The organism is Roseococcus pinisoli (assembly GCF_018413645.1).
Taxonomy (GTDB): Bacteria; Pseudomonadota; Alphaproteobacteria; order Acetobacterales; family Acetobacteraceae; genus Roseococcus; species Roseococcus pinisoli.
In genome coordinates, this window is sequence record NZ_JAHCDA010000002.1 from 110830 (window position 1) to 217270 (window position 106441).

Sequence of the window (106441 nt, forward strand, 5' to 3'; positions counted from 1 at the left end):
CCGCGCGACCCCTTCTCAGCATCAGGGGGCTGCAGAAGCATTTCCCGTTGAAGGGAGGATTGCTGGGCCGCACCCTGGCCGTCGTGCGGGCGGTGGATGGGGTGGAGTTCGACGTCCGCGATGGCGAGACGCTCGGCATCGTGGGGGAATCCGGCTGCGGCAAGTCGACGACCGCGCGGCTGCTCATGCGGCTCATGGAACCCGATGCGGGAACCATGCTCTTCGAGGGCCGCGCCGTGGAGGAGAGCGCCGGCGGCCTGACCCTGCGCGAATACCGTCGCCAGGTGCAGATGGTCTTCCAGGACAGCTACGCCTCGCTGAACCCGCGCCTGACCATCGAGGAGACGATCGCCTTCGCGCCTCGCGTCCATGGCCTTTCAGCCTCCGAGGCGATCGAGCGGGCACGCGAGCTGCTGGCGGCCGTCGGCCTCGCACCCGAGAATTTCGCGCGGCGCTATCCGCATGAGCTTTCGGGCGGGCAGAGGCAGCGCATCAACATCGCGCGCGCCCTCGCGCTGCGGCCGAAGCTGGTGATCCTGGACGAGCCGGTCTCGGCGCTCGACAAGTCGGTCGAGGCGCAGGTTCTGAACCTGCTGCTGGACCTCAAGGCCGAGTTCGGCCTGACCTATGTCTTCATCAGCCACGACCTCAACGTCGTGCAGTATATCAGCGACCGCGTGCTGGTGATGTATCTGGGCGAGGTGGTGGAGATGGGGCCCGTGGGCGCCATCTACGACCGGCCGGGCCATCCTTATACCCGCGCGCTGCTGGACAGCCGCCCCTCGATGGACCCGGCGAAGCGCCGCACCACGCCGCCGCTGACCGGCGATCCGCCGAACCCGGTGAACCCGCCCTCCGGCTGCCGTTTCCGCACGCGATGCCCCTATGCGGATGCGGTCTGCGCCGAGCGGAAGCCCATCATGGCCGATCTGGGGGACGGGCATGTCGTCGCCTGCCACATGGCTTCGGCAGGGAGCGGGCACCCCCTGGCCGGTCGGCTCTACGAGGCGCCGCTGGCGGAGATGGTCGCATGAGCGCCGTGCTGAAGCCGGACCCCGCGCCGCTGGTGCGGCTACGCGACCTCAAGGTGACCTTCGCCACGCGCGACCGCACGGTGCATGCGGTGAACGGCGTCGACCTGGATCTGGCCGCCGGCGAGGTGCTCTGCATCCTCGGCGAAAGCGGCTCGGGCAAGTCGGTGACACTGCGCGCGCTGATGAAGCTGCTGCCGAAATTCGCCCGCGTCTCGGGCGGGATCGAGGTCGCGGGCAAGGATGTGAACGCGATGAGCGAGCGGCAGCTCGCGAACTTCCGCGGGACCGACGTCGCCATGGTGTTCCAGGAGCCCATGACGGCCCTGGATCCCGTCTTCACCATCGGGCGGCAGATCGCCGAGACGGTGCAGCGGCATGAAGGCGCCTCGCGCAGCGTCGCCAATGCGCGGGCGCTGGAGCTGCTGGAGCTGGTGCAGATCCCCTCGGCCAAACGGCGCCTCGACGCCTATCCGCACGAGCTGTCCGGCGGCCTGCGCCAGCGCGCGATGATCGCGGTCGCGCTCGCCTGCCGGCCCAAGCTGCTGTTGGCGGACGAGCCGACCACGGCGCTCGACGCCACGGTGCAGATCCAGGTCCTGCTGCTGCTGCGCGAATTGCAGGAGCGGCTCGACATGGGCGTGATCTTCGTCACGCACGACCTCGGCGTCGCCGGGGAGATCGCCGATCGCGTGGCCGTGATGTATGCCGGCCGGGTGGTGGAGGAGGGGCCCGTCGCGGGCCTCATGGCCGGGCCGCTGCATCCCTATGCGCAGGGCCTGCTGGGCGCCACGGTGCATGCGGGCCTGCGCGGCCAGCGTTTGACCACCATCCCCGGCGCGCCGCCGACGCTGGAGATGGCGCCGACGGACTGCGCCTTCTCGCCGCGGTGCCCCCATGTGCGCGAGGACTGCCTGCAGCGCGTGCCGCCGCTGACCTCGCCCGTTCCGGGCCGCCAGGCACGCTGCGTGCTGGTGGGCGACGGGGCCTAGCGTTCGGTCTTTTTGGCGTCTCTGCCCGACCAGATGGCTCCATCTGATCGGGTGATGCTCCAGCGCCTCAGAAGCGGAAGGCGACCGCGATCGAGCCGTATTGCGAGTTGCCGTGCTGCGTCTCGAACTCGCGGCTGCGGATCGTGTAGGTCGCCGTCAGCCGCGCACGGCGGAACATGACCGCGACGCCGGCGCTCATATCGCCCACCAGCGGCTCGCGATCCACGCGCGGCCCGTCGCGCCAGGTATTGCCGTCGAGGAAGATGTTGCGCGCGACCGCACGACCTTCGACGCCCGCGAAGACATACCAGCCGAAACCGTCGCCCTGGGGCTGGAAGAAGGCCGAGCCCGATTGCGCGGGGCGGGTGCGCGGCGGCCCGAAATCGGCGCCCAGATTGCTGCCGAGCCGGATCATCATGCCCGCGCTGGCATAGGTGTAGACGTTGCCGAGGCTCGCCGTGAGGCTGGGAACGAAGCCGTATTGCAGGCCTTCGATGCCGGTCTCGTAGTTCCAGCGCCATTGCCGGCCGGCGATCACGTTGAAGCCGAACTCGTCCTTCAGCTGATGGCTCCAGCCCTCGGCCAGGTCGAAGCCGCGGATGCGGTGCACGCCGTTCTGGAACTGCTCGCCCAGCGCGCCGGGGCCGACGATGCCCATCTGCAGCTCGATGCTGCCGTAGGAGGTGGGCGTGTAGGAGGCCAGCGAGATGGCACCGAACAGCCAGCCCGCATAAGGGCGGTCCAGCGGGTCGGGGTTCCGGCGGGCGGTGTCCTCGGGCGTGAAGATGTTCTGGCCGAGCGACAGGCCCCAGCGCTGCGTCCCGCCCTGGGGGAAGATGAGGCTCATGCGCCCGGTGATGGCGGAAAGCCACGGCGGCGGGTCGTAGGAGGGCGAGCGCCAGTCGAACTGGAAGCCGCTGGTGTAGTTCTTGTCCGTGCCGGCGAAGAGATCGTTGTCCAGCATGAAGGAGAAAGTGCCGCGCGGATCGGGGATCTGCGGCTCGTTGCTGGGCACGCCCAACGGGGGAATGGGCGAGGTCTGGGCCGCAGCGGTGCCGCCCAGGATCAGAAGGGCGCCGAGAACGCCGTGAAAACGCGGATCGATGGCTTTCATACTCCTGGGGCCGCCGCGATGCCGCCGGAACCGAGAGATGGCCGTGGCGCGGGCATGGATCGGGTGTTCATGGTCGGGAGCTAAATGGCCGAAGGCCGCGGAGGTTGCCTCGCATGGCGCAACCCTGCCTCCCGCAAACGGCGCCTCAAGGCCTGTCGGATGACGTGGCCGCCGAACGTCCTTGGGGGGAGGGCTGGAAAGCCCCGAACCGCGTCAAGGAGGATGCGATGCGTGTGATGGTGCTGGTGAAGGCCACGTCCGACAGCGAAACGGGCCAGATGCCCTCGACCGAGCTGATGCAGGAGATGGGAAGGTTCAACGAGGCCCTGGCGGAGGCCGGCATCCTCCAGGCGGCGGAAGGGCTCCAACCCTCCTCGAAAGGCAAGCGCGTGGGCTTCGACGGGGCCCGCCGTACCGTGGCCGATGGCCCCTTTCCGGCCACGCGCGAACTGGTGGCCGGCTTCTGGATCTGGCAGGTCAAGGACATGGAGGAGGCCGTGGCCTGGGTGAAGCGATGCCCCAATCCCATGCCGGGGCCGAGCGAGATCGAGATCCGGCCGATCTTCGAGATGGCGGATTTCGGCGAGGCCCTGACGCCCGACATCATCGAGATGGAGCAGCGGACCCGGGACAAGGCGGCCGGGCGCTGACGGGATAGTCCCGGCCCGCGCTCAGTACACGTCGCGGCGGTAGCGCCCGTCCTCGGCCAGGCGTTCCAGCTCCTCCTGGCCGAGGGCCTCCAGCAGGGCCGCATGCACCCCCGCCGCCATGCCCTCGAGGCTGCCGCAGACATAAATGGCGGCGCCCTTCGCGACCCATTCGCGCAGCGTGTCGGCCGCCTCGCGCAGCCGGTCCTGAACGTAGAGGCGCCGCTCCTGGTCACGGGAGAAGGCGAGGTCCAGCCGTGCCAGGATGCCCTTGGCGGCCCATGCCTCGATCTCCCCGCGGAACAGGTAGTCCTGCGCGCGGGTGCGCTCGCCGAAGACGAGCCAGTTGTCCTTGCGCCCGCCTGCCGCCCTGGCCCGCAGATGCGCCCGCAGCCCGGCGATGCCCGTGCCGTTGCCGATCAGGATCATGGGCCTGCCGCCGTCGGGGCCATGGAAGCTTCGGTTGCTGCGGACGCGGAGCGCGATGGGGCTTCCGATCGGCGCGTATTCCGTCAGCCAGCCGGAGCCGATGCCCAGCCGCCCATCCGGATGCCGCGCCTGGCGCACCACCAGTTCCAGCCGGCCATCCGCCGGGATCGAGGCGATGGAGTATTCGCGGTGGGGCAGGGGCTTGAGCCGCTCCCGCGCCTGCTCGGGCGAGGCGCCGGCGAGCTCGGCGGGGTCGTCCGGCAGCATCCGGTCGCGCAGGGCCTCGGTGAAATAGGGCGGGAAGCGGTCGAGCGCTGCGCGGGCGTTGCGGGGGCCGATCTCCGCGATATCGCCGGCCTGCCATTCCGCGCCGCCCTCCGTGGGTTCCAGCACGAGGTGATAGGCCGGGCCGCCGGGACTACCGGGGTTGAGCAGGTGCCGCTCGACCAGCCGCCATTCGGCGAAGCGGGCCGGTGCCCAGTCGGGCGCCGCCGGGCCGCCGGTGAGCTTGCCGAGATGATACTGCCAGTGCCGCAGCGCGCCGCCGTCGCCGTCATCCACCTCGATGCGGTCGAAGAGCGGGGTGGCGCCCTGGGTCTGCAGCCAGGCATCGAGCTGGCGGCCGAAGGCGCAGTAGCGCGCATAGGAGCTGTCGCCGAGCGCGAGCAGCCCGTAGTCCAGCTTCTCCAGCGCTGCCCTTTCCCCCATCACGCGCCGCACGAAGCGGGTCGCGTGGTCCGGCGCGTCACCCTCGCCGGTGGTGCTGATGACGAAGACGGCGCGCCCCGCCTTGGCCAGGGCCGGACCATCCAGCGCCTCCAGGGGCGCGAGGCGCGCCGGCACGCCGCCTTCCTGCAGGGCCTCCGCGCTGCGGCGCGCGACCTCTTCCGCGAAGCCGGTCTGGCTCGCATAGGCGACCAGGACGGGATCGTTGCCCGTCTTGCCGCCGATGGGCGCGAGCGAGTGTTTCCGGCGCCGGCGCCACAGCACGAGGCCGCAGAAGGCGGCATAGGTCAGCAGCACCGCCGCGGCGGTCAGGTAGCGTTCGGTCTCGGGTGACAAGGCTCAGTCCAGCATGGAGGCGAAGGCGGGGGACATGTGCTCGACGAGGCGCCCTTCCTCGCGCGAGACCAGCAGCGCGCCGATGCCGTGGCGCGTGGCGAGCTCCAGCCCCGCCTGCGGGCCGAGCACGAAAAGCGCGGTAGCCCAGGCATCGGCCCGCATGCAGCTCGGATGCAGCACGGTGACGGAGGCGAGGCTGTTGGCCACCGGCCAGCCGGTCCGCGGGTCCAGCGTGTGGCCGTAGCGATGACCGTCCTGCTCGAAGAAACGCCGGTAGTCGCCCGAGGTGGCGACCGAGAGGCCGTGCAGGGCCAGAAGGAAATCCTCCTCCGTCCGCACGGCGCCGGGCACCGCCTCCAGCGCGACCCACCAGGGCGAGCCGTCCGGCTTCATGCCCTGGCCGCGCAGCTCGCCGCCGATCTCCACGAGGAAGGAGACGAGGCCGATCGAGGCCAGGTATTCGGCGACGAGGTCCACCGCATAGCCCTTGGCGATGCCGGAGAAGTCGAGGCGCGTGACGCCCTGCTGGTCGAGGCAGCCTTCCTCCAGGCGCAGCCGGCGCCAGCCCACGTCAGCGAGCGCGGCCGCGACCTCGTCGGCCTCGGGTATCGGCTTCGCGGCGGGAACGGGCCCGAAGCCCCAGAGATCGACCAGCGGCGCCATGCTGGGGTCGAAGGCGCCCCCGCTCAGCTCGGCCATCTCCAGCGCGCAGGCAAGGACGGTGGCGAATTCCGCGGGTAGGCGGTGGCGGGAGCCTGCCGGCGCCGCGTTGAAGCGGCACAGGTCCGAATGCGCCTGCCAACCGCTCATCTGCGCGATGACACGCTCCAGCCGGGCCTCGATGCCGGGACGGAGCGAGGCGGGCTCCGCCTGGCCCGCATAGCGCACCGACCAGGTCGTCCCCATGGTGGCGCCGCCGAGCGTCCGCACCTCACCCGGCCTGGGAGGTGCGAGCGGCGCCGTGAGCTCCGGAACGAGGATCCGGCTCAGGGAAGGACCTCGAGCGTCGCCACGTAGGAGGCGTTGCGCTGCACGCCCTGGATGCCTGAGCGGTCGTCGCGGACCGAGGCGCCGATCCAATGCATGCCCGGGCCGCCCCAGCGGACCTCGAAAAGCCCGTCGGCGCCGGTCGTCACCTTCTGGTCGTTCACGGCGTCGCGATAGCGGTTGCCGCCCGGGACGATCTCGACGGTCACGTTGCTCGCGGGGCGGCCATCGAGGAGCAGGCGGAAGCGCGCGGGCTCGCCGGCCACGAGGTCGTTCGGATGCGTGACGGGGACCATCTCCAGCCCCTCGTTCGAGGGCTGGAGCGCGCGGTCGTTCGGCGCGCCGCGGGTGACGAAGAACTCAACGCGCCGCACGCCGAGCGTGACGCGCAGGTTCTCGGCGTTCTGGGGCACCTCGCGGGCGAAGGCCTCGCGCGTGCCGCGCCAGCGGCGAGGCTGGCCGCCCTCGCGCCAATTGGCGGAGAGGCCGTCCCCGGTGACCGCGGCGCGGTAGGTGCCGGGCTGCGTCAGCTGGAAGTCGAAGCTGCTGCGAAAGCGGCTGCGCGACTGGTTCTGGGCGGCCACCTGGCTGCCGTCCGGCGCCGTGATGGTCAGCCCGTCCAGCGGCATCGGGAAGAACTCGAAGTAGAAGAGGTCGTTGGAGATGGCGGCGTCGACCGTCACCCAGGGGTCCTCGCCCGAGAGGACGGTGGCCGAGGGCAGCATCCAGGTGCGGTGCGCCAGCGCCTGTCCGGTGAGGGCACTGCCCAGCGGCAGCGCCAGGGCGGTGGCGAGGAGGAGGCGGCGAAGGGCGAGGCGGGTCATGATCGACGGACCTTTCTTCTTCAGGGTTGGGCGGAGACGGAGAAGGCGCCGAGCTCGGTCGAGCCCTGGGCGGCGGCGGTGTGCGGCGCGGTCGGCGGCCACTGGAAGGGCACGCGCAGCAGCTCGCGGCCGCCGACCTCGCGCGCCGCCTCGACGACCAGATTGTACTGGCCGGCCGGCAGGTTCGCGAGCGGACCGCTGTTCGCGTCGAAGCGCAGCACGTGGCGGCCGGGCGCACGCGTGGGGCCGGTCACGCCGTCGATGGGCATGCGCAGCTCGCGGCCCGTGCGGCGCCACCATTGCCGCATGTCCTTGAGCCACTTCTCGCCCTCGTTGTCGCGCAGGCGCGTGGCGTACCAGACGGCGAGGTTGGCGGCGGCCGACTGGTCCGCCCGCTCGACCCAGAGCGCCACGTAGGGGCGATGGTACTCCGCCACCGTCAGCGTCGGGATCTCGATCGTCACGTTCAGCTCGGCGGCGCCGGCGGCGGCAGGCAGCACCGCGGCGCCGATGGCGAGGGAGGGGAGGAAACGCATGGAACCTCTCAATGGATGAACAGGATGATCAGGATCACGGGGATGGCGAGGCCGAGTCCGACCATGGGCCAGGTGGCCGCGCGGTTGCCTGCATGCAGGTGCAGCAGGAACAGGCCCGTGAGGCAGAAGACGAAGCAGGCGACGGCGAAGACGTCGATGAACAGGCTCCAGGCCGCGCCGGCGTTGCGGCCCTTGTGCAGGTCGTTGAGGTAGGAGACCCAGCCGCGGGTCGTCACCTCGTGCTGCGCCTCGCCGGTGGTGCGGTCGATGGTGATCCAGCCGTCGCCGCCGGGGCGCGGCAGGCCCAGATAAATCTCGTCGGCCGACCAGTCCGCTACGCGCTCGCCGGCGGTGATGCGGAACTCCTGGGCGATCCAGTCGCGCAGCGCGGGGGGAAGGGGGGCCTTCACCTCGCCCCGGGTGGGGGGCAGCGCCTCCAGCAGCGCGGCAGGCACAGTCGCCGTCCGCGAGGTCGTGCGCGGCGAGGCCTCGATCTGGCCCGCATGGTTCAGGGTGATGCCGGTGGCGGCGAAAAGCAGCATGCCGATCAGGCAGATCGCCGAGCTGATCCAGTGCCACTGGTGCAGATGCTTCAGCCAGAAGGAGCGCCGGCCCCCTGCGAGCGGCGGCCTGATCGTACCGGACTTGGACGGGGTCATGGGGCCTCGTTGAGAATTATTCGCAAATAGACGGTCCGGTGGTGACGTGCAAATCTCGTAACGTAACAAACAGGTGAACGTTCTCGCGGGGGGTGGAAGTGACGTGCCGGTTAACCCGGTCTAGCTTCCCGGCGTTTCTGTCCCCGGGGGAAAGTGTTGCATGGCGAAGTCGTCGAAGCAGGGTAAGTCCGTCACCGAGCGTAGCGGCGGTAAGCTGCTGGCCGATGCACTGGTGGCGCAGGGTGCCACGCATGTCTTCGCCGTGCCGGGAGAGAGCTATCTCGACCTGCTGGACGGGCTCTATTCCGTCCGCAACCGCATCGAGCTCATCACCTGCCGCTTCGAGGCCGGCGCCGTCCATATGGCCGAAGCCCATGGCAAGCTGACCGGCAAGCCGGGCGTCGCCATCGTCACGCGTGGCCCCGGCGCCTGCCATGCCTCGATCGGCGTGCATGTCGCCATGCAGGACAGCACGCCGCTGATCCTTCTGGTCGGCCAGATTCCTGTCATCGAGACGGACCGCGAGACCTTCCAGGAGGTCGACTACCGCAAGATGTTCGCGCCCCTCGCCAAGTGGGTGACGCAGATCGACGATGCGGACCGCATCCCCGAGATCATGGCCCATGCCTTCGACGTGGCCGTCAGCGGCCGTCCGGGCCCGGTGGTCGTCGCCATCTCCGAGGAGATGCAGAAGGACCTCGTCTCCGTGCCCGATATCGGCCCGGCCGATGTGCTGCCGGCCCACCCCGCGCCGGACGCGATTCCCCGGATGATGGAGCTGCTCGCCAAGGCCGAGCGCCCGCTGGCCATCATCGGCGGCAGCCGCTGGACCGAGGAAGGCCGCAACGCCATCCGCGACTTCGTGGTGGCGAACGACATCCCGACCGCCGTCTCCTTCCGCCGCCAGGGTCTCTTCGACGGTACGTCCAAGCACTTCGCGGGCGACCTCGGTGTCGGCGCGGATGGCAAGCTGGTGGCCGCCGCGAAGGAGGCCGACCTTATCCTCGCCTTTGGCACCCGCATGGGCGAGCCGGTGAGCCAGGGCTACACGCTGCTGGACATGGCGGGCGCGACGCCGCTGGTGCAGGTCTATCCGGACCAGGCCGAGATCGGCCGCGTCTATCGCCCCGCACTCGGCATCACCTCGGACCTCAATGCCTTCGCCCTCGCGCTCAAGGGCGAGAAGGTGAAGAAGCCGAAGTGGGGCGCCTGGCGCAAGCAGGTCCGCGCCGCGCGCGAGGAGCAGGCCGAGGCACCGAACTACGAAGGCAAGATCAACCTCGCCAAGGCGCTGCAGGCGCTGGAGAAGGAGCTTCCGAAGGACGCGATCTTCGCGACCGACGCCGGCAACTTCGCCACCTGGCCGACCCGCTTCATGCACGTGAAGGAGGGCCAGGATTTCCTCGGCCCGACGAACGGCGCCATGGGCTACGGCGTGCCGGCGGCGATCGGCGCGGCCATCTCCTTCCCTGATCGCCAGGTGATCTGCTTCGTCGGCGACGGCGGCTTCATGATGACCGGCCAGGAGATCGCGACCGCCTTCCACCACGGCGTCGCGCCGATCATCCTCGTCTTCAACAACTCCATGTACGGCACGATCCGCATGTACCAGGAGCGCGTCTATCCCGAGCGTGTCAGCGGCACGCTGCTGACCAACCCGGACTTTTCGCTCTTCATCCAGGCCTTCGGCGGCCATGGCGAATTGGTCGAGACGACCGAGGAGCTGGTGCCGGCCTACAAGCGGGCGGTGGCGAGCGGCAAGCCGGCGATCATCGAGATCCGGACCAACCCTGAGCAGGTGACCAACCGCGCGACCATCTCCGACCTGCGCGCGCAGGGCGCGGGCGCCAAGAAGTAAGGGCGCCCGGTTTCACTCCAGGGTATGCGGGGCACGGCGAAGGGCGGTATCCTTTCGCCGTGAGAGCATCCCTGGCCTTCCTTCTCCCGCTCCTTCTCCTCGGCGCTTGCGACGAGAAGAAGGAGACCCCGGCCTCCGCGCCGGCCTCCGCCACGCAGCAATCGTCGGCCCGCGATGCCGCCACCGCGGCGCTGCGGGAAAGGCTGCGAGGCCAGGAGACGCAGCTGCGGGGCATGCAGGTCTTCTCCCAGGCGTTGGCCGATACGGTGGCCGTCTGCGGCCGCTCCAGCGGCGGGGCGGGCGATCCCTATATCCCCTTCGTCGCGGTCGTCTCCTTCCAGGGGGAGGGCGCGCGCGTCACCAACTTCACGCTCGGCGCCACGGGGCCGGAGGCCACGCGGGTCTTCCTCGAGATGGTGGATCGCTGCTTCGACGGCGGCGGGCCGTTGACGAACCGCGCCATGGCGCGCAGCTATCCGCCCTTGCCGATCACCGGCGCATCCGATCCCATCGCGGCGCCGCCGCCCGCCGTGTCGCCAGGGCCCGTGCCGGATCCCGCCGCGCAGCCGGCCGCGCCGGCGGCGCCGCCAACGCCCCTGCAGGCGGGAAGCCTGCCCGCCTCGCGCAGCACCGTCGTCACCTGGGCCCGCACCGGCGCCAACCTCCGCAGCAACCCGGTGGGGGGCGAGGTCATCGGCGTCCTTCCGCCCTCCACCACGCTGGACGTGATCGCCGAGGCACCCGGCGGCTGGTACCAGGTGGGGCGCGACGGCAACGCCATCGGCTGGATTCACTCCTCGGTCCTCGAGGCCCCTGGGCACTGAGTTCGCGTCTGGCCTGATTGACTCCCCGGCGCCTCGCTGCGAAGCCTCTTGGCGCCATTCGAGGAGCCGTCATGTCTGCCAGCCTGCAATCCACCATCGAGTCCCTCTGGGAGAAGCGCGACACGCTCTCCGCCACCACGCAGGGCGCGCCCCGCGAGGCGGTCGAGGCCGCGCTGGAGCTGCTGGACAGCGGCAAGGCCCGCGTGGCCGCGCCCGGCGCCAATGGCTGGGAGGTCAACCAGTGGCTGAAGCAGGCGGTGCTGCTCTCCTTCCGCCTCACCGATTCCGCGCCGATGGACACCTCCGCCGGCGCCTATGACAAGGTGCCGCTGAAGTGGGAAGGCTGGGGCCCGAACCGCTGGAAGGAAGCCGGCTTCCGCGCCGTGCCGGGCGCCATCGCCCGCCGCTCCGCCTATATCGCGCCGAACGTGGTGCTGATGCCGAGCTTCGTGAATCTCGGCGCCCATGTCGGCGCCAATACGATGGTCGACACCTGGGCGACCGTCGGGTCCTGCGCGCAGATCGGCAAGAACGTGCACCTCTCGGGCGGCGTGGGCATCGGCGGCGTGCTGGAGCCGCTGCAGGCCAACCCCGTCATCATCGAGGACGACTGCTTCATCGGCGCGCGTTCCGAGGTGGTCGAGGGCGTGATCGTCGAGCAGGGCTCGGTGCTCTCCATGGGCGTGTTCCTCTCGGCCACGACCAAGATCATCGACCGCAACACGGGCGAGATCTTCGTCGGCCGCGTGCCGTCCTATTCGGTCGTCGTGCCGGGCAACCTGCCGGGCAAGCCGCTGCCGGACGGCACGCCGGGCCCGAGCCTCTACTGCGCCGTGATCGTGAAGCGGGTCGATGCGCAGACGCGCGCCAAGACCTCGATCAACGACCTGCTGCGCGACTAAGCCCTTGCGCGGCAACCTGCCGGAAGAACCGGCCGACCCGATCCCGCTGGCGCAGGCGCTCATCCGCTGCCGCAGCGTGACGCCGGCCGACGGCGGCGCGCTCGCGACCATGGAGACGGCGCTTGCGCCGCTCGGCTTCCGCTGCACGCGGCTCAAGTACGGAGAGGTGGACAACCTCTTCGCCCGCCGCGGCACGGAAGGCCCGCATCTCTGCTACGCCGGGCACACGGATGTCGTGCCGCCCGGCGACGAGGCCGCCTGGAAGGACAACCCCTTCGCGGCGGTCATCAAGGACGGCGTGCTCTACGGCCGCGGCGCCTGCGACATGAAGGGTGGCATCGCCGCCTTCGTGGCGGGGCTGTCCGACTTCATCGCCGCCAATCCGGACCATCGCGGCTCCATCTCGCTGCTCATCACGGGCGATGAGGAGGGACCGAGCGTGGACGGCACGCGCCGCGTCCTGGAATGGATGGCGGAGAACGGCCACACGCCCGACATGTGCGTCGTCGGCGAGCCCACTTCGAAGAAGCAGCTCGGCGACACGATCAAGGTCGGCCGCCGCGGCAGCATGAATGCCTTCCTCACGGTGAAGGGGCGGCAGGGCCACAGCGCCTATCCGCAGCTGGCCGACAATCCCGTGCACCGGCTGATCCGCGTGCTGAACGCGCTGACTTCTGAGCCGCTGGACCAGGGCTCGCAATTCTTCGAGGCCTCGACGCTGCAGGTCACCGGCATCCAGGTGGACAACACCGCCACCAACGTGATCCCGGCCGAGGCCAAGGCCTTCCTGAACATCCGCTTCAACGACCACCATCATTCCAGCGCGCTCACGGACCGTATCCGCGCCGTGCTGGCCGAGCATGCGCCGGAGCACGAGCTCCGGGTCACGGTGTCCGGCGAGAGCTTCCTCACCCAGCCCGGCCCCTTCGTCGAAGCGTTGCAGCGCGCCGTCCGGCGCGGCACGGGGCTGGAAGCGAAGCTCGACACCGGCGGCGGCACCTCCGATGCGCGCTTCATCACGCATTACTGCCCGGTGGCGGAGCTCGGCGCGGTGGGCGCCACGCTGCACCAGCGCGACGAATCCGCGCCGGTCGCGGAATTGCGGACCCTGGCGGGGCTGTACCGGATCGTGATCGAGGAGTGTCTGAGCTGAATCCGCCCAGCGTCGCCAACGGTCTCGCCGCGGCGCTTCTTCTCGCCCGGGGCCGGGAGGTCGGCCTGGCGCTGGTGCCCTCCGGCATGGAGGGCGCCCGCCATTCCTTCTTGGCGGCGCTGATCTGCCTGCCCGTGCTGCTGATCATCCGCCTCTACGGGTGGTCGACGCAGGCCGTGCCGCCGAATGGCGAGGCCGTGGCCCTGGCCGCCGAGCTGGTGGGCTACAGCCTGGGCTGGGTCGGCTTCGCGCTGGCCTCGCTGATGCTGGCGCAGCGCGCGCAGCGCGGTGCCGACTGGCCACGCTTCATCGCCGCCTGGAACTGGACGAGCCTCGTCCAATACGCGCTGCTGCTGGTGCTCCTGGTGCCGAGCCTGCTGGGTCTTCCCACCTGGGTGTCGAACGCGCTCGGCCTCGTCGCGGTCGGCTATGCGATCTGGCTGGAATGGTTCGTGACGCGCGTGGCGCTGAACCTGCCCGGCCCGGTGGCGGCCCTCTTCGTCATCATGGACCTGGCCATCGGCCTTTTCGTGGGCGGGCTGACCGACAAGATCTCCGGCCTCTAGCGCCTTATCAAGCTAGGCGCGCCAGTCGATCGGCTCGGGGAAGTCCACGCGGAGGAAGCAGAGGCCCTGCGGCGGCGCGGTCTGCCCGGCCAGCTGCCGGTCCCGCCCATCTAGCACCTCGCGCGGCCAGCCGATGGGTTGCCGCCCCAGCCCCACCTCGTAGAGCGTGCCCACGAAATTCCGCACCTGGTGGTGAAGGAAGCTCCGCGCGCTGGCGAGGAGGTGAATCTCCTCGCCCTGGCGCAGGACGTCCAGCCGGTCGAGCGTGCGCAGCGGCGAATCCGCCTGGCAGGAGGCCGCGCGATAGGCGGAGAAGTCGTGCCGGCCCAGCAGAAGCTGCGCCGCGGCGTGCATCGCCTCGTGATCGACCGGCAGGGGGACGTGCCAGACGCGCCCCTCCTCCAGCGCCGGCTTCGCCCGCCGCGCGAGGATCCGGTACCGGTAGTGCCGCCTGAGCGCGGAGAAGCGCGGTGACCATCCCTCCCGCGCCAGGGCGGCGGCGCGGATGGCGATGCGGTGCGGACGGGTATGGAAGTCGAGCGCGGCGCGAAGGCGCTCCGGCGGCAAGTCGGCCGAGAGCGTCATCAGAACGACCTGGCCCTCGGCGTGGACGCCGGAATCCGTGCGGCCCGAGGCGGTGGCGAGCGGAACCACCCCGCCGTTCAAGCGGGACGCGGCCTCCTCCAGCGCCTGCTGGACGGACGGGCCCGCGGCCTGGCGCTGCCATCCGTAGAAGGCCGCGCCATCGTATTCGACGAGGAGGGCATAGCTCGGCATCAGCCGAGCCCCGCCGCGCGACGGGATGAATCGCGGCCCGGCATCAGCCGAGCCGCGTGCCGGCCGGCAGGGAATAGCCGCGCAGCAGGGCTTCGGCCTCCATCGCGCCACGGCCCGGGCGCTGCAGCCGGGTGAGGCGCAGCGCGCCCTCGCCGCAGGCGACGGTCAAAGGCGGGCCGGCAAGCACCTCGCCCGGTTGGCCCGAGCCAGGAGCGGGCTCGGCGGCCAGGACCCGGAGCATCTCGCCCTTGTGAGGGAAATAGGCACCGGGCCAGGGGTTCATCGCCCGCACCCGCGCGTCCAGCGCCGCGGCCGGCTGCGTCCAGTCCAGCAGCCCGTCGGCCTTGGTGAGCTTGGCCGCATAGGTCACGCCCTCCTCGGGCTGCGGCACGGCCGGCGGGTTCTCGTCCAGGGCGCGCAGGATGAGCCCGGCGCCCATGGCAGCGAGGGCATCGTGCAGCTCGGGCGTGGTGCTGCGCGGGCCGAGGGCGACGCGGCCCTCCAGTAGCATCGGGCCCGTGTCGAGGCCTTCCTCCATCCGCATGATGGTCACGCCGCTTTCGGCATCCCCGTGCAGGATGGCCGCATGGATCGGCGCCGCGCCGCGCCAGCGCGGCAGCAGGGAGGCATGGATGTTCAGGCAGCCACGCCGGGGCGCGTCCAGCATGGGCTTCGGCAGGATCAGTCCATAGGCCGCGACCACCGCGACATCGAGATCCAGCGCGGCGAAGGCCTCGTGCTCGGCCGTGTCGCGCTTCACGCGGGCGGGGGTCCGCACCTCGAGCCCCAGGGCAAGGGCCGCGCGATGGACGGGGCAGGGCGTCTCCTGCTGGCCGCGGCCGGCCGGCTTGGGCGGCTGGGTATAGACGGCGCGGATGTCGTGCCCGGCCGCGTGCAGCGCATGCAGGGCCGGCACGGAGAAATCCGGACTCCCCATGAAGGCGAGGCGGAGCTTGCCGCCGCCGCTCACGCGCCGCTTCCCGCCAGGAGGTGGGCGCTACTCATCGCGGGTCCTGGACTTGAGGTCCTTGGCCAGCTTGCGCAGCATCATGTTGCGCTTCAGCGCGGAGAGATGATCGACGAAGAGCACGCCGTTCAGGTGGTCGATCTCGTGCTGCAGGCAGACGCCGAGCAGGCCGTCCGCCTCCATTTCCCGCTTGGTGCCGTCCAGCTCCAGCCAGCGCAGCTTGATCCGCTCGGGACGCTCGACATCGGCGAACTGGCCGGGGAGGGAAAGGCAGCCTTCCTCCCGCACGGCCATTTCCTTCGTCATGGCGGTGATCTCGGGGTTCACGAGCACCATGGGGGCCGGCGGCTCCTCCTTGCCGGCGACGTCGACCACGATCAGCCGGAGGTTGGAGCCGATCTGCGGCGCGGCCAGCCCGATGCCGGGGGCGGCGTACATCGTCGCCAGCATGCGCGGCGCCAGCGCCCGCACGGCGTCGTCGTCGCCGGAGCCGACGGGACGGGCCTTCTGGCGCAGCCGCGCGTCGGGAACCAGCAGGATCGGGAGTTTTTCGTCGCTCATGATCCCGGGGAGGTAGCGCCGCCACTCCAGGCTTGCAACGGCGCGACGCCCGGGCCAAGTCTAACGCGTCCGGGACGCCGCCTATTCAGGGGAGCCCCGGCATCCTCGCTCATGCAGGAGGCTCAATGTCGCGTTCCTCGGTGTTCGGTTCGCCGCTGTTTCTCGGTTTCGACCATCTCGAGCAGATGCTCGATCGCGTACAGAAGAATGCCGACGGCTACCCGCCCTATAATATCGAACAGACGGGCGAGGTGCGGCTGCGCATCACGCTGGCCGTCGCCGGCTTCTCGATGGACGACCTGGCCATCACGCAGGAGGACAACCAGCTTGTCATCCGCGGCCGCCAGCGCGACGACACGGAGGGCCGGATCTTCATCCATCGCGGCATCGCCGCCCGGCAGTTCCAGCGCGCCTTCGTCCTGGCCGAGGGCATCGAGGTGGAGGGTGCCTTCCTCGACAACGGCCTGCTGCATATCGACCTCCAGCGGCCGATGCCCGAGGTGAAGGTCCGCGCCATCCCCATCAGCCGCCAGGGTGCGGCGGCGGGCCGGCCCGTGGTGCGCCAGCGCGTGCGCGACGAAGAGGCCTGATCGCCCGCCATCCGGTAGGCTGACCTGGCATGCTCTGGTACCTTCGACGCAAAGTCGTCGAAGGGGACGGAAATGAGCATTCGCACTATCGGCTTCGCCATGGCGGCGGCCCTGCTGCCCATGGCGGCCTCCGCCCAGGGGGCCGCGCTGGCCGCGGACCAGGAGCGCACGCTCTCGATCGGCGCCGGCGCGCCGGTCACCACCACCGATCCGCATTTCCACAATGTCGGCCCGAACAACGCGCTGACCATGCATATCTACGACCGCCTGGTGGAGCGCGATGGCCGCGCCCGCCCGCGGCCGAGCCTCGCCACCAGCTGGCGCCCCATCACCGACACCGAATGGGAGTTCAAGCTGCGCGAGGGCGTGACCTGGCATGACGGCCAGCCCTTCACCGCCGACGACGTGGCCTTCACCTTCGCCCGCGTGCCCAACGTGCCCAATAGCCCGGGCGGCTTCGGCGGCTTCCTGCGCGCGATCACGCGCGTCGAGGTGAAAGATGCGCACACGCTGCACATCCACACGGCGCGCCCCCATCCGCTGCTGCCGCTCGACCTCGCCTCGGTTTCCATCATCTCGCGCCATGTGGGCGAGGGGGCTGCGACGGAGGACTACAATTCCGGCCGCGCCGCCATCGGCACCGGCCCCTACCGCCAGATCTCCTACCGGGCCGGCGACCGGGTCGAGCTGCAGCGCTACGACGCCTATTTCGGCGGGGCCGAGCCCTGGGCGCGCGTCAACTACCGGATGCTGCTGAACGATGCCGGCCGCACCGCGGCGCTGCTGGCCGGCGACGTCGACATGATCGAGCAGATCCCGACCAGCGACCTTGCGCGCCTGCGCCGCGAGCCGCGGGTTACGGTCAGCGAGATCGCGAGCCTGCGCACCGTCTACATGGCGCCCGACTTCTCGCGCGACGGCGGCACGCCGCTCGTCACCGACAATGCCGGCACGCCGCTGCCCGTGAACCCCTTCAAGGACGTCCGCGTGCGCCGCGCGCTCTCCATGGCGATCAACCGCGATGCCCTGGTGGAGCGCGTGATGGAGGGCGCCGGTATCGCGTCGGCGCAATGGCTGCCCGAAGGCGCCTTCGGCTACAACCCGGCCGTCCGGCCGCTGCCCTTCGACGCGGACGGCGCGCGTCGGCTGCTGGCCGAGGCGGGCTATCCGCAGGGCTTCCGCCTCACGGTCAACACGCCCAATGACCGCTGGCCCAACGATGCCCGCCTGACCCAGGCGGTCGCGCAGATGTGGACCCGCATCGGCGTGCGGGTGAATGTCGAGGCCTCGCCCTGGACAGCCTTCGTGCCGCGCCGTGCCCGGGTGGAATACGCCATGCAGATCGGCGCCTGGGGCAGCTCGACGGGCGAGGCCTCCAACTACCTCGCCAATGTCATCGCCACGAACAACCGGGAGCGCCTGACCGGGGCCAACAACAACGCCCGCTTCTCCAGCCCCGAATTCGACCAGGCCATCGCCAGCGCCTCCTCCACCATGGACGACGCGGCGCGCGAGGCCGCGTGGCACGCGCTCGCCGTGCGCTATGCGGAGGAGGTGCCGATGATCCAGCTGCTGCAGCTCACCAATACCTGGGCGCTGCGGCGGGGGCTGCGCTACGAGCCGCGGATGGACGAGCGCACCGTGGCCATGGGGATTCGACCCGAATAGTAACGACCGGGGTTTCCCGGGGCCGCGGCAAGATGTCTTCGGCCGCATATTTCCCGGAGTTGAAAGAGCGAGGCGCCGCAAGACTGCAACTGGCGCCTCCTCGCCGCCCTCGTTAGTGTCCGCGCATGACGAAGCCGACCGCCTTCCTCTCGCGCATGCTCGCCTTCCTCGCCACGGTCGGGGTCGTCGTCGCGCTGCTGTATCCGCAGCTGCACCATGCCTTCGAAGCCAACCCTATCCTGAATGGCTTCATCCTCTTCGTGCTGGCCATCGGGATCGGCTGGAACATCCGCCAGGTCCTCGTGCTCCGCCCGGAGGTCGACTGGCTGGAGGCGTTCCGCAACCCCCGCCAGGGCGACCCGGCCCAGCCCACGCCGCGGCTGCTGGGGCCGATGGCGAGCATGCTGGCGGCCCGCCGCACGGATCGCTTCACCCTCTCCACCGCCGCCATGCGCTCGGTGCTGGACGGCATCTCCTCGCGCCTCGACGAGACGCGCGAGCTTTCGCGCTACATGACGGGGCTGCTGATCTTCCTGGGCCTGCTCGGCACTTTCTGGGGCCTGCTGCTGACCATCGGCGCCGTGGCCGAGGTGATCGGCGGCATGTCCGTCGGCTCGGGCGACGTGAACGCACTGTTCAACCAGCTCAAATCGGGCCTGGCCGAGCCGCTGCGCGGCATGGGCGTGGCTTTCTCCTCCTCCATGCTGGGCCTCGCGGGCGCGCTGGTGCTGGGCTTCCTCGACCTCACGGCCGGCCAGGCGCAGAATCGCTTCTACACCGAGCTCGAGGACTGGCTGGCGGGGCAGACGCGGCTTTCCTCCGGCGCGCTGGGTGGGGAGTCGGAAGGCGGCAATATGCCGGTCTTCGTGCACGCCCTGCTGGAGCAGACCGCGGAGAATCTCGAGCAGCTCCAGGCGATCATGGCGCGCGGCGAGGAGGCGCGCGGCACCACCACCCTCGCCATCGGCCAGCTTGCCGAGCAGCTGTCGCTTCTCGGCGACCAGATGCGGACCAACCAGCAGATGATGGTCCGCATGGCTGAGCAGCAGGGCCAGCTGGCGCCGCTGCTGCAGCAGCTCGTGGCGGCGCAGGAGCGCAGCGTCATCGACGATGCGACGCGCGGCCATCTCCGCAACACCGAGCTGCTGCTGGCCCGTCTGCTGGAAGAGGTGGCCTCGGGCCGCGCGCAATCCACCCAGGAACTGCGCAGCGAGATCCGCGTGCTGACGCGAACCATCATGGCCATCTCCGGCGGGCCGCAGCAGATTCCGGGCGGCCAGTCTGGTGTCTAGGCGCCGCGCGCGTCCTTCGGGTTTCGATCCCTGGCCGGGCTATGTGGACGCACTCTCCACGCTGCTCATGGTCATCATCTTCGTGCTGCTGGTCTTCGTGCTGGCGCAGGGCTTCCTTTCCACGGCCCTCTCCAACCGTGACCGCACGCTCGATCGCCTGAATGCTCAGGTCGCGGAGCTCTCGGAGCTTCTGTCGCTGGAGCGCGGGCAGACGGCCGACCTCCAGGCGCTGCTGACCCGCTCGGCCGCCAATCTGAGCACCACGACGGCCGCCCGTGATGGGCTTGCGGCACAGCTCGGCGCGCTGCGCACCGAGCGTGACGCGCTGGCCGGCGAGGCGACGAACCTGCGCGAAACGCGCGACCAGCTGACCGATCGCCTGGCCGAGCTGGAGGCGGCGCGCGCTGCCGCCGTCCAGCGCCTCACGCGCGCCGAAACACAACTCGCCGACGCCTTGGGGCGCGCGGAATCCGCGACGGGCGACGTGGCCCGATCCGTTCAGCGCCTGAACGAGCAGGCGCGCAGCACCGGCACCGAGCGTGCCGCGCGCGAGCAGCTGCTCGCCGAGGCGAACCGCAACCTGACGGCGGCCCAGGCGGCCCGCGCCGCGATCGAGCGCAGCCTGGCCGAAGCCAACCGGGCGCTGACCGCCGAACGCGCGACCCGCGCCGGCGTCGAGCAGCGGCTGGCCGAGGCGGGGCGCAATCTGACGGCCGAGCGGACGGCGCGCGGCGGGGCGGAGGAACGCTTGGCCGCCGAACAGGCGACGCGAAGCCAGGCCGAAAGGCAGGTCCGCGAGACGACCGGCGCGTTGGAGACGGCACGGCAGGAACTGGCCACGCTGCGGCGGCAGGCGACCGAGGCGGCAGCGCGCATCGCGGAAATGGAGCGCCGCATCGCCGCCCTGCAGGCGCAGGCCGAGGAGCTGAACCGCACCGTCACGGCCGACCGCGCCACGGTCGAGGCGCGCGTCGCCGATCTTGCCCGGCTGCAGCAGGAGGTCGCGCGGCTCAATGCGCTGCGCGAGCAGGCCGAGCGCGCCGCCCAGGCCGCCGCACAGGCGCAGGCGGCAGCCCAGGCGCAGCTGGCCGGCGAGGCCCAACGCCGCGAGGGCGCCGAGGGCCAGGCCGCCGAGCAGCAGCGCCTGTCGGAGGCCGCGCGCGCCCAGGTCGCGCTGCTGACGCGCCAGCTCGAGGAGCTGCGCGGCCAGATCAACCGCCTCGCCAATGCGCTCGACGCCTCTGAATCGCGGGACCGCGAGAACGAGGCGCAGGTCGTGAACCTTCGTGCGCAGCTCAACGCCGCGCTGGCCAGCCGCGTCGAGGAGCTGCAGCGCTATCGCAGCGAGTTCTTCGGCCGCCTGCGCGAGGTGCTGGGCGACCGGCCGGAGGTCCGCATCGTCGGCGACCGCTTCATCTTCCAGTCCGAGGTGCTGTTCCCACCGGCCTCGTCCGAGCTCTCGCCGACGGGTCAGGACCAGATCCGCCGCCTCGCGCGCGTGCTACTAGACATCACCGCGCGTATCCCCTCGGACATTCCCTGGCTGCTGCGCGTGGACGGCCATGCTGACCGCAACCCGATCCGCAGCAACCGCTACGCCACCAACTGGGAGCTTTCGGCCGCGCGCGCCATCGCCGTGGCGAACCTGCTGATGGAGGCGGGGCTGCCGGCGAATCGCGTGGCGGCCGCCGCCTTCGGTGAGCATCAGCCGATCGACCCCGGCGACACGCCGGAGGCCCTTGCCCGCAACCGCCGCATCGAACTCAGGCTGACCGACCGATGAGCACGCCCTTCCACATCCCCGACCACGCCCTGCTGCGCGCCAAGCTCACCCGCCTGCGCCGGCGCGAGACGGACACCGTCACCTTCCGCCGCGCCCTGGCCGAGGTCGGCGCCATTCTGACCAGCGAGGCCCTGCGCGACCTCGACGAGGTGGAGACGGGCATCGAGACGCCGGTCGGCCCCATGCGCGCGCCGGCCCTGGCGGCGCCGGAGCCCTGCCTGGTCGCCATTCTGCGCGCCGGCCTCGGGCTGCTGGAGGGCGCGCGCATGGTCCTGCCGGAGGCGCCGGTCGGCCATCTCGGCCTGGTGCGGGACGAACACACGCTGCGGCCCACCGAATACGTCGTGCGCCTGCCGCGCGACCTCCCCGCGCGGGGCGCGCTGGTGCTGGATCCCATGCTGGCCACGGGCGGCTCCGCCATCCAGGCCATTCATCGCGTGAAGCAGGCCGGCGCGACGCTGATCCGCTTCGCCTGCGTGGTGGCCGCGCCCGAGGGGCTGGCGGCCTTCCGGGCCGCGCATCCGGACGTGCCGGTCACGGCCGGCGCGCTCGACGAGAGGCTCAACGAGAAGGGCTATATCGTGCCCGGCCTGGGCGATGCCGGCGATCGGTGCTTCGGGACGGAATGAGCCTGGTTCCCGAACTCCGCACCGCACGCCTGCGGCTGCGCGGTTTCGTCGAGGCCGATCTCGACCCCTTCGCGGCGATGCAGGCGGAGCCCGGCTTCATGCGCCATCTCGGCGTCGGCCCGTCTGCCGGGCGGCCGCGGACGCGCGCGGAGACCTGGGCCACCATGGCGGGCCAGCTGGGGCAATGGGCGCTGCGCGGCAGCGGATTCTGGGCCATTGAGCATGAGGGCCGCTTCATCGGTCGGGCCGGCATCCTGAATCCCGAGGGATGGCCCATGCCGGAGCTGGCCTATGGCATCGCGCCGGCGGAGTGGGGGCGGGGCTTCGCCTTGGAAGCTGCCTCGGCCGCGCTGGGCTGGGCCCGCGAGAACCTGCCGGCGCCGCCCGTCAGCTTCATCCACCCGGACAACCATCCCTCGCAGCGGCTGGCGGAACGACTGGGGGCGGCGCAGGACGGCATGATCGATCTGCCGGGCGTCCAGGTTCAACTGTGGCGCTACCCACCCGCCTGAGGGCAGGCATCACCCTTGTCCCTCGCGGTGGTTTGGCCGAAACGATGGCGCGTGTTCACGTCTCGTTCTGGTGGTGATAGGTTGTCCCGCATGAATGGCGCGGCGCATCGCAAGGTCATCCACGTGGACATGGACGCCTTCTTCGCGTCGGTGGAGCAGCGTGACGATCCCGCCTTGCGCGGCCGGCCGGTCGCCGTCGGCCATCCGGCTGCCCGGGGTGTCGTGGCCGCCGCGAGCTATGAGGCCCGGGAGTTCGGCGTGCGCTCCGCGCTGCCCTCGGTGACGGCGCTGCGGCGGTGCCCCGACCTCGTCTTCGTGCCGCCGCGCTTCGAGGTCTATCGGGCGGTGTCGCGGCAGATCCATGGGATCTTCGCCGGGTACACGGCGCTGATCCAGCCGCTTTCGCTCGACGAGGCCTATCTCGACGTGACGGCGAATTTGCGCGGACTGCCCACGGCCTGGGCCACCGCCAGGGAGATCCGCGCCCGTATCCTGGAGGAGACCGGGCTGACCGCCTCGGCCGGCATTTCCTACAACAAGTTCCTGGCGAAGCTCGCCTCGGACCAGCGCAAGCCCAATGGTCAGTTCGCCGTGACGCCCGAGATGGGGCTGGCCTGGGTGGAGACGCTGCCCGTCGCGCGCTTCCACGGCGTGGGCCCGGTGACGGCCAAGCGCATGCAGGCGCTGGGCATCGAGACCGGCGCCGACCTCAGGGCCAAGTCCCTGGCCTTCCTGCAGGAGCATTTCGGCAGCGCGGCCGAATGGTACTACGGCATCGCGCGCGCGCAGGACGATCGGCCGGTCAACCCGGACCGGACCCGGAAATCCTCCGGCTCGGAGACCACCTTCGATCGCGACCTGCTGGAGGCGGCCGAGATCGAGGCGGGCGTGCTGCGGATGGCCGATGACGTCTGGGCCTGGTGCCAGAAGGCCCAGGCCTTCGGGCGGACCGTGACGGTGAAGCTGAAATTCGCGGATTTCCGCCAGATCACCCGCAGTCGCAGCCATTCCGGCGCGGTGACCGACCATGGGCAGCTCCGGCAGATGAGCCTGGACCTCATCCGCTCGATCTACCCGCCGCGGAAAGGCATCCGGCTGGTCGGGGTGACGGTGTCGAATTTCGGGGCGGCGCGCGATGAGGGCGGCAGCCTGCCGTTGTTCGATCTGGGCGAGGGGGCGTCACCACCTCAGGCATCGGGCATGGCGATCCGGCGGGTCGGGTCGTAAGCTTTCCCCATGTCGCTTTCCCTCTCCATCCTCGACCAGTCCACCATCGTCTCGGGACGCGACGCCGCCCAGGCCATCCAGGAGACGATGGAGGTCGCACAGCTGGCCGATCGCCTGGGCTATGCCCGCTACTGGCTGGCGGAGCACCATAACAGCCGCAGCCATGCGGGCTCCGCGCCCGAGATCGTGATCTCGGCCATTGCCGCCACCACGCGGCGCATCCGCGTGGGCAGCGCGGGCATCATGCTGCCGCACTACTCCGCGTTGAAGGTCGCCGAGCAGTTCCGCGCGCTGGAAGCGGTGGCGCCCGGCCGCATCGATCTCGGCCTCGGCCGCGCTCCGGGCAGCGACGGCCGCACGGCCTATGCGCTGAACCCCAATGCCGCGACGGCCGCCGACAACTTCCCTGCCGCCGTGCGGGACTTGCTGGGATGGCTCGGCGACGGCCTGCCCGAGCAGCATCCCTACCGCGAAGTGCGGGCGAGCCCCGAGGTGCCGACCTTCCCGGAGGTCTGGATCCTCGGCAGCAGCAACTACGGCGCCCAGGTCGCGGCCTTCTTCGGGCTGCCCTACTGCTTCGCCCACTTCATCACCGACGGCCAGGGCTGCGCGGAGGCGCTGGGCATCTATCGCGAGACCTTCCGCGAGCTGCGCGGGCAGAAGGCGCACGCTGCCATCGGCGTCTATGCGCTGGCCGCCGACACCGCGGAGGAGGCGGAGCGGCTCTTCAGCTCCCGCGCACTTTGGCGCCTGCATCGGGACCGCGGGATCTTCCCGCCGCTGCCCACGGCCGAGGAGGCCGCCGCCTATCCTTATACCGAGGCCGAGCTGGCGAAGATCGCGCGGATGCGCACGCGCGCCATGATCGGAACGCCCGGGCAGGTCCGGGCGCGCATCTCGGCCCTGGCGGAGGAGCTCGGCGTGCAGGAGGTGGCGATCCTCACGCCCTGCCACGATGCGGAGGCCCGCCGGCGCAGCGTCACGCTCATCGCCGAGGCCTTCGAGCTGACGGGAGGCCTTGTGCCATGCGCCTGATCCAACGGACCGCTGCTGCCATGGCGATGCTCCTGGCCTGCGGGCTGGGCGCGGCCCAGGCCCAGGCCCAGGCCCAGGAGGGACCGGTCGTGGTGTCGGCGCGCGACGGCTCGACGCGGCCGCTCGACGCAAGGCCGACGGAGCGCTCCGTCGTGACCTTCCGCGACGTGCTGCGCGCGGTCTATCCGGATCTGCAGGCGGATGGCCGCGCCGCCGCCAATGCCTCAGCGGGCGGGGACACGCCGCCCGGCCCGGCCGGGATCGACCTGGCCAACGCGTCGGCGAGTTTCGCGATCCTCTCGGAGGGCGAGCGCGACCATGTGGCGATGACCCTGGCCGGCGTCCTGGTCATGGCCGAGGTCGCGCCCGAGTTCCGGCCCACCAACGCACTGCCGATACGGACCGAGCGCGAGGGCGATCCCACGATCACGCAGATGCTGCTGTTGGGGGAAGGGCGGCCGGCGGCCGTGATCCTCAACACCCGCCAAGACGGCGAGAGGAGCATCGCCCGGTACCTCATCGCGGCCCCGATCGACGGACAGCTGCGGCAGGTCTTCGAGGGGCCGCTACTCTATTCGGTCGATACTCTGGAGCGCGGCTGCGAACCGCGCCGCATCGAGCAGCGGATGCTGCCCGTCGCCCTGCGGGATGCGCAACGCGACGGCTACGCCGAATTGTCCCTCACGGTGCGGGTGGCCCGCATCTGCATCCGGCGCGGCCGTCCGCGCACCCAGGGTACGACCGTCCATTACGCCCGGCTGCGCTGGGATTCGGCGCAGTCGCGCTACCTCGGCTCGCTGGATGCGCTGGAGCGGCGGAACGAGCAGCGGATGGCCGCGCCCTGACGCGCGGTTTTCCCGCCTGAATCGGCCCATTAGGCGGGCGGAAGCCGGGCGCCGTGGCTTGACGCATCGACCGTTGCGGAGGACGGTCGGGGCAATCAACAAGGCAGTTTTCGTCTCCATGGCAGCACCCAGCAGCGCGCCCGCCGCCGCGCAATCCTTCCCCGAGCAGGTTCGCAGACTGGCTCCCGGCCTGGCCCTTTGCCTCGCCATCGCGGCCCTTGCCATCTACGTCCGCAACCTCACCGGAATCGCGGCGCTGAACCCGGTCGTGGTCGCGCTGGTGGTGGGTGTCGGCCTCGGCACCTTCATCGGCCGCCCTGCGGTGATCAAGCCGGGCATCAGCTTCGCCGTGCGGCCGCTGCTGCGCTTCGCCATCGTGCTGCTGGGCCTGCAGGTGACGCTGGGCATGCTGGCGGGGCTCGGCCTCGGCGCCCTGGTGCTGGCGGTTCTCGTGGTCGGGCTGACGCTGCCCTTCACCATCTGGCTCGGCCGGGTGATGGGCGTGGACGAGAAGCTCGCCGTCCTCATCGGCACGGGCACCGCCATCTGCGGCGCCTCGGCCATCGTCGCCGCGAACCAGGTGGTGCGCGGCGAGGACGAGGACGTCACCTATTCGCTGGCCGTCATCACCCTCTGCGGCACGGTGTCGCTGATCCTCTTCCCCTATCTCGGCAGCCTGCTGGGCATGACGGGCGAGACCTATGGCCTTTGGGCCGGCGCCGCGATCCATGAGGTGGTGCAGGCGGTGGGCGCCGCGGCCGCCGGCGGACCCGATGCCTCGCAGAGCGGCACGGTGATGAAGCTGGCGCGCGTCTTCCTCCTGGCGCCCGCGGTCGTGGCGCTCGGATGGTGGGTGGCGCGGCAGCACCACGGCCAGGCGGGCCATGCCAAGGCGCCCGTGCCATGGTTCGCCTTCGGCTTCCTGGCGCTGGTCGTCCTGGGCAGCACCGGCCTCGTGCCGAAGGAGGCCGTGGAGGCCTCGCGCTTCGTCGTGCCGATCATGCTGGCCGCCTCGGTGGCGGCGCTCGGCCTGCAGACGGACCTGCGCGCGCTGCACAAGCGCGGTGCGGCGCCGCTGCTCCTGGGTGTCGCGAGCACGATCTTCATCGCGCTGCTGGCCCTGGTCGGCGTCTCGATCATCTGACCATCGATGGGGAGCGGCGAGGACCGCCGTTCCCCCCGACAAGGCGGCGCGCCCCGCGGCGCGCCGTCAACCTCCGAAGAGCTCCCGCGGCAGATTCTCGGCGACGTGGTCGATGAAGGCCCGCACCCGACGCGGTACCTGGCCGCCGCCGACATGGACGGCATGGACCATCTCCAGGTCGCCGGGATTAAACGCCTCCAGCACCGGCACCAGCGCCCCTGCGTCGATATCAGCGGCCACGTGGAAGCGCCCCAGCCGCGCGATCCCCGTGCCCGCCAGCGCCATCTGCCGCACCGTCTCGCCGTTATTCGCGAGCAGGTTGCCTGACACCGGCAGCTCGATCGCCCGGTCCTCCTCCCGGAAGAGCCAGCCGTTGCGGCCGCGGCGGAAGTTGAAGCCGAGGCAGTTATGCGCGGCCAGCTCCGCGGGCGCGGCCGGCGTGCCGCGTCGCGCGAGATAGGCGGGCGACGCGCAGACCACGGCGCGGCTCTGCCCGAGCTTGCGCGCGACCAGACCGCTATCCGGCAATGCGCCCATGCGGATGGCGAGGTCGGCGCGCTGTGCCAGCAGGTCCACGACATCGTCGGTGAGGCTGAGATCCACCGTCACATCGGGATGGCGTTCCAGGAAGGTGGGGATGAGCGGGGCCAGGAACATACCGCCGAAGGGCACGGAGGCGCTGACGCGCAGCCGGCCGCGCACGGCGCCGCCGGTCGCTTCCTGGTCGGCCTCGTTCAGCTCGCGGAGGATGCGCTCGGCCGCGCGATGATAGGCCTCGCCCTCGTCGGTCAGCGTCAGGGCGCGCGTGGTCCGCAGCAGCAGCCGCGCGCCCAGCCGTCCCTCAAGCCGCGCAATCAACTTGCTGACAGCGGAAGGCGTCAGGTCCAGGCTGCGGGCGGCAGCGGAAAAGCCGCCCTCGCGCACCACCCGGCAGAAGACTTCCATCTCGCCAGAACGCTCCATGAGGATGCGCGGCATTTGTGATTCTCATTCACAAGTGATGATCCGCTGTAGGAAATAGTCGCGGCGCCCGGCGAACACCAGCTTCCCGTCACCCTCGGATTCAGGACACGGACATGCAGATCTTCCTCACCGGCGCCAACGGCTTCATCGGCGGCGCCATCGCCTCCCGCCTCGTCGCGGACGGCCATAGGGTGCGCGGGCTGGTGCGCGACCAGGCGAAGGCCGAGGCCGTGGCGGCGCATGGCGTGGTGCCGGTCATCGGCGCGCTTGGGGATGCCGGGCTGCTGCGGGCCGAGGCCGCCGCAGCGGAAGCCGTGGTCAACGCCGCCAGCAGCGACAATCGTGGCGCCGTGGAAGCCCTTCTCGCCGGCCTCGAGGGCTCCCAAAAGCCCTTCCTGCACACCAGCGGCAGCAGCCTCGTGGGCGACGAGGCCATGGGCGAGCCCTCCGACCGCATCTTCCATGAGGACACGCCGATCGTCCCCGAGCCCGACAAGGTCGCGCGCGTTGCCATCGACACGCTGATCCGCGGCGCCGGCGGCGTCGTGCTGTGCAACACGATGATCTATGGCCATGCCATGGGTGAGCCGGCGGAGAGCGTGCAGGTGCCCCGCCTCGCCAGGCAGGCACGGGCCTCGGGCATTGCGCGCTATATCGGCCGCGGACTGAACCGCTGGTCCAACGTCCACATCGCCGACGTCGCGGATCTCTATGCGCTCGCGCTGGAAAAGGCGCCGCGCGGCAGCTTCATGTACGTGGAGAGCGGCGAGGAGGAGCTGGGCAACGTCGCCCGCGCCATCGCCACGCGCCTCGGGTTGGGAGAGGCGCAGCCCTGGTCGGCCGAGGAAGCCATCGCGACCTGGGGCCGCGAGATGGCGGTCTTCGGCCTCGGCTCCAACAGCCGCGTGCGCGGCCGGCTTGCGGGCGAGCTGGGCTGGAAGCCCCGGCGGCGTTCGATCACGGAATGGATCCGCGAAGAGCTGTAACGCACGCCGTCGCGAGGTGGAGGCCCGGTCATGCGCGGCTGCATGACCGGGAGGCGCCTCAGCTGCGGCGCTGCCAGCGTAGCGCCATCCAGAAGCAGGCCTGGGAGACGATCCCCGCCGCGGCGAGGACGAGCGCGGCGGAGAACATCGGGTTGGAGCCAAGCCCGGCCAGCGCCGCGCAGGTCGCGCCCACGCCCATCTGGATCGCGCCGTACAGTCCCGAGGCCGAGCCGATCACCTGCGGATTGACGCTGAGCGCCTGCGCCATGGCGGTCGGCGAGGCGAAGCCCAGCCCGATCGCGAAGGCGAACATACAGGTCATCACCAGCACGACGCTGAGATTGCCGGTGAGCGTCGCGCCCAGAAGGATCAGCGTGGAGATGGCGCTGGCGAGGTTCCCGCGCACCATCAGCTTCACCATCGAGACGCGGCCGAGCATCCGGCTGACCAGTGCGCTGCCGAGCCACATGCCGAAGACCAGCAGCGCGAGATAGAAACCGGTCTCGTGCGGCGGGCGATGGAACTGGTGGGTGAAGATGAAAGGGGCAGCGGCGATGAAGGCGAAGACCGCCGTCGTCGCGCAGCCGCCGCCGATGGCGTAGCCCAGGAAGGCGGGCGAGCGGATGAGCTGGACGCAATGCCGCAGGAAGGAACTGCCGTCGCCGGAATCCGCCGGACGCGTCTCGGGCAGGCTCCGCCAGGCGAGCACGAGGTTCACGAGGCCGAACACGCCGAGCGCCATCAGGATGGAGCGCCAGCCGGTGGTCTCCGTCATCAGGGTGCCGAGGAGCGGGGCGATGGCCGGGCCCACGGTGATCATGAGGTTCATCACGGCCAGTCGGCGCGCGGTATCGGTAGGCGCGGAGGTGTCGCGCACGATCGTGCGTCCCAGCACCAGCCCGGCGCATCCGCCCAGGGCCTGGAAGAGGCGTGCGGCGATCAGCGCGCCCGGCCCCGTGGCGAAGGCGGCCGCGAAGCCGGAGATGGCGTAGATCACCAGCCCCACCATCAGCACCGGGCGGCGGCCGAAGCGGTCGGAGGCCGGGCCGTAGATAAGCTGGCCGAAGGCGAGGCCGTAGATGTAGAGGCTGATCGTCATCTGCATTGTGCCGATGCTGGCGCCGAGATCCTCCGCCGCGCGGGGCAGGGCCGGCACGAAGATGTGCATGGCCAGCGTGCCGCTGAAGGTGAAGAGCGCGAGCATCCAGAGCGGCACGCTGAGGCGCGAGGTGGCCTCCGGCGGTTCCTGCACAACGTCCCTCATGGTGTGGCCGTCGCGGCTTCTGGGCGGGGCTGGACCTCGACCGTCGCGGTCAGGCCGGCCACCAGCAGCACGCCCTCCGGCACCTCGCCGAGCTCGATGCGCACGGGCACGCGCTGGGCGAGGCGCACCCAGGTGAAGCTCGGATTGATGTTGGCGACGAGGCCGGCGCTGCGCTCGCGATCCTCGATGGCGGAGGCGAAGCTCTGCACATGGCCCGTCAGCGCGGGCGACTGGCCCATGAGGTGGATGGTGACCGGGTCACCGATGCGGATGCGCGGCAGCTTGGTCTCCTCGAAATAGCCCTCGACGCGGAGGGAAGCGGAATCCACCAGCGCCATCACCGCCTGTCCGGAGGCGACGTAGTCGCCGGGCCGCAGCGAGAGGTTGGTCACCGTGCCGCTCACCGAGGCATGCACCTCGGAACGTGCGAGGTTCAGCTCGGCGAGATGCTGGTCGGCCGTGGCCTGGTCGAGCGCGGCGCCGGCCTGCGCGACGGCGGTGCGCGCCTGCTCCGTCGCCTGGCGCGAGACGACTTCGCGGATCTGTTCATAGCGGGTGAGGTCGCGGCGTGCCTGCTCCAGCGCGGCGCGGCGGCCTTCCAGCGCGGCGGTGGCCTGCTGCAGCGCGATCTCGAAGCGCTGGCGGTCAATGCGGAAGAGCACGTCGCCCCGATGCACGGCGGCATTGTCGCGCACCAGGACCTCGCTCACGAGGCCGGAGACATCCGGCGCCACCCCGATGACGTCGGCGCGCACACGGGCATCGCGTGTCCAGGGCTCGTGCAGGTAGTGGTTCCAGAGCCCGTGGGCGACGACGCCGGCGCCGGCGACCATGCAGAGGGTGAGGGCGACGCTCGCCGCGCGCTTCAGCAGCGGGCGCATCACGCTATCCCCCGCGCGAGCGTCCAGGCCGTGCCCAGCAGGATCACGTAGAGCGACAGGTTGAACAGCGCGCGGTGCCAGACGAAGGCATAGAGCCCGGTCCAGGCCAGCCCGCGCCGCACCAGCTGCATGGCGAGGTAGCAGGCCGCCATCAGCACCAGGAAGGAGGGAACGAAGACGCCATAGACGTCGATCTCGGAAGGCATGGTCATCCTATTCGGCGGCCATCAGGACCGCGGGTTGCAAGAAATCGGCGGAAGGCCCGGCGGCGCCGGGGAAGAGGCCGCGGCGCAGGCCGACCAGCGCCTGGGCGGCATCGCGCGCGGCAATGCCCGGCTCCCCGGCGACGGCGGCGATGCCGGCGTCGATCGCCTCGATCAGCTCGGGCGACGGCGTGGCGCCGGCCTCCAGCTTGTGGAAATGCGCGGCGATGCCCTGGAAGACCCGGTCGATCGGACCGTGCGCCGTGGACGGCAGGGCGCGCCGGTCGCGCTGCAGGTCGAGCAGGTTGTAGCCAACCCGGAGCTCGGCCAGGCCGTCGATACCGGCCAAGGCGCGATTGTCGTTGGAGGCCAGGCGCGGCACGAGCTGGCTAAGGCGGTCCATCGTCCGGCCCACCAGTGCCGCGTGGTTCCGCCGGCGCGCGCCCGAGGCGAGCTCGGCGAGGTCGGCCCAGCCCGCGCGCACCAGCCGCCGGGCGGCGAGGCCGGCGCCGAAGGGCCGCGTCGCCAGCGTCCAGACCAGCGCGAAGAAGACGCCGCCGAGCACGGCGAGGCCGCCATCCACGTAGTCCGCGAAATCGCCGCCATAGCGGCTCTGCACGGCCAGCGAGCCCGCGCCGTTGGTGGCGAGCATCATGGTGATGAGGAAGTATTGCGGCCGCGGGACCAGCAGGCCGATGAGCAGGAAGGGCGGCGCCAGCACCAGCGCCAGCATCTCGAAATCCTGCACCATGGGCAGCACGGCGAAGATGTAGGCGCCGGCCCCGATCAGCGCGACGCCGGTCCAGACCAGCATGGTGCGCATCGATGTCGCCGGCTGGTCCATGGCGCCGAAGAAGCAGCAGGCGACGGCGGTGATGGCCATGAAGAAGGCGCCGCCCGTCCAGCCGCTGTAGATCCAGAGCATCCCGGCCAGGAAGGTGGCGAGGACCGTAGAGCCGGCGGAGAAGGTGAGCATCGCGTGATCGTGATGGCGGGTGCCGCCGACCATCGGGCGGCGACGATAGCTCGCCTGCGGCACCGCGGCGGGGCGACCCTCGGCGAGCTCGCGCTGCTGGACGCGGCAGTCGCGCCAGAGCGTCACCAGCTCGGTCAGGCGCGCGACGAGGCTCGAGCGCACGAGGCCGTCCCATTGGCGCAGCTCCTCGCGCGGCGGATCGAGGGCCGCGAGGCGTGCGAGCAATGGCCCGGCGGCCTCGGGCGCGGCGTCGCCGGCGATCCATGCCGCGATGTCCTGCGTGAGGTCGTGCAGCTCCGGCGGCAGCCCGCCGGTCTCCAGCCGAAGCGCGGAGAGGCGGTCGGCGACGGAGGAGAGCACCGGCAGCAGCAGAAGCATCCGCCCGCGCAGCTCCCGCGCGCGGCCCGCCATGTCATGCGCCTCGCCGTCGTAGGAGAGCTGGCTCACCAGCATGTCGAGTGCGGCGATGTCGCCCGCGAGGCGCTGGCGTGAGGTGGCGGGCGCCTCGCCGGTCAGGATCTCCTGCGCCCAGGCGCCGGCATCCTTGAGCCAGGCGGCGAAGCGCTGGCCGAGGACGGGGCCGATGCTGACCGGCAGCACGATGGCGCCGACCACGCTGGCGCAGGTGATGCCGAGCAGGATCTCCTGCGTGCGGGCCAACGCCACATCGAAGATGGTGGAGGGCGCGGAGAGCGCCGGCAGCGCGATCAGCGGCAGGGTGTAGCCGGCCAGCATGAAGACGTAGCCGCGCGGCGAGCGGTCCATCATCGCGAGATACATGAAGCCGCCAGCCCAGAGGGCGATGGCGAAGGTCAACAGCTCCGGCGCATTGACCAGCGCGGGCACGAGCACGACGGCGCCGACCGCGCCGATGAAGGTGCCGGCCGCTCGGAAGATGGCCTTGGAGGTGGTGGCGCCCGAAAGCGGGTTCATCACGACATAGACCGTCGTCATGGCCCAGTAGGGCCGCGGCAGGTCGATGGCGAGCGCGATGTAGAGCGCCAGCATCGCCGCGGCGAAGGCCTTGGCCGAGAAGAGCCAGTCGCGGAGGGTCGGAAGGGTCACGTCGCCGGTTCCGGAACCTTCGACGGGTCGAGCGCCTGGAAGACGCGCAGCGTGGCGGCGATGTCGGCGTCGCTGATGTCCTGCAGCAGCCGCTCGCGCAGCTCCATCAGCACATGCTCGACGCGCTCGGTGAGCGCTTCGCCCTCCGGCGTCAGCCAGATGGTCTTGGCGCGGCGGTCTTCCGGGTCGTCGCGGCGCTCCAGCAGCCCGGCCGCCTCCAGCTGGTCGAGGAGGCGCACGAGGGAAGGGCCCTCGATCCCGATATGGGCGGCCAGCACCACCTGGCGCACGCCGCCGCCGAGGCGACCCACCCAGATGAGGGGCGCGGCCCGTGCTTCGGAAAGGCCGTGCTCCGTCATGGCCTGCTCGGCCAGTCGGCGCCAGCGGCGGCTGGTCTGCAGGAGGAGGGCGGTCAGCCGATGTCTGTCGGAAAGCTCGATCACCTTCCGAATATACGCATCCACATGATTAGGATGCTATCTATTAGCAGATGAAATTGTTGCAATGCAGCATGATGGGAAAGTCAGCAGGATTCGGCTTCGAACACCTGGCTCGGCGCCACGAATTCCTCCTGCGCCGCGACGAGAAGGATCTCGCGCGAGCCGGCCTCCGCCGTGCGCCGAAGCAGGCCGAAAATGGAGGAGCAGGCCTTGGAGAGCGCCGTCGCCACGTCGCCCGACTGCAGGCGGTGGAAGAGGAAGAGGGCCGCGATGGCGTCGCCCGCGCCGTTGACGGAGATCGGCAGCTCGGGCGTCGTCACCCGGAAGAACTTCCCGCCTTCCGCGGCCAGCATGCCGATCCGGCCCGGCGGCATGTCGGGGAGCGCGAGGCTGGTGAGCAGGACGCAGCGCGGGCCCATCGCCTGCAGCGCCGTGACGGCCGCCTTCGCACTCTCGAGATCCGTGACCTTGCCGCCGGTCAGCCATTCCAGTTCGAAGCGGTTGGGCGTCGCGATATCGGCCAGAGGGAGGGCACGCTCGCGGAAGAATTCGGGGATGCCCGGGCGGACATAGATGCCGCTTTCGTCGTCGCCCAGGACGGGATCGCAGCACCAGAGGGCGGCGGGATTGGCGGCCTTCACCTCGGCCACGGTCTCCAGGATCGCCTCGCCGATCGCGGCATCGCCCATGTAGCCGGTCAGCACCGCGTCGCAGCGCGGCAGCACGCCGCGCTCGGCGATGCCGCGCAAACAATCGCGCACGAGCGGCGCGCCGAAGACCTGTCCGCGCCAGGCGCCGTAGCCGGTGTGGTTGCTGAACTGCACCGTGTTGACGGCCCAGACCTCGGCGCCCAATCGCTGCAACGGAAACACCGCCGAGGCGTTGCCGACATGCCCATAGGCGACCCAGGACTGAATCGAGAGGATGTTCATTGCGTGCGGAGCATGGAGGCGACGGCCTGCGGGCGCCAGTCCAGGGCAAGGCCGTGGCCGCGCCGCACGCTTTATTTTCTCGGCAGGCAGGCCGGCCGAGGGTATGACCGCGGCATGACGCATTATCCCCTTGAGGGCCGCTTGCCCCACCTGGGGGGCTGGCGCTGCCAAAGGCAATGAAGGCCTCGTTTGCTGATCTCCCGGCCTCCGCCGAGGGAGCCTTCGTGCGCACATGATGACGCCGGACGACCTGGCCTTCCTCGCCTTGAGGAGCCTTGCCTGCATCCTTTGCTTCTATGCCGGTTGGCGCTCCTTTCGGCAGGCCTACACCTATCGGGAACATCACGAGCGCTTCGTCCGGGCCGTCTTCGGCGGCGTGCTCGCCGTCCTGCTCGGCGTCCTCGCCATCGCCATCGGGCTATGGGAGGCCTTCGTCCGGCCCGGGGATCCCATCGGCTTCAAGGAATGGATCTACACGGTCATCCTGATCGTGTTGCCGGCCTTCTTCCTCAACCTGCTGGACAGCTTCGCGCAGCGCGACGTGCTGGAGCGCAAGCTGGCCGAGGCCGCCTATCATGATTCGCTGACCGGTCTGCCCAACCGCGCGGGCCATGCCGCGCTGGCCGGCTATGCCCTGGCACAGTCCCACGCTGCGGGGCGGCCGGCCTCCATCGCCACGCTGGATGTCGACCACTTCAAGTCGATCAACGACGGCTGGGGCCATGCGGCGGGCGACGCGGTGCTCCGCGCCATCGCCAGTTCGCTCCGCCAGAACCTCCGCGACGGCGACGTGGTCAGCCGCGCGGGCGGCGAGGAGTTCAACATCCTGCTGCGGCGTGGCGCCGACCGAGGCGCTGCCCCTCGTCGACCGGCTTCGCGAGGCCGTGGCACGCGATGTCGCGCATCCCGGCGCGCCCCTGGCGCGGGTTTCGATCTCGGGCGGCGTCGCCCTGGTCGAGGGCGAGGGGCCCGGTGCCATCGAGGCAGCGACGCGGCTGGCCGATACCGCGCTCTACGAAGCCAAGAATGCGGGCCGCGACCGCGTGGTGATCGCCAGCCCCTGCCTCTCCGAAAAGGCCGAGGCGCGCGGGGCCTGACGGGCCCGCGCGGCCCTCGTCTCAGCCCGCGAATTCGCGGCGGATAGCCTCGCTCTGCCCGCCGAGGGCCGGCACCGGCCCATACTCACGCGGGCCGTCGCTGAAGCGCGGCGCCGGGCAGACCACGGAGACGGGACCCTTCTCGGTTTCGACGGTCATCCGTCGCAGGGCCTTGTGCTCCTTCAGCCCGTGCACGTCGTTCACGAAGCCATAGGCCGTGTTCGCCTTGCCCAGCCGCGCCACGCATTCCTCGCGGGTCAGCACGCCGAAGACGCTGGCGATATGCGCGTCCACGCTCGGCCGGTTCGCCACGCGCTGCACGTTGAGGCGATAGCCTTCGCGCGTGATGAGCTCCTTGTCCTGCATGAAGTGCTCGGCGAAGAGCGCCCATTCGCGCTCGTTCTGGATTGAGATCAGGATCAGCGCGCCGTCCTTGGTCTCGAAGGCGCCGTAGGGGCAGAGCGAGGGATGCGCGAGGCCTATGCGCTGCGGCTCCTTGCCCGTGCCCTCGAGGTAGAGCAGCGGCACGTTCATCCAGTCCGCCATGCCGTCGAAAAGGCTGACGCCGATGCCCTTGCCCTTGCCGGTGATGCCGCGCTCGATCAGCGCCTCCAGCACTGCGGCATGCGCGTTCATGCCGCAGGCGATGTCGCAGGCCGAGACGCCGACGCGGCCCGGGCCCTCGGGCCGGCCGGTGACCGAGGCCAGCCCGCTCTCGGCCTGGACCAGCAGGTCATAGGCCTTCATGCCGGCATATTCGCCCTCCTCGCCGTAGCCGCTGATGTCGACGGTGATGAGGCGAGGATGCTTCTCGCGCAGCTCCTTCGCGCCGAAGCCCGCGCGTGCCATCGCGCCGGGTGCCAGGTTCTGGATGAAGACGTCGGCCTTGCCGAGCAGGCTGGCCAGCAGCGCCTTGTCCGTCGGGTTCTTGATGTCGAGGCAGAGGCTTTCCTTGCCGCGATTCAGCCAGACGAAATAGGTCGAGAGGCCCTTGCAGGCAGCGTCGTAGCCGCGGGCGAAATCGCCTTCCGCGCGCTCGATCTTGATCACGCGCGCGCCGGCATCGGCGAGCTTCATGGAGCAGAGGGGGGCGGCGACGGCCTGCTCCATCGCGACGACGAGGAGGCCGGCCAAGGGCTTGTTGGCGGAGGGCTTGTTCATGCGTGGGATCATCCGATGGAAGTGACAGGTCCGCCAGACGCCGGGCGGGCGCGCGGGAAGGTCATCGCGGGACGGCGAGGGCCGCAGGGCGGCAAGGGCGGATCATGGGTTTCCTCGTCTGGTTGACGCGGATCATGCCATTGCTCCCCGGTCACGTTAAGCCGAGGATCGCGCCTCCATTCAGGAGGAATGTCCTTATGATCACCCGTATCCCCGGCACCACCGCCACGCGCAGCCGGGTCATCGTGCACAACGGCATCGTCACCACCGTGACGACCTCGCCCGACAAGACCGAGGACATGTACGTCCAGGCCAAGGGCGCGCTGGCCGCCATCGAGAAGAACCTGGCCGATGCCGGTTCCTCCAAGGCGAAGATCCTGACGGCGATCTGCTACTGCGCCGACATGTCCCGCAAGGCCGAGCTCAACAAGGCCTGGGACGAATGGGTCGACACCTCCAACGTCCCGATGCGGGCGGTGCTGGGCGTGTCGCTGGAGGGCAAGGACCTCATCGAGATCATCTGCACCGCCGTCGCCTGAAGGGGCGTGGCCTGAAGGGGCGCCGAAGCGCCCCTTCGCGGGTATCAGTGATGATGCTGGTGCCCGCCGGCCGGGGCTGCCGGCGCCGCGTGCTGCGGCGTCGCATGTTGAAGCGTCGGGGCGGCCTCGGCGGCCGGTGCCGGCGTGGCATGGGCGCCATGGCTCATGCCCTCCATGCCATGGACCATGGCGGGATCGACGGCGATGGCCGAGGCGTCGCCCGGATAGGCCGACACCACCTGCCGCATGAGCGCGATCTCCTGCGTCTGGTCGGTGATGATGTCCACGTTCATCAGGCTCAGGAAGCCGTTCCGCACGGCGGGATCCGCGTGATAGGCCTGTGCCATCTCCACCGCCGCCTGGTGATGGATGATCATGGCCTTGGCGAAGAGCACGTCGCGCTCGCTCACCGGCCCCATCGCATAGCCCATACTGGAAGGCGCCGGCGCGCGCAGGAAGCCCTGGGCCTGCGTCATCCCCTCGGTCGCGACGGGCTGCAGCACGATGCCGAAGGGCAGCCGCAGCGGCGGCGCATCGAGATTGGCGCTCACCTGGTTCAGCATGCCGATCTCGAACTCCTGGTTCACGACGATCGCGCGCGCAAGGGCCTGGAGCAGCGGGCTGCTGCGGCCCGCATCCGCCAGGTATTCGCGGCTCATGCTGAGGGCTCCGGCGTGATGCGGCATCATGCCCGCGACATAGTCGCGATCCGCCTTCTGCGCCGTCTCCGAGCGCGCGGCGAACCAGGTGCTGGTGATGGGCGCGTCGCCGGGCTGGTAGCCGTCCTCGATGGCGGCGAAGGCCGGTGCCGCGGCAATCATGGCGGCCGCGGCCAGGAAGGCGATCCGGGGGTGGCGCATGGGACGTTCTCCTCGATCCTGGACCGAAGGAGGCGCGCCCCTCCGGTGCCGCCGGAAAGGCGACGCCGGAGGAAATGGCCCCTGACCCTATGGGAAGGTCAAGCGCCTCGATAAGCACCTCAGTAGCTGCGCGGCATTCCCAGCACATGCTCGCCCAGGAAGCTGAGGATGAGGTTCGTGCTGATGGGCGCCACCTGGTAGAGCCGCGCTTCGCGGAACTTGCGCTCCACGTCGTATTCCTCGGCGAAGCCGAAGCCGCCATGGGTCTGCACGCAGGCCTCGGCCGCCGCCCAGGCCGCATCCGCCGCGAGCATCTTGGCGGTGTTGGCCTCCTCACCGCAGGGCAGGCCGGCCTCGAACTTCTCCAGGCCCTTGTGCAGCAGCGCCTCGGCCGCGCGCATCTGAGCATAGGCCTTGGCGATGGGGAACTGCACGCCCTGGTTCTGGCCGATCGGCCGGCCGAAGAGCACGCGCTCCTTGGCATAGGCGACCGACTTCTGCGTGAACCACTTGGCGTCGCCGATGCTCTCGGAGGCGATGAGCAGGCGCTCGGCGTTCATGCCGTCCAGGATGTAGCGGAAGCCCTTGCCCTCGACGCCCACGAGGTTCTCGGCCGGAACCTCCATGTTGTCGAAGAAGACCTCGCAGGAATTGTGGTTCATCATCGTGCGGATGGGCCGGATGGTGAGGCCGTTACCCAGCGCCTGGCGCATGTCCACGATGAAGGTCGAGAGGCCCTCGGTCTTCTTCGTCACCTGGTCCTTCGGCGTGGTGCGGGCCAGCAACAGCATCAGGTCCGAATGCTCGGCGCGGCTGGTCCAGATCTTCTGGCCATTCACGATGTACTTGTCGTTGCCCTGCTTCACCGCCGTCGTGCGCAGGTTGGTCGTGTCCGTGCCGCTGGTGGGCTCGGTGACGCCGAAGGCCTGCAGGCGCAGCGAGCCATCGGCGATGCCGGGCAGGTAGCGCTCCTTCTGCTCGGCGCTGCCGTGCTTGAGGATGGTGCCCATGATGTACATCTGGGCGTGGCAGGCCGCGCCGTTGCAGCCTTCCGCATGCACGGTCTCGAGGATCGCCGAGGCGGCCGAGAGGCCGAGGCCGGCGCCGCCGAACTCCTCGGGGATGAGGGCGCCGAGATAGCCCGCCTCGGTCAGCGCCTTCACGAATTCGGTCGGGTAGCCGCGCCGCGCGTCCAGCTCGCGCCAGTATTCGCCGGGGAAGCGGGCGCAGAGCTTGCGCACCTCCTCGCGAATCTCGGCATGCGGAAGGGTATTGGCGTTGGCGTCCATGGGAACCTTCGTGAGTGACACTGGCGTGGCGATTGTCGCGCGGGAACCTGCGCCCGGCCAGCCATCGATCAAAATACAATTCCGGACAATCACCTATGCCGGATTTATATCGTCGCCGAGCAGCTGGCCGTCCCAGATCCCCTCCTGAACCATCGCGGCAACCTCCTGCCGCAGCGCCTGCTCGAAGCGGCGAACGGCGTTCGAGGCCTGCCGGCCGAGCGGCTGTGCGATCACGAGCTTGCGCGAGAGGTGCGGCTCGATGATGGGCGCAGCGCCCAGCAGCCCCGCGGCGACTTCCTCATGCACCGAAGCCAGCGGCAGGATGGTGGAGCCGAGGCCGCGCTGCACCAGGCCCTTCAGCACCTGCAGCGCATCGGCTTCGACGGCGATACGCAGCGCGATGCCATGGGCGCGAGCCTCCCGTTCGATCAGGCGGCGCAGCCCATGCTGCGGCCCAGGCAGGACCAGTTTCTCGCGCGCCACCTCGGCGAAGGGGATGGCGTGGTGCGGGGAGGGTGCGAGGCCGGCCGGGGTCACGAGGCAGAGACTTTCCACCAGCAGTGGAGACAGGCGCATGCTTGCATTTGCCTCGGTGCCGTAGACGACGGCGATGTCAACCTCGCCGGCATGCAGCCAATCCAGCAGATAGCCGCTGAAGGCCGGCACGGCACGCAGCGTGACCTCCGGATAGCGCGCCATGAAGCGCTCGATCAGCCGCGTCGCCAGGATGTCGCCGACCGTGGGCGGCATGCCGAAGACGACCCGGCCGCGCACGGCGCCGGCTTCCTGGTTGAGGTCGGCGCGCGTCTCCTCGAGCTGGCGGAGAATATTGCCCGCCCGCGCCCGCAGGAGCTCGCCCGCGGCGGTCAGCGCCATGCCGCGGCCGTGCCGGTCGAAGAGGGGGATCTTGAGCTCCTCCTCCAGCAGGCGGATCTGTCGGCTGAGGGCGGGCTGGGCGATGCGCAGCCGGTCCGACGCCTTGCTGAGGCTGCCGAGGTCCGCGACCTGGATGAAGGTGTTGAGCTGCCGGAGATCCATCGAACGATATAAGATCGGCATATCTCAATCAGCAATATTATAGTTATGGCAATGGTCTGCCCCACCTAGCCTGCGCGCCGCAGAACAAGGGCAGGACCCATGACGATCCCCGAAACCGCGACCGCCGTCGCCCCCTGGCGCGACGAGGTCTTCGCCGTGCTCAAGGGCGCCGGCGTGAAGCACGTCGCCTATGTGCCGGATGCCGGGCACGCCACCGCCATCCGCCTCGCGGAGGCCGATCCCGACATCAACGCCGTGGTGCTCACCACGGAGGAGGAGGGCATCGGCTATCTCGCCGGCGCCTGGCTGGGCGGGGAGCGTGGCGCGCTGCTCATGCAGTCGAGCGGCGTGGGCAATTGCATCAACACCCTGGCGCTGCCGGCCGTGGCGCGCCTGCCGCTGCTGATGGTCGTGACCATGCGCGGCGACTGGGCCGAGTTCAACAACTGGCAGAACCCGATGGGCCAGGCGACCGAGGCGGCGCTGCGCCTCATGGGCGTGATGACCTGGCGCGCCGACCGGCCCGAGGATGTCGGGCCGTTGCTGCGTGGTGCGGCGACCATGGCCTTCGAGGGCGATGCTGCCTGCGCGGTGCTGCTCGGCCAGCGGCTTATCGGCGAGAAGGAGTGGGTGAAGTGAGCGCGGGTGGACATCTGGACCGGCGGCAGGTCGTCGCCGAACTCCTGAAGGATCGCGGCGACCTGGTGGTGGTGACCGGCCTCGGCTCACCCTCCTACGACGTGATGGCGGCGGGCGATCACGACCTCAACTATTACCTTTGGGCCGCCATGGGCAGCGCGGCGATGGTCGGCCTTGGCATTGCCACCGCGCAGCCAGAGCGGCCGGTGCTGGTCGTCACGGGCGATGGTGAGCAGCTGATGGGCTTCGGCGCGCTCGCCACCATCGCGGTGCGGCGGCCGCGCAACCTCGCGATCGTCGTGCTCGACAACGGGCATTTCGGCGAGACGGGGATGCAGCCGAGCCATGCGGGCCAGGGCATCGAGCTGGCGAAGGTCGCGGCTGTCTGCGGCTTTCCGGTGGCCGAGACCGTCGTCGAGGCTTCCGGCATCGCGACCCTGCGCCAGCGCATCCATGCACGGGCGGGGCTGAGCTTCGCCACCGTGAAGATCGCCGCCGACAACCCGCCCCGTGCCCTGCCGCCGCGCGACGGTGTGCAGGTGAAGAACCGCTTCCGCGCGGCGCTGGGCTTCCCGACGGCCTAGGCCGCCGGAGGCCCCACGATCTCCGCCTGCCGGTCGAGATGGGCCACCAACTCGGCCGGCAGCTTCAGCCGGTGGGCGAGGGCCTGGAGATAGGCCCGCTCGGCGGGATCGTCCGGATCCACGGCGAGCCGCGAGACGATGTAGATCTCCGAGGCCTGCTCCGGCGTCGTCGCGGCCGCCGCGACTTCGCTGACGCTGACCGGCGCATCGATCGTGTCGAAGACGAAGGCCTTGGCCTCGGCGTCGAGGCCGGCCTCCTCCACCTGGGCGAAGATGCGGCGCCGCTCCTCCGCGTCGATATGCCCGTCCGCCCGCGCGGCACCGATCATGGCGCGGACCAGGGCGAGCTCGAAGGCCTCGCCATTCGCGGCCGGCGCGGCGCTGGGCAGGAAGCGCGGCTCCGCCGTCGCGATCTCCGCCGGGGTGACCGGCGGCGCGGCGGCGGGTTGCCGGCCGGCCTGCCAGTTCCGGAAGGCCCGGTCGGCCAGGGCGCCCAGCACCGCCGCGCCGCCATGGCTCACCAGGCCGCCGCCGAGCTTTCGGCCCTTCTTCCCCAGGAAGAGGGAGATCAGCCCGCCGGCTGCCGCCGCGCCGGCCAGGGCGCCTGTGCCGCCCTGGCCCAGGACGTCTCGGGCCGCATCGGAGATGCCGCCGAGCGCCCCGCCCGGATTGGTCCAGGGCGAGGACGCTGCTTGGCCGGGTCGCGAGACACTGGCAGGGAGGAACTGGTCCAGGAGGGCTTTGGCGTCGATCATGCCCCAAAGATCGGAAGCTCCCGGACTTACGGCAAGATGACCGGGAATTTATATGCCCGGCGCAGGAGGTCAGTCCGCCTGGACCTGGTTGTCCCGCACCACCTGGCCCCAGAGCGCGATCTGGCGGTCCAGGAAGGGACGCAGCACCTCCGGTCCGCCGAGGACGAGGCGGGCCTGCTGGCTTTCCGTCATGGTGCGGTTCACCCGCTCGTCGCGGAAGCTCTCCTGTAGCGCCGTCACCATGCGCTGCTGCATGGGCGCGGGCGTGCCGTGCGGGGCGAAGACGCCCCACCACGCCTCGGCCTCGAGGCCGGGGAAACCGCTCTCGATGGCCGTCGGCACGTCGCGCAGGGCGGGCAGGCGCTCGGGGCCGAACTGCACCACGGGGCGCAGATTGCCGGAGGTGATCTGCGGGGCCACCAGCGCCGCGCTGCCGATCATCATCTCCACATGCCCGGCGACCGTGTCGTTCACCGCAAGGCCGCCGCCGCGATAGGGCAGGTGGGCCATGCGCACGCCGGCTCGGGCGCCGAGCATCACCATGGTCAGGTGGCCCAGCGTGCCGTTGCCCGTGCTGCCATAGTTGATGGCGTCAGGCCGCGCCTTGGCCGCGTTCACGATGTCCGCGAGGTTGCGGTAGGGCTTGTCCGGCCGCACGGCGATCACGTAGGGCGCGCCGCCGATCAGCAGCACGGGATCGAGATCGCCGGTCAGGTTGAAGGGCAGATTGGGCAGCAGCGCCGGAAGCGTCGCGTGGCTATCGAAGGTCAGGAGCCAGGTGTTGCCGTCAGGCCGCGCCGTCGCCACCGCGCCGGTTCCGAGCGAGCCGGCCGCGCCGCTGCGATTCTCGACCACGACCGGCACGCCCAGTCGCTGCGTGAGGCCGGGACTGACGATCCGCGCCACCGCATCGGTGCTGCCGCCGGCGGCAAAGGGGACGATGATGCGGATGGCGCCGGACGGCCAGGACTGAGCGCGGGCGACGGCAGGCGCGGCGAGGGGCGCGGCCAGGAGGGCGCGGCGTGAGACGGTCATGGATCGTTTCCTCGGTCGTTCGTTGATTTTGCGACCGTTGCTGCCACAACCGCTCCGCCCTGGCCATCTCGGGATTTTGCCGAGCGACGCGCGGCCGTGATCAGGCGGCGAGGAGGTGCTTCGCGATCTGGTCGACGGGAAGCTTGGTGAGGTCCTTGGCGAGCTCCTCCGAGACGATCTCCTTCACGGCGGCGCTCAGCTTTCCGCGCAGCACGCCGAGCGCCCGTGGCGGCGCCACCAGCAGAAGCTCCTTGATCTCCTGCCCACGCACGGCTTCGTCGAGCATGGCGGCCACCCGAACCAGGAAGTCCGTCTCGGCCTGGTCGTGCAGGTCGCCCTCATCGGTGGCGCTGCGCGCGGCGCCGTCCGAAGAGCGGAGGCGGCCCGGCCTGTCGGTGCCGAGCTCGCGACTTGGCGGCTGCGGATTGTCGATGGCGGAGACGGTGGCGAGCCTGGGGCTCAGGGCGTCGCCTTCGTTGCGCAGCAGAAGGGCCTTGGTGCCGTCGCAGACCAGGACACCGATCCGGGCGGGCAGGGGATAGGGCTTCATGGGGGACCTCCGTCGCATTCGCGTTCCGGAGGTTAATCGCCCGCGGCCGGCAGAGTTGCCCCGGTCAGGGCCTGGCGATGGTCGGCGCGAGGATCGCGACGATATCCTGTCCCGCGTCCCGGTGGCCCATAGGGCGGAGGTCGATCCGCGTCTCGGCCAGCCCGCCCGCCACCAGGGCGTCCTTCACCGCGCGGGCGCGGGCGAGGGATAGGCGCCGGGTCGTGGAGAGATCATCCCCTGAGCCGACCTCGGCGATCACCGTCACGCGGCCCACGCTGCCGGTGTTCAGAACGCCGCCGATGCGAAGGAGCGCCGCGCGCCGGGGCGCGGGGATTTCTTCGCTGCCCGTCTCGAAGGCGACGTGCCAGACGCCCCGTTCCGGCGAGGTGACGCCGCGGGCCAGCGGGATATTAGGCAGCGGCGGGAGGGGCGCCGGCGGCGCACCGCCTGTCGGACCGGGCATCTGCGCTGCAGCGAGACCCGGCAGAAGGAGAGCGGCAGAGAGAAGCGCGCGGCGGCGCATCAGCCCGCCGCGCTGCGGCCCTTGGCCGCCGCCGAGATGCTATCCTGCACCACGTCCCGAAGCTTGCCGTGCAGGTGCTGGTTACCGGCCACGACATTGCCCTCGGCATAGGGATCGCCGCCATCGGGCGAGGTGACGATGCCGCCGGCCTCGCGCACCAGGATGATCCCGGCCGCGATGTCCCACTTGTGCAGCACCAGCTCCCAATAACCGTCGTAGCGGCCGGCCGCCGTCCAGGCGAGGTCGAGCGCCGCCGCGCCGAAGCGGCGGATGCCCGCCACCTGCGGCATCAGCCGCACGAGCGCATGGGCGAATTCCGGCTTCTTCGGCGTCGAGGCGAAGGGGATGCCCGTGGCGAAGAGCGCCGTGTTCATCTCACGCCGGCCGGAAACGCGCAGGCGCTTGTCGTTCAGGAAGGCGCCCATGCCCTTCTCGGCCCAGAAGAGCTCGTCGGCGACGGGGTTGTACACCACGCCGGCCACGATCTCGGACTTGTCCTCCGAGATGCGCTTCTCGATGCCGACGCTGATCGCCCAGTGGGGGATGCCGTGCAGGAAGTTGGTGGTGCCGTCGAGCGGGTCCACGACCCAGCGCCACTCCCAGTCTGCATCGCCCGACACGCCGCTTTCCTCCATGAGGAAGGCGAAGCCCGGGCGGGCCTTGCCGAGATCCTCGCGAAGGGTCTGCTCGGCGCGCAGGTCGGCCTGGCTGACGAAGTCGCCGGGGCCCTTCATCGAGACCTGCAGCTGCTCGACCTCGGTGAAGTCGCGCAGCAGTCGCCGCCCGGCCTTGCGGACGGCGGAGACCACGACGTTCAGGGCCGGGGAAAGGCGGGGAGAGGAGCCGGACATGGATCAGCCCTTGGCGCGCTCCACGTAGGAGGCGTCCTCGGTGCGGACGACGATGCGCTCGCCGGTGGTGATGAAGGGGGGAACCATGGTCTTGATGCCGTTCACGAGGAGGGCCGGCTTGTAGGAGGAGGAGGCGGTCTGCCCCTTCACGACCGGGTCGGCCTCGGCGATCTCGAGCGTGACCAGCTCGGGCAGGTCCATGGCCACCGGGTCGCCTTCGATAAGGCGGACGTTCACGGTCATGTTCTCCTGCAGGAAGGGCAGGCGATCGCCGAGAATGGTGTTGGGGACCTGGGTCTGCTCGAAGGTCTCGGGGTCCATGAGGACCAGCATCTCGCCCTCGGCGTAGGAGTAGGTGAACTCCTTGTCCTCGGTGGTCAGGCGTTCGACCACATCGGCGGTCCGCCAGCGCTGGTCCTTCTTCGCCCCGGTCTTGATATTGCGCATGTCGACCTGGATGATCGCATTGCCCTTGCCGGGAATCATGATGTTCTGGCGGATGATGGTGTAGCGCTGGCCTTCGAATTCGATGACCATGCCGGCGCGCATCTGATTGGCCTGCATCTTCGCCATGGGCGTGGCCCCTGTATTTCTATGGGTTGAGCTGAGGCGGGACGGCTTACACGCGCGAGGGCTTCCGGGCAACCGTGCCCCGGGCGATGAGGGCCCGGAGGCGATATCGAGACTTGCCAGCCGGGGCCTATCGGGCATGATCCATTCCAAATAATGGGAAATGTCATGCGCTGGATCGCCTGCCAGATCGTTCTCACGGTTGCCCTGCTGGCGACGCCCGCCCGCAGCCAGGACGATTTCGGGCTCCGCTGGTTCAACAACTCGGCCTCGATGATCCAGGGCTATATGGGCCAGGCAGCGATGGCGAGCGTCGCCAATGCCCAGGCCCGCCGAGTGGCCCGTGAAAGCCGCCGCCGGGAGCAGACGCCCGCCCTGCGGGAGCGTGCCGGGCGCGAGAACATCCTGATCGTGGGGAATGACCGTACAGTCTCCCGACAGGCGCGCGCGCGTTTCGTGGACGACCTTGTTCGCTCGCAGCCCCAGGCGCGTCCTCAGCTGGAGGCGGCGCTCGCCTCGGACTGGCAGGCCGGATATGCGCGGGAGATCGCGCGGCCGAACGGCCTCGACCCGCGGAACCTGGCCGATAGCCATGCCGCCTATCTGATCGCCAGTTGGGCCGTGGTGAACGACGTCGCAACCATTTCTCCCCGGGGGATCGCGGCGGTTCGCGACGCCATCCGCGCCGATCTGGCGGCCCGCCCGGAGATCGCGCAACTCACGCCCGCTCAGCGCCAGGGCCTGGCGGAGTTCCTGAACTACAACACCGTGCTGGTGATGGCCCAGCGCGTGAGGATCCAGAGCGGCGACCGGGCGCTTCAGGCGGAGGCGGCGCGCCATTATGCGGCGCAGTTCTCCCGACAGGGCGTGGATCTCGCGGCGCTTCGACTGACCGATGACGGCTTTATCACGCGCTGATCCCATGAAATCTGTTGGCCATGCTTGCCGATGTGGAGAACGATAGGGACGCCATCCAATTGGGTATCCAATGATGCAATCCGTCGCAGATTTGGTGGTGAAGGTGGATGCCGCGCGCCGGCGGCTGACCCTGCAATTCGGGATGAGCACGGATGGTGCAGCGTATCGTCGTGCGATGTCGGGCTGGCTGGAATCGAGTCCTGAGGCGGTCGGCTATGACTGGCTCTACGATCTGCGCCGCTACGGGGGCTCGGTGCACCACGACGACGTGACGGCCTTCGCCGCGACCTATGAACAGTTGGCACAGGGCCGCGATGAGGGGGCAAGGTCCGTCTTCGTGTCGCCGGATTCCGGTTTCCGGCTGTGGGTGCAGGCCTGCGCCCTCCGATTTCCGCGCCGGATTTTTGCTGTCGTCGAGACCTTGGCGGAGGCGGAGCGGGAGTTGGCGAAGGGGCGTCAGCGTCCCGGTTGACCTGCCAGATGCGCGTCGGCCCGGATGACGCCATCGCCTCCTTGGGCACGTCACGCAGGCGCTGAGCCCGCCGTAGTTGGGGAAGGATGGTTCTGCGGCACGGCTGGCCAGCGCGATTCTCCCATGCTCCGGTGTCGCATCAGATCCAAGGAACTCCGGATGCATCCTCACGCGCTCAACCTGCCCCGGGGCCGCACGCTGCCAGGCGCCGTCGGCCACAATCGCGGTGTCGTCCGACCGAACTACGCCTTCCTGCCTCCCGAGGGCGTGCTGAAGAGCCGGTTGCCGCAATACGACGCCACCGTCGTCCGCTTCCTGGCCGCGCCGGTTCTCGGCGCACGATTCGCTCAGTTCGTACTGGAGATCGAGGCGGGCGGCGGGACGCGGGCGCCCATCGTCGAGGCGGGGATCCAGCATTTCTACTACGTGCTGTCGGGCAGCGTCGTCGCGAAGGTGGACGATTCCGCTGAGAAGGAGCTGACCGCCGGCGGCTTCCTCTATGCCCCGCCGGGCGTGCCGCTTTCCATTCGAAACCAGGGAAGTGCTGGCGCGCGCGTGCTGGGGCTGCGCAAGCGCTACGAGGCCATCGACCTGCCGCCGCCCGCGCCGATCCTCTCCCATCAGGACGAGGTGCCGCGCACCAACCATACCGGTCTGGATGGGCGCGGCTTCCAGCACCTGCTGCCGTTCGGAGACCTGGCCTTCGATTTCGAGATGAACCTGATGTGGTTCTCGCCGGGCACCTTCTTCCCCGCGGTGGAGACGCACATCATGGAGCACGGGCTCTACATGCTGCAGGGGCAGGGGCTCTACCTGCTGGGCACGGAATGGCACGAGATCTGGGCCGAGGACTTCATCTGGATGGGGGCCTATTGCCCACAGCAATTCTACCCGACCGGGCCCGATGAGGCGGCCTATCTGCTTTACAAGGACGTGAACCGGGACGTGGCGCTTTAGCGCCGTTCCGGGGCGAGCACACAGAGCGCGCGTCCTCCTGGCGAGGATGGGCGTTTTGTTTTCCAGTCGCATCGAATCGCGTCGCCCGGCGTTAACCCTATGCGCTGAACGACGTTCGCAGGCGCCACCCCACATAAGGATACGCGCCATGGCCAGAACCAAGACCATCGACGATCTATTTTACGACACGCTCAAGGACATCTACTACGCCGAGCGTAAGATCCTGAAGACGCTGCCCAAGATGGCCCGCGCCGCTGAATCCGAGAAGCTCAAGGCGGCGTTCGAAAAGCACAGGATGCAGACCGAGGGGCAGATCGAGCGCCTCCAGCAGGTCTTCGAAATCATTGGCAAGCGGGCCGTCGGCAAGACCTGCGACGCCATCGAAGGCATCGTCGCCGAAGGCGAAGAGATCATCGAGGAGTATGCGGGAACGCCGGCCCTGGATGCTGGCCTCATCTCTTCCGCCCAGGCGGTCGAACACTACGAGATGACCCGCTACGGAACGTTGAAGCGTTGGGCGCAGGTCCTAGGGCATAGCCAGGCGGTGGCTCTTCTCGATGCGACGCTGAAGGAGGAAGGCCAGACCGACAAGGATTTGACAGTCCTCGCCGACGCTGGCGTAAACCAGATGGCGAAAGCAGGCTGAATCCACCTGCAAAATGCGATTGGCCCGGCCGGAAGAGACCCGCGCCGGGCTTTTTGCGGCCGGTCCTCGATGCGCATCCGACGTGCCGTCGCCCTACGGGCTGCGGCCCACCTGGGCGCTGCGACTTCAATCCATTAGCCTCTCCGAATGCCCGATCTCACCCAGCTCGCTCTCTTTTCCGCCTCGGCGCTCCTGCTGGCGGTCACGCCCGGGCCAGGCATTTTCTACGTCGCTGCCCGGACGCTTTCTGGCGGGCGCTCTGAAGGTATTGCGTCCAGCTTCGGCACAGGAATTGGCGGCATGGTACACGTGCTCGCCGGCGGAATCGGCGTTTCAGCCATCGTGCTTGCCAGCGCAGAACTGTTCACCGGACTGAAGCTGCTCGGCGCGGTCTACCTCATTTGGATCGGCTTCCGCACGATCCAGGCTGCACGCCGCGAGTCATCCCTCATCGTAGAGAGTGGAGCCTCGTCTGCTTCGGTCGGCTCGAGCCGTGCCTTCCGAGAAGGTATCCTGGTTGAGGCTCTCAATCCAAAGACAGCAGTCTTTTTCCTGGCGTTCGTTCCGCAGTTCGTGGAGCCGGTGCAAGGCCATGTAGCTCTACAGTTCCTGGTCCTTGGTTCCGTATCTGTGGCGTTGAACACTCTCATTGATGTTCTCGTCGCCCTGGCGGCCGGGCGAATTCGTGATGGAGCTGCGGCACGGCCTGCCCTGATTCAACGGCTCCGGGTCGGATCGGGGGTGTCCATGGTGGCGCTCGGCGTCGGCCTGGCGTTGGTCAGGCGGCCGGCGGCCAATTAGCGAGATCTTGCGGCGCGTAAGATCGCGATGCCCTTCGGGGCTCACACGCATTTGGCTACCCATCCTCCTCGCGGCGGTGCAGGCGTTCTTATGTTGTGGCGATGGAGTGAGAACGGCGTCCGGCGTCGCGATCGGTCATGCCGGATGGCTGCGGAGCAACTTCAGACGGTGCAGGTTGTTGCTCTGAGAGGCCACAGCTTTCCTTAGGAAATGCATCATGACGAGCCAATCAGACATCGTTGAGCAGCGTATTCGCGAAACCGCATTCAAACTCTGGCAGCAGGCCGGCAGTCCGGAAGGACAAGACGAGATTTTCTGGCATCGCGCCAAGGAAGATATCGCTGCGCAAGAAGCTAAACTGGATAACGAACTCCGAGGTACCTTTCCCGCGAGTGACGCATCGTCTTCGTCCGGCGCGGCGAGTCCAAGCACCAATGCGGAGCACACCGCGCTGCCCAGCGGGCTGATATCAAAGCCTGCTGATCGGTAGGTTGAACGGTGGCCGAAGTTCGTGGTGGGATGGAGAAATGATCCGCCGTTCTTTCGTTATACTGGCTTTCCTCGCCGCCTCTCTTTCACAGGCCGCAGCTCAGGGTGACGATATTCGACGCTCGCTTGGTGAGGCTCAGCGCGCCTATCAGAGCGGCGACCTCGGTGCGACCCGGATAGCGCTGGAGGAGGCGCTGCAATTGCTGGCCCAGCGGCGCGCGGCCGGGCTCGCCCGGTCATTGCCCGGGCCACTCCCAGGTTGGGCCGCGACGGATGTCCCGGACAGTATGCAGGCAGACCTGACCGATGGAACCAGTGCGAGCCGCAGCTATCGCAACGCTGGCGGCCAGAGCGTGCAGGTTTCGCTGACCATCGACAACCCGATGACGGCTCAGTTCGCCATGATCCTGACCAATCCAGGCATGGCCGGAAGCATGGGACGGCTGATTCGTATCGGCGACCGGCGCGCGCTGCAGATCGCGGATGATGTAATTCAAATGCCGGTGGACAATCGTATCCTGGTGACGATCACAGGCGATGGGCCAAATGAGGCGAAGCTTGCGTACGCGCGTGCGATCGATATCGCTCAGCTGATCACGCGCAACTGAGCGGCGTGAGGCGCCACGACTCATCCTCAACGGTTGAGCGGCATTTCCGGAACAACTCCTCCATGGGGATTTCCAGGCGGGCAAATCCAAACGGCGAGGGGAGGGGCTTGGTTGCCACGGCTTTTGGTAGCCTTGCGCCTGCAGACCGCCGAGCCGGACAGCATAGAATCATGAACGAATGGGGAACAAGGGCGCCAGGAATTCGTGCCACTTTGCCGCGATAGTTCCTGGATTGATCTGCATTTTCGTGACCGACCTGGGCTTGCCAGTCTGAGGCGATCCCCCTAGAAGCGCCTCACTTCGCTGTTGTAGCTCAGTGGTAGAGCACTCCCTTGGTAAGGCGGTGTCCTACGGCGCCAAACCCTCAGAAAACCTAGCCTTTCAAGCGACGCTCGAATTGCGTTGCCACTGTGGTGTCAGCCCCCAAATTTGCCGAATTGAGGCGGCGTGGTGCCCTGGCAGCGAGTGGGCATAGCATTCGACCTGACCCACCGACGCCCAGCCGCCATCGTCGCGAAGCCGCAGCAGATCCTTGTGGATGACGTGATGCCAACTGGCCCATGTGTGGCGCAGGGCGTGGGGGCCGATTTCGGGGATCCAGCGCCGCTTCGGTCGCCCAGCGACCTTCCATTCCTGCCACCTTCCGCCGACCCCGGCCCGCTGGCAGGTCGTTGCCCATGGCGTGCGTAGCTGGCCACCGCCGTTATCACTGGCCCTGTACGGCTCTCTGTCCACGCGCCTGAACACGCGCCCTTCGCGATGCGGAAGGGCGGCCAGCATGGCAACGGCGGCCGGGTACAAATCTACCACACGGCGTTTCCCGGCCTTGGTCGTCTCCGGCAGCAGGATGGCAAGCCGCGCCGACAGATCCACTTGGGCCCAATCGAGGGTTAGGGTCTCGCCAACTCGGCAGCCCGTGCAGGCGAACCACACCACCAGAGGCCGAAAGGCGGGCGGGGCTCGCTCGATCATCAGGGCCACGGTTTCGGGCGTTTGCGGCTTCGGGGTCGCCTCCTCCAACTCGGGCGACTTGATACGCGGTTCGGGGCCCCATCCCATCCAAGCGGCGTGGGACATGACCGCGCGAACGGGCACGATAATGTTCCGGACGACCGTGGACGCTGCCGCGCCTGGACGCAGGATCGCATCAACCGCCACCCCAACGGACGCCTGGTTAATCTCGTCGAGCGGCGTATCGCCAAAGTGCTCCGTCAACCGGTCAAGCAGTTTGAGAGTGCCGGCCGACCGGTCTTCGTGGCGGATGTATTCGGCTACGGCTTCGCCCCACCCTCGAACTGCAGGACGTTCGCCGATGTGCGCGTCCCGGATGATCTTGGCTTCGATGAGGCGGAGCTCTTCTGCCGCAGCAGTTGGCTTATCAGATCCCGCGCGACGGCGGATCCTGACACCTTTCGCCGCGCCGGCAGGGGTGACGGTGCCGGTAATCCATAGACCTTCGTGGCCAGGGCGCCGGACGAGTTTGAGGGGCATGCGGCCTCCAGGGCGGCGAGGGCGGCGTCATCATAGCGGATTTGGCCGCCGACACGTCGAGTAGGGATGTGGTGAGACCGCTCCATGCGCTGGAGCGTCCGCACGCTGATCGTGAGTTGTCGGGCGACTTCCTCCCGGGATAGCCATCGGGGCAGGGTATCACCCATCGTCGTCACCTCCCGCGCGGTCGACGGCGGCGGCGAGCAACTTGGCGTGCTGGTCGGTCATGCCGAGTTGCTGCGGGTAACAGATGCCATCGCTCTCGCGCTCGATCTCGACGTACCCTTCCGGCAGTGCGCGTAGGAAGGCGGCGATGGCGACGGCCGCCGCGTGGGTGTGCATTAAGCACTCCGCTGAATCGCGCTGGCCTCGGAGGCTGTCGAGCTGACAGTCGCGGCACATACCGCCGCCCGCGTCTCCCTCGAGCACCGGGCAGATGGCGCGCGTGGCTGCTTCCAGCGCCTCCCTAACCGCATCACCCGCCATCGCCCGCCTCCTCGGCGAAATCCTCGAAGCGAGCCAGCATTTGTCGGTTCATCTCGAAGGCGTCGACAAAGTCTCCGTCGATAAAAAGGTCGATGAGAAGGTCGCCCTCCACGCCTACCGGCTCGCCGAACTCGGCTTTCGCGGCTTCGAAGGCCTCCCGAGCCTTCACCGCCGACATAAGGAAATTTCGTTCTGTCTTATGCGGACCGACCTCGCAATCATCTTCGTCTAGAAGGGCGCAGACATGCAGGCCCGTGTCGCAAGGATAGTATTGCGCATCCAGCTTCTCGATGAGTTCCGATCTATTCATCGCCAGCCTCCATGCGATCGAGCTCGGCCCGGACGGCGAGGCCGAGGGGGGTGAGGTACCAGTACCGGCGGTTGGACGGGTATGGCCTCCTGACTAATCCGCGCTCGGAGAGTTGCCCCGCGATGCCGGCGGTTGCGCACCAAGCGAGGTCGCGGAACATCGGATCGGCGAGCGCCTTGGCCTGCGCCGGGCTGAGCCCGCGCGCGATGGTGGCGGGGTCGGGGGTCATGCTGGCGCTCCGAACAGCAGCCCTTGGCGCTGCACCTCGGTAAGTCGGCGCAGGGCGACGCCGAAATACCGAGGATCAATCTCGCACCCGATAAACTCTCGCCCGGCAGATACGGCCGCCTCGCCGGTGCTTCCGCTCCCCATAAACGGATCGCCCACCGGGCCGTTCGGCAGTTTGCGGAGGAGGCGCTGCAGGAGAGCGACCGGCTTCTCATTCGGATGCAGTCGGCCGTTGCTCGCCATGGACTGCACGGGCGGGTGGTAGATCACCGCGCCCTCGTCCCGTGAGCCGACGAACCCCTTGCCCAGCACATAGATTTCTTCGGTGCTTGGCTTCCATGGGATGTCCAGCGCGCCCATGCCCAGGGCCGCCCCCTTGTCCCAGATCAGCCGCGCGCGGGTGCCTGGCGGGCGCGGGGCCTTGTCGCTCCCGAAGACCAGCATGGGCACGTCGGGCAGGCCGCGCAGCACTTGGTCGCGGACGGCGACTGTCTCGTCGCCCCGGATGGTGCCCTCGGCCCAGAGGTGGGCGGTGGCATATCCGCTCCGGTAACCAATCCCGAACGGCGGATCGGTGAGGATCGAGCCGACCCGGGCGAACATCTCGAGCGCGTCACGGGCATCGCCATGGATCAGCGTGGCCAGCCCGACGCGATGGATTTCCAGCATCACGCCCCTCCCTCGGCCTGCGCGGCGAGCACGCGGAGGGCGGCGGATCGGCGAGCGAGAGGTTCGGACCGCCCAATTCCGACAAGGTGCCCCGGCAGAGCTACAGCGGTCCATATCGTGCCCGAGCGCACTGTCTGCACGATATCCTCTTGCTCCAGCGCGGCGTCGAGGGAACGAGTAAAAGCGGGCAGCTCGACGGCGTAGGAGGTGCGGCGCAGGGCCCCATCGGGGAAGAAGACGCCGACTTGGTGCCATTCCCCTGCGGCGTCCTGGTCCCAGCCAATGGCCCGCGCGATATCCTCGTCGTTGCGGCGGTCCCAAGCGGGGCCGCACGTTTCCAAGCGCTCCGCGAGCGCCAGCAGCGTCGCGCGTTCAGCCATCGGCCTGCTCCCCGGTCGTGGGCGTGCGGGCGAGCAGCTTGGCCAGCATGAGGCGCGTGACGGTCAGGGTCTCGGCCATGTCCGCCTCGCCCTCCTCCGCTGCGGTCCTTATCCCGACATCGAGCAAGGACAGGACATCCGCCCGATTGCGCTCCCGCTCTTCCTCGCGCGCCTGCTCCAGCGCGGTGGCCAGCGCCGCGCCGAGGTCGGGCGGCGGGGTGAGGGCTTGCAGTGCGGCCAGTCGGGCAGCATCGCGTCTGCGCCCATACTCCTCGGGTGCCATGGCGATGGCTTCGGCGGGCGCGGTCGCCGGGAGCGTCCAAAAGCACTCCTCGGCCGAATCCCGCCCCATGGCCCACGCAGCGCCGAGGTCGGCGTCGGTGCGGACGGGGCCGAGGTAGGCCCAACCTTCGGCGGCCAGGTCGAACGGAGGCACCTCCTCGCCGGAGCATGGGGCACGCCAAGACCGCGTCGCAGCGATCCATTCCGTTGGCGCGTCGTCTATCCAGTGCCACCCATCCTGCTCCGGATTGACCGGCACGCCGTCCCAGGGCGTCGCGAGCGGGCTCATGCGCGCGCCTCCATCCGCAGAACCATTTGGAGCCGGAACACCTCCCTCAGCGGCAGCCCATGCTTACGGGCCACCTCAGCCGGATCAGCGCGCCGCCGAGACAGGTCCATCCGGGCACCGTCGTACTTGCGGGCCGTCACCGCATCCGCGATCGCGGGGCTGGGCTCGATGATGGGTTCGGGCGGTGCAGCAGCCGCAGCTTCCGCCTCGCGGACCCGACACAGGCGCTCCATGTCCGCGCGGTGGGCGGCGCGCTCCTGGCGCCGGAGCTCGGCGGCCGGCTTGTCCTCCTTGGCCGGCTTCGGCGGGGCAACGAGCTTAGGCGGCTTCGGCGGCCGGGCTCCGGATCGATGAGCACGCCGGCGCCGGTTGGAGCGCGCCTTGACCAGCCGCTGGCGCGCCAAGCGCTGCTCGGCCTCCTCCGCAGTCCACACGCGCGGGAGGCGTCGCAGCCCGAGCTTTTGCGCGTGCGCGCGCACGGTCTTCGGGTTCTTGAGCGGCGGGCCGGCCATTGCGGATAGCGTGGTCCAGATCTCCACCTCAGCGACGCCGGCCGGGTATGCCTCACGCATGTAGGCCGCACGCTCGGGAGTCATGCACTCCTGTGCCCCTCGCTTTTTCTTGAGCCCAGGCGTGTCGCGGTGGGCAGCCCGGGAGTGCTCAGGCGAGAGCCGCAGGCCGAGGACATGCATGCGCCATGCGACCTGCTGCCACCGGGTGATGGGCGCGCCCGGCAGCTCGTTGAGCGGGACGACGCAGCTACGGCGCGCGCTGCCGCCCTTGACCAGCTCGGCCAGCAGCGCGTCGCGGGCCGGGTTCCAGACGCGGAGGGCAGGGGCGGGGGCGGGGGTCATGCGCCCTGCTCCGCGTTCGCCAGAGCATCGAGGCGGTCCTCGATTTCCCCCAGCGCGCCTGTCTCGAAGGACGGATCGTCGGCGGCCACGGCCTCGATATGCGGCCGCATCGCTTCGCGCCAGCTCGCCACCGCGGTCGCGGACTCCAGCTTGCCCAGCTCCCGCATGAACCACCGCTGCCAGTGTTGAAGCGACGGGCAGTCGATGACCGAGGTGTCGGCCATGATCAGGGTGTACTTCTGCTCGGGCGCCGGCGGCGCGCTCGGAAGGCGCTCGGCCGTGCTGGTGATGGTCGGGCCAGCAGCCGGAGGCATCTGGTCGCGCGGGGCCTCGGGGGAGAATTCCTCCGGAGCATAGACGCCCAGCATGACCTCCGGCGCCCAGCGGCGCCCCCAGACGCGGCTCACGCTGTAGATGAGCTGCTGATCAGGCTGCTTGGCCCACATCTGGTTCGTGGTCTTCACATCCTTCAGCTTCACGGCCGCCGTCTTCGGCTTTGTCTCTCCTCGGATCCGGCCAGTGCAGGTGCAGGTGCGCTCCTCGCCGTCGCCGGCGAATTCATAGTCCAGTCGGCCGTCGAGGATCCCGCAGCTTTGAATGGCCGCGGCCACCAGCTTGCCCTCGAACATGAGCTTGCCCTGGATAACGCTGGTGCTTTGGGCCACAGCGAAGGGGCTCATGTTCCAGCGGGACGCCTGCTCGATGACCATGAGGCAATCGGACGGGCTGCCCTGCAGCGCCTTGGGCACGAGGGAGCCGCGGCACATCATATCGGCGAGCCGCATAGCCTCGGAAAGATTGCTGGGCGCCAGAGAGGAGATGGCGCTGGTCGGCCGGTCGGCCGGGACGATCGCGTTCATGCCTTGCGGCTCCTCACGAACAGAGAAGGGGACGAGTTGCTGATGACGGCGCCGGGCACCGTCTCGCCGGCGTCGAGCGCGGCCTTGATGGCGGCCGTGTCGGGCTTGGGCGGCTGTGGCACCAGGAAGCGCTCGGGCAGCAGCGCCGGGTCCGTGATCCGGACGCGCGCCGTCTCCGAGTAGCCAATGGTGTGCGTGCCCGTCGAAAAGGAGGGCGCGCCCAGGTCGGCCATGACGGACAGCAGCGCCTCGCGGACCTGCTTGGCCAAGGCGTCGGGGCGCGCGGCGAAGCTCTCGATGGCGACGAGTGCACGGCCCGCCCGGAGGAGGGTGGCCTCCACCTCCTGAGCGTCGTGGGCGTCGGCGGCCAGGATGCGCAGCGCCCGCGGCAGGTCGGCATCGAGCATGATCGCGGACAGCGGCCCGCGGATCGGGGCGGCGTGGTCCGTCATGCCCGCATGCCCCTATAAGCCTCGGCCTCACGGAGCGCCTGGCAGGCCGCCTCTGTCTCGCCGCTCGCGGCCTCCTCCAGCGCATCGCCGAGCGCGCAGGTCTGCATGCTGCCGGTGTCGGCGCCGAGCTGCTTGAGGCGGACCGCGGCCATCTGCAGGATGATGCGCACTTCGGTCGGCGGCATCCCGATTGGGGACCGGTCGAACGGTGACGGCGACATCGGCGCGCCGTGGCTGTGGTGCATTCCGTCACGCGGCATGTCGAATGTCCTCCAGCGCGCGCAACTGCGCGGTGTTCCATTCCAGGCGATCGGTGGCTTCGCGGATGCGCTCAGCGATGCGGCGCTGCGCGGGGTGGCCGATGGGCAGGCCGCCCCGCCTCGCAACGGCTTCTGCGATGTCCACTCGGGCGCGCTCGACGCCGTTGAGGTACCGGGCGCGGGAGGCCGGCTCGCGCCAGTCCTCGTGATCGGCGGCGATCTCGGTGCGGAGGGCCATCACGCCGCCTCCAGCCTGTCGGCTTCGCGCTCCGCTTGTGCCGCCTCGCGCAACCAGTGCATCGCGTCGGCGGGGCGCTTGGCCGCGAGGCGCCGGGCGGTGTCAGCGAGGCGGCGCCAACCCGAGGCGCGTTGGAGGCGGTCCTCGGCGTCTGGCAGAAGCATGCCGGCCATCACGCCACCTCCCCGGTCGCCGCGGCGATGGCGGCGCGGAACTCCGTGATCCAGTCGTCCGCAATCTTGGCGGCCGAGTTGGTCTCCGGCGTGTCGCCCTTGCGGATCGCGCCGAAGAACACCTCGATGGGCCGTTCGGCGTCGCGGTAGCCCAGCGTGGTGACGCTGACGCCGCGCACATTGGCGATGGTGCCGACAAGGCACGCGCACTCGCCCGTGTAGGTGCTGCCGTCCACACGCCCCTCTCGCAGGGCCAGCTGGAGGGCCGGCACCTCGGGGATCGCCTTGAGCAGCACGTCCCACATGTCGTTGCGGACCGCACTCAGGTCCGCGCCGCGCAGGTACGCGCCGCGCAGGTCCGCGCCGCTCAGGTCCGCGTCGCGCAGGTCCGCGCCGCGCAGGTCCGCGTCGCGCAGGTCCGAGCCGCTCAGGTCCGCGTCGCGCAGGTCCGCGCCGCGCAGGTCCGCGTCGCGCAGGTCCGAGCCGCTCAGGTCCGAGCCGCTCCGAACGGCCGCCTCAACGCAGAGGCGCATCGTGTCGGACTGGCCCTCGAACAGGACCGAGTCCGTGTAGCGATGGCGGATTGTGAAGAGCGCGCTCACGACGCCACCGCCGCCTTTTGGCGGCAACGGAACGCCGCTCTCAATCCGGTACTGCGCTGTCTCCGACATTTCGCGATCTCCTCAGCGGCCGAGTGGCCGTGGGGCCATTATGGCCATGTCGGCCAGCAATGCAAGGCCAAAATGGCCAATTTGGCCTTGCCCCTGATTTGGCGATTTCGCCCCTGCAGGAATTGCTTGATCAGGCAGAACGGATCGCCTATCGAAATCGAACAAAGCAGGAACAAACCGAAGGAGCATGAGATGGCCGCGACTGCAAAATCCCGAGTTCGCCCCCTCGACAATGCCGTGATGCGCATCATCCAGCTCGCCGGCCGCGGCGCCGCGCCGAGCCGCATGGCGCGGGAAATCGAGCTGATCATCAGTGAGTGGGAGCAGGAGCTAGGCGGCGAGATCGAACCCACCCGCGAGCGCGTCGATGGCCTGCACGAGATGCTCGTCTCGGGCGTGGCCGACGCTGAGGAGCAGGTCAGCGACGTCGATCGTGGCGATCCTGCGGCGCTACGCCAGGCGCAGACTACGCTTGCCGGTCTGACGACCTGCCGAGATGCGGCGTTGCGCTGGCTCGAGCGCCACGGTTAGGGCCGGCTGCTGGCGGCCCTAGGCGCAAAAAACGCCGGCCGGAGCGGGCGGTGGTGAATGGAAAGGCGCCAGTCTACCCCAGGAAGAACTTCATGACGCCGCCAGCTGCAAGGACAGCAAACACGAAGCCGATCATGGTCAGAGTAGAAGGAAGCTGGGAGACCCGGCCGTCAAGCCGTGCCACATCAGTCTCAAGCTTCCGTCCCGCCGCGTCGATGCGGTTCAAGACCGGCTCAAGTCGGCCCAACGTTGTTCTGATGTCGCCGACGCCTGTCTCCAGCTTGAGCAGGCGCTCGAGGGTGTCATCGGGTGGCATACCTCCATCATGAGGTCCGCTGGGCGCGCCTTCAAGGCTGCGGCCTCGGTTTCGGCGGTGATCCGGCCAATCATGGTAATGGATTTTGCTACTGCTCATCGGGGCCCTGCACCGCCGCTAGGCGTGTCCTCCTCGCGTTTCAATATGGCGACGATGTGCTGACGCACGTAGCCGCAGTTGGTGCATGTGAAAAGATATGTCGGGCGCTCTTCAATATGCCGCGTCGCCATGTTCACGACTGGCAGTAAGGCCATGCTGTAGAACCAATCAGCTCTCTCACAGGCAGGGCATCCGGTTTTCACGTGCCGACGATTGAGATCGTCGACTGCCTCCATAATTCCTATATTTGACCCAGGAGGATGGCTCGCCGTGGTGTCCTTGCTCACTTCTTTCCCTTTCTATCCGGCGCCATATCCCCCTCATTCCTATTCACCATCCCCCGAGCCGCAACGAGCAGCCCCGTCTGTTGATCCGTCGTTAGCTTGTCCCAGAGCGCGAGGATCTCCGCCCGGCCCGCGAAGCCGAGCGTGGGGAGTGGGTGAGAGATGGCGTCGAGCCGGGTGGTCATTGCGCCCATTCGCGCCAGTGAAGCGCGCGCCAAAGCTCCTTCACCCGAGCGCGGTCTATCGTTCGCTCCACGGCAGGGTTGTACTGTCGGAAGACAACCGAATGGTTGTCGCCGCGAACATACTCCTTGAGGTAGGCGGAGGGCTGCTCGCCCGGGCCCTCTTCCACGAGGACGACGGCATACGCGCCTGGCGTTACTGGTCGGTTCTTGGAGACGTACACCACATCGCCAGGCTCCCAGACTCCAACCATGCTGTCGCCCGCCACAAATAGGGCGAAGATACCAGGGACGCCGACGAGCTTCGCGGGAGTGTCCACGTAGTCAAGCGGGTGCCCGGTCGCCAAATTGACGATGAACTGGCCGTCTGAGCCGCAAGACACCGTTCCCAGGACCTCCGTTGTCGCGGCCAAAGGAAGCCGCTTTGGTTCCATTGGAACCCGAAGTTGGAGCGGTTGTACATCACTGCCGAGGGCATATTCCAAGGCAGGTATTGGCGCCCCCTCGCTGGCGAGCAGATCGTCCGGCCGGACTGATAGCGCGGGCGCGAACATGTCCGCCCAGTGCCGGCGCATCTCTCGCTTGGCACCCACCAGCTTGCTGATCGTGCTCGGGTCGACCTTGCACGTGCGCGCGAGTTCAGCGGCGCTCACTCCTCGCGCGTCCATGATTTCTTTGAGGCGGCTCATTTGGCCGGTTTGGCCATAACCATCAATGGTGTCACGGGCCGAATTGGCCTTGACATTATCTGGCCAAATTGGCCATTCTGGCCCCATGACGCTCTCAGAGTTCATCGCGGCGCAGGACTGGTCGATGGCCGATGCCGCCAAGGCATTTGGATTGGATCACCCCCGGACCGTCCACCGATACGCATCGGGCGAGCGCATCCCGCGCCCTGAGGTCATGCGGCGCATTGTCCACGCGACCGGCGGCAAGGTGACGCCGGGTGATTTCTACCATGCGCCGGCCGCCGACTGACATGACCTCACCGGGCCACCATAGCCACCGCGCCCAACAGCAGGACGAGGCCCAGCATCCCGTCCGGCGGCAGGCGCCCCAGGACCGCGGCGCCCAGGCGACGCGCAGCGACGGCGCCAGCATCCCTGACGGCAATCACGCCGCCGGCGTCGTCGCGACCAATCCCGCGGAGCGCGCCGCGCGCAATGGGAGACAGGCGGCTGCAACCGCCTGCGCTCCGAACCACTGCACTGAGGACTGCTTGCTCCATGCCCCTTTGTCGCATGGAGCCGAGACATGAAGTTGTCCGAGTTGGCCACGAACGTGGCGCGATCCACCCAAGCCGCTGTCCGAGACTACGTCGCCGAGCACGGCCGGGAGCGGGGTTTCGCGCTCTTCGCCCGTCACGTCGGTATCAGCGAGCGCCGCGCGCGGAGCCTTGCTGAGGGCACGGCCGGTCGCATCGACGCCGCCGAATACATCGCCGCGCAGCAAGCGCGCGCCGAAATCCTGCGTCTGCGGATCGCCCGCGCGCAGCTCCACCTTCAGGAAATTGAGAGCGCGCATGGAATGGATCTGGAGCAGGACCGGGGCGGCTCTGCTCCGGCTAACTGGCTGGTTGGCGGCTGCGGCGACGCTGTGCCTGCGCCACAGCAAGCAGTGGCTGGAGCCTAGAGGCACATGGGCCGCGGCACTGTCCCTGCTGACCTATGCGGGCATCGTGGCCGGACCAGCGATCGTGCTGGCGCTGATCGTGCTCGGCTGCCTCTGGCTCATCGGGGTGACGCGATGAGCACCACCCCGATCCCAGACGACGCGCAACTGCCCGACGGGCTGTGGGCGCAGATCCTGCAGCTGGTACGCGCCGGCCAAGACAGCCTCGAGATCTCGATCGCCACCGGCATCAGCCGGGCGCGCGCCGAGCGCTATCGCCGGGAGCTGTCGTTCAAGCCGGCTGGCAAATCCTCAAAACTGCGGAGATCGCCATGACCGACACCGACCACGACGCCGCGGCCAGCCGCGCCCGGCAGGCCGCTGATCCCGATTCCGACGTGGGCGGCATCGCCGCCGACCGGCTGCGCTCCATCATCGAGCGCATCGAGCGGCTGGAGGAGGAGCGCAAGGCCCTCGCCGACGACATCAAGGACATCTTCAGCGAGGCCAAGTCCGCGGGCTTCGACGTGAAGGTGGTCCGCCAGATCATCCGCATCCGCAAGCAGGAACCCGCCGAGGTGGAGGAGCAGGAGACACTGCTCGATCTCTACCGCCGCGCGCTGGGCATGTGACGATGGCCGAGCTGCTGAAAGAGCACGAGGTCGTCAGGCATCTCGAAGATGAGTGCGCCGCGGCCGGCAGCCAAAGCGCCTGGGCCGCGGCTCACGGCGTCTCCCACAAGACCGTCAACGACGTGATCTGGTCCCGCCGCGCGCCCAGCAAGGCGATCCTGACGGCGCTCGGGCTGCGCAAGGTCACGCGATACACCGCACTTCGAGGGCCGGCCTGATGCTCGTGCAGACCGACATCCCGCTGGCGCGGGAGATCGACGGCCTGGCCGGCAAGGGGCCGCCGATCGTCATCACCGTGCCGGGCGAGATCCGCGGTAAGGGTCGCCCCCGCTTCTCGGCGCGCGGCGGCCGGCCCCGGGCCTACACGGACACCAAGACCGCGACCGCGGAAAACTGGGTCAAGTGCTGCGCGCTGGAAGTCGCGCCGCCCGCGCCGCTCGCCGGCGCCCTGGCGCTGGCCGTGGAGGTCGTTGTCCGCGTCCCGGCCAGTTGGCCCAAGGGCATGCGCGCCCTGGCTCTCAGCGGCCTCCTGCGGCCCACCAGCAAGCCCGACCTGGACAACGTCATCAAGCTCATCGCGGACGCGCTCAACGGCGTGATCTGGGAGGATGACAAGCAGATCGTCGAGGTCCGGGCCCGCAAGTCCTTCGGCGACGCGCCGCGCGCGGTGCTGGAGGTTCGCGCCCTTTGAGCATGGCCGCGCTCCGCTGGGTTCGGGCTCTGCGGTGCACGCCGCCGCAGAAGCTCGTCCTGTGGGCGCTGGCCGACCAAGCCAACGACGCCGGCGAGGCATGGCCGTCTGTGGCGGGGCTCGTTGAGGCGACGTGCCTGTCCGAGCGATCGGTCCAGGGCGCGGTGCTCGAGCTGCGGAAAAAGGGGCTGCTGGAGACCACCATTGGGGGCGGGAGGCACCGCACCACGACCTATCGGCTGGCGCTCGAAACCCCGCAGGAGCTGCACCATACCCCGCAGGACGTGCGGGGTAACGGGGCTCAAGGAACCCCGCAGGACGTGCATGAAACCCCGCAGCAGGTGCGGGAAACCCCGCAGGACGTGCGCCAAACCCCGCAGGAGCTGCACCCGAACCCTCATAACCCTCAAGAACCCTCAGAACCCTCAATCACTGAGCGCGTGCCGACGGTGCGCATTGCGGGGTTCGACGACTGGTGGCGGGCCTACCCCCGGAAGGTCGGGAAGGGCGCGGCGAGGGTGGCCTACACGGCTGCCGTGAAGCGCGGCGTCAGCGAGGCCGAGTTGGCCCAGGCGCTTCAGCGCCAGCAGTGGCCGGCCGAGGAGCGCTTCATCCCCCACGCCCGGACCTGGCTGACCCAGGACCGCTGGCTGGATGAGCCCGGACACGCCTCCGCTAAGGCCGAAAGCCTCACCGACACGATCGCGAACCTCCTGGCCGACCCGATGGGGCAGGGGCCGCCGCGGCATTTCCGCGACCGAGCCGATTTCGAAGGGACTGCCGAGGAGATTTTCCGTGTCTGACCAAGCCATCGCACTGCCCAGCCTGAAGATCTCCCAGCCTCTCGCCGAGGCTATCCGGGACGCCGCGAAGGGCGCCCATCCCGAGGCCGGCCTGAACCCGCTGGCGCCCTCGCTGCGGCCGGAAGCCGAGAAGGCGCATGCGCGGCTCAACGCCATCCTCGCGCCGTCGGACCCCGCCGTCATCGTCCAGTGGATCGCCCCTCTGGCCGCGCTCCTGGGCTCCAAGCCCGGCACACCGAAGGGCGAGGAGCTGCGCATCAACGTGCAGGCCATGGCGATGGTGCTGGCCGATCTGCCGGCCTGCTGCTGGACCGCGGAAAACCAGCGCAGCGCTGGCCGCCAGTTCCAGTATTGGCCGAGCCCCAAGGAGATCACCGACGTCGTGCTGGGCACGGCCCGGCCATTCCAGGAGGAGCGCCTGGCGCTTGCTCGCCTGCTGCGGATCGAGCCTCGCCGCGGCAGCCCGGAGGAGCGCGCCGAAACCCCCGAGGAGAAGGCCGCCCACGCCGAGCTGAACCGCGCGACCGTCCAGGCCCTCAAGGACGCGGCCGCCCAGCGCGAGCGCGAAGCCACGCCGAGCGGCGGCAAGCTCGGGCCGAATACCATCAGCGCACAGCAGCGCATCGCCACCTATCGCCGTCTCGGCCAGCACGCCGTCGCGGACGCGATCGCACGCAGCAACGGCCTGGAGGATGCCGCCTCGCCCGGCTGCCGGGTGGGAGGGGTGTGATGGTGAGCGAAGACGCCATGGAGGCCCAAGATCAGGCCCTCGCGCTCGTTGTGGGTGAGGAGGCTTGGGATGTCGCCGCCGAGGCCTATTGGCTCGCGACACAGGCAGGTCGCCCCCATCGCGACGCTCTGCGCTGCGCCCTCATCGGCGCGCAAAAGGCGGCGCACTTCATCCTGCGCAGACGGCCGCTCGAAAATGCGGAGATCGACGCATGACCCCCGAAACCACGCGCGCGCGGTGAAACCGAAGGAGGATCTGATGGACATCCAGGACCAGGAACTCGAGGACGCTCTGACGGAAGCCATGAGGGTGCTCGTCTCCGTGATGGCTCGCCGGAAGCGCCGCAAGGATCTGCTGGCGAAGGCGGCGGCCAAGGCCAAGGCCAGCGAGACCACGCAGCCGCCGGTGCCGGCATGACCGCCCAAAGCACCGATGCCGCCCAGCGCAGCGCGCATGTGACGCGCGGGCCGGCTGCCCAGGACAGCGCCAGTGTCGTCCGCGAGTGGCGCGAGGACGGCAAGCTGGTCGCCTGCGCGGAGGGCGTGGCGCTGTTGCGGGAGGAGCTGGAGGAGGCGAGGGCGGAGAACGCTCGGCTGCGCGCGTGCCTGGCGAGCATCGTGGACGACGACTGGCACATGGTGACGCTGAAGAAGCCCGGCCCTTGGGCGCATCGAGCCAGCCTCGCCCTTGCCGGTCGTGAGCCGGAGCACATGGGCGACATTCTGGCCAGGGAGCCGACGCCATGAAAGACCCTCTCCGCAGCCGGGGCGTGGTGAGCGAGCCGAGGCCCGTGAAGGAGGTGGTGAAGGCGATGCGTCGCCAGATCGGCCGCTTCGATGAGGATAGGCAGAACCTGTTTCGGGAGAACAGCCGCCTCACCGCCGAGCGCGACGAAGCCCGCGCCAACTTCGGCCGGGCCCTCGCCGCCGGCGCCAAGGCCGAGCAGGAGCGTGACGCGGCGCTGGCCCGCGCAATGACGGAGGGGCAGATGACCGCTTGTGCCGAGGCTTATCAGGCCGTCGGGCGCATGGCTGATGCACTGGGCATCTTCGAGCATGAGCAGGTGCAGAACCTCCTAACCAATCTCGACGCTATGGCCGGCGGTGAGGCGCCTCCCCACCGGGACGAACCGGCGCTGGATGTGCCTAACGTCTGCGCCCGCGTGGCCGAGCTGGAGGAGGGGCTGGGGCAGATCCTCGCGCTGGTCTGCCCTGTGCCGCTCGCCGCGACGGAATTCGAGGTCGAGCGCATCGCCCGCGCCCTTCTCCCGCCGCCGCCCGAGGAGGGGACGTGATGCCGCAAGCAGATCCAGAACTCCGCGCCGAATGGCCGGGCGGCGACGATGAGGCCACCAGCTATCTCGAGGAGCGCGGATACGTGCTCCTGCGGACATGGGACTACGTCATCCCGCCATTCCACCAGATCACCGACCGCGAACTGAGCGCGATCCTATACCTGCAAGACGAATGGGATTGGGGAGGCTTCGTCCGCGCGCCCTACATCGGAGGAGACCCCCATGCCTGACGACATCGCGACGCACATGCTGGCCCGTGGCGCGCGGCCCGTGACGATCCGAGCGCCGCTCTACGACGCTGAGACTGGCCTGGAGCGCATGCAGCGCGCCGCGGCCTACCGGCAGCCGATGGATCACCCCGACGCGCCCAAGATCGACCGGCTCCATGCGGCCGGCCATCTGGACGCGCGGCAGTACGCCAACGCCTGCGCCGTCCTGCGGCTCATGCGCGTCGTCGAGCGCTCCAAAGGCGTGGCTGAGATCCTGCGCGATCGAGGGAGCCCCGGCGGGGACGAGGCCGGGCCGGAGGACGAGTGGCGCCGGCTAATCGAGCGTGGCGGCGTGGGCATGCAGGCGCTGTGCATGCTGCTGCGCGATGAGGCGCTGGGCCCGTTCATGTTCCTGCGAGCGCAGAGGTATCTCGACACGCTCGACTGGATCGTGGCGTCGTGGGACGGTGAGCGCTGGCGAGGCGAGTGATCGTGCTTGACGACCACGCCAGCCGTTCCTTAGAGTGATTCCCGAGGCGCCCTAACTGCGTCCAGATTTCCGAGCCCGCTGCCATCCCGGCACGCGGGCTTTTTTGTGTTCGCAGCCAGGAGATGAAGATGCGAAATGAAGATGCGGTGGAGACCGAAATCCAGGCCAAAGGGCTGACCGCTCCGCGCCTCACGCCCGCGCTGATCGATGAGACGATCGTGGGCGAGTATTACTTCCGCGCGTCGGACGCGGCGGCGCAGGCCGGTGCGCCGGGTCTCCTGGCGCTGGAATGTCTGACGCTCTGCGTGCTGGTCCTCAAGAACGGCTTCACCGTCACCGGCGAGAGCGCCTGCGCGTCGCCCGAGAACTTCGACGCCGCGCTCGGCCGCAAGATCGCCCGCGACAATGCGCGCAACAAGATCTGGGCGCTTGAGGGCTACCAGCTCAAGACGCGCCTGGCTGCCGCCGCCTAACCATGGGCGGCCGAACCTCAGGTACGCGCACCGGCAACGGGCCCGGGAAGGGCGACGGCTGGGGCGGTGGGGCTAAGGGCGCGGGCCAGACCGGCGCCGGCCCTGGGCGCCCCAAGCGCGACGTGGCGGCGCTGATCGCCGCGAGCCGCGAAGAGCGGGTGCAGGCGCTCAAGGACCACCTGCTCAACCTGGCCATGGGCGCCGAGCGCGAAGAAACGCAGCTGTCGGCCACCGTCGCGCTGTTGAACCGCGAAGAGGGCATGCCGGTCGCCCGGAACGAGGTTTCGGCGCCCGGCGGCGGCCCGCTGGTGATCGAGAGGCGCATCGTTGACCCTGCTGCGGATCGAGACCCCACGGGCGTATGAGCCGTTCCTGCGGCCCTCGCGCTATAAGGGCGCCAAGGGCGGGCGCGGGTCGGGCAAGAGCCACTTTTTCGCGGAACTAGGCGTCGAGCGGTCGCTGATGCGGCCGGGCTCGCGCGGCGTCTGCATTCGAGAGGTGCAGAAGACCCTCAAGGAGAGCGCTAAGAGGCTGATTGAGGACAAGATCAAGGCGCTCGGCGTCGCGGATCGGTTCACCGTCCTCAACACTGAGATCAAGACGCCCGGCGGGGGCGTGATCCTGTTCCAGGGCATGCAGGACCACACCAGCGAGAGCATCAAGTCGCTGGAGGGCTTCGATTGGGCTTGGGTTGAGGAGGCGCAGACGTTGTCGGCGCGATCGCTCGAGATGCTGCGGCCGACCATTCGCGCGGAGGACTCTGAGATCTGGTTCTCCTGGAACCCGCGCAACGCCAGCGACCCGGTTGACCAGCTTCTAAGCGGCCCGGAGCCGCCGCCGGACGCGATTGTCCGGCACGTCAACTACACGGATAACCCCTTCTTTACCGCAGTGCTCGAATCCGAACGTGCCCTCGATGAGCGGGCTCGGCCCGGGCGCTATGGGCACGTCTGGCTTGGCCAATACGAGCCCGTCGCCATCGGCGCGATCTGGGATCGCCTCATGCTCCACCGCAACCGGCGGGCGGAGATGCCAGCGCTCAAGCGCATCGTGGTGTCGGTGGACCCGGCGGTGTCTTCGGAGCGCGGTTCGGACGAGCACGGCATCGTGGTCTGCGGGGTGGGCGAGGATGGCCGGGGCTATGTGCTGGCCGACTACACGACCAAGGGCGGGCCGCGGCAATGGGCCGATCGCGCCGTCGCGGCGCTGGACCAGTTCGACGCGGACGCCATCGTGATTGAGCGCAACCAGGGCGGCGACATGTGTCGCCACACGCTTGAGAGCGTCCGGCCGAGCGTGAGGGTGATCGAGGTGACGGCCACGCGCGGCAAGCATGTGCGGGCCGAGCCGATCGCCGCGCTCTACAGCCTGGACCGGGTGTCGCACGTCGGCACGCACGCCAGGCTTGAGGATCAAATGTGCCAGATGACGGCCGGTGGATACGAGGGCGAGGGGAGCCCGGACCGCGTGGACGCGCTGGTGTGGGGCATGACCGAGCTTTTCCGCGCCGTGGTGCGTGGGCCGGGGAAACCGGCGCCGAAGGTGCAGCAATACGGGGGCGCTGGCTCATGGATGGGGTGATCGTGCATGCCTGACGACATCCTTCGCACCGCGCTCGACCAGTTTCAGCAGTCGCAGTCGGCGTCCGGCGCCAATCGTCGCGACGCCATCGCCGACATTGAATTCGCACGCCTGGGCGAGCAATGGCCGGCCGCCATCCGGCGCCAGCGCCAGCTCGAGGGCCGCCCGGTCCTGACCATCAACCGCCTGCCGAGCCTTATCCGGCAGGTCGTCAACGACGCGCGGCAGAATAAGCCGGCCATCTCGGTGCATCCTGTGGACGGCGGCGCGGATTACGACACGGCCGAGGTGATCGGCGGCCTCCTGCGCGCCATCGAGCGCAACAGCAACGCGGGCGTGGCTTACGACACCGCGATCGATCACGCCGTCACGGGCGGCTTCGGCTTTTTCCGCATCGAGGTGGATTATGCCCACCCCGAGAGCTTCGACATGGACGCGCGGATCTCCCGCATCGCCAACCCGCTGAGCGTCTATTGGGACACGGCGAGCATGGAGGTGGACGCCAGCGATTGGCGCTATGCCTTCGTCTCGGACTTCATGCCGCGGACCGAACTCCAGCGGAAATACCCCAAGGCCGCGCCGTCCTCTTGGGATGGCGGCAGCGGCGACCAGCCGCCGGACTGGGGCGACACCGAAGCGGTGAGGGTGGCAGAGTACTGGTCCCGCGAGAGCGACAGCCAGAAGATCTATGGCTTCGAGGACGGCTCGGTCTACAGCGAGGCCCTGCTGATCGAGGCGGCCAAGCGTATGGCGATGTCGCTGGGCTACGACCAGGAGACGGTCCGGAGCGCGCCCAAGGCCCTGCTGCTGCGCGAGCTCTTCAGCCAGACCGGCCGCGCGCCGGCGAGGGAGCGCGACGCCGAGACGCACAAGGTCACGCGCCGCGTCATCACGGCCAACGAGATCCTCGAGGAGACGAGCTGGCCTGGCACTACCATCCCGATCTGCCCGGTGTGGGGCGAGGAGATCGTGGTCAGGGGCATCCGGCATTTCCGGGGCCTCATCCGCGACGCGCGCGACCCGCAGGCGATGCTCAATTTCTGGCGCTCGGCCAGCACGGAGTTGGTGGCCCTGGCGCCGCGTGCGCCGTGGCTGATCGATGAGGACGCGCTACCCGAGGGCGAGGAGCTGGCGAAGTGGCTCACGGCCAACACGCGCAGCCATGCCTACCTGACCTTCAGGGGGCGCGGCGCGGGTGGCCAGATGCCTTCCCGCGTGCCTTTCGCCGGTGTGCCTGCCGGGGCGCTCCAGGAGGCGCTGAACGCCTCCGATGACCTCAAGAGCGTCACGGGCATCTTCGACGCGGCGCTTGGTGCGCGCGGCAACGAGACGAGCGGCCGGGCCATCAATGCGCGGCAGCGGCAGAGCAACACGAGCACGTTCCATTTTATCGACAACCTCTCGCGCGCCATCCAGTACTGCGGGCGGTGCCTCGTGGAGATCGTGGGCGGCCTCTATTCGCAGCGCCAGGCGATCCAGATCCTCGGCCCGGACATGACGCCCAAGGTGGTGCAGCTTGCGCAGGGCGGCGGTGGCGCGCTGAACCCGGAAGGGCAGCCGCGCCTCTATGACCTCTCGGTCGGGCGCTACGACGTGACGGTCAAGACGGGCCCGAGCTACGCCACGCAGCGCGAGGAGGCCGCCAACTCGCTGATGGAGTTGGTGCGGGCCTATCCGGCCGCGGCGCCGGTCCTGGGCGATCTGATCGTCCGCAACATGGATTGGCCCGACGCCGACGAGGCGGCCAAGCGGATCCAGATGCTCCAGCAGATGATGTTGCAGCAGCAGGGCATGCTTCCGCCGCCAGGCGGCCCCGGCCCACAAGGAATGCCCCCGGCGGCGCTGCCCCCCGGGTAACCAGACGGCGGCATCGTGCCGCCTGCTGCGTCGAGAGACGCCGCTTTCTCAGCGCCGGAACCCCGGCCCGATAGACCAAGGTGCAAAATGTCCGAATCCGTTGCGACCGCCCCGGAAGGGGAGATCGCCGAAGAGGTCGTGCAGCCCATTGCTGCCGAGGAACAGCCCCGCTCACCGGAGGAGATCGCAGCCGCGCTCGATCCCGAGGAGCCGGCTGAGGCCGCGGCAGAGACGACGCCCGAAGCGGCGCCGGAGCCCGAGGAAGAGGTCGAGTTTGACCTTGGCGGGACGAAGCTGAAGGTCCCGAAAAGCGCCATCCCCGAGGACGTGGCGGGCAAGCTGCACGACTGGTCCAAGGCGGCGCAGCGTGGTCACACACAGCGGTCCCAGGAGGTCGCGGACCTCCGCCGCGCCGCCGAGGCCGAGCTTGGGGAGGCCCAGAAGCTCCGCCGCGTCTCGGGCGAGGTGCAGGAGGCATTCGGCCGCGGTCTGGCGGTCAAGAACGAGATCACAGCGCTGGAGCGGGCCGTCGCCGACGGCAATCTCTGGCAGACCAACCCGGACGAGGCGCGGCGGGCATCCGACACGCTGACCCGGAAGCGAATGGAGCTCCAGCAGATCGCGGAGCAGGTGGCGGCCGGCGAGACTGCGCTGGAGCACGCGGATCGGCAGCGAGCCGATGCCAGCGCGAGCCAGCAGCGGGAGCAGACGGAACGCATGGCGACGGAAGGTCGAGAGATCGTCCGGAAAGCCATACCGACTTTCGACGCGACGGCCGAAGCGGAATTGGTCGCCTACGTGACCAAGGACTACGGCCTCAGCGAGGAGCAGGCGAAATCCTGGCCGCTCAATCCCGTGACCGCAATCATGGCCCACAAGGCGATGATGTGGGACCGGGCACAGCAGCAGGCGCAGCCGCTCAAGCCCCCTCCCGCCGCGCCCGCTGCGCCCATCAAGGGCTTGCAGACCAAGGCCGCCGGCGTCCCGACCGACCCCGAGCACATGACCATGGATCAGTACGTCGCGTGGCGGAAAAGCCAGCGGCACTGAGTGCTCACAACCTGAGATGAAAGGGCCGACGCTCGCGACAACCGCCTCCGATGGGGCGGCTGCCGTGAACGCCGGCGGATAGCATGGCGAATACCACTCTGACCGCGGACATCGTCGCCAAAGAGGCGGTGATGATCCTCGAAAACAACCTCGTGATGGGCAATCAGGTCTACCGAGGCTACGAGGACGAGTTCTCCAAGAACATCAACGGCTACGAGGTGGGCGACACCATCTCGATCCGGCGCCCGACGGACTTCACGGTCCGTAACGGGCCCGTGCTGTCCTCGCAGGACGTCGTGGAGGGCAAGACCTCCCTGACCGTCAACATGCGCAAGGGCATCGACTTCGAGTTCACGTCGCAGGATCTGACGCTCAAGATCGGCGACCTGTCCGAGCGCGTCATCCGGCCGGCCATGATCCAGCTGGGCAACCAGGTCGATGTCGACCTGATGAACCTGTACCAGCAGGTGCCCAACTGGGTCGGCACGCCCGGCGAAGTCGTTAACTCCTACGCCGACTACGCCAAGGCGCCGGAGCGGATGGACGAGCTGGCGGTCCCGACCGCGCAGCGATCCTCGGTGCTGTCGCCGTCCGACCACTGGGGCCTGCTGGGCAGCCAGACGGGGCTCTACATCGAGAGCGCGGCCAAGGGCGCGTACCGCGAGGGAAGCCTGGGCCGGATCGGCGGCATCGACACCTACATGAGCCAGAACGTGCCGACGCATGTCGTGGGCGTGAAGTCGGGCACGCCGCTGATCAACGGCGCCGGCCAGGATGTCACCTACGACAGCGTGAAGAACACCAATACGCAGTCGCTGGTGACCAAGGGCTGGACCAACAGCGTCACGGGCATCCTCAAGGCCGGCGACGTCATCACCATCGCGGGCGTCTTCGCGGTGAACCCGGTGACCAAGGCGGTGCTGCCATTCCTGCGGCAGTTCACGGTGGTGGCCGACGCCAATTCTGGCGCCTCCACCGGCCCGGCGACGCTCACGATCACGCCGGCCATCATCATCAGCGGCGCGTTCAAGACCTGCTCGGCCTCGCCCGCCGCCGACGCCCCGATCAACGTGATGGGCACGGGCGGCACCGGCTACCGGCAGAACATGGCGTTCCACCGTAACGCCTTCGCCCTGGCGATGGTGCCGCTCAAGTCGCCGCCCGGCGCCGTTGAGGTGTCGCGCCAGTCCTACAAGGGCGTGAGCGTCCGTGTGATCCCGGTCTACGACGGCATCAACGACGTCTCGAAGTGGCGCCTGGACATCCTCTACGGCGTCAAGGCGATCGACCCGCGCCTGGCCGTCCGCTTCAGCGGCTCGCCGTAAGGGCCGCGCCGATGACCCTGCTCACGATCGCCCAGGCCGTCATGGACGAGAGCAATCTCGTGCGCTCGGGAGCGGTCATCGGCAACCAGGACCCGGAGGTTCAGAAGATCCTCCGCTTCGCCAACCGGATCGGTGGCGACCTCCTTGCGCGCGGGGCCTGGCAGGCCCTTCGCGCTCGGAAAGACTTGGTGGCGGTGCCTGCGGAAGCGCAGGCCGCCGCTTTCCCCGACGATTTCGGCCGCATGGCCCCCGAGACGTTCTGGGATCAGGCGCGTGGCCTCGTGGCCGGCCCGGTCAGCCCGGTCCAATGGGCGGGGCTCGGCGCCTCTGGCCCTATCGGGACGCAGCGGTACTGGACGCGGCGCGGCAACGATCTGCTGCTCTACCCCACGCCGGCCGCCGGCCAGCTGCTGTCCTACGAATACTACTCCAGCCATTTTTGCGCCTCGGCTGACGGGCTCACGACCCGCGCCGCGTGGCAGGCCGACACAGACGTTGGCCGGCTCCCTGAGGAGCTCTTCATCCTGGGCATCGTAGCGCTCCTGACTGAGACGGAGGGCGACGTGCGCGCCCCGGCGGCGAGGGCGGCCTACGAAAGCCGCGTGCGCGCCGAGGCGCGGAATGACCTCGCATCGCCCGGCGTTATGACTTCCGGCGACATCTTCGGTCAGCGCCGCCACTTCGCCGGCGCGCCGGTCCCTGACGGGGCGCAGCACCTATGGCCGTAGGCCCCGGGCTCCTGCGCACGCTGACGCCGCCGGTGGGTGGCTGGGACACGCGCAGCGCGATCGCCGACATGGCGGCCGACAACGCCATCAAGCTCGACAACTGGTTCCCGCGCGCGACGGATGTCGTGATGCGCCGCGGCTCCCAGCAGCACTCCTCCGGCATGCCGGGCGCGGTCGACACCCTGCTGCGCTACTCCCCTCCGGCCGGCGCGCAGGTGCTTTTCGGCGCGTCCGGTAGCGGCATCTACAATGTGACGGGTGTCGGAGCCGTTGGTGCGCCGGTCGTATCCGGCCTTACCAACGCGCGCTGGCAGTCCACCCAGGTCACGAACTCCGGCGGCCACTTCCTCTTTGCCTGCAACGGCAGCGACCCCGCCCAGCTCTACAACGGCACGGCTTGGTCGGCCGCGGCGATCACGGGCCTCAGCACGTCGTCGATCGTGTGGTGCAACCTGCATCAGCGGCGTCTGTGGTTCGGCGCGAGCGGCAGCCTCAAGGCCTGGTATCTCGCCGCCGATGCCATCGCGGGGGCGGCCATTGGCTACGACCTTGGCCCGCTCTGCCGGCTGGGTGGGCATCTGGTGGGCATGGTGTCCTGGAGCCGAGACGGCGGCGCCGGGCCGCAGGATCTGGCGGTCTTCCTCACCAGCGAGGGCGAGGTGCTGGTCTTCACCGGCACGGACCCGGCCGCGGCTGCGACATGGGCTTTCGTAGGCAAATTCGAGATCGGCCGGCCGGTTGGCCGGCGGTGCTTCGTGCGCGCTGCGTCCGACGTGGTGATCATCACGCAGGACGGGTTCCAGCCGATCTCGATGATGCTGCCGGTGGACCGCGTGCAGGCGGAAAAAGCGTCCCTGTCGGCGCAGATCGACCCAACCGTGCGCCAGGCCGTGCGTGACTGGGGCAGTAATTTCGGGTGGGAAATCCTGCTCTACCCCCGCGGGTCCATGATGATCTGCAACGTGCCGGCCAACGGTGGCGCGCAGCAGTATGTCTTCAACACGGTGACGACCAAGCCGTGCCGCTTCACCGGCCTCGGGGCCCGCTGCTGGGGGCTGCTCAACGACGAGGCCTACTTCGGGACGGCCGATGGGCGCGTGGTGCGGTTCGATGTCGGCTCCTCGGACGAGGGGCGGGACATCCCGGCGGAAGCGCTCCAGGCGTTCAACTATTTCGGCTCGGCTGGGATCATGAAGGCGTTCAAGCGCGCCGAGCCCGTTTTCGAAGCCGGCGCCGCACCGCGCGTTGCGGTCGATCTGGCGCTGGACTTCAACACCATGGCGCCTCCACCGATCATCCTGGACCCGCCGGCGCCCACGGCCGGCATCTGGGACGTGTCGCGCTGGGGCGAGGGCCGTTGGGGCGGCCAGGCGATCTGGCGCGGTTGGCGGGGCGTGCGGGGCAGGGGGCGGTCTGCGGCCGTGCGCCTGCGCGCGACCAGCCGCGAGGCCACGCCGGCCTGGCTGGCGACGAATATCCTGTTCACGCCTGAGGGGCGCCTGTGACGCTGGTCTTCGCCGCCACGCCGGAAGAGGCCGCGCTGGTGACGGCGTGGATGGTGGAGCGCATCCCGCACATGGGCGGCGGCGACTTCGGCCCGGCTGTCGTGGCCGGCGTGGTGCGCGACGGCGAGCTCGCCGCGGGCGTGGCGTTCCATGACTGGCAGGAAGCGGCCCGGACATTGCAGGTCAGCATCGCGGGCGAGGGGGCTTGGGCCACGCGCGGCGTGTTCCGGGCGCTGTTCCACTACGCCTTCGCGACGGCCGGCGCCGAGAAGCTCTGGTGCCACATGCGGCACGACCGGCCCGATGTCCTGAAATTCAACAAGCGCCTGGGTTTCCGGCGTGAGGCCACGCTGCGGCACCACCTTGGGCGCGGCGTGCATGCGGTCGTCGCATCGATGATGCGCAACGAATGGCGCAAGTCGCCTTGGTATTGGGAGGCCTGAGACTTGGGCAAGAAAGCACCCTCCATGCCGGCCGCGCCGGACCCCGTTGCGACGGCGCAAGCCCAGACGCAAAGCAACCTGGAGACCGCCCGGTTCAACGCCAATGCCAACCGGGTCAACCAGGTTACGCCCTTCGGCACGCAGACCTGGACGAACAACGCCCTCAGCTCCGAGGATCTGGACCGCATTCAGGCCGCGGAGATCGAAGCTGCGCGCGCCCGCGGCGACACCTCATTCGACCCGGCCGCTTGGCGCCAGAGCGCGGAGAAGCAGGGCCAGGACCGCTGGACTTCGACGGTCACGCTCTCGCCGGCCGAGCAGCGCCAGCTCGAGCTGTCCAACCAAGGGCAGGAGCTTTACGGCACCATCGCGCTCGAGCAGCTACGCCGCGCGCAGGGCATGCTTTCGGAGCCGTTCAATCCAGGGGTTCCGGACCGCACAGGGCAGATCCGGACCGATTTCCGGACCGGCTTGGATTTCGGCCAGTTCGGAGATCCGAACGCGACCCGCGACCGCGTGGAGGAGGCGCTGAATGCGCGCCTCGCCCCCCAGCAGCAGCGCGATCGCGAGGCTCTCGACACCCGGCTTGCCAACCAAGGTCTCACCATGGGGTCCGAGGCCTGGAATGCCGCGCAGGACGCTTACGGGCGGAGCGTCAACGATGCCCGGCTTGCCGTGACGGCGCAGGGACGTGCGGAGCAGGAATCGCTCTACAACATGGCGTTGGGCGCGGGCAATTTTTACAACCAGGGCCTGCAATTCGGGAACGCGGCGGTTGGCCAGCAGGCCAACATGGATCAGGCTCGCTTCCAGCAGCAACTCGCGATCCGGAACCAGCCGCTCAACGAGGCGTCGGCGCTGCTCTCAGGGCAGCAGGTGCAGATGCCGCAGTTCCAGCAGGTGCCGCAGGTGAGCATGGCGCCGACGGACGTGATCGGCGCCACGAACAGCGCCTATGCGGGCCAGATGCAGGGCTACAACGCGCAGATGCAGCAGTACAACGCGCAGATGCAGGGGATGTACCAGCTCGGCGGGCAGGTGCTGGGGGCGGGCCTGAAATGGGGCCTAGGGGGCTTCGGGAAGTAGCTAGAGCGCGGTCACATACAACGGACGATGCCTCCGAAGTTCTGACACCTGACTTGTTGTTGGGCCTGCGCTGGGGCCGGCGCCGGATCGGTGAAGCGGACAGGCTCTGGGGACCAATCTCTCATCGAAGCCGCGGCGCGATCAGCGCTCCACGACATGCCGCAGCCGGTGAGGGCGACGAGAAGCATAACGCCGGTCAGAGCCAGTTTCGTCATCGGGCCACATCCCTCTCGATAAGTGTACGGATCGATTGTTGATAATCAGGACTCGTATAGGAAAGGGCCCGCTCTCTCCAGTTTTCAACGCCGCCAGGGGAAGAGGAAATATGATCCACTAGGCGCGAAACACGGGGCGAGGGCAGCCGCGGCAGTAAGCAATCAGCACCGAGTTGCGCCGAGTTACGTGTCGTTTGTATGACCTCAGTTGACGAGGAGTTGATTGTCAGAGTTGTGGATCTACACGAACCTATGTGGTTAGCGATGATCTCGTTGTCGCTCCAATTTATGACGGGGTAATGCACGGCGTGCATAGACAATGTTGGCAAAAACATCGAGCTAGACAATTCAGCATTAAAGATGGTGCAGGACATATCGGCGCGCCGGCAGAAGATTTCTGATGTGTTGACGGGAGAATAAATAGCCTCACCGTCTATAATCCATCTTCCGGACGCAAATCCAAAATCCCGCCTAATGCTGACTAGATTTGTGCCCATTGGGTTGATCAGGCTGAGCAAGTAGTAATTAGATCGATTTTGCAGTTCATCGAATTGACCGACGGAAAGTTGCCCTGTTTCGGGTTGCCCTAAAGATTTCTGAAAGGTCCTGACGGCCGCGCCGAACTCCGCGCTCACAGCCATTGTGGGCGGCCCATTGAAGAAATAGAGCCGACGAAGGTGTGACGTGGCCGAAAAGATGACGGACGCGAGATTCCTCCCGTTCTGATCGGACGAGCGCATCATTTCGATGAGCGGAAGGCGGGCGGACTGCTCCGCCGTCATGCGCGAGATAGCGTCCGGGCTTAATCCTGCTGCTGGCCATGGGGCCGCTTGTTGCGCCTGGAGGCGGCCTGCGGCGGCAAACAGTGTCGCCGCGACTACGCAAGCCAGGCTGCTTGACTTCATTCGCCATCTCCCATGCCTCCCAGCATCGGACGCTTCAACCCCGCGCGGCAAGAGCCGCTGCGTTATCCACCATTCCTCATGACCCATCTCCCCGGCGTTCTGCCGGTTGATCTCCTTTGGAGGCTCGATGAGCGGCACCCAGGCTGAAAGCCAGCTATTCCTGACGGACCCGCAGGCTGCGGCCGTGCTGCGCCGTCGGCGGCTCGCGGACGAGCTGCTGCGCGGCGCCCAACAGCAGCCCATTCGCTCCCATACGCAGGGGCTCGCGGCCCTGCTTCAGCAGGGGTTGGCCACCTGGGATCAAGTCAGAGCCGACCGCGAGATGCAGGAAATCGGCACGCGAAACCGCGAGGGCGCCGCAGATTTCAACCGCGGGCTTATCGGCCTGACCAGCGAGCCCACGGCGCCGATCGCCAGCGCTCCGCAGATGCCGGCGCCCGCCGTCGCGAGCGCTGCCCCTCCGGAGCCTGCGCCGCCTGAAGCCGCGCCCCCTCCCGGCCCCGCCATTCCCTATGCGAACAACCAGCCGCCGACCGGCGCGCCGCCGCCGACGATGTACGGGCGCAACGCCTCGCTGGTGGCTGGCCGCGACGCGCTCACCGATGCGCCGCCCGAGACGCTTGCTGCTGCTTCGGTGGCTCGCCTCCCGCCCGGTCAGCCCGCGTTCAATCCGGCGCGGCCCGGCGCCAATTCGGAGCTGCCCGGCTGGGACGCCGGCGTGGCGCCGCCCACTGGCCGGGTCATGCCCCTGGCCGCGCCGCCCGGTCCTGTGGCGCCGCCCGGCCCGCCTCCCGCCACACCGCTTGCCGCGTCGCTCGGCGCTCAACCTCAGCCGCAGACGCCCATGGCCAGCCGGCTCACCGCGCCGACGGTCCCGAGCCCGGAGCGGCTGATGGCGGCCTATGCCGCGGCGTCTGCCAGCACCAACCCCCTGATCCGCGCGCAGGCGCCGCAGCTGCTCCAGATGGCGCAGTTCGGGGCGCTGCGCGAGGAGCGATCGACGGATAACACCCGGGCCGACACGCAGCGGCGGCTCCAGGCGGAGAACCAGGCGGCGGAGCGGGCATTCCGCGAGCGGTCCCTGCAACTCCAGGCGCAGGGTCTATCGCAGCAAGAAGCGCATCAGCGCGCGATGTTGGAGGCGCAGCAGCGCGGTCCAGTCCCGCAAGGGCAGCGCTATGTGAACGGCCGCCTCGAGGACATCCCCGGCGCCCAGCCGCGCGTCGGCCTCACCCCGGTGATGGGCACGGATGCCAACGGAAACGTCGTGCCTCTGCTGCCCAACGATCGTGGCCAGTTGGTGCAGCCGGCATTGCCCGAAGGGGTCTCGGTTACGCCGCGCACACGCGAGATCAATACGGGCACGGAAATGCTGACGGTGGACCAGGGCGGCCAGATCGTAGCTCGGCGCCCGATCAACATCCGCGGCCGCGAGGGCGAAGAGCGGATCGGCCAAGCGCAAGGCGAGGCCGCGGCTCGGGCGCCGCAGGTAGTCACCAGCGCGAACCGCATGCTCGCGGATATCGACGCCATTGCAAGCCACCCCGCGCTTCGCAACACGACCGGCGTCCTCGCCTTCACGGGCAGCCTGCCTGGCACGCCGATGGCGGACTTCGCCAACCGCGTTGCGCAGCTCCAGGGGCAGACCTTCCTGGAGGCCTTCAACAGCCTCCGCGGTGGCGGTCAGATCACCGAGGCGGAGGGGCGCAAGGCCACCGATGCCATTGGGCGCCTGGGCCGCAACGTCAGCCCCTCGGCCTTCCGGCAGGCGATGCAGGATCTTCGCGATGTCGTCGAGGCCGGGCGCCGCAGGGCGGAAGAAGCCGGCCGCCGCGCCGGCACCATCCCGGCCGACAATGGCGGCATGCCCGTCGGTCAGACGGGGCAGGTGGCGGAGCCGCCGCGCGCCGGTGGCAGGCTGCGGTTCAACCCTGAGACGGGCGCCATCGAATGATCGAAGTCGAAGGGCCCGGCGGGGTCATTGTCGAGTTCCCCGTTGGGACCTCGCGCGAGGTGATGCAGAGCGCCATGCGCCAGCGCTTCGCGGCGCCCTCTGCCGCGCCGGCCGCTGCGCCTGCGGCCGATGGCGCGGTGATGCTGCCCGAGATGGTGGTGACGGCCGACGGGGGGGCTGACCTGCCTTTGCCGCCCCCCGCTCCGCCGCAGCCCCTCGGCCGTGGTCAATCGCTCCTCCATGGCGTGGCTGATCCGATCCAGGGTGGAGCGCAGCTCCTGACCAACGCCCTGCCGGAAAGCGTGGTCAACGGTGTGAACGACGCCACGGCCTGGGTGAACCGGCAGCCGGTGATTGGCCCGCTGACGCGCGCACTCGGCATGGTCCCGGCGACGCGGGAGGACATCAACCGGCAGTCGGTCGCGCGCGAGGACGAGTATCAGGCGCGCCGCGGCGCTGGCGGGGAAAGCGGGCTGGACCTGGGGCGATTGGGCGGAAGTCTCGCCGCGTCCCTGCCGGCCGGCATCGCGCTTCCGGCCGGGGGCTCGCTTCTCGGCGCCCTGGGGGCCGGCGCGGTCACGGGCGCGGCCATGGAAGGGCTACAGCCCGTCACGGACCCGAACGCCAATTACTGGGACGAGAAAACCCAGCAGACGGCGGCTGGCTTCCAACTCGGGGCTGCGGGCGGCCTGGCAGGAAATCTGATCGGCCGCGCCATCGCGCCGAATCTCCGGCCAGAAGTTCGCGAGTTGCAGCGCGCCGGCGTGTCTTTGACGCCAGGTCAGATGACGGGCGGCCTACTCCAGCGCGCTGAGGACGCGATCACGTCCTACCCGTTCATCGGTGGCGCGGTCAGTAATGCGAGGCGGGAGGGCGTCGAGAGCTTCAACCGCGCCGCCGGCAATCGGGTGCTGGAACCGATCGGGGACACGCTGCCGGCGGGTATGTCGGCCGGCCGGGAAATGGTGGCGCACCTTCAGCAGCGTGTTACGCGCGCCTATGATGAAGCCATCGCGCAAGCCCGGCCCTTCGCGCCGGATCCTCAGTTCGCTCAGGACATCCAAGCGGTTGGCGGCCAATTCCTCACGCCCCAGACGCGCCAGACATTCATCAATTATTTGCAGGACCGGATCGTCAGCCGCTTCCAGGGCGGCCCTCTCGATGGTCGGACTTACCAAACCATAAAGAGCGACCTCGGCCAGCAGGCCACTCGCCATCTGGCGTCGCAGAACCCTGCCGATCAGGAGCTCGGGCAGGCATTCCTCGCGACCCAGCGGGCGCTTCAAGATTTGCTGGGCCGGGCGAACCCTCAGGTCGCTCCTCAACTCCGGGCGGTTGATACCGCTTTCGCCACGCTCCAACGGCTAAATGCCGCAAGCAGCGGGGTAGGGGCAGTGGATGGGGTGTTCACGCCGGCGCAGTTGAATTCCGCCGTAAGGAGTGGAGATCGCTCCCTACGGCATCAATCGTTCGCCCGGGGCGACGCTTTGCTTCAGGACTTATCGGGGGCCGGTAGATCGGTTCTCCCGAGCAGCATCCCAGATAGCGGCACCGCGGGCCGCCTCGCCGCTATGGGCGTGGCCGCCGGCGGCTTGGCAGGTATCATCAACGCTCCGCTTGCCGCCGGAGTGGCGGGCACGTCCGCTGTGTATTCTGCTCCGATGCGCCGGGCCATGGCCGCATTTCTGGCGGCCCAGCGGCCAGAATCAGTAAGCCTTGCGGCGCGGCTTATCCGGCCTTCGGGCGGCGCTGTATCCGCCCCCTTGGCTGCTGCTCTGCTCTCTCGGGACGACCCGCCAACGGTCGCTCCGCTCCGCCCATAGGGCTTTTACCACGCCCGCGATCGCAATCGCGAGGCCGGTAGCAATCGCTGATTCCATGCCTGCCATACCCGCCCATCCTACCGGATGCGCGGTGCTTCGTCATGCCGAAAAGGAGCCGCCATGCCCCGCGACGGAACGGGAACCTACGTCCTGCCCGGGAACGATTTCATCCCTGGTGAAACCATCTACGCCCCGGAGATGAACGCCAAGCTTCTCGACATCGCGAATGCGCTGTCGCAGTCGGTTTCGAAGGACGGGCAAACCTCGATGACCGGCAACCTGCCGTTGGGCGGTTATCGCTCAACTGATCTGGGGAACGCCTCAGCGGCCACGGACGCTCTGACGCTCGGCCAGGTCAAGACCATGCCGTCGCTCGACAACCTGGTCATCAACGGCGATTTCCGGGTCAACCAGCGCGAGTACGTGTCGGGCACAACCGTGGCCGCGAACAAGTACACGCTCGACCGCTGGCGCGTGATCAACGGCGGAGCGGTGACCTACACGGGCAGCGCATTGGGGCGGACGATCACGATCCCGGGCGGCGTCTATTATGAGCAGATCATCGAGGACGCCAACGCTCAGCCAGGGCCCGCCACGATTAGTTGGGAAGGCACCGCGACCGGCATCCTCAACAATGCCACGGTCATGCCTAACGGCGGCACCATTACGCTCCCCGGCGGGACGACCAGTATCTCGTTTTCGTCCGGCACGCTCGGCAAAGTTAGGTTGGGGCGCGGCGCGCTGGCGCAGCCGTTTTCGCCGCGGCAGTTCGGCGAGGAACTGCTGCTGTGCCAGCGCTACTACTACCGATACGGCCGCCCGGACAGCAACGGGCGCCCGACACTGGGCATGGGGATCGTCGTCTCCAACGCCCTCATCGGTATCGTTCGGCACCCGGTTCGGATGCGCGCGGCGCCCGCCGCGGGCTTCGGAGGTTCGTGGCTACGCTTCCCCCAGATGGAGGCCGCTGCGCTCCCGATTTCGACCGAGAGCAACCGAGATTTTATGACCTGGTGGTCCGAATACGAAGCGGGCAACGGCACGATCCGCCGGCTCGACGGTGCGGACGCGAACGCCTGGTACAGCGCAGATGCGGAGTACTGATCGATGACCTATCGCCTCACCCATGGCGTGGCGGTGATCCGCGCCGCCGACGGCCTCTCCATCTCGCCTGATCCGGACAGCCGGCATTGGACCGAGTACGAGGCGTGGCTGGCCGACGGCGGAGTGCCGGAACCGGCGCCCGAGCTTCCGCCGGCTCCGCCGCGCGTCCTGACGCCGCGCGAATTCATCGACCGCTTGCCGCTCTCCCGCCAGGGCGAGATCACGGCCGCTGCGATGCAGTCGCCGCCGCTGCTGCTCTGGCTGATCCGCCTGAGCAGCGCGCGCGAGGTTGATGTGACGTTCCCGGAGACGATCGAGGGCGTGGCCGCGCTTCGTGCTGCCGACGTCATCACGGCCCAAGAGGTCGAGGATCTTCTGGCGCCCGTCGCGGCCGCCGAACCCACCGAACACGACATCGAGGAGCACCAGTAATGGTCCAGCAGCCCGCCGCCCTCATCGGCGCCCCCAAGACCTTCGCCGCGAGCTCGTCCTCCGGGGCGACCTGGAACACGCTGCCGCCAGCGCGCCAGTCAGACGCCAGCATTTACGAACAGCTGATCGTCACCAACCTCGGCAACGTGGATGTCTTCCTGGCTTTCGGGAGTAGCGGCACGGGCACGGTGACCGCCACGGGCGCCGATCGCGGTTATCCCTTGCTGGCGCGGACAAGCCAGACCTTCACCGCCGGCGGCGCGTCGCGCGTTGCGATCGTCACCGCGAGCGGCGATGCGGATGTGAACTTCCAGCGGGCTTCCGGCTCGTGAGCAACCGGCTCCGGACCCGGAGCCGGTTCTGGGGGGGGCAAGCCGGGAGCATCCCGGTCATCGGCCCCGGCTATATTTCGGCAGGCCTGACGTTCAGCCGGGCCTCGGCGGCCTCTTACTTCGACGGGGCGGGCGTCCTGCAGACCGTCGGAAACGACGCCCCCCGCTGGCCAGACGGCCTGGGACGGCTGCTGATCGAGGGCGCGCGGTCCAACGGCGTGCGCAACCCATGGGCAGTGGGCGGTGGGCCGGGCGCGGCCCCGACCAACTGGACCGTCGATCTGCTCAACGCGACAGGTGTGACGGCCACTCCGCTCGGCGTCGTCAACGTGCGTGGGACGCCGGTGCTGGAGATACAGATATCGGGGACGGCGAGCGTTGCCGGATTTCTGCGTGTTTTTTCAGAGGCCGCGAATGTCATTGTCGCGGAGCTGGGGCAAGCCTGGGCGGGGTCGATTTATACGCAGTCTGTTGGGCTAATCGGGGTAGGCCCGGCGCAGATCAGCATCGACGATAGGACTGCGGCGGGTGGTTACATCGCAGGTAGCACGACTAACGTCTCTGGCCCGGGTGACTACCTATCCAGGGTACACGCGACACGTATCCTGGCAGGCGCTGCGGTCGCCAGGACGCAGGCCTATTACCGCCTGACGATCCCTGCCGGCGCGACGGTCTCAGGTGTCCTGCGAATCGGCTTGCCCATGATGGAGCAGGGCGCGTTCCCTTCGACGCCCGGCCTGCCGGCGCCCGGCGCGATACAGGCCACGACCCGCGCAGCCGACAGCCTGAGCGGGCTTATCGCCGCGCTGGGACTGCCGGCTACGGGCTTCACCCTCTCGGGCCGGGCGTCGATCCCCCAGGCCGCGCCGATCGACCAGACCATTCTGCAGATCGACGCTGGGGCCGACGCCAACCGCATCCGCCTCTTCAACGCGGCGGGTGGCGCGGGCATCTCCCTGGGCCGTACGACAGGCGGAGCTGGCGCCGATGCCGTCCTGGGCAGCACGGTTCCGGGGACGGATTTCGGGTGGGCCGTCGCGGTCAACCTCGCCGCCGGCACCGCCAGCGCCTGCATCCAGGGCGGCGCTGTCCAGCAGGTCAGCGGCGGTCCGGGCAGTCTGAGCACGCTGCGCATCGGCAACAACGTGGCCGGCGATGCGGCGCTCTTCGGGGCGCTGTCGATGGCGGCGCGGAACTCCATCGTGCCGGACGCTGACCTGCCGGCCCTCGCAGCAGGAGCAGTCTGATGTGGTCCTATAGCTTCCACCGCTTCATCGATCGCGCGGCCTATGAGGCCGCGATTGCTGCCTTGGGCTGGGGCAGGGGCGCCCCGACGCACCGTGTAGCGCTCGACGTGGTGGGCGCGATCTACACGGATGGCGCCGTGGTCGGCGAAGACCCGGACATCGGCGAGGATATCCAGGAGCAAATCCCTGTGCCCGGCTGGCACGTCAACGCGGCGTGGCGAGGCATTGAGATGCCGCCGGTGTTTGCTGATGCGCGGGTCTACCCGGAGACCCCGACACGCGAGTTCGCGGGGGTGGCGCCATGAGCGAGGACGACGCCCGGCTGCGCGCCGTGGAGCTTAAGCAGGCCGTGCACGAGGCGCAGTGCCTCGAGCGTCAGCGGCAGATCAACTACAAGCTCAACCTCATCATCGCCGGCATGGCGATGCTCCTCGGCGCCGGGATGACCGGCAACTCGGCCCTGGATCTGATCCGCCGCTGGCTCGGCGTTCTCTGAGCCCCCGCCGCGGGTAGCGGCATCCCACCATCATATAGAGAGAGGAGGCGGCCATGGCCGACCCCACGCTTTCGCGCGGCTATCGCAACCGGAACCCCGGGAATATCGACTGGTCTGCCGCCAACAACTGGCAGGGCCAGACAGGCATGGAGCCGGCTCCGGTCGGCGGGCGCGCGCGGTTCGCGACTTTCCAGTCCCACGAGTACGGCATCCGTGCGCTGGCGATGCTGCTGACCACCTACCAGGACCGGCACGGGCTGCGGACCATCCGCGCGATCGTGTCCCGCTGGGCGCCGAGCGCGGAGAACCACACGGACGCCTATGCCGGCCGGGTGGCCGATCTCACGGGCTTCGATCCCGATCTGACGACGCTGGACCTGCACACCTATGCGTATCTCCGGCCGCTGGTGGAGGCGATCATCACCGTCGAGCTCGGTGGCCAGCCCTATCCCGGATCGGTGATCGACGAGGGCCTGCGCCTGGCTGGCGTGCCGCGGCCGGTCGAGACGGTGGTTCAGGCTGCCGTGACCCAGACTGGGCAGGGCGCGCTGACGGTGGCCGGCATCGGCGCTGCTGCTGCTGCGATCGCGCCAGCGCTTCAGGCGATCGGCACCGCCCCGCAGTGGACCGGCGTCGCGGTGGTGGTCGCGGCGCTGGTGCTGGCCCTGGTGCTGGTGCTGCGCGGCCGGAGGGATGCGTGAGCCTGCTCCTCGCGCAGCCGTTCGTCCGCAACGTGCTGCTGATCGTGAGCCTGCTGGCGCTCGGGCTCACGGCCGTGTGGTGGCTCCGGCACGACGCGGCGCAGGACGCCCGCAACCAGGTGGCCGTCGACGCGGCCCGAACCCAAGAGAGGATCAGGACCGATGCGGACAATGCTGCCCGCGCTGCTGAGCGCGCTGGCGCTACTGACCTCCTGCGCGGCGGTCGTTTCTGACCGGCCGTGCCCGAGGGTGACGGAGTTCCCGGCCGCGCTGCAGGCCAAGGCGGCGCTCGAGCTGGATGCCGCGCCGGCGCTGAAACAGATGCTCGACGGGATGGGCGCGGACAGGGCGTTCAATCGCGCGGTGTGCGGGTGAGGGTTGGGAAATATCGATCAGGAATTTCGTGCCGAAAAATGCCGGAAATTCCGAACCGAATTTTCGAACGAATTTTCGTCGATAAAGCGGTTGACGAAAACCAACTTGTAGGCGGATAAGGTGAAGGCGGCTGATCGAAACCAGCCGCCTTCGGATCGATCAAGCTAGGCGGGAACCTACTTCTTGATCGTCTGCACGATGTGTGTCGATGGCTTGCTAATTGCCACCTTCACCGGCGTGAACTGACCATTTCCGGCATTTCGGCCGATCTTGATAGTCTTAGCCATCTGAGTATTCCTTCTTCTCAGGGGCAGTCGCCGGGATTGACGGCTGCCCCTCAGGAGAGGTGCCCAGATGCACCGCTCGGAATAGGGGCAATGCCCGATTCCGTCGAATCCTTTTTCGTCTCAAAGTTGAAATTTTGGGCCGACTTGGCGAAGTCCTTGAGCGGGCAGTTTGCGCTTGATCCGCGGATTCGCAGGCCGCTAGACTCCCCTGGTTCGCTGAGATGACACGTCATCCAAGCCCAGGAGGATGTCATGTGACCCACCGGGACTACCTCACAAGCTGTTAGGCAGCCCAGCCCGGCCGGGGAGACCCGCGCCGGGCTTTTTCGTTCTTGCCCCGCTAATCCGGCGCCCCGTAGAATCCCTCGCCCGCCGCTCTGCTTCGGCACCGGCATTCGAGACTGCGCCAGTAAGGGTGGATCAGCATGTCGCCCTGACCCGCAGCACAGAGCGCCCGCCCTCCTCGCGAGGGCGGGCGTTTTTGCGTTTGGGGCGCAGGCGCAGCATGACCCTCCAAACGTCGTATTGATGCGGAATAAGTTCCGACGGTAGGAAGCCCAGGACGACTTGCCATTTCGGGAGCCTCCTTTGCCAATTGATGCATGGCACTTTGCAGACGCTTACACCTTAGACCGGGCGCGCCTGAACAAGGGTTTCTTCCAGTCTGTTTCAGCTAAGCTACCGGGAGAACTGAACTGTTGGACGATCAGCAGCAAGCATTTCGCTGATGCGCAATACGGAGCCAACGGTATGCTCTTCAAAGTGTTCAATTCGCACGCTAACAGGATCGAAATCTTTGAGTTGATCCGGAAGGAGGTCGCCCCCACCGCTCCTTCGCGCAACGATTGCTTCTTCGCCTTCGCGTCGCGAGCCGACGCCGTCGTGGCCCAATCGTCGTGGCAGAGCTTCGGCGGCCTAAGGTTGGAGCAGGTCCAGATCCAAGACGACGCTAACGTCTTCCTCGGTGATGCGGACTTGTACACCAACGCCGGCACCGCCGGGCTCTGGGTCCGCGACGCTGCCTATCGCTTTTGGCTCGGGCGCCGGTCCGCGAACCCAAAGATGGAATACCTTGTCGGCGGCACTGTCTATTTCCCAAACTGGGAGAGCTTTCCCGCGGTCTGAGATGTGGTGCCAGGCCTCGTCCTCAACCTCGGTGCGCAGCTTGCGGATCAGCTCGTCAATGGCGGCCTCCTGGCGGCGAATGCAAGCGGCGGGGGGAGGGCGCCGGTTGCTACGGCTTGGGCGGCCCTGGAGGCGAGCAGATGCGGGCGTGGAAGTGCGCCCGGTCCCCGGTGACGAGATCGGCGAACGCGTCGATCGCGTGCATGACATCCGTGACGGCCTTGGCGTGAGGGCCGAGGATAGGGAGATCCGCCAGAAGCAGCGCGCACCGGTGGCGCGTCCGGCCGAACTCCTCAAGAGCGGCGGCGATCTGGGCGGCGGAGACCTTACGCTTGCGGACGACCACGCCCTACCTCCCGGCACGATCGCGAATGGCCTCTGGCAACACCAGCTCGGTGGTCCATGAGTTTTCGACCGCGCCGTAATCGTATGTGACATCCATCCGGGCCTCCCTCGCGCCGCAGCAGATACAGACCGAGCGCCCCTGCAGCTCCCATAGCCGCGTATCCGCCGCCAGGCGGTGGGTCCGCTCCCATAGGCTGACCAGACCCTGCCGCCCGTGCTGGCAGTTGCCGCAGCGGACCGTGAGGATCGCGCCTCGCACATGCCAGAGAGGATCGGCCGGCCGTGGCCTGCCCATGTTCGCCGCCATGGGGTGATCATGGAGTGAGAACGGATGGGGAACAAGGCAGAAAGGGCGTTGTCACTGTGGTGTCAGCCGCCATGACCTGTTCTCTCCACGTTCGTCATTTTCTGTCATGGGGAGGGCTTGCGGCACTTGGAGCATAAAGCTAGGTAGCCCCTCGAAAAGCTGTTGTAGCTCAGTGGTAGAGCACTCCCTTGGTAAGGGAGAGGTCGGGAGTTCAATCCTCCCCAACAGCACCATGCTATGCCCTTGACATGGCTGGGATTTCAGGAAAATCAGGACCTTGCTGCGCCCCACCGGTACAAAGGGGCGGTATAAATGGTCCTCGCAATGACACGTCCAACATTAGGCCCAGACGGCATTTACCGCGTGGTAAAGGTCGTGCCGGAAAAGCTGCGTCCGATCATGGGGAAGGGCGCGCTCAAGCGCAGCCTCAGGACGCGGGACCCCGCGGAGGCGAAGCGGCTGGCGCCTCCCGTCATCGCGGAGTTTGACGCCCGTGTTGCCGCTGCGTGGGCGCAGCACCGGGGCGCGACCGTCCGCCTCAGTGCCCGTGATGTCGCTGCCATCGTGGGCGACTGGTACCGCCGCGAGGCTGCGAAGGTGGAGGAGGAACCCGGTGATCCTCGTCGCCGGGACGCCGAAGCGGATATTGTGGCGAATGATCGGGTTGATCCCGAGGATGGAACGGTCAGCGCCACCGCCGAGGACATGGAGGCCGCCTCAATCCTGCTGGAGGAGAAGGGCCTTGCTGCCGACCGCGTGACCCGTCGAAAGACTGCGGAGGCCATAGCGCGCGCTCGCATGGACCTCTCAGGACTCGCCCTGCGGCGTGCATCGGGGGATTGGTCCGCCGATCCAGTCGCGGCGACGTTCCCCGCCTTCATCATGGCGCCCAAGCGCGAGGAGCGCCTCCCTGCGGAAGACCTCCTAAAAGCCTGGGCGGCTGAGAGGACCCCTGCCGCCGCCACGCGGGTAAAGTACGCCCGTTCTTTCGCTCATGTTGCCCGCATCCTCGGCTTCGACGATGTCCGTCGAATCACCGCAGACGGCGTCGTCGAGTTCAAGCGGCAGAGGCTTGCGGATGGGGTCGACCCTGGGACCGTCGCAGACGACGTGCTGGCGTGTGGCGCGGTGTGCCGGTGGGCAGCGACCAATCGGCTGCTGCCCCTCAATCCATTCGCGGGGCTCGCTCCAAAAGTGGTTCGTCGCGGACCTGCGCCGGTCGATCCGTATAGCGACGACGAGGCAAAACGCATCCTGATCGCCGCCCGAGGGGAAGCCGGTTGGCTTCGTTGGGCGCCGTGGCTTCTCTGTTTCACGGGCGCCCGCGTGAGCGAGTTCGCAGAGATGCGACGGGGCCATGTGCGGCAGGATGGGGGCGTGTGGATTTTCGACATGATCCCGACCGAGCAGCGTGAAGGGAAGAACGCGACCTTCCAACGCATGATCCCGCTGCATCCCGCGATCATCGCAGAAGGCTTTCTCGAATACCTTACGGCGTTCCCGAAGGACCCGGCGAAGCCTCTGTTCCCCGATCTCGCCCCTGACCCACGCGGCGGGCGCGTTACCCCTGCGATCTCCAAAATGGGCCGGTGGCTGCGCGGCACGGTTAAAATCATCGATGCCAAGAAGGCTCCGAACCATTCATGGCGCCACCGCATGGAAGATGAATTACGGAAGGTTCGCGCGTTGCCTGAGGTCCAGGACGCCATTACCGGGCGGCACAACCCGAGGAACGCGGGCGCTGGCTATGGCAAGGGCTTCCGGGGAATGCCCGTCGAAGTCCTGAAGGACCTCGGGCGGGTTCCTTCGCCCCTGGACAGTGGGAATGACGTTCCGGCCTAGCCAGAGCATCCGGCGGCCGGCTCTACATTCCCGCACCCCGCCGCCTTCCGCGTGCCGACGGGCGGGGGTGCAGGGAGAACAGCAGAACGCGCATATTGGGCGAGAAACGCTCGCACGTCCCCAGGATCACCGCTGGGCGGCTCCGGTGTGGCCACGGACTCCACCGCCGGCACATGCCATTGCGCCAACTCCCCGGCCTCGGCGACGCGCCGTGCGATCTCCAGTGAGAGCGCCACTGCCGTCTGCGGCTCAAGGAACGCCTCGCCGCTCGCGTCGGGGACCAGTGCTGCGAGGCGCGTGACATTCTCCTGATCTCGACGGCTGAGCGTCACGCCCGCCAGCCGGGTCAAGACCGTGCCGGGCGGGCGAGAGGATATCGGTTTGGGTGCGCGGCGCTTCGGGCGGGCCATGCTCAGTCCTCCCACGGCGCGCGGCCCGCGACTTCGGGCGGCGGAGGAAGTTCCGCCTGTTCCTCCGCTTCGCCCTTCATCCGTCGCTCCATCCACTGGACGCCCCTGCGATACGTGATGGCGCCTGACGTGACCGCATCGGCCATCATGCCGATAGCGAGCCACGCCACGGCCTCGGGCGACAGCGGCGGATTGCCCGACTTCGGATCGTGGAGCTTCCGCGCGATCATCTGCGCGGCCTCCTGAATGCCCCAGTGCAGCGAAATGGTGATGTCGGGAACCTTGGGGCCAGTGGGTAGGAAGGACATGATGGGTTCTCCTCTTGAATGCTGGTGATGCGGGCCGGACCCAGCATCCGGCCCGGGGGAACTATCGGAGGACGGCTCGGCGAAGCGCTCCGAAACGGGCCGTCTCCCGCCCGAAGCGCCGCCCGGTAGAAGGGGAGCCCGCAGCGCTAAAACGTCGCGGGCGCCCAAACGTCAGCCCTCCCGAGGCGCCAGGTGTGAGGTACCCTCCGCGTTCGCGGGTTCCGATACTGGTTCCCGCAACTGGCGAGCCATCCAGTTTTCGATGTCGAGCGCCTGGGTCGCTCCCGCAGCGACCGCCCCATCGAGCAAGGCAATGGCGAGCCCCGCAACGGTCTCAACCGTCAGATGCGGCTTGCCGGTCTGGTGGTGCGGGAACGCCTGGGCGATCCGCAGCGCCGCCGCCTCGAACCCGGAATGCAGCGGAATGAGGATAGGGGGCGCGGCGGATGTGATCTGAGGAATGGTCATCTTATGGGAGTCCTTATGATGGCTTGGGGCCGAGCACCGAGCCCGGTCGGTTTGTAAAGAGAGAGGCCACGCCCTCCCGGCGCTTATTGGCGGTTCACGCGCCGGCCGATGTTGAGGCGTGGCGTGACAGGCGTTCCGGCGACCTCACGCTCTTCTCGCGTCCTGACCTCCTGCTGCTCGGCAGTAGCGCCGCGCTCAGTGAAGCCGTACCGGTAGAAGAGCTGGAGCCCTCGGCCGCTATCGACCGGAGCCAGGACGAGGCGGGGCGCGTTCTGCATCGACGCTGGCAGCGCCGCCTGGATCGCGGTGCGGGCGCCATCCATGTCGGTCGGGAGGCGAACCTCCTTGCCGTCAATGTTCACCGTGCCGCCCAGCTCGAAGTAGACCGGGCCGTCCCCGTTACGCCCAGGCGCGGCGGTCGCCCCCTGGAGCACCACGGGGTAGAGCCCTTGGCCCGAGCGGCCCATGTCGATCCCCAGGCCCAGCCGCCCGCCGTTCGCGAGGAACCCGCCGAAGACGCGCTGGGCGTCCGACAGGTCGCGCACCGAGGTCCGCAGGGTGTTCTCGGGCTGGCCGGTGGAGGGGTTCGTCACGGCCACGCCGCCGCGAACCACGGGCTCGCCATCAGCATGGCGGTCGGCGTTGGTGCGGCGCAGGGAGGCGATGATCGCGCCGTCCGCGCCGGGACGCAGCTCGATGCGATCCCCCAAGTCCTTCACTGAGTTGGTCACCGCGTTGTCCACGGAGCTACCCAGGGCGGACGCCACGCGCGCCGCGCTGTCGGCGGAGCCGTTCACGCGCGCCTCCAGGTCGGCGTCCATGCGGACGGAGTACCCCTGCCGAAGCATCGTGTTCCAGAACCCGCTGTTCTGGCCGACCCATTCGTTGAGCCCATTCTGGATCAGCGTCCGCCGCCGCGTCTCGCCCTGCGCCTGGGACTGCTGGCTGAGCAGCCGGTGCAGAGGTACGGCATCCGCCGCGCGGCGGGCATCATTGCCGCCCATTGAGCTGAGCGCCGAGAACGCCCGGTCGAGCGCCTCCGGAGAGATGTCCGCCCGGTCGGCCAGGATGCGATAGAGCGCCCGCTGCTCCTCAGACACGAAGCTCAGAGCCCGCTCACGCGAGGAGCCCGTGGCCGTCTCGATAGAGCGGTAGTAGCGAAAGGCGGCCTTCTGCGCTTCGGGGTCATTGAAGTTGGCGAGCGCGCTGCGCGCCTGTTCCTGCATGACGTCCGACTGAGCGCCCAGGCGGGCGACGATGCGGCCCACCTGATCCGGCTGCGTCAGCAGCGAGACGCGGGGCTGCCCCTCCGCCACCGGGAGTGCTTGGAGGAAGCTGTCGATGTTCTGTCGGGCGAAGCTCGGGTCCGGCGTCATGCCGCCCGTGGCCATCAAGCGCATCTGCTCGACGTTGGCCTCGCGCTGACGAAGCGGAGCCAGGGCGGAGGTCACCGCGCGCCGAGCCGCCGCGTATTCGTTCTGTCCGCCGTGCTGCCCATACAGGGTTTCGATCTCCGGGAGCAGCTCGGTGAGCTGCGTGGAGGTCGTGGCGGTCGAGATGCGGTCTCGCATGGTGGTCCAGGCCGTCGAGCCCGCCACGGTGTTCGCCCGTTGGAGGCGGTTGTTGAGCTGGGTTTCCAGCTCCATGCCGGCCTGGGGGTTGGCCTCGAAGAACGACATCCCGTTCGGACCCGAGCCGCGCGTGCGGAGGATCGAGAGGGTCCGCTCGATGCCCGCCGGGGTCGCCGGGGTCGCAGCGAGGATCGCGGAGGTCACAGTGGCCTGGGCCCGCTGAGGCTCATGGGGGTTCAGGGTGCGAGCCTGGGAGACCCAGCGCCCGACATCCTCGACGCCCCAGGAGCCCGCCTGGACGGACCTGCCGATGACCCCGTTGAGGGCCTGGGAGTTGTCCTCCAGCGTGGCCCGCACGCTTTCCCCCCGATGCCGGGTGACCCCCATGTCCACCGCCCGGAAGAGCGTGGAGAGGGCCGTGCGGTCGAAGATGGGGTCGCCACTGCCGCGCCCGACGTTCTCCTTGACCCAGTCGTTCGTCAGGGCGCGGAGGTCAGCACCTGCCGGGGCCCGGTCGAAGACCTCGGAGGTCCAGCGGGTGGCGAGGTCCATGCCGTGACGCTGGCCGCGAACCTCAGCGGCGGTGCGCCGATAGACGCCGTACTGCTGGCGCTCCGGGTTTTCCCCGCGCCCCGAAAGGATGTCTGCGGCGGCTTCATTTTGGAGCGTCGTCCGCAGCTCCTGGGCGTCCTGCTGAGCGATGAGCGCATCGGTCTGCATGTCGACGCGCTGCTGTTGACCAGCGGCGGTGATCATTGAGTTGAGCGAATTGAAGGCCCCGCCAAAGGCGCCGAAAGCCATCTGGATCGCGGCCAGCCGATTGTCGGCCATGGTGTGGTTCTCCTGGAGAAAGCGAATGAAGTAAGCCGACCCTCGGCCCGGCTCCGGGGTGACTATCGAAGGACGCTCTGGCGCAGCGCCTCGTAACGAGCCGCTTCCCGTGCTGTCTGGCGCTGCTGGTTGAAGTAGTTGCCCGCCACCTGGAGCCCGCTGTTGACCACCGAGAAAATCCCGTTGGTCACCGCCATGCTCGCTGCCAGCTCCGCCTGACGCTGCTGGATGCCCAGCACGTTGGCCTGAGAGGCGATGGTGGCGTTCTGCGTGGTGGCGCCGATGCGCTTCGCCGCGATGTCCACCCCGGCGTTGTGCCGGTCGCGCTCGATGGCGCGGTCCTGGAGGTCCAGGGCGACGGTCTGGAGGGCGGCCTTGCGCTCGCTCGACACGAGGTTCGCGCGCTCGCCCTCGATCTGCTCCACCTGCCCCTGGAGGTCCAACAGCGAGGACGCTGTGGAGATGCCCGCCTTCTGGCGGTCCAGGTCGAGGGTGGCCATCGCCTCGCGGCTGCCGCGCTGTGCCTCGCCGATGTCGGCGCCTTCCGTGTGGGCGATCCCTCGGGCCAGCGCCAGGACGGTCGTGCCGGACAAGCCGGCTTCCGCCTGGATGGCGTCGAGGGTTCCCAGGGCCGCAGCGGCTTCCGCCATGGTCTTGGCCTGGGTGTTCACCGTTTCGGCACGGGCGGACGCTCGCTGGATCGCAATGCCGCGCATGGTGAGGTCGGCGTTGGCGAGCACCAGGTCTGCGTCCACCCCGGCGCGCAGGGCGGCCGACGCGAGGGCCCCCCGGCGGGTCTTGAGGTCGTCCTGGGCGATCCCCAGTTCGGCCCGCGAAAGCGCGTTGCTGTACGCGGCGTCGTCTAGCTGGAGCATCGTGGAGTCGTACTGGCTTTCAGCGACGAGCTTGTTCAGCTCGCCCATCTGCTGCTGGAGCCCGAGCTGCTTGGCCTGTTCGGCGGCTTGCTGGGCGCTGAGCTTGGCGGAGGACGACGCGGCGCTGGCACCTGCGGCGGCTTGGCCGGCCGCCGAGGCGACCGACAGGCCCGCGATAATTGCGGTTTCGACACCCATGAGTCAGGCGCTCAGGCGCCGGAGCGCGGCAAGGCGGCGCGCAGCCTCCGCTTGACTGAGGACGGCGAGATTGGCCCTGCGAAGGTCGAGACCGCTCCCGTTGCGGTAGCAGACGACTTGCCCGCGCTTGGCGCCCGCGATGATCCTGGCGAGGACCGCCGTGGGCCGTTCTCCGTTCTGACGCGCAACGTGCGCCAGCCGGCCGGCTCCGCAGACGACGCGCCCATTCCGTCGCTGGCCGTTGAGGTTCCAGCCCCAGCGGTCGCCATGCGAAGCACGGACCTCGGCCCAATCCGAGGCGTCGAGGGTCATCCATTTGCCGGTGCCATAGGTGCCGCCGAGGGCGACGAAGACGGTCTTGCCATCCTCGGAAGCACGGACGACGGGGTCGGGACGAAGTTCTACGGGACGGACGAAGCGCCGTTTGGCGCGCTGCGGAGGGGCCTGGGTGCGATGGCCGGGTGAGGAAGGATTGGTCTGCACGGAATGCTCCATGGGATGGAGCGCCGTGACGCCTCCCCGCTCGCCGGGGTGGCTGCGGGACGGCGCTCGGGTGTCGTGGTGGCGGGCGCGGTGATGGCCCATGGACGGGCGGTGGCGGGCCGCGAGGATTGCACGGCGGCTCGGCCAGATGCTGTTGTGTAGCGAGACGGTCCGAGGGGAGTCGGCGCTTGAACTACTGTACGTGGCTCTGCGTTAAGAACGACGGTGTGTTCTGGTTCGGCGTCTTCCTGACCGTCTTAGGGGGCCTTATCGGGCTGGGCGTGCTGCCTGGGGCCTCGGGCAGCTCCAACTTCGGGAATGGAGTAGCGTTCGCAGCAGGAGTTGGCGTGGTGGTCTGGCGCCTGTGCGTGGGGCGTGCCGCAGGAGAGCGGCTCCGGCGCGAGTGTTCGCTGTTGCCGGAAGAGCGACTTGAGTAGCTCCGCCAGGGGCCGGGCTTTGCGTCGGGTGCGGTGACTAAGTCGCGCGGCCAGCGAGAACAGCGCGGTAGCTGTTGAGCGCGTCGGCCAATTCGCCCTTCTGGGCCAGCCACGCGGCGACCCGCAGGGCGGTGCGCATGGCGTCCGTGGGCGTGACATAGGGATGGCTCAGGGCGGCGCGGTGGCCGTTTGCCACGGCCATCAGGTTCGCGCTGTCTTCTTGCGTGGCGCGGATTGCGATGAAGGGCTTCGATGTGGACTGGCTGGGCATGGTGCCTCCGGGTGCGTGATCGGGTTATCTAAAAAGACAGGTCGACAGGGGGGCGCGCATTCGCGCGACGGTGAGATGCCGCTTGGGCGGGCGCCGCACGGCGTGGGCGGGGCTTCTGTAATAGGGTCAGAGAATTGACACACAGGATAACGCCAGCCCGCCGCACCCGTAGTTTTTTCCTACGGGTAGGTCAGCCACCGCGACGATCTGCTTCTCGTCCCCGGCCAGTCGAACAGCGTCCTGGCGAACGCCGATAAGGACAGATGGTCGGCCCGAGCGGCCACGGCTGCGGAGCCCGCCACCTGCTGTTCGGTCTCCTCCAGACGCTGCTTGGTCAGGAGGAGGGTCCCCTCCAGGACGCGCACCTGGTTCTCCGCCGCAATCCGCTGGTCGCGTTCGGCGATCACCGCAGTCCTCGCGGCATCCAACTGCTGTTCCAGCGCGGCTGTCTTCTGAGTTCGGAGCGCGTCGAGGTCATTCAGGTCCAGGCCGTGGGCCACTGGATCTTTCAGCAGCTCTTCGCCCCGGACATAAACGCCGTCCTTGCGGATTGCGGGGAGGACGTCGCGCGTCACCCAGTCCTGGAACTTGCGGACAGCGTCGCTGCGCTCCGGGCGGGCACGCAGGATGAGCTTGTAGAGTCCGCCCTCCGAAAGGAGCCACATCCGTCGGGCCATCACGACGCCCCCGTCTGGTGAACCTACGGGGAGGTCGTCCACCATTTCCTGTCGCTTCTCGTCATCGGCGATGCGCTTGGCATGGTGTCGGAACGATCCGTCCGTACCAGGTCGAAGGCCGGTCGCCCGGCACGCGTCCGCGTGGACGAACCAGGGACTCCCCTCGATCTCCACCACGCGCACCTTCGCGCCGGTCTCGGGGAACACGAACAGGCTGTTGGAGGTGGACATCAGGCGGCTTCCTTCTGGATGAGCTTGGAGGCGAACGCCCACGGCTTCGGCGGGCAGAGCATGGGTAGGCGCAGGGGCGCGGCGAGCGCGGCCCGCTCCCAGGGAAAAATCCTGGGAGGTCGCCCACCATCTCCTGCCGCTTCTCGTCGTCACCAAGTCGCTTCGCGCTGTGCATGAGGGGTTGCGCCCCGAATCCGCGCACTCCATCATGCAAGCACCCCACGAGATGGCCTGGGGAAGCGGATGCGGAGGGCGCAATCCCCGCTCAGCAGCGTCCCCGGGCCACCTTCCTTCATGGCAGCGCGTCTCGCCGCCGCCATTCGCGATGCGGGCGCGCAGACCGTACGGGCCTTATCTGCCTCCCTTATGGAGACCTAGGGGTGCACCAATGGATGTGCCGCGATGGACCAGACCACGAACCAGCGACCGTCCTCACGCTTGGATGGAAGCGCGGAGGCGCGCGTCAGAGCGCAGGGGTCATGCGCTCCGCGTCGTCCTCGGCGATCTTCACCATCGCCATGCCCCGGACGCCTATGACGGCCCGGAAGCTTTCCTCCATGATCCGCTGCGCCGCGTCCGCGTGGATCGCAGGGACCACGACGGCGTCATGGACGGGGAGGGCAACGATACTCTTCGACCGCATCCGCTCCAGCGCGCACAGGAGCGCTGTTGCCTCCAGGCACATCGCATGAAGACCGAACTCGGTTCCTGTGATCGTCTCAATGGGAGGATGAGCCTTGAAGATGGCGCCTCGCACGTCGCGCCAACGAGCAGTCTTCCCGAATAGCTCCCGAACTCCCTGGGGGAACCGTGTGACTTCGTCGTGGGCTACAAGGAGTGCGCCCACCGCCGTCTTCAAGGCGTCCCGACGCCAAGGCCCGATGGACGCATAGAGGTCGCCGTCAGGAGGCTCGCTGCCGCAGTGCGCATACGCGATGCGCAGCCACGCTGCCGACCAGTCCACCGCCGCAACGCGCTCGCCGCCGATGCGAAGACGGCGCAGCCGAGCCCGCCCCGGCATGGGCTGCCAGAAGCCGCCATAGAGGCGCCCGCCAGCCGCGAAGTCCTCGGCACTGTTGGGGACGATGGGGCGGTTGAAGATACGACGAAGGCGGCGTTCGGTGGTGTCCACGGGTGGTCCATCTGCGGTCACGATCAGGTCCGTCTCTGCGAGCCAGGAGTTCAGCGCCTCCACCTCCCGCCGGAGTGCCTGGGTTTGCGCAGTGTCGGCATACTCAACCAGGTCGCCCCGGTCCTGCCGCTCCCGTTTGGCGTCGCGAAGTACCAGCACTTCCTGATGACCAGCGGCAGTGCGCACGTCTGCGAGCAAGGCGCCGTGCGCTGCGATCATTTCCGCGAAGCGCGAAGTCGGGTGCAGCGTGGAGCGCCTTCCGACCCTCCCGATCTCCAGCGACGCCAGCCCCGCGACTTGAAGCCCCTGCACGGCGGCTCGCATCATCGGCACGGGCAGGGGGGTGACAGCATATCGGGACGCCTCAGCGGGGCCCCTGGGCTTCGCCAGGGACACCGCGAGGCCGCCCGGGTAACCGCCGAGATGCGCCTTCGCCAAGCCGGCTGAGAGGCTTTCCACCGTCTGCTGCCAACGCGCTGCCGCTAGAGCGCGCATGGCCCGCTGACGGACCTGGAGGCCGTCCAGCGTGGTCCGCACCGCACGCGCCAAGGATTTCCCGGCGGGCGTCGTGAATGCGAGGTTCGGCACGTGCCACGCTTCGCGCGCAGGAGGCGGGGCATCGGCAGTCGATAGGTCGGACATCACGGGTCCATCTCTTCCTTAGACCGTGCGGTGCGACTGGCGCGGTCGCGGGCGCGCAGATACTTTGCGTGGGCTTGCGCTCGCCGCGCCTCCTGAATTTCGGATGCAGGAACGGCCTGTTCTTTGGGAACCATGAGTCGGCCCACCTGATAGGTCTGGAGGCGCCGCCGCCAATCACCGATAGGCAATTCCATAGGCTGCCCCCGCCCCACCGGCACCAATGGCCCTCTCGCCTCCTCGGTGGATTGAGCCGGCGCCTCGGCCTCGGGGGCAGGGCTATGATCTTCTTGCCGGCAGGTGCCCCGACGCCCGGGGCTGCCGCCCCGTGGCCCAATGGGTCGAGGTGACGCGTCGCGGAGCCTCGGGCCATCCGGGAGGCGCCGTGCGAGTGCGTTGAGCGCGTCCGCCATCGTCGGTCCCGATGCCAGTTCCCTGTCCCCACTGACCGCCAGCACCCGACGCCCAAGACGGATGACGTGGAGGTCAGCCAGGACTTCGTCCGCGTCGCGCCAACAATACTCCGGCTCCAAAGCATAATACTCCTCCCCCAAATCGGTGAGGCAGAGCGAAACTCGGAACGGCCTGGGCATGGCCCAAAATTGGATCACGCGCGCGTCATACTCGTTGAAAGGGCCCAGAAAGCTCTTAGGCATTCGCCAATCTCCCGCGCAGTGGCGAAGACCATACCGCTGGCTTATTGCTCGTATAGTTCGCGACCTGGCGTCGTGCAGTATGCGTATTGCTGTCGATGAGCGCCTATTCGGACTCCGACCGTTGGTTCCGAAGCGCAGCTTCTGGCGCGTCCGCATTCTGCCGCGTTTCTGATGCTGCTGCCTTGACGCGCTGGACAACGCTGGACCCGACCCCCACCTCTCGCGCAACTCGCAGAATGCCGTGCCCCAGGGCCAAGCGTTCACGGATCGCCGCCTCCTTGTCCGCGGACACGCTGGGCCGGCCGATGGGTTTCTTGTTTGGACGCGGCCCATGCTTCTTCACATGCGCGAGGCCGGCGATAATCCGGTCGCGGATCAGGCCGCGCTCAAGCTCGGCAAAGACTGCGGCGATCCCGAACATGGCTTTCCCATACGGCGACGTCGTATCCAGAGCTTGGCGCTCAACAAAGACATCCACACCTGCGCTGTGCAGGTCGTCCAGGGCGGTAAGCGCAGTAGCGGATGAGCGTCCAAGGCGGTCCACTGCCCACACCATCAGCACGTCGAAGCGGCGCCGCACAGCGTCCTTGAGCATTTTGTCGAAGCCAGGGCGCTTATCTCGCCCCTTCGCACCGCTTATGCCGGCGTCCTCATATTCGGCGACCACCTTCCAGCCGCGCCGCTCCGCGATTTCTGTGAGCGCGTGACGCTGGTTCTCCGTGGTCTGTCCATCGGTGCTGACGCGGAGATAGAACGCGGCGCGTTCGGGTTTGCTGGCCATGTGGATCAGGCATCCACAGCGCGTGGGGCGCCGGGGATCCATGCCTCCAATGTGGCCAGCGTCTCGGCCATGTTCCGGCCAGAAGCCAACACCTCCTCCCCCACAACGGCGAGCACCTGGGCACCTTTGCGAAAGACATGAAGCCCCTCTAGCGCTTCGCCAATTCGGCCCCAATGCTCGGGCGCCACGAGCGCCATGAACCGCTCCCCGCCACCCTCCACGGCATCAGGCTCAGCGGCCAAGCCACGGCGATAGGCCCAGGCTGTGATGGCGCTCAACTCGGCATCGGACAGGCCGCGCGCGACGCGCGGTGCGGACGGAAACATCAGAACGTTTTGTTGCAACATCGGAGCCTCTGTCATTGGCCCGAGAATCATTTCAGACGACTATACGGAAATCAAGTGGTTTCCGCATGGAAAATGAGCCATCCCAGCAGCGAGGATTTCCGCGGGATTGCCGCTGGCTTCTTGAGAGAGGTTTCCGCATAGCCGGACAGGGCCCGACCGGCAGCGGGGCGGGGCTTGCGAGCAGCTCTTAGCGTGCTTGCGGTAGGCCTCGCAGGGGCACCGCGGGTTGCCTCACGGTACTCCAGGCCAATCCACCGATACGGAGCTGCCTCTGAAGTCAGCAGAATCTCTGCCGCCACCTAGCCCAGGCGCCCCCACCCACGCGCCCCGGAATGGGCTGGGGGCGTGGGGGGGGGGGCAGCCGCTTCGCGCGGGCGATCGTATACGCTCGCAAATCCCTGGCCAATTTTCGAACGGCCGCAGCCACTCGGTTTAACCCGGGTAGATATATCAGGAATGATCCCGTGAAGTTTGGTGGGCAATACCCCTCAGCTCCTCGTTCGAAAGGCGCTCCAGTCAATATTGATCGTCAGTCAGGTTCTGGATTGGCTTCCACCTCGGCGGAGTAGGGATAGTGATTCAATTATTTTCTCGATGAGAACCATTTCGTCTTTCTGAAGTTTTCTTGCCTCAATTAGATCAGTGGTTTCATCTTTTCCCAGCTTGCCGGCGTTTGAATAAATAGTCATGGCCATCAGAACATCTTTTGTTGGCGTAATTGTTTTATTTTCTGTAAACATATGAAGAATAACTAAATTTTCTTCTCGTGCTCTTTTTATATTTTCGAAATATCTATATTCATCCATAGATGTACGGTGCTGCCTTAAGAAATATAAAGCGATGAATTCAATAAAAAATAAAATTGAGAATGAAGGTATATAAGACACAATATATGTATATATATTAACAAATTCAAGATTTCTATTTATATTGACCATATAAAAGAACATGAGACCAACAAAAGATATGCCAGTCCCGATGACTAAGCACATGTTGGACTTTCGCAATATTCCTGCTGCTATCCTTGCACTGTCCCTTGATAGTTCAGCCATCAGGGTTCGTGGATCATGTGCTTTATCGATCACTTTCGACTTAAGGGATTCATCCACAAGATCGACAATTTCACGGCCAAAGACCGCTTTTCCTACGAGTTTATTTTTTGTCGAGCCAATTTCTTTAATATCTAATAAAAAATTCACATACAAAGAGATAAAATAACTGACAGGAAGCTTCTTTGTATTTACCCAAAAGGAAAATAATACGGTTATCCCTAGCACACCGGTGAGGGCCGGTCCAATTATGTACCTTCCAGACCTAGATATTGCGGTCGAAATATTTTCATCCGGAAGCCAATTTTCGATTATTGCCAAGTATATATCAATAACAAGCCAAATTCCAGCCAGCACCCAAGCTAGAGTTTCAATCGGTCGCAAAAAACGTTCGATTTGAAGAAGTCTAATATGCCTGATTGCATCAACGCTCATATGATCATCCTTGGCGGAATTAATCCGAACAATCTCAACATATCTAAATGCGCAACAAACCGAAAGACATCGTACTCTACCTTTGGTACTTCCAGATTCGCCGTTGTGGAACCGAACCGGCCGCGTAATCCCCTCGGCCGGCGCGCCCGTATCGTGGGCCTGTACGTGCCCGAGATGCATGGTCTTCGTCCGGCCAATGCAGCGTCACCGATTGCCGGCAAGTCCACGAGCCAAATCCCGAAGTTTTCCATTGAAGCCGCGGTACACTAACGTGAGTGGACGCGGCCAGCTGATTCGCCTCGGTAGTGATGACACAGTAGTAGCCTGTCACTGCGTCGTCCGAGGAGCTGTAGCGTCTCCAAAGCCCAGCGAGGCCAAGCGGCTTCCTATCGCGGCGCGAGATGCCAAACCGCCGGCCACCCTCCGCCCCATTCGTGTTGCGCTAGTGTATTCTGTGGCGGGGATTATAGCCCGGCGCTTCTGGAGGGCAGCCGCGAACATGGGGAGCGCCACCGTCTCAGCACTGGCGTGTAGGCCGACCCGGACGCGGTTCAGCGTGAAGGACCAGCCGATCTTCGCCTGGGGGCCTGTGGCGGCAGAGCGGCGAATGGGAGGGGCGGTCTACTCAGGTGTCATGACGGAGTGCAACGAGGCCATCCGAACGGTTTATGATCGGATGCCCGTGCTGCTGATGCCAGACGAATGGGAGCGGAGCGCTGGCTGCAAGGCTCCTATGAAGACGTGCTCGGCTTCCAAAGCCGCTGCTTCCCAGACGACCTCATCGTCATGCGGCGCACCGCTGACCCATGGTGCACAAAGGCGCCTCCTCCGGCCGCGGCGGGGACGCTACTCTAGGCTGCTCGATGGTGGCGAAACTCGTCGTCCGCCGACGCCGTTCACGCTGTCCAAAACTAGGAAAAAATCGTGCCTACTCGGCCGGCTAGGCCGGGCTTAAGCCGTGCTCGTGTTGACCATGCAAAACGCGGCCTGACGACAAAAAGTCCCCATCCGCTCGGAGCAGCAACGGCGAATGCCATGGGCCGCCCCACCCGCTTCACCTCAGACCTCCAGGTCCGAATGTCTATCGACGACGGGGTCGGGCCACCCAAGGGGTGGGTGTGCCATTCACCGGCATACCCCACCGTGCCGTCGGAAGCGGTCCAAGCCAGATCGTGGGCCCGTTGATGGAGTGGATCGGATCGGCCGAAGGAAAATGCCTGACGGTCGTCCTTCGGTCCTGGGTGCGTCATCGCTGTCAGTTCCATGTCGCGGCCGCGATAAGCACCGAGCAAAATCCCGCCAGCCTCTGGCTGGCCTCTGCAGACACCCACTAAGCGGTCCAGTTCCTCACAAACCGCGTGGTAAACCAGGACACGCAGGGTCACGGCGCGGCAGCGCCGCACGTGGGACAATCCGTCCGAGCCATCACGTCCGTATCCGGCACAGAATTTGTGGCCGAGTGATCGACGCGCAAAGTCCGGAACGATGGCTGCACGCCGCCCCCGGCCCATTCCAATGCCATCGCCGCTGCAAGGCCCGCCGCCATCGCAGGAGCGGCCACGCCATAGGGCATGAAATCGGCCTCGCCGCACGCTGCCGGCACCGCATCCAGAGTGGCGTTCTCGCGAAGCACAGCTGGCCTAGAGCCGAACGGGAAGCAGCAATCTAAACAACCCCGGCCCTCAGCGTTCGAGGCGACATAGAGCGCTTGAGCAGCAGCTCCCTGGCCGACTAGCCAAACAAAAATCGCGTCGGGCGAGGTCGGTCGCCGTTCAACGAGTTCACGGTTCAGGGCGCGAGAAAGGCCTTCCTCGCCCGTCGCGTCGATGAGCAGGTCAGCTCGGCTGAGCAGACCCAGCCGATCCATAGCGTCCTCTCCGATCCCCTGGACCGCCACGCCTGGAGCGAACCGCTCCAACTCGCTGGCCAACGCGGCAGCTTTGCCAGATCCGATGTGTGCAGCTCCAAGCCAGTGCCGCCCGAGATTTCCGGTGGCGAGGGTGTCCATGTCCAAAAGGACCAGGCGCCCTCCGCCAAACCCTGCGCCGCACTGAATGAGGAGCCGCGCGAGGTGACTTCCGATGGAGCCGCAGCCAACAAGGACAATGAGACGGGCCGAAAGGCTGGGGCGCCCCGGCAGGTTTCTCGTGACCGCGTGCTCAACGTCCATCCGGACCCCTCTCAGCCGAATCACCTCAATCCTTTCCGCGCCCTGCACGATGCGGCTCGACCAGAACTGCTTGGTGCTAGCTGCTTGCTGCCAAAGCCGCGGAAGGAGGAGCTGGACGCCTATGCAGCCGTTTGGACCGAGCACGAATAGGTGGACGTCCTCTTTGAAGAAATGGCGAGCAGCGGCGGCGGAGAGCCGCTCAACCAAACCCTGATCGATGCCTTCCACCCAATCGAGGAACTGGCGCAAGTTCTGCGGCACGCCAGGAGGACCTAGGTTCAGCTCATGATCCGTACGGCCAATCCAGGCGTGTGCAGCAACGGGCCGACTAAGCTGGCCCATGGCTCCTCCATCGTGCCCTCCGGACGGCAAACCCCGGGTCAACACCGACATGGCCTTGGCGCCCTGGCGCGGCAGCATCAGGATCGACGCCATCCCCTCTGGCGTGTCGGGAGGTAGAGCCACATGGATGGGCGTGTTGCTGCGCCAGTGCTGAGGAAATTCCGCTGCCACGTCCCGTCGACCGTCCGGCCCGAGAATTCGTCGAAGCGTCGCGTGCACCCACTCCAGGGCAAGGAGCACTGAGCCACCAGGATCATGGTGGCTGAGGATCAACGTTCCTGGGGCGGCAAAGCAGAGGAAGTCCTCATCCTCGATATGAGCCCAAATGCCGGGCAAGTCTTCTGCTCGATGGGTTAGGCGTACACGCGGGATGCGGGAGAACGCGAGGCAGGGGATCGAGAACTCCAGCCGGATTGGCCTCGTGTCCATTGCCACCGCGCCCACGTAGACGAGGCCTCGATCTTCGAGATGCCGAAAGCCGACTTGCGCGAGCGCCTCCGTGATCTGCCGCTGTGCCTCGCCGGGGGTCACCCTGAGTTCGTGCGCCCGACGACCGTTGCAGGGATATACGTCCTCGGCCGCGCCAGGATCGTCTCCTCTTCGCTCGCGAGGACGTCCACGAGGCTTTCGTCCGCGGGAACCCGCTTGCCAAGGCATTTGGTCAGCTGCGCGAGGGCAACATCGGCGCGGGTCGCGCTTTGGGCCTCGTGCAGTGCCTCCCGCAGCTTCTGCGCGGCCGTGATGAACCCTACCCGAGCGGCGTCGGTCCAGTCAGCATCCAGGTTGGCCTCGGGGTCCTTGGGAAGCACGGGATTCCTGATGGGCCCCTTAAGAAGCGCCGGCATTCTGTCCGCGACAGCGATCAGAGCTTCGTCCTCGCGGCTCGCGTCCAAGAAGCGGCGATTCTCCTCGAAGGCCGTAACGGCCATAGCCATCAGCGTGATCGACGAGATGCCAGCCTCCGGGTCGACCCACTGCTGGTCGCGCCACGCCTTAAGGTAGCGGCACACGTGGCGAAGATGCGGGTTGTGCTTGCTCACGGCACCGATGAACCAGTCATGCAGCTTACGGGGGTCGGACTGGACCCAACTTCCGTCCCTGCGCGCCAGCATGATGCGGTCTTCAGGCAGACTGCGGTAGACCTGATCACCGAACTCCGCCGCGTCCATCGTCAGCCCTTGCGAGTGGAGGGCTTTCTCGAGCTTCTCGAAGTCGTCGTCGGGGATGGCATAGAGCGGCAGGTCGATGTGGGTCTTCCGGTCAAGCAAAACGCGAACGCAGGACGGCTTACAGTCAGGACCCTTGTCGCAGAGCGTCCAACCCCGCTGAATGCAGAGGGGACGAAGGGCGTCTTCAATAACCTTGAAATAGGCCTTGGCCGCAATGGCGGGGCGTCCACTCTGGCTCAAGAACGACGTTGGCAGAAAAGTGCCGTCGTCCAAGTCCACGTGCTGAGGTGGTGTGTGCTGAGGCACCGGATCGTTCAGGGTTCTATAGGAGTAGCTACCCTGGCCACGAAAGCGGGGAGTTGGCCGGAAGCCGCGCAGGAACTCGTCCGTACGATAAAGCGGGGGAGCGTCGTTGAGGAGTAGGCGCTTCGCCATCAAGGAATCATCTGCGACCGTCCGGAAGGCAGTCCTGATGCACTCCCGGATGACATTGCGGGCGTCGCGGAGAGCATTCTCCTCGGTTTCCGAGAGAGTAATTGCGCCCAGGAAATCGGGCTTAGTGCCCGAGCCGCGGAGGACGCGATGAAAGTTCGTGGCCACAGGGTGAACCTCACGCAATGGGTGATTGACCGTGCATATATGGTGGTCCATGAGTATTCAAGGCACAAGGTGTTGTGGGAATGTACCAAGTCATCGGGCTTCGCGCGTTGCTCCGAGCTTTCACCTGGACTGCATTCGGTCTGGCGGTCTTGGTGGCGGCCTTCAGCCTCCTTTTTGAGGTGCCCTCAGGCTACAAATGGGCCCAGTTCGGAATAACCGCTGCCTCCACCGGGATTGCAGTGGCGATGTTTTTCTTCGGCATCTTAGGCGAGACCTGCGCGTTCACCTGGTGCTGCCGAAATTTCGGCGCGGGGATTTTCCCTGATTTAGATGGCGAATGGGTAGGGGAGCTGAGATCGAATTGGCCGCGAGTTACCGCGCGAGGCACGGGAGACGTTAGCGAGATTGAGCTATTGTCGCGCCCGGCCAAAATTCGTATAAAAGCGACGCTTCTTACATTATCTGTTATCATGAATACTGATGATAGGTATTCAAAATCCAAAACAATAATGGCTGGATTGAGAAAAGATGATGTAACTGGTGAATTTTCTCTTACTTACGTATTTGATAATTCTACACTGGAACCCAAGCCAGGGGATACG

General features: G+C 68.1%; 129 protein-coding genes, 1 tRNA gene and 1 pseudogene (2 of these 131 running past the window's edge). 70 read left to right on the top strand and 61 right to left on the bottom strand.

Annotation, left to right across the window (positions count from 1 at the left end; all coding sequences use genetic code 11):
- Both KHU32_RS09205 and KHU32_RS09210 read left to right on the top strand, forming a co-directional pair.
- Nucleotides 1-1034 carry the 3' portion of an ABC transporter ATP-binding protein gene (locus tag KHU32_RS09205; protein ID WP_213669805.1) on the top strand. The gene continues 28 nt to the left of window position 1, outside the view, so 1034 of the gene's 1062 nt are visible here — the last part of the coding sequence; the start codon falls outside the window, past its left edge; it ends in the stop codon at nt 1032-1034.
- Nucleotides 1031-2023, top strand: coding sequence for an ABC transporter ATP-binding protein (locus KHU32_RS09210; protein WP_213669806.1), 993 nt, complete (start codon nt 1031-1033; stop codon nt 2021-2023). The genes KHU32_RS09205 and KHU32_RS09210 overlap by 4 nt, the downstream gene beginning before the upstream one ends.
- A gap of 67 nt (nt 2024-2090) precedes the next feature.
- Here the strand turns inward: KHU32_RS09210 and KHU32_RS09215 are convergent, their stop codons facing one another.
- The gene (locus KHU32_RS09215; protein ID WP_213669807.1) at nt 2091-3137 is read right to left on the bottom strand and encodes a lipid A deacylase LpxR family protein; all 1047 of its coding nucleotides are present in this window, start codon (nt 3135-3137) and stop codon (nt 2091-2093) included.
- 227 nt (nt 3138-3364) lie between these two features.
- On the opposite strand from KHU32_RS09215, the gene KHU32_RS09220 reads away from it, so the two are divergent.
- Nucleotides 3365-3787 (top strand): YciI family protein, encoded by a 423-nt coding sequence (locus tag KHU32_RS09220; protein ID WP_213669808.1) that lies wholly within the window; start codon nt 3365-3367, stop codon nt 3785-3787.
- Between the two features lie 21 nt (nt 3788-3808).
- Here the strand turns inward: KHU32_RS09220 and KHU32_RS09225 are convergent, their stop codons facing one another.
- From KHU32_RS09225 to KHU32_RS09245, 5 genes are read right to left on the bottom strand one after another with little or no spacing between them, the layout of a single operon-like run.
- Complete coding sequence (locus KHU32_RS09225; RefSeq protein WP_213669809.1) at nt 3809-5275, bottom strand: sulfite reductase subunit alpha; 1467 nt, start codon at nt 5273-5275, stop codon at nt 3809-3811.
- A 3-nt stretch (nt 5276-5278) separates the two neighbouring features.
- Nucleotides 5279-6205, bottom strand: coding sequence for an FAD:protein FMN transferase (locus KHU32_RS09230; protein ID WP_213669810.1), 927 nt, complete (start codon nt 6203-6205; stop codon nt 5279-5281).
- A gap of 56 nt (nt 6206-6261) precedes the next feature.
- Nucleotides 6262-7086: a DUF4198 domain-containing protein gene (locus KHU32_RS09235; RefSeq protein ID WP_213669811.1), complete on the bottom strand. Its 825-nt coding sequence runs from the start codon at nt 7084-7086 to the stop codon at nt 6262-6264.
- Between the two features lie 20 nt (nt 7087-7106).
- Nucleotides 7107-7622, bottom strand: a complete 516-nt coding sequence (locus KHU32_RS09240; RefSeq protein WP_213669812.1) for a DUF2271 domain-containing protein — start codon at nt 7620-7622, stop codon at nt 7107-7109.
- Between the two features lie 8 nt (nt 7623-7630).
- Nucleotides 7631-8281 (bottom strand): PepSY-associated TM helix domain-containing protein, encoded by a 651-nt coding sequence (locus tag KHU32_RS09245; protein ID WP_213669813.1) that lies wholly within the window; start codon nt 8279-8281, stop codon nt 7631-7633.
- 160 nt (nt 8282-8441) lie between these two features.
- Here KHU32_RS09245 and KHU32_RS09250 point away from each other — a divergent pair, with 160 nt between their 5' ends.
- From KHU32_RS09250 to KHU32_RS09270, 5 genes are all read left to right on the top strand, one after another.
- Nucleotides 8442-10139, top strand: a complete 1698-nt coding sequence (locus KHU32_RS09250) for a thiamine pyrophosphate-dependent enzyme (RefSeq protein ID WP_213669814.1) — start codon at nt 8442-8444, stop codon at nt 10137-10139.
- A gap of 59 nt (nt 10140-10198) precedes the next feature.
- Nucleotides 10199-10963 (top strand): SH3 domain-containing protein, encoded by a 765-nt coding sequence (locus KHU32_RS23440; protein ID WP_213669815.1) that lies wholly within the window; start codon nt 10199-10201, stop codon nt 10961-10963.
- A gap of 71 nt (nt 10964-11034) precedes the next feature.
- The gene (dapD, locus tag KHU32_RS09260; RefSeq protein WP_213669816.1) at nt 11035-11865 is read left to right on the top strand and encodes a 2,3,4,5-tetrahydropyridine-2,6-dicarboxylate N-succinyltransferase; all 831 of its coding nucleotides are present in this window, start codon (nt 11035-11037) and stop codon (nt 11863-11865) included.
- A gap of 4 nt (nt 11866-11869) precedes the next feature.
- Nucleotides 11870-13018, top strand: a complete 1149-nt coding sequence (gene dapE, locus KHU32_RS09265; RefSeq protein WP_249680925.1) for a succinyl-diaminopimelate desuccinylase — start codon at nt 11870-11872, stop codon at nt 13016-13018.
- Nucleotides 13006-13584 carry a hypothetical protein gene (locus KHU32_RS09270; RefSeq protein WP_213669818.1) on the top strand — a complete coding sequence of 193 codons (579 nt, stop codon included), beginning with the start codon at nt 13006-13008 and terminating at the stop codon, nt 13582-13584. The genes dapE and KHU32_RS09270 overlap by 13 nt, the downstream gene beginning before the upstream one ends.
- Nucleotides 13585-13596: 12 nt before the next feature.
- Here KHU32_RS09270 and truA read toward each other — a convergent pair whose 3' ends face one another.
- From truA to def, 3 genes are read right to left on the bottom strand one after another with little or no spacing between them, the layout of a single operon-like run.
- Nucleotides 13597-14361 (bottom strand): tRNA pseudouridine(38-40) synthase TruA, encoded by a 765-nt coding sequence (gene truA / locus KHU32_RS09275; RefSeq protein ID WP_213669819.1) that lies wholly within the window; start codon nt 14359-14361, stop codon nt 13597-13599.
- Between the two features lie 43 nt (nt 14362-14404).
- Nucleotides 14405-15298: a methionyl-tRNA formyltransferase gene (fmt, locus tag KHU32_RS09280; protein ID WP_213670860.1), complete on the bottom strand. Its 894-nt coding sequence runs from the start codon at nt 15296-15298 to the stop codon at nt 14405-14407.
- Nucleotides 15299-15358: 60 nt separating this feature from the next.
- Complete coding sequence (gene def / locus KHU32_RS09285; protein ID WP_213669820.1) at nt 15359-15889, bottom strand: peptide deformylase; 531 nt, start codon at nt 15887-15889, stop codon at nt 15359-15361.
- 125 nt (nt 15890-16014) lie between these two features.
- Between def and KHU32_RS09290 the strand changes: the two genes are divergently transcribed.
- From KHU32_RS09290 to KHU32_RS09335, 10 genes are all read left to right on the top strand, one after another.
- Nucleotides 16015-16479 (top strand): Hsp20 family protein, encoded by a 465-nt coding sequence (locus tag KHU32_RS09290; RefSeq protein WP_213669821.1) that lies wholly within the window; start codon nt 16015-16017, stop codon nt 16477-16479.
- Between the two features lie 72 nt (nt 16480-16551).
- Complete coding sequence (locus KHU32_RS09295; protein WP_249680927.1) at nt 16552-18147, top strand: ABC transporter substrate-binding protein; 1596 nt, start codon at nt 16552-16554, stop codon at nt 18145-18147.
- A 125-nt stretch (nt 18148-18272) separates the two neighbouring features.
- A complete protein-coding gene (locus tag KHU32_RS09300) occupies nt 18273-19439 on the top strand; it encodes a flagellar motor protein MotA (protein ID WP_213669822.1) in 1167 nt (388 codons plus the stop codon).
- Nucleotides 19432-21222 carry a peptidoglycan -binding protein gene (locus tag KHU32_RS23060; protein WP_347265532.1) on the top strand — a complete coding sequence of 597 codons (1791 nt, stop codon included), beginning with the start codon at nt 19432-19434 and terminating at the stop codon, nt 21220-21222. Before KHU32_RS09300 ends, KHU32_RS23060 begins: the two co-directional genes overlap by 8 nt.
- Nucleotides 21219-21851 (top strand): uracil phosphoribosyltransferase, encoded by a 633-nt coding sequence (gene upp, locus KHU32_RS09310; protein WP_213669823.1) that lies wholly within the window; start codon nt 21219-21221, stop codon nt 21849-21851. The genes KHU32_RS23060 and upp overlap by 4 nt, the downstream gene beginning before the upstream one ends.
- Nucleotides 21848-22363, top strand: a complete 516-nt coding sequence (locus KHU32_RS09315) for a GNAT family N-acetyltransferase (protein WP_213669824.1) — start codon at nt 21848-21850, stop codon at nt 22361-22363. Before upp ends, KHU32_RS09315 begins: the two co-directional genes overlap by 4 nt.
- Nucleotides 22364-22453: 90 nt before the next feature.
- Complete coding sequence (dinB, locus tag KHU32_RS09320; RefSeq protein WP_213670863.1) at nt 22454-23590, top strand: DNA polymerase IV; 1137 nt, start codon at nt 22454-22456, stop codon at nt 23588-23590.
- 9 nt (nt 23591-23599) lie between these two features.
- Nucleotides 23600-24625: an LLM class flavin-dependent oxidoreductase gene (locus KHU32_RS09325; protein WP_213669825.1), complete on the top strand. Its 1026-nt coding sequence runs from the start codon at nt 23600-23602 to the stop codon at nt 24623-24625.
- Entirely contained in the window at nt 24616-25470 is an 855-nt protein-coding gene (locus KHU32_RS09330; protein WP_213669826.1) for a hypothetical protein, read from the top strand. The genes KHU32_RS09325 and KHU32_RS09330 overlap by 10 nt, the downstream gene beginning before the upstream one ends.
- A 118-nt stretch (nt 25471-25588) precedes the next feature.
- Nucleotides 25589-26614 (top strand): YeiH family protein, encoded by a 1026-nt coding sequence (locus tag KHU32_RS09335; protein ID WP_213669827.1) that lies wholly within the window; start codon nt 25589-25591, stop codon nt 26612-26614.
- Between the two features lie 66 nt (nt 26615-26680).
- Here KHU32_RS09335 and KHU32_RS09340 read toward each other — a convergent pair whose 3' ends face one another.
- The gene (locus KHU32_RS09340; protein ID WP_213669828.1) at nt 26681-27592 is read right to left on the bottom strand and encodes a LysR family transcriptional regulator; all 912 of its coding nucleotides are present in this window, start codon (nt 27590-27592) and stop codon (nt 26681-26683) included.
- Between the two features lie 98 nt (nt 27593-27690).
- On the opposite strand from KHU32_RS09340, the gene KHU32_RS09345 reads away from it, so the two are divergent.
- Nucleotides 27691-28563: an NAD-dependent epimerase/dehydratase family protein gene (locus KHU32_RS09345; protein ID WP_213669829.1), complete on the top strand. Its 873-nt coding sequence runs from the start codon at nt 27691-27693 to the stop codon at nt 28561-28563.
- Between the two features lie 58 nt (nt 28564-28621).
- Here the strand turns inward: KHU32_RS09345 and KHU32_RS09350 are convergent, their stop codons facing one another.
- From KHU32_RS09350 to pdxY, 6 genes are all read right to left on the bottom strand, one after another.
- The gene (locus tag KHU32_RS09350) at nt 28622-29827 is read right to left on the bottom strand and encodes a multidrug effflux MFS transporter (RefSeq protein WP_213669830.1); all 1206 of its coding nucleotides are present in this window, start codon (nt 29825-29827) and stop codon (nt 28622-28624) included.
- A complete protein-coding gene (locus KHU32_RS09355) occupies nt 29824-30708 on the bottom strand; it encodes an efflux RND transporter periplasmic adaptor subunit (protein WP_213669831.1) in 885 nt (294 codons plus the stop codon). The genes KHU32_RS09350 and KHU32_RS09355 overlap by 4 nt, the downstream gene beginning before the upstream one ends.
- Complete coding sequence (locus KHU32_RS09360; protein WP_213669832.1) at nt 30708-30914, bottom strand: DUF1656 domain-containing protein; 207 nt, start codon at nt 30912-30914, stop codon at nt 30708-30710. Before KHU32_RS09360 ends, KHU32_RS09355 begins: the two co-directional genes overlap by 1 nt.
- A gap of 7 nt (nt 30915-30921) precedes the next feature.
- The gene (locus tag KHU32_RS09365; RefSeq protein WP_213669833.1) at nt 30922-32952 is read right to left on the bottom strand and encodes an FUSC family protein; all 2031 of its coding nucleotides are present in this window, start codon (nt 32950-32952) and stop codon (nt 30922-30924) included.
- On the bottom strand, nt 32949-33395 hold the full coding sequence (locus KHU32_RS23445) for a MarR family winged helix-turn-helix transcriptional regulator (RefSeq protein ID WP_213669834.1): 447 nt from the start codon (nt 33393-33395) through the stop codon (nt 32949-32951). The genes KHU32_RS09365 and KHU32_RS23445 overlap by 4 nt, the downstream gene beginning before the upstream one ends.
- Before the next feature lie 80 nt (nt 33396-33475).
- Nucleotides 33476-34324, bottom strand: coding sequence for a pyridoxal kinase PdxY (pdxY, locus tag KHU32_RS09375; RefSeq protein WP_213669835.1), 849 nt, complete (start codon nt 34322-34324; stop codon nt 33476-33478).
- 232 nt (nt 34325-34556) lie between these two features.
- On the opposite strand from pdxY, the gene KHU32_RS09380 reads away from it, so the two are divergent.
- The gene (locus KHU32_RS09380) at nt 34557-35468 is read left to right on the top strand and encodes a GGDEF domain-containing protein (RefSeq protein ID WP_213669836.1); all 912 of its coding nucleotides are present in this window, start codon (nt 34557-34559) and stop codon (nt 35466-35468) included.
- Here KHU32_RS09380 and KHU32_RS09385 read toward each other — a convergent pair.
- Nucleotides 35443-36582 (bottom strand): CaiB/BaiF CoA transferase family protein, encoded by a 1140-nt coding sequence (locus tag KHU32_RS09385; RefSeq protein WP_213669837.1) that lies wholly within the window; start codon nt 36580-36582, stop codon nt 35443-35445. The genes KHU32_RS09380 and KHU32_RS09385 overlap by 26 nt on opposite strands.
- Nucleotides 36583-36779: 197 nt before the next feature.
- Between KHU32_RS09385 and KHU32_RS09390 the strand changes: the two genes are divergently transcribed.
- Nucleotides 36780-37121 (top strand): Rid family hydrolase, encoded by a 342-nt coding sequence (locus KHU32_RS09390; protein ID WP_213669838.1) that lies wholly within the window; start codon nt 36780-36782, stop codon nt 37119-37121.
- Nucleotides 37122-37165: 44 nt separating this feature from the next.
- On the opposite strand, the gene KHU32_RS09395 is transcribed toward KHU32_RS09390, so the two are convergent.
- The 3 genes from KHU32_RS09395 to KHU32_RS09405 form a co-directional block, all read right to left on the bottom strand.
- Nucleotides 37166-37981, bottom strand: coding sequence for a DUF305 domain-containing protein (locus KHU32_RS09395; protein ID WP_213669839.1), 816 nt, complete (start codon nt 37979-37981; stop codon nt 37166-37168).
- Nucleotides 37982-38100: 119 nt separating this feature from the next.
- On the bottom strand, nt 38101-39270 hold the full coding sequence (locus tag KHU32_RS09400) for an acyl-CoA dehydrogenase family protein (protein WP_213669840.1): 1170 nt from the start codon (nt 39268-39270) through the stop codon (nt 38101-38103).
- 93 nt (nt 39271-39363) lie between these two features.
- A complete protein-coding gene (locus KHU32_RS09405) occupies nt 39364-40329 on the bottom strand; it encodes a LysR family transcriptional regulator (protein WP_213669841.1) in 966 nt (321 codons plus the stop codon).
- 78 nt (nt 40330-40407) lie between these two features.
- On the opposite strand from KHU32_RS09405, the gene KHU32_RS09410 reads away from it, so the two are divergent.
- Together KHU32_RS09410 and KHU32_RS09415 are read left to right on the top strand one after the other, a co-directional pair.
- On the top strand, nt 40408-40947 hold the full coding sequence (locus tag KHU32_RS09410) for a thiamine pyrophosphate-binding protein (RefSeq protein WP_213669842.1): 540 nt from the start codon (nt 40408-40410) through the stop codon (nt 40945-40947).
- Entirely contained in the window at nt 40944-41531 is a 588-nt protein-coding gene (locus tag KHU32_RS09415; RefSeq protein ID WP_213669843.1) for a thiamine pyrophosphate-dependent enzyme, read from the top strand. Before KHU32_RS09410 ends, KHU32_RS09415 begins: the two co-directional genes overlap by 4 nt.
- Here the strand turns inward: KHU32_RS09415 and KHU32_RS09420 are convergent.
- From KHU32_RS09420 to efp, 6 genes are all read right to left on the bottom strand, one after another.
- On the bottom strand, nt 41528-42286 hold the full coding sequence (locus KHU32_RS09420) for a tellurite resistance TerB family protein (RefSeq protein WP_213669844.1): 759 nt from the start codon (nt 42284-42286) through the stop codon (nt 41528-41530). The two genes, KHU32_RS09415 and KHU32_RS09420, sit on opposite strands and share 4 nt — an antisense overlap.
- Before the next feature lie 69 nt (nt 42287-42355).
- On the bottom strand, nt 42356-43321 hold the full coding sequence (locus KHU32_RS09425; protein ID WP_213669845.1) for a tripartite tricarboxylate transporter substrate binding protein: 966 nt from the start codon (nt 43319-43321) through the stop codon (nt 42356-42358).
- Nucleotides 43322-43421: 100 nt separating this feature from the next.
- Nucleotides 43422-43871, bottom strand: a complete 450-nt coding sequence (locus tag KHU32_RS09430; protein WP_213669846.1) for a baeRF12 domain-containing protein — start codon at nt 43869-43871, stop codon at nt 43422-43424.
- 64 nt (nt 43872-43935) lie between these two features.
- Entirely contained in the window at nt 43936-44334 is a 399-nt protein-coding gene (locus KHU32_RS09435) for an OmpA family protein (protein ID WP_213669847.1), read from the bottom strand.
- Nucleotides 44335-44393: 59 nt separating this feature from the next.
- The gene (locus KHU32_RS09440) at nt 44394-45245 is read right to left on the bottom strand and encodes an inositol monophosphatase family protein (RefSeq protein WP_213669848.1); all 852 of its coding nucleotides are present in this window, start codon (nt 45243-45245) and stop codon (nt 44394-44396) included.
- A 3-nt stretch (nt 45246-45248) separates the two neighbouring features.
- Complete coding sequence (gene efp, locus KHU32_RS09445) at nt 45249-45818, bottom strand: elongation factor P (RefSeq protein ID WP_213669849.1); 570 nt, start codon at nt 45816-45818, stop codon at nt 45249-45251.
- 165 nt (nt 45819-45983) lie between these two features.
- Between efp and KHU32_RS09450 the strand changes: the two genes are divergently transcribed.
- From KHU32_RS09450 to KHU32_RS09480, 7 genes are all read left to right on the top strand, one after another.
- Nucleotides 45984-46733 carry a DUF6683 family protein gene (locus KHU32_RS09450; protein WP_213669850.1) on the top strand — a complete coding sequence of 250 codons (750 nt, stop codon included), beginning with the start codon at nt 45984-45986 and terminating at the stop codon, nt 46731-46733.
- Nucleotides 46734-46803: 70 nt separating this feature from the next.
- Nucleotides 46804-47205, top strand: coding sequence for a hypothetical protein (locus KHU32_RS09455; RefSeq protein WP_213669851.1), 402 nt, complete (start codon nt 46804-46806; stop codon nt 47203-47205).
- Between the two features lie 159 nt (nt 47206-47364).
- The gene (gene allE / locus KHU32_RS09460) at nt 47365-48162 is read left to right on the top strand and encodes a (S)-ureidoglycine aminohydrolase (protein WP_213669852.1); all 798 of its coding nucleotides are present in this window, start codon (nt 47365-47367) and stop codon (nt 48160-48162) included.
- Nucleotides 48163-48310: 148 nt separating this feature from the next.
- Nucleotides 48311-48808, top strand: coding sequence for a YciE/YciF ferroxidase family protein (locus KHU32_RS09465; protein WP_213669853.1), 498 nt, complete (start codon nt 48311-48313; stop codon nt 48806-48808).
- A gap of 147 nt (nt 48809-48955) precedes the next feature.
- The gene (locus KHU32_RS09470; protein ID WP_213669854.1) at nt 48956-49609 is read left to right on the top strand and encodes a LysE family translocator; all 654 of its coding nucleotides are present in this window, start codon (nt 48956-48958) and stop codon (nt 49607-49609) included.
- Between the two features lie 217 nt (nt 49610-49826).
- Nucleotides 49827-50099: a DUF2934 domain-containing protein gene (locus KHU32_RS09475; RefSeq protein ID WP_213669855.1), complete on the top strand. Its 273-nt coding sequence runs from the start codon at nt 49827-49829 to the stop codon at nt 50097-50099.
- Nucleotides 50100-50136: 37 nt separating this feature from the next.
- Entirely contained in the window at nt 50137-50706 is a 570-nt protein-coding gene (locus tag KHU32_RS09480; protein WP_213669856.1) for a hypothetical protein, read from the top strand.
- A gap of 381 nt (nt 50707-51087) precedes the next feature.
- On the opposite strand, the gene KHU32_RS09485 is transcribed toward KHU32_RS09480, so the two are convergent.
- From KHU32_RS09485 to KHU32_RS09555, 15 genes and pseudogenes are all read right to left on the bottom strand, one after another.
- Nucleotides 51088-52197, bottom strand: coding sequence for a tyrosine-type recombinase/integrase (locus KHU32_RS09485; RefSeq protein WP_249680929.1), 1110 nt, complete (start codon nt 52195-52197; stop codon nt 51088-51090).
- Nucleotides 52198-52217: 20 nt separating this feature from the next.
- Nucleotides 52218-52364 (bottom strand): annotated as a pseudogene (locus KHU32_RS23525) (helix-turn-helix domain-containing protein); the annotation flags it as partial.
- Complete coding sequence (locus tag KHU32_RS09495; protein WP_213669859.1) at nt 52357-52683, bottom strand: hypothetical protein; 327 nt, start codon at nt 52681-52683, stop codon at nt 52357-52359. The gene KHU32_RS09495 and the pseudogene KHU32_RS23525, both read right to left, overlap by 8 nt.
- Nucleotides 52673-52993 (bottom strand): hypothetical protein, encoded by a 321-nt coding sequence (locus KHU32_RS09500; RefSeq protein WP_213669860.1) that lies wholly within the window; start codon nt 52991-52993, stop codon nt 52673-52675. The genes KHU32_RS09495 and KHU32_RS09500 overlap by 11 nt, the downstream gene beginning before the upstream one ends.
- Nucleotides 52986-53222, bottom strand: a complete 237-nt coding sequence (locus KHU32_RS09505; RefSeq protein WP_213669861.1) for a hypothetical protein — start codon at nt 53220-53222, stop codon at nt 52986-52988. The genes KHU32_RS09500 and KHU32_RS09505 overlap by 8 nt, the downstream gene beginning before the upstream one ends.
- Nucleotides 53219-53890 (bottom strand): DNA-methyltransferase, encoded by a 672-nt coding sequence (locus KHU32_RS09510; protein WP_213669862.1) that lies wholly within the window; start codon nt 53888-53890, stop codon nt 53219-53221. Before KHU32_RS09510 ends, KHU32_RS09505 begins: the two co-directional genes overlap by 4 nt.
- Nucleotides 53890-54270, bottom strand: coding sequence for a hypothetical protein (locus KHU32_RS09515; protein WP_213669863.1), 381 nt, complete (start codon nt 54268-54270; stop codon nt 53890-53892). The genes KHU32_RS09510 and KHU32_RS09515 overlap by 1 nt, the downstream gene beginning before the upstream one ends.
- Nucleotides 54263-54841, bottom strand: coding sequence for a hypothetical protein (locus tag KHU32_RS09520; RefSeq protein ID WP_213669864.1), 579 nt, complete (start codon nt 54839-54841; stop codon nt 54263-54265). Before KHU32_RS09520 ends, KHU32_RS09515 begins: the two co-directional genes overlap by 8 nt.
- Nucleotides 54838-55695, bottom strand: coding sequence for a hypothetical protein (locus KHU32_RS09525; protein ID WP_213669865.1), 858 nt, complete (start codon nt 55693-55695; stop codon nt 54838-54840). The genes KHU32_RS09520 and KHU32_RS09525 overlap by 4 nt, the downstream gene beginning before the upstream one ends.
- Nucleotides 55692-56555 (bottom strand): recombinase RecT, encoded by an 864-nt coding sequence (locus KHU32_RS09530; protein ID WP_213669866.1) that lies wholly within the window; start codon nt 56553-56555, stop codon nt 55692-55694. Before KHU32_RS09530 ends, KHU32_RS09525 begins: the two co-directional genes overlap by 4 nt.
- Entirely contained in the window at nt 56552-57007 is a 456-nt protein-coding gene (locus KHU32_RS09535; protein ID WP_213669867.1) for a siphovirus Gp157 family protein, read from the bottom strand. Before KHU32_RS09535 ends, KHU32_RS09530 begins: the two co-directional genes overlap by 4 nt.
- Nucleotides 57004-57267, bottom strand: a complete 264-nt coding sequence (locus tag KHU32_RS09540) for a hypothetical protein (RefSeq protein ID WP_213669868.1) — start codon at nt 57265-57267, stop codon at nt 57004-57006. Before KHU32_RS09540 ends, KHU32_RS09535 begins: the two co-directional genes overlap by 4 nt.
- Nucleotides 57257-57505: a hypothetical protein gene (locus KHU32_RS09545; RefSeq protein ID WP_213669869.1), complete on the bottom strand. Its 249-nt coding sequence runs from the start codon at nt 57503-57505 to the stop codon at nt 57257-57259. The genes KHU32_RS09540 and KHU32_RS09545 overlap by 11 nt, the downstream gene beginning before the upstream one ends.
- Complete coding sequence (locus KHU32_RS09550) at nt 57505-57678, bottom strand: hypothetical protein (RefSeq protein WP_213669870.1); 174 nt, start codon at nt 57676-57678, stop codon at nt 57505-57507. The genes KHU32_RS09545 and KHU32_RS09550 overlap by 1 nt, the downstream gene beginning before the upstream one ends.
- On the bottom strand, nt 57678-58349 hold the full coding sequence (locus KHU32_RS09555) for a pentapeptide repeat-containing protein (protein ID WP_213669871.1): 672 nt from the start codon (nt 58347-58349) through the stop codon (nt 57678-57680). Before KHU32_RS09555 ends, KHU32_RS09550 begins: the two co-directional genes overlap by 1 nt.
- Before the next feature lie 126 nt (nt 58350-58475).
- Here KHU32_RS09555 and KHU32_RS09560 point away from each other — a divergent pair, with 126 nt between their 5' ends.
- On the top strand, nt 58476-58880 hold the full coding sequence (locus tag KHU32_RS09560; RefSeq protein WP_213669872.1) for a hypothetical protein: 405 nt from the start codon (nt 58476-58478) through the stop codon (nt 58878-58880).
- A 73-nt stretch (nt 58881-58953) separates the two neighbouring features.
- Here KHU32_RS09560 and KHU32_RS09565 read toward each other — a convergent pair whose 3' ends face one another.
- Both KHU32_RS09565 and KHU32_RS09570 read right to left on the bottom strand, forming a co-directional pair.
- Nucleotides 58954-59196, bottom strand: a complete 243-nt coding sequence (locus KHU32_RS09565; protein WP_213669873.1) for a hypothetical protein — start codon at nt 59194-59196, stop codon at nt 58954-58956.
- Between the two features lie 564 nt (nt 59197-59760).
- Complete coding sequence (locus KHU32_RS09570) at nt 59761-60537, bottom strand: LexA family transcriptional regulator (protein ID WP_213669874.1); 777 nt, start codon at nt 60535-60537, stop codon at nt 59761-59763.
- Between KHU32_RS09570 and KHU32_RS09575 the strand changes: the two genes are divergently transcribed.
- Entirely contained in the window at nt 60536-60739 is a 204-nt protein-coding gene (locus KHU32_RS09575) for a helix-turn-helix domain-containing protein (RefSeq protein ID WP_283771040.1), read from the top strand. The two genes, KHU32_RS09570 and KHU32_RS09575, sit on opposite strands and share 2 nt — an antisense overlap.
- 135 nt (nt 60740-60874) lie before the next feature.
- Here KHU32_RS09575 and KHU32_RS09580 read toward each other — a convergent pair whose 3' ends face one another.
- Nucleotides 60875-61285, bottom strand: coding sequence for a hypothetical protein (locus KHU32_RS09580; protein WP_213669876.1), 411 nt, complete (start codon nt 61283-61285; stop codon nt 60875-60877).
- On the opposite strand from KHU32_RS09580, the gene KHU32_RS09585 reads away from it, so the two are divergent.
- From KHU32_RS09585 to KHU32_RS09695, 23 genes are all read left to right on the top strand, one after another.
- Nucleotides 61284-61511 carry a hypothetical protein gene (locus tag KHU32_RS09585; RefSeq protein ID WP_213669877.1) on the top strand — a complete coding sequence of 76 codons (228 nt, stop codon included), beginning with the start codon at nt 61284-61286 and terminating at the stop codon, nt 61509-61511. The genes KHU32_RS09580 and KHU32_RS09585 overlap by 2 nt on opposite strands.
- Entirely contained in the window at nt 61508-61708 is a 201-nt protein-coding gene (locus KHU32_RS09590; protein ID WP_213669878.1) for a hypothetical protein, read from the top strand. The genes KHU32_RS09585 and KHU32_RS09590 overlap by 4 nt, the downstream gene beginning before the upstream one ends.
- Nucleotides 61705-62004 (top strand): DUF2312 domain-containing protein, encoded by a 300-nt coding sequence (locus KHU32_RS09595; RefSeq protein ID WP_213669879.1) that lies wholly within the window; start codon nt 61705-61707, stop codon nt 62002-62004. Before KHU32_RS09590 ends, KHU32_RS09595 begins: the two co-directional genes overlap by 4 nt.
- A 2-nt stretch (nt 62005-62006) precedes the next feature.
- Nucleotides 62007-62222 (top strand): hypothetical protein, encoded by a 216-nt coding sequence (locus tag KHU32_RS09600; RefSeq protein ID WP_213669880.1) that lies wholly within the window; start codon nt 62007-62009, stop codon nt 62220-62222.
- Entirely contained in the window at nt 62222-62695 is a 474-nt protein-coding gene (locus KHU32_RS09605; protein ID WP_213669881.1) for a RusA family crossover junction endodeoxyribonuclease, read from the top strand. Before KHU32_RS09600 ends, KHU32_RS09605 begins: the two co-directional genes overlap by 1 nt.
- A 2-nt stretch (nt 62696-62697) precedes the next feature.
- Entirely contained in the window at nt 62698-63498 is an 801-nt protein-coding gene (locus tag KHU32_RS09610) for a helix-turn-helix domain-containing protein (RefSeq protein ID WP_213669882.1), read from the top strand.
- Nucleotides 63491-64228, top strand: a complete 738-nt coding sequence (locus tag KHU32_RS09615; protein ID WP_213669883.1) for a hypothetical protein — start codon at nt 63491-63493, stop codon at nt 64226-64228. The genes KHU32_RS09610 and KHU32_RS09615 overlap by 8 nt, the downstream gene beginning before the upstream one ends.
- The gene (locus tag KHU32_RS09620; protein WP_213669884.1) at nt 64228-64443 is read left to right on the top strand and encodes a hypothetical protein; all 216 of its coding nucleotides are present in this window, start codon (nt 64228-64230) and stop codon (nt 64441-64443) included. Before KHU32_RS09615 ends, KHU32_RS09620 begins: the two co-directional genes overlap by 1 nt.
- A 43-nt stretch (nt 64444-64486) precedes the next feature.
- Nucleotides 64487-64645: a hypothetical protein gene (locus KHU32_RS09625; RefSeq protein ID WP_213669885.1), complete on the top strand. Its 159-nt coding sequence runs from the start codon at nt 64487-64489 to the stop codon at nt 64643-64645.
- Nucleotides 64642-64974 carry a hypothetical protein gene (locus KHU32_RS09630; RefSeq protein ID WP_213669886.1) on the top strand — a complete coding sequence of 111 codons (333 nt, stop codon included), beginning with the start codon at nt 64642-64644 and terminating at the stop codon, nt 64972-64974. The genes KHU32_RS09625 and KHU32_RS09630 overlap by 4 nt, the downstream gene beginning before the upstream one ends.
- Nucleotides 64971-65522, top strand: a complete 552-nt coding sequence (locus tag KHU32_RS09635; protein ID WP_213669887.1) for a hypothetical protein — start codon at nt 64971-64973, stop codon at nt 65520-65522. Before KHU32_RS09630 ends, KHU32_RS09635 begins: the two co-directional genes overlap by 4 nt.
- The gene (locus tag KHU32_RS09640; RefSeq protein WP_213669888.1) at nt 65522-65752 is read left to right on the top strand and encodes a hypothetical protein; all 231 of its coding nucleotides are present in this window, start codon (nt 65522-65524) and stop codon (nt 65750-65752) included. The genes KHU32_RS09635 and KHU32_RS09640 overlap by 1 nt, the downstream gene beginning before the upstream one ends.
- A complete protein-coding gene (locus KHU32_RS09645) occupies nt 65745-66221 on the top strand; it encodes a hypothetical protein (protein WP_213669889.1) in 477 nt (158 codons plus the stop codon). Before KHU32_RS09640 ends, KHU32_RS09645 begins: the two co-directional genes overlap by 8 nt.
- A gap of 128 nt (nt 66222-66349) precedes the next feature.
- Nucleotides 66350-66694, top strand: a complete 345-nt coding sequence (locus KHU32_RS09650) for a Gp49 family protein (RefSeq protein WP_213669890.1) — start codon at nt 66350-66352, stop codon at nt 66692-66694.
- 122 nt (nt 66695-66816) lie between these two features.
- On the top strand, nt 66817-67059 hold the full coding sequence (locus KHU32_RS09655) for a hypothetical protein (protein WP_213669891.1): 243 nt from the start codon (nt 66817-66819) through the stop codon (nt 67057-67059).
- The gene (locus KHU32_RS09660; RefSeq protein WP_213669892.1) at nt 67022-68275 is read left to right on the top strand and encodes a PBSX family phage terminase large subunit; all 1254 of its coding nucleotides are present in this window, start codon (nt 67022-67024) and stop codon (nt 68273-68275) included. Before KHU32_RS09655 ends, KHU32_RS09660 begins: the two co-directional genes overlap by 38 nt.
- Nucleotides 68276-68281: 6 nt before the next feature.
- Entirely contained in the window at nt 68282-70132 is a 1851-nt protein-coding gene (locus KHU32_RS09665) for a portal protein (RefSeq protein WP_213669893.1), read from the top strand.
- A gap of 87 nt (nt 70133-70219) precedes the next feature.
- Nucleotides 70220-71182: a hypothetical protein gene (locus KHU32_RS09670; RefSeq protein ID WP_213669894.1), complete on the top strand. Its 963-nt coding sequence runs from the start codon at nt 70220-70222 to the stop codon at nt 71180-71182.
- Nucleotides 71183-71265: 83 nt separating this feature from the next.
- The gene (locus KHU32_RS09675; RefSeq protein ID WP_213669895.1) at nt 71266-72507 is read left to right on the top strand and encodes a P22 phage major capsid protein family protein; all 1242 of its coding nucleotides are present in this window, start codon (nt 71266-71268) and stop codon (nt 72505-72507) included.
- An 11-nt stretch (nt 72508-72518) separates the two neighbouring features.
- Nucleotides 72519-73235 (top strand): phage adaptor protein, encoded by a 717-nt coding sequence (locus KHU32_RS09680; RefSeq protein WP_213669896.1) that lies wholly within the window; start codon nt 72519-72521, stop codon nt 73233-73235.
- On the top strand, nt 73226-74740 hold the full coding sequence (locus tag KHU32_RS09685) for a hypothetical protein (RefSeq protein WP_213669897.1): 1515 nt from the start codon (nt 73226-73228) through the stop codon (nt 74738-74740). The genes KHU32_RS09680 and KHU32_RS09685 overlap by 10 nt, the downstream gene beginning before the upstream one ends.
- Entirely contained in the window at nt 74737-75183 is a 447-nt protein-coding gene (locus tag KHU32_RS09690) for a GNAT family N-acetyltransferase (RefSeq protein WP_213669898.1), read from the top strand. The genes KHU32_RS09685 and KHU32_RS09690 overlap by 4 nt, the downstream gene beginning before the upstream one ends.
- A 3-nt stretch (nt 75184-75186) precedes the next feature.
- Nucleotides 75187-76269, top strand: a complete 1083-nt coding sequence (locus tag KHU32_RS09695) for a hypothetical protein (RefSeq protein WP_213669899.1) — start codon at nt 75187-75189, stop codon at nt 76267-76269.
- 211 nt (nt 76270-76480) lie between these two features.
- Here the strand turns inward: KHU32_RS09695 and KHU32_RS09700 are convergent, their stop codons facing one another.
- Nucleotides 76481-77389, bottom strand: a complete 909-nt coding sequence (locus KHU32_RS09700) for a peptidoglycan-binding domain-containing protein (RefSeq protein WP_213669900.1) — start codon at nt 77387-77389, stop codon at nt 76481-76483.
- Nucleotides 77390-77516: 127 nt separating this feature from the next.
- Between KHU32_RS09700 and KHU32_RS09705 the strand changes: the two genes are divergently transcribed.
- The 12 genes from KHU32_RS09705 to KHU32_RS09755 all read left to right on the top strand — a co-directional run bounded on the left by KHU32_RS09705 (nt 77517) and on the right by KHU32_RS09755 (nt 87265).
- A complete protein-coding gene (locus tag KHU32_RS09705) occupies nt 77517-79343 on the top strand; it encodes a hypothetical protein (protein ID WP_213669901.1) in 1827 nt (608 codons plus the stop codon).
- Nucleotides 79340-81166, top strand: coding sequence for a hypothetical protein (locus KHU32_RS09710; RefSeq protein ID WP_213669902.1), 1827 nt, complete (start codon nt 79340-79342; stop codon nt 81164-81166). Before KHU32_RS09705 ends, KHU32_RS09710 begins: the two co-directional genes overlap by 4 nt.
- A 120-nt stretch (nt 81167-81286) precedes the next feature.
- The gene (locus KHU32_RS09715) at nt 81287-82270 is read left to right on the top strand and encodes a hypothetical protein (protein WP_213669903.1); all 984 of its coding nucleotides are present in this window, start codon (nt 81287-81289) and stop codon (nt 82268-82270) included.
- Nucleotides 82271-82273: 3 nt separating this feature from the next.
- A complete protein-coding gene (locus tag KHU32_RS09720; RefSeq protein ID WP_213669904.1) occupies nt 82274-82702 on the top strand; it encodes a hypothetical protein in 429 nt (142 codons plus the stop codon).
- A complete protein-coding gene (locus KHU32_RS09725) occupies nt 82702-83034 on the top strand; it encodes a hypothetical protein (protein WP_213669905.1) in 333 nt (110 codons plus the stop codon). The genes KHU32_RS09720 and KHU32_RS09725 overlap by 1 nt, the downstream gene beginning before the upstream one ends.
- Nucleotides 83031-84281, top strand: coding sequence for a hypothetical protein (locus KHU32_RS09730; protein ID WP_213669906.1), 1251 nt, complete (start codon nt 83031-83033; stop codon nt 84279-84281). The genes KHU32_RS09725 and KHU32_RS09730 overlap by 4 nt, the downstream gene beginning before the upstream one ends.
- On the top strand, nt 84281-84586 hold the full coding sequence (locus KHU32_RS09735) for a hypothetical protein (protein ID WP_213669907.1): 306 nt from the start codon (nt 84281-84283) through the stop codon (nt 84584-84586). The genes KHU32_RS09730 and KHU32_RS09735 overlap by 1 nt, the downstream gene beginning before the upstream one ends.
- Nucleotides 84583-84777: a hypothetical protein gene (locus KHU32_RS09740; protein WP_213669908.1), complete on the top strand. Its 195-nt coding sequence runs from the start codon at nt 84583-84585 to the stop codon at nt 84775-84777. Before KHU32_RS09735 ends, KHU32_RS09740 begins: the two co-directional genes overlap by 4 nt.
- A gap of 53 nt (nt 84778-84830) precedes the next feature.
- Nucleotides 84831-85478, top strand: a complete 648-nt coding sequence (locus KHU32_RS09745; protein WP_213669909.1) for a structural protein — start codon at nt 84831-84833, stop codon at nt 85476-85478.
- On the top strand, nt 85475-85711 hold the full coding sequence (locus KHU32_RS09750) for a hypothetical protein (RefSeq protein WP_213669910.1): 237 nt from the start codon (nt 85475-85477) through the stop codon (nt 85709-85711). The genes KHU32_RS09745 and KHU32_RS09750 overlap by 4 nt, the downstream gene beginning before the upstream one ends.
- 16 nt (nt 85712-85727) lie before the next feature.
- A complete protein-coding gene (locus tag KHU32_RS23305) occupies nt 85728-85853 on the top strand; it encodes a hypothetical protein (RefSeq protein ID WP_283771041.1) in 126 nt (41 codons plus the stop codon).
- 875 nt (nt 85854-86728) lie between these two features.
- The gene (locus KHU32_RS09755) at nt 86729-87265 is read left to right on the top strand and encodes a DUF2441 domain-containing protein (RefSeq protein ID WP_213669911.1); all 537 of its coding nucleotides are present in this window, start codon (nt 86729-86731) and stop codon (nt 87263-87265) included.
- 109 nt (nt 87266-87374) lie between these two features.
- Here the strand turns inward: KHU32_RS09755 and KHU32_RS09760 are convergent, their stop codons facing one another.
- Entirely contained in the window at nt 87375-87611 is a 237-nt protein-coding gene (locus KHU32_RS09760; protein WP_213669912.1) for a hypothetical protein, read from the bottom strand.
- A gap of 464 nt (nt 87612-88075) precedes the next feature.
- On the opposite strand from KHU32_RS09760, the gene KHU32_RS09765 reads away from it, so the two are divergent.
- Together KHU32_RS09765 and KHU32_RS09770 are read left to right on the top strand one after the other, a co-directional pair.
- Nucleotides 88076-88150: transfer RNA gene (locus tag KHU32_RS09765), tRNA-Thr, on the top strand.
- A 91-nt stretch (nt 88151-88241) separates the two neighbouring features.
- Nucleotides 88242-89759 carry a DUF6538 domain-containing protein gene (locus tag KHU32_RS09770; RefSeq protein WP_408887843.1) on the top strand — a complete coding sequence of 506 codons (1518 nt, stop codon included), beginning with the start codon at nt 88242-88244 and terminating at the stop codon, nt 89757-89759.
- 412 nt (nt 89760-90171) lie between these two features.
- On the opposite strand, the gene KHU32_RS09775 is transcribed toward KHU32_RS09770, so the two are convergent.
- The 15 genes from KHU32_RS09775 to KHU32_RS09840 form a co-directional block, all read right to left on the bottom strand.
- The gene (locus KHU32_RS09775; RefSeq protein ID WP_213669914.1) at nt 90172-90477 is read right to left on the bottom strand and encodes a hypothetical protein; all 306 of its coding nucleotides are present in this window, start codon (nt 90475-90477) and stop codon (nt 90172-90174) included.
- A gap of 171 nt (nt 90478-90648) precedes the next feature.
- Nucleotides 90649-90945, bottom strand: a complete 297-nt coding sequence (locus KHU32_RS09780; RefSeq protein ID WP_213669915.1) for a hypothetical protein — start codon at nt 90943-90945, stop codon at nt 90649-90651.
- Between the two features lie 83 nt (nt 90946-91028).
- Nucleotides 91029-93347, bottom strand: coding sequence for a hypothetical protein (locus tag KHU32_RS09785; protein WP_213669916.1), 2319 nt, complete (start codon nt 93345-93347; stop codon nt 91029-91031).
- A gap of 62 nt (nt 93348-93409) precedes the next feature.
- Complete coding sequence (locus KHU32_RS09790) at nt 93410-94420, bottom strand: coiled-coil domain-containing protein (RefSeq protein ID WP_213669917.1); 1011 nt, start codon at nt 94418-94420, stop codon at nt 93410-93412.
- 3 nt (nt 94421-94423) lie between these two features.
- Nucleotides 94424-94903 (bottom strand): hypothetical protein, encoded by a 480-nt coding sequence (locus KHU32_RS09795; protein ID WP_213669918.1) that lies wholly within the window; start codon nt 94901-94903, stop codon nt 94424-94426.
- A 474-nt stretch (nt 94904-95377) separates the two neighbouring features.
- Entirely contained in the window at nt 95378-95611 is a 234-nt protein-coding gene (locus tag KHU32_RS09800; RefSeq protein WP_213669919.1) for a hypothetical protein, read from the bottom strand.
- 179 nt (nt 95612-95790) lie between these two features.
- Nucleotides 95791-96519, bottom strand: coding sequence for a BRO-N domain-containing protein (locus KHU32_RS09805; protein ID WP_213669920.1), 729 nt, complete (start codon nt 96517-96519; stop codon nt 95791-95793).
- Between the two features lie 463 nt (nt 96520-96982).
- Nucleotides 96983-98293 carry a hypothetical protein gene (locus KHU32_RS09810; RefSeq protein ID WP_213669921.1) on the bottom strand — a complete coding sequence of 437 codons (1311 nt, stop codon included), beginning with the start codon at nt 98291-98293 and terminating at the stop codon, nt 96983-96985.
- Nucleotides 98294-99049: 756 nt separating this feature from the next.
- Nucleotides 99050-99727 carry a recombinase family protein gene (locus KHU32_RS09815; RefSeq protein ID WP_213669922.1) on the bottom strand — a complete coding sequence of 226 codons (678 nt, stop codon included), beginning with the start codon at nt 99725-99727 and terminating at the stop codon, nt 99050-99052.
- A gap of 5 nt (nt 99728-99732) precedes the next feature.
- Nucleotides 99733-100074, bottom strand: coding sequence for a hypothetical protein (locus tag KHU32_RS09820; protein WP_213669923.1), 342 nt, complete (start codon nt 100072-100074; stop codon nt 99733-99735).
- Nucleotides 100075-100607: 533 nt separating this feature from the next.
- The gene (locus tag KHU32_RS09825) at nt 100608-101558 is read right to left on the bottom strand and encodes a hypothetical protein (RefSeq protein ID WP_213669924.1); all 951 of its coding nucleotides are present in this window, start codon (nt 101556-101558) and stop codon (nt 100608-100610) included.
- Nucleotides 101559-101634: 76 nt separating this feature from the next.
- Nucleotides 101635-101961 (bottom strand): SOS response-associated peptidase family protein, encoded by a 327-nt coding sequence (locus tag KHU32_RS23530; protein WP_408887844.1) that lies wholly within the window; start codon nt 101959-101961, stop codon nt 101635-101637.
- A 508-nt stretch (nt 101962-102469) separates the two neighbouring features.
- The gene (locus KHU32_RS09830) at nt 102470-102961 is read right to left on the bottom strand and encodes a Mov34/MPN/PAD-1 family protein (RefSeq protein WP_347265533.1); all 492 of its coding nucleotides are present in this window, start codon (nt 102959-102961) and stop codon (nt 102470-102472) included.
- Complete coding sequence (locus tag KHU32_RS23450) at nt 102940-104601, bottom strand: ThiF family adenylyltransferase (protein WP_213669926.1); 1662 nt, start codon at nt 104599-104601, stop codon at nt 102940-102942. The genes KHU32_RS09830 and KHU32_RS23450 overlap by 22 nt, the downstream gene beginning before the upstream one ends.
- Nucleotides 104598-105890 carry a CBASS cGAMP synthase gene (locus tag KHU32_RS09840; RefSeq protein WP_283771043.1) on the bottom strand — a complete coding sequence of 431 codons (1293 nt, stop codon included), beginning with the start codon at nt 105888-105890 and terminating at the stop codon, nt 104598-104600. Before KHU32_RS09840 ends, KHU32_RS23450 begins: the two co-directional genes overlap by 4 nt.
- 29 nt (nt 105891-105919) lie before the next feature.
- Here KHU32_RS09840 and KHU32_RS09845 point away from each other — a divergent pair, with 29 nt between their 5' ends.
- Nucleotides 105920-106441, top strand: partial view of a Cap15 family cyclic dinucleotide receptor domain-containing protein gene (locus tag KHU32_RS09845; RefSeq protein WP_213669928.1) — the 5' portion only. Its footprint extends 141 nt past the window's final position; the window shows 522 of its 663 coding nt (coding positions 1-522); its start codon is at nt 105920-105922; its stop codon lies off the right edge, out of view.

What these genes read in the sequence shown, in the direction of transcription:
- KHU32_RS09605 (WP_213669881.1), top strand. Translation starts at nt 62,222, where the DNA reads ATGCTCGTGCAGACCGACATCCCGCTGGCGCGGGAGATCGACGGCCTG.
- KHU32_RS09645 (WP_213669889.1), top strand. Translation starts at nt 65,745, where the DNA reads ATGCCTGACGACATCGCGACGCACATGCTGGCCCGTGGCGCGCGGCCC.
- KHU32_RS09395 (WP_213669839.1), bottom strand. Translation starts at nt 37,981, where the DNA reads ATGCGCCACCCCCGGATCGCCTTCCTGGCCGCGGCCGCCATGATTGCC.
- KHU32_RS09540 (WP_213669868.1), bottom strand. Translation starts at nt 57,267, where the DNA reads ATGCCGCGTGACGGAATGCACCACAGCCACGGCGCGCCGATGTCGCCG.
- dinB (WP_213670863.1), top strand. Translation starts at nt 22,454, where the DNA reads ATGAATGGCGCGGCGCATCGCAAGGTCATCCACGTGGACATGGACGCC.
- KHU32_RS09515 (WP_213669863.1), bottom strand. Translation starts at nt 54,270, where the DNA reads ATGGCTGAACGCGCGACGCTGCTGGCGCTCGCGGAGCGCTTGGAAACG.
- KHU32_RS09465 (WP_213669853.1), top strand. Translation starts at nt 48,311, where the DNA reads ATGGCCAGAACCAAGACCATCGACGATCTATTTTACGACACGCTCAAG.
- KHU32_RS09580 (WP_213669876.1), bottom strand. Translation starts at nt 61,285, where the DNA reads ATGCGCGCTCTCAATTTCCTGAAGGTGGAGCTGCGCGCGGGCGATCCG.
- KHU32_RS09450 (WP_213669850.1), top strand. Translation starts at nt 45,984, where the DNA reads ATGCGCTGGATCGCCTGCCAGATCGTTCTCACGGTTGCCCTGCTGGCG.
- KHU32_RS09505 (WP_213669861.1), bottom strand. Translation starts at nt 53,222, where the DNA reads ATGACCCCCGACCCCGCCACCATCGCGCGCGGGCTCAGCCCGGCGCAG.
- fmt (WP_213670860.1), bottom strand. Translation starts at nt 15,298, where the DNA reads ATGGGGAGTCCGGATTTCTCCGTGCCGGCCCTGCATGCGCTGCACGCG.
- KHU32_RS09570 (WP_213669874.1), bottom strand. Translation starts at nt 60,537, where the DNA reads ATGGGGCCAGAATGGCCAATTTGGCCAGATAATGTCAAGGCCAATTCG.
- KHU32_RS09680 (WP_213669896.1), top strand. Translation starts at nt 72,519, where the DNA reads ATGACCCTGCTCACGATCGCCCAGGCCGTCATGGACGAGAGCAATCTC.
- KHU32_RS09510 (WP_213669862.1), bottom strand. Translation starts at nt 53,890, where the DNA reads ATGCTGGAAATCCATCGCGTCGGGCTGGCCACGCTGATCCATGGCGAT.
- KHU32_RS09565 (WP_213669873.1), bottom strand. Translation starts at nt 59,196, where the DNA reads ATGCCACCCGATGACACCCTCGAGCGCCTGCTCAAGCTGGAGACAGGC.
- KHU32_RS09385 (WP_213669837.1), bottom strand. Translation starts at nt 36,582, where the DNA reads ATGAACAAGCCCTCCGCCAACAAGCCCTTGGCCGGCCTCCTCGTCGTC.
- KHU32_RS09675 (WP_213669895.1), top strand. Translation starts at nt 71,266, where the DNA reads ATGGCGAATACCACTCTGACCGCGGACATCGTCGCCAAAGAGGCGGTG.
- KHU32_RS09240 (WP_213669812.1), bottom strand. Translation starts at nt 7,622, where the DNA reads ATGCGTTTCCTCCCCTCCCTCGCCATCGGCGCCGCGGTGCTGCCTGCC.
- KHU32_RS09780 (WP_213669915.1), bottom strand. Translation starts at nt 90,945, where the DNA reads ATGACCATTCCTCAGATCACATCCGCCGCGCCCCCTATCCTCATTCCG.
- KHU32_RS09785 (WP_213669916.1), bottom strand. Translation starts at nt 93,347, where the DNA reads ATGGCCGACAATCGGCTGGCCGCGATCCAGATGGCTTTCGGCGCCTTT.
- allE (WP_213669852.1), top strand. Translation starts at nt 47,365, where the DNA reads ATGCATCCTCACGCGCTCAACCTGCCCCGGGGCCGCACGCTGCCAGGC.
- KHU32_RS09360 (WP_213669832.1), bottom strand. Translation starts at nt 30,914, where the DNA reads ATGCCTTCCGAGATCGACGTCTATGGCGTCTTCGTTCCCTCCTTCCTG.
- KHU32_RS09485 (WP_249680929.1), bottom strand. Translation starts at nt 52,197, where the DNA reads ATGCCCCTCAAACTCGTCCGGCGCCCTGGCCACGAAGGTCTATGGATT.
- KHU32_RS09805 (WP_213669920.1), bottom strand. Translation starts at nt 96,519, where the DNA reads ATGTCCACCTCCAACAGCCTGTTCGTGTTCCCCGAGACCGGCGCGAAG.
- KHU32_RS09685 (WP_213669897.1), top strand. Translation starts at nt 73,226, where the DNA reads ATGGCCGTAGGCCCCGGGCTCCTGCGCACGCTGACGCCGCCGGTGGGT.
- KHU32_RS09235 (WP_213669811.1), bottom strand. Translation starts at nt 7,086, where the DNA reads ATGACCCGCCTCGCCCTTCGCCGCCTCCTCCTCGCCACCGCCCTGGCG.
- KHU32_RS09355 (WP_213669831.1), bottom strand. Translation starts at nt 30,708, where the DNA reads ATGCGCCCGCTGCTGAAGCGCGCGGCGAGCGTCGCCCTCACCCTCTGC.
- KHU32_RS09425 (WP_213669845.1), bottom strand. Translation starts at nt 43,321, where the DNA reads ATGACCGTCTCACGCCGCGCCCTCCTGGCCGCGCCCCTCGCCGCGCCT.
- KHU32_RS09245 (WP_213669813.1), bottom strand. Translation starts at nt 8,281, where the DNA reads ATGACCCCGTCCAAGTCCGGTACGATCAGGCCGCCGCTCGCAGGGGGC.
- KHU32_RS09770 (WP_408887843.1), top strand. Translation starts at nt 88,242, where the DNA reads ATGACACGTCCAACATTAGGCCCAGACGGCATTTACCGCGTGGTAAAG.
- KHU32_RS09815 (WP_213669922.1), bottom strand. Translation starts at nt 99,727, where the DNA reads ATGGCCAGCAAACCCGAACGCGCCGCGTTCTATCTCCGCGTCAGCACC.
- pdxY (WP_213669835.1), bottom strand. Translation starts at nt 34,324, where the DNA reads ATGAACATCCTCTCGATTCAGTCCTGGGTCGCCTATGGGCATGTCGGC.
- KHU32_RS09725 (WP_213669905.1), top strand. Translation starts at nt 82,702, where the DNA reads ATGGTCCAGCAGCCCGCCGCCCTCATCGGCGCCCCCAAGACCTTCGCC.
- KHU32_RS09555 (WP_213669871.1), bottom strand. Translation starts at nt 58,349, where the DNA reads ATGTCGGAGACAGCGCAGTACCGGATTGAGAGCGGCGTTCCGTTGCCG.
- KHU32_RS09525 (WP_213669865.1), bottom strand. Translation starts at nt 55,695, where the DNA reads ATGACCCCCGCCCCCGCCCCTGCCCTCCGCGTCTGGAACCCGGCCCGC.
- KHU32_RS09345 (WP_213669829.1), top strand. Translation starts at nt 27,691, where the DNA reads ATGCAGATCTTCCTCACCGGCGCCAACGGCTTCATCGGCGGCGCCATC.
- KHU32_RS09575 (WP_283771040.1), top strand. Translation starts at nt 60,536, where the DNA reads ATGACGCTCTCAGAGTTCATCGCGGCGCAGGACTGGTCGATGGCCGAT.
- KHU32_RS09820 (WP_213669923.1), bottom strand. Translation starts at nt 100,074, where the DNA reads ATGTTGCAACAAAACGTTCTGATGTTTCCGTCCGCACCGCGCGTCGCG.
- KHU32_RS09550 (WP_213669870.1), bottom strand. Translation starts at nt 57,678, where the DNA reads ATGGCCGGCATGCTTCTGCCAGACGCCGAGGACCGCCTCCAACGCGCC.
- KHU32_RS09790 (WP_213669917.1), bottom strand. Translation starts at nt 94,420, where the DNA reads ATGGGTGTCGAAACCGCAATTATCGCGGGCCTGTCGGTCGCCTCGGCG.
- KHU32_RS09455 (WP_213669851.1), top strand. Translation starts at nt 46,804, where the DNA reads ATGATGCAATCCGTCGCAGATTTGGTGGTGAAGGTGGATGCCGCGCGC.
- KHU32_RS09715 (WP_213669903.1), top strand. Translation starts at nt 81,287, where the DNA reads ATGCCCCGCGACGGAACGGGAACCTACGTCCTGCCCGGGAACGATTTC.
- KHU32_RS09330 (WP_213669826.1), top strand. Translation starts at nt 24,616, where the DNA reads ATGCGCCTGATCCAACGGACCGCTGCTGCCATGGCGATGCTCCTGGCC.
- KHU32_RS09665 (WP_213669893.1), top strand. Translation starts at nt 68,282, where the DNA reads ATGCCTGACGACATCCTTCGCACCGCGCTCGACCAGTTTCAGCAGTCG.
- KHU32_RS09290 (WP_213669821.1), top strand. Translation starts at nt 16,015, where the DNA reads ATGTCGCGTTCCTCGGTGTTCGGTTCGCCGCTGTTTCTCGGTTTCGAC.
- KHU32_RS09720 (WP_213669904.1), top strand. Translation starts at nt 82,274, where the DNA reads ATGACCTATCGCCTCACCCATGGCGTGGCGGTGATCCGCGCCGCCGAC.
- KHU32_RS09610 (WP_213669882.1), top strand. Translation starts at nt 62,698, where the DNA reads ATGGCCGCGCTCCGCTGGGTTCGGGCTCTGCGGTGCACGCCGCCGCAG.
- KHU32_RS09700 (WP_213669900.1), bottom strand. Translation starts at nt 77,389, where the DNA reads ATGAAGTCAAGCAGCCTGGCTTGCGTAGTCGCGGCGACACTGTTTGCC.
- KHU32_RS09295 (WP_249680927.1), top strand. Translation starts at nt 16,552, where the DNA reads ATGAGCATTCGCACTATCGGCTTCGCCATGGCGGCGGCCCTGCTGCCC.
- KHU32_RS09405 (WP_213669841.1), bottom strand. Translation starts at nt 40,329, where the DNA reads ATGCCGATCTTATATCGTTCGATGGATCTCCGGCAGCTCAACACCTTC.
- KHU32_RS09435 (WP_213669847.1), bottom strand. Translation starts at nt 44,334, where the DNA reads ATGCCCGGTCCGACAGGCGGTGCGCCGCCGGCGCCCCTCCCGCCGCTG.
- KHU32_RS09740 (WP_213669908.1), top strand. Translation starts at nt 84,583, where the DNA reads ATGAGCGAGGACGACGCCCGGCTGCGCGCCGTGGAGCTTAAGCAGGCC.
- KHU32_RS09705 (WP_213669901.1), top strand. Translation starts at nt 77,517, where the DNA reads ATGAGCGGCACCCAGGCTGAAAGCCAGCTATTCCTGACGGACCCGCAG.
- KHU32_RS09800 (WP_213669919.1), bottom strand. Translation starts at nt 95,611, where the DNA reads ATGCCCAGCCAGTCCACATCGAAGCCCTTCATCGCAATCCGCGCCACG.
- KHU32_RS09595 (WP_213669879.1), top strand. Translation starts at nt 61,705, where the DNA reads ATGACCGACACCGACCACGACGCCGCGGCCAGCCGCGCCCGGCAGGCC.
- KHU32_RS09535 (WP_213669867.1), bottom strand. Translation starts at nt 57,007, where the DNA reads ATGACGGACCACGCCGCCCCGATCCGCGGGCCGCTGTCCGCGATCATG.
- KHU32_RS09220 (WP_213669808.1), top strand. Translation starts at nt 3,365, where the DNA reads ATGCGTGTGATGGTGCTGGTGAAGGCCACGTCCGACAGCGAAACGGGC.
- KHU32_RS09340 (WP_213669828.1), bottom strand. Translation starts at nt 27,592, where the DNA reads ATGCCGCGCATCCTCATGGAGCGTTCTGGCGAGATGGAAGTCTTCTGC.
- KHU32_RS09640 (WP_213669888.1), top strand. Translation starts at nt 65,522, where the DNA reads ATGCCGCAAGCAGATCCAGAACTCCGCGCCGAATGGCCGGGCGGCGAC.
- KHU32_RS09315 (WP_213669824.1), top strand. Translation starts at nt 21,848, where the DNA reads ATGAGCCTGGTTCCCGAACTCCGCACCGCACGCCTGCGGCTGCGCGGT.
- KHU32_RS09250 (WP_213669814.1), top strand. Translation starts at nt 8,442, where the DNA reads ATGGCGAAGTCGTCGAAGCAGGGTAAGTCCGTCACCGAGCGTAGCGGC.
- KHU32_RS09480 (WP_213669856.1), top strand. Translation starts at nt 50,137, where the DNA reads ATGATCCGCCGTTCTTTCGTTATACTGGCTTTCCTCGCCGCCTCTCTT.
- KHU32_RS09635 (WP_213669887.1), top strand. Translation starts at nt 64,971, where the DNA reads ATGAAAGACCCTCTCCGCAGCCGGGGCGTGGTGAGCGAGCCGAGGCCC.
- KHU32_RS09520 (WP_213669864.1), bottom strand. Translation starts at nt 54,841, where the DNA reads ATGAGCCCGCTCGCGACGCCCTGGGACGGCGTGCCGGTCAATCCGGAG.
- KHU32_RS09840 (WP_283771043.1), bottom strand. Translation starts at nt 105,890, where the DNA reads ATGGACCACCATATATGCACGGTCAATCACCCATTGCGTGAGGTTCAC.
- KHU32_RS09495 (WP_213669859.1), bottom strand. Translation starts at nt 52,683, where the DNA reads ATGGCGGGTGATGCGGTTAGGGAGGCGCTGGAAGCAGCCACGCGCGCC.
- KHU32_RS09735 (WP_213669907.1), top strand. Translation starts at nt 84,281, where the DNA reads ATGTGGTCCTATAGCTTCCACCGCTTCATCGATCGCGCGGCCTATGAG.
- KHU32_RS09215 (WP_213669807.1), bottom strand. Translation starts at nt 3,137, where the DNA reads ATGAAAGCCATCGATCCGCGTTTTCACGGCGTTCTCGGCGCCCTTCTG.
- KHU32_RS09710 (WP_213669902.1), top strand. Translation starts at nt 79,340, where the DNA reads ATGATCGAAGTCGAAGGGCCCGGCGGGGTCATTGTCGAGTTCCCCGTT.
- KHU32_RS09670 (WP_213669894.1), top strand. Translation starts at nt 70,220, where the DNA reads ATGTCCGAATCCGTTGCGACCGCCCCGGAAGGGGAGATCGCCGAAGAG.
- dapD (WP_213669816.1), top strand. Translation starts at nt 11,035, where the DNA reads ATGTCTGCCAGCCTGCAATCCACCATCGAGTCCCTCTGGGAGAAGCGC.
- KHU32_RS09545 (WP_213669869.1), bottom strand. Translation starts at nt 57,505, where the DNA reads ATGGCCCTCCGCACCGAGATCGCCGCCGATCACGAGGACTGGCGCGAG.
- KHU32_RS09350 (WP_213669830.1), bottom strand. Translation starts at nt 29,827, where the DNA reads ATGAGGGACGTTGTGCAGGAACCGCCGGAGGCCACCTCGCGCCTCAGC.
- KHU32_RS09600 (WP_213669880.1), top strand. Translation starts at nt 62,007, where the DNA reads ATGGCCGAGCTGCTGAAAGAGCACGAGGTCGTCAGGCATCTCGAAGAT.
- KHU32_RS09620 (WP_213669884.1), top strand. Translation starts at nt 64,228, where the DNA reads ATGGTGAGCGAAGACGCCATGGAGGCCCAAGATCAGGCCCTCGCGCTC.
- KHU32_RS09430 (WP_213669846.1), bottom strand. Translation starts at nt 43,871, where the DNA reads ATGAAGCCCTATCCCCTGCCCGCCCGGATCGGTGTCCTGGTCTGCGAC.
- KHU32_RS09745 (WP_213669909.1), top strand. Translation starts at nt 84,831, where the DNA reads ATGGCCGACCCCACGCTTTCGCGCGGCTATCGCAACCGGAACCCCGGG.
- KHU32_RS09775 (WP_213669914.1), bottom strand. Translation starts at nt 90,477, where the DNA reads ATGTCCTTCCTACCCACTGGCCCCAAGGTTCCCGACATCACCATTTCG.
- def (WP_213669820.1), bottom strand. Translation starts at nt 15,889, where the DNA reads ATGAGCGACGAAAAACTCCCGATCCTGCTGGTTCCCGACGCGCGGCTG.
- KHU32_RS09475 (WP_213669855.1), top strand. Translation starts at nt 49,827, where the DNA reads ATGACGAGCCAATCAGACATCGTTGAGCAGCGTATTCGCGAAACCGCA.
- KHU32_RS09210 (WP_213669806.1), top strand. Translation starts at nt 1,031, where the DNA reads ATGAGCGCCGTGCTGAAGCCGGACCCCGCGCCGCTGGTGCGGCTACGC.
- KHU32_RS09400 (WP_213669840.1), bottom strand. Translation starts at nt 39,270, where the DNA reads ATGGACGCCAACGCCAATACCCTTCCGCATGCCGAGATTCGCGAGGAG.
- upp (WP_213669823.1), top strand. Translation starts at nt 21,219, where the DNA reads ATGAGCACGCCCTTCCACATCCCCGACCACGCCCTGCTGCGCGCCAAG.
- KHU32_RS09300 (WP_213669822.1), top strand. Translation starts at nt 18,273, where the DNA reads ATGACGAAGCCGACCGCCTTCCTCTCGCGCATGCTCGCCTTCCTCGCC.
- KHU32_RS09440 (WP_213669848.1), bottom strand. Translation starts at nt 45,245, where the DNA reads ATGTCCGGCTCCTCTCCCCGCCTTTCCCCGGCCCTGAACGTCGTGGTC.
- efp (WP_213669849.1), bottom strand. Translation starts at nt 45,818, where the DNA reads ATGGCGAAGATGCAGGCCAATCAGATGCGCGCCGGCATGGTCATCGAA.
- KHU32_RS09500 (WP_213669860.1), bottom strand. Translation starts at nt 52,993, where the DNA reads ATGAATAGATCGGAACTCATCGAGAAGCTGGATGCGCAATACTATCCT.
- KHU32_RS09420 (WP_213669844.1), bottom strand. Translation starts at nt 42,286, where the DNA reads ATGATCGACGCCAAAGCCCTCCTGGACCAGTTCCTCCCTGCCAGTGTC.
- KHU32_RS09530 (WP_213669866.1), bottom strand. Translation starts at nt 56,555, where the DNA reads ATGAACGCGATCGTCCCGGCCGACCGGCCGACCAGCGCCATCTCCTCT.
- KHU32_RS09825 (WP_213669924.1), bottom strand. Translation starts at nt 101,558, where the DNA reads ATGAGCGTTGATGCAATCAGGCATATTAGACTTCTTCAAATCGAACGT.
- KHU32_RS09650 (WP_213669890.1), top strand. Translation starts at nt 66,350, where the DNA reads ATGCGAAATGAAGATGCGGTGGAGACCGAAATCCAGGCCAAAGGGCTG.
- KHU32_RS09325 (WP_213669825.1), top strand. Translation starts at nt 23,600, where the DNA reads ATGTCGCTTTCCCTCTCCATCCTCGACCAGTCCACCATCGTCTCGGGA.
- KHU32_RS09810 (WP_213669921.1), bottom strand. Translation starts at nt 98,293, where the DNA reads ATGTCCGACCTATCGACTGCCGATGCCCCGCCTCCTGCGCGCGAAGCG.
- KHU32_RS09335 (WP_213669827.1), top strand. Translation starts at nt 25,589, where the DNA reads ATGGCAGCACCCAGCAGCGCGCCCGCCGCCGCGCAATCCTTCCCCGAG.
- KHU32_RS09470 (WP_213669854.1), top strand. Translation starts at nt 48,956, where the DNA reads ATGCCCGATCTCACCCAGCTCGCTCTCTTTTCCGCCTCGGCGCTCCTG.
- KHU32_RS09585 (WP_213669877.1), top strand. Translation starts at nt 61,284, where the DNA reads ATGGAATGGATCTGGAGCAGGACCGGGGCGGCTCTGCTCCGGCTAACT.
- KHU32_RS09410 (WP_213669842.1), top strand. Translation starts at nt 40,408, where the DNA reads ATGACGATCCCCGAAACCGCGACCGCCGTCGCCCCCTGGCGCGACGAG.
- KHU32_RS09590 (WP_213669878.1), top strand. Translation starts at nt 61,508, where the DNA reads ATGAGCACCACCCCGATCCCAGACGACGCGCAACTGCCCGACGGGCTG.
- truA (WP_213669819.1), bottom strand. Translation starts at nt 14,361, where the DNA reads ATGCCGAGCTATGCCCTCCTCGTCGAATACGATGGCGCGGCCTTCTAC.
- KHU32_RS09630 (WP_213669886.1), top strand. Translation starts at nt 64,642, where the DNA reads ATGACCGCCCAAAGCACCGATGCCGCCCAGCGCAGCGCGCATGTGACG.
- KHU32_RS09625 (WP_213669885.1), top strand. Translation starts at nt 64,487, where the DNA reads ATGGACATCCAGGACCAGGAACTCGAGGACGCTCTGACGGAAGCCATG.
- KHU32_RS09380 (WP_213669836.1), top strand. Translation starts at nt 34,557, where the DNA reads ATGATGACGCCGGACGACCTGGCCTTCCTCGCCTTGAGGAGCCTTGCC.
- KHU32_RS09390 (WP_213669838.1), top strand. Translation starts at nt 36,780, where the DNA reads ATGATCACCCGTATCCCCGGCACCACCGCCACGCGCAGCCGGGTCATC.